This window comes from Brachybacterium sp. SYSU DS0246 (assembly GCF_059391765.1).
The window spans coordinates 57672-143773 of record NZ_JBZXYT010000005.1; the positions used below are offsets into that span (position 1 = coordinate 57672).

General features: G+C 71.8%; 66 protein-coding genes and 1 tRNA gene (1 of these 67 only partly in view). 25 read left to right on the forward strand and 42 right to left on the reverse strand.

The features are described 5' to 3' along the window. From AC5020_RS03805 to AC5020_RS03815, 3 genes are all read right to left on the reverse strand, one after another. Nucleotides 1-2546, reverse strand: the 5' portion of a protein-coding gene (locus AC5020_RS03805) for an alpha-mannosidase (protein WP_464987289.1). The gene continues 634 nt to the left of window position 1, outside the view; 2546 of the gene's 3180 nt are visible here — the first part of the coding sequence; the start codon lies at nucleotides 2544-2546; the stop codon falls past the left edge of the window. 140 nt (nucleotides 2547-2686) lie between these two features. Next, a complete protein-coding gene (locus AC5020_RS03810) occupies nucleotides 2687-3502 on the reverse strand; it encodes a serine hydrolase domain-containing protein (protein ID WP_464987290.1) in 816 nt (271 codons plus the stop codon). Continuing rightward, nucleotides 3499-4395, reverse strand: a complete 897-nt coding sequence (locus AC5020_RS03815) for a serine hydrolase domain-containing protein (RefSeq protein WP_464987291.1) — start codon at nucleotides 4393-4395, stop codon at nucleotides 3499-3501. Before AC5020_RS03815 ends, AC5020_RS03810 begins: the two co-directional genes overlap by 4 nt. A 236-nt stretch (nucleotides 4396-4631) precedes the next feature. On the opposite strand from AC5020_RS03815, the gene AC5020_RS03820 reads away from it, so the two are divergent. The 9 genes from AC5020_RS03820 (at nucleotide 4632) to AC5020_RS03860 (ending at nucleotide 15337) form a co-directional block, all read left to right on the forward strand. Next, entirely contained in the window at nucleotides 4632-5378 is a 747-nt protein-coding gene (locus AC5020_RS03820; RefSeq protein ID WP_464987292.1) for a L,D-transpeptidase family protein, read from the forward strand. A gap of 156 nt (nucleotides 5379-5534) precedes the next feature. Then, nucleotides 5535-6248, forward strand: coding sequence for an FHA domain-containing protein (locus AC5020_RS03825; RefSeq protein WP_464987293.1), 714 nt, complete (start codon nucleotides 5535-5537; stop codon nucleotides 6246-6248). 15 nt (nucleotides 6249-6263) lie between these two features. Continuing rightward, nucleotides 6264-6791: an FHA domain-containing protein FhaB/FipA gene (locus AC5020_RS03830; RefSeq protein WP_377018377.1), complete on the forward strand. Its 528-nt coding sequence runs from the start codon at nucleotides 6264-6266 to the stop codon at nucleotides 6789-6791. Further along, nucleotides 6788-8119: a PP2C family protein-serine/threonine phosphatase gene (locus tag AC5020_RS03835; RefSeq protein ID WP_377018378.1), complete on the forward strand. Its 1332-nt coding sequence runs from the start codon at nucleotides 6788-6790 to the stop codon at nucleotides 8117-8119. Before AC5020_RS03830 ends, AC5020_RS03835 begins: the two co-directional genes overlap by 4 nt. Next, the gene (locus tag AC5020_RS03840; protein WP_464987294.1) at nucleotides 8119-9531 is read left to right on the forward strand and encodes an FtsW/RodA/SpoVE family cell cycle protein; all 1413 of its coding nucleotides are present in this window, start codon (nucleotides 8119-8121) and stop codon (nucleotides 9529-9531) included. The genes AC5020_RS03835 and AC5020_RS03840 overlap by 1 nt, the downstream gene beginning before the upstream one ends. Then, complete coding sequence (locus AC5020_RS03845; RefSeq protein WP_464987295.1) at nucleotides 9528-10973, forward strand: peptidoglycan D,D-transpeptidase FtsI family protein; 1446 nt, start codon at nucleotides 9528-9530, stop codon at nucleotides 10971-10973. Before AC5020_RS03840 ends, AC5020_RS03845 begins: the two co-directional genes overlap by 4 nt. Beyond that, entirely contained in the window at nucleotides 10970-12442 is a 1473-nt protein-coding gene (locus tag AC5020_RS03850) for a serine/threonine-protein kinase (protein ID WP_464987296.1), read from the forward strand. The genes AC5020_RS03845 and AC5020_RS03850 overlap by 4 nt, the downstream gene beginning before the upstream one ends. Further along, nucleotides 12439-14688 carry a Stk1 family PASTA domain-containing Ser/Thr kinase gene (pknB, locus tag AC5020_RS03855; RefSeq protein WP_464987297.1) on the forward strand — a complete coding sequence of 750 codons (2250 nt, stop codon included), beginning with the start codon at nucleotides 12439-12441 and terminating at the stop codon, nucleotides 14686-14688. Before AC5020_RS03850 ends, pknB begins: the two co-directional genes overlap by 4 nt. Next, complete coding sequence (locus tag AC5020_RS03860) at nucleotides 14657-15337, forward strand: anthranilate synthase component II (protein WP_494564390.1); 681 nt, start codon at nucleotides 14657-14659, stop codon at nucleotides 15335-15337. The genes pknB and AC5020_RS03860 overlap by 32 nt, the downstream gene beginning before the upstream one ends. A 17-nt stretch (nucleotides 15338-15354) precedes the next feature. Here the strand turns inward: AC5020_RS03860 and AC5020_RS03865 are convergent, their stop codons facing one another. The 3 genes from AC5020_RS03865 to AC5020_RS03875 are packed head-to-tail and all read right to left on the reverse strand — an operon-like array spanning nucleotide 15355 to nucleotide 17206. Then, complete coding sequence (locus AC5020_RS03865) at nucleotides 15355-15549, reverse strand: hypothetical protein (protein WP_377018384.1); 195 nt, start codon at nucleotides 15547-15549, stop codon at nucleotides 15355-15357. Further along, nucleotides 15549-16400, reverse strand: coding sequence for a class E sortase (locus AC5020_RS03870; RefSeq protein ID WP_464987298.1), 852 nt, complete (start codon nucleotides 16398-16400; stop codon nucleotides 15549-15551). The genes AC5020_RS03865 and AC5020_RS03870 overlap by 1 nt, the downstream gene beginning before the upstream one ends. Then, entirely contained in the window at nucleotides 16400-17206 is an 807-nt protein-coding gene (locus AC5020_RS03875) for a DUF881 domain-containing protein (protein ID WP_464987299.1), read from the reverse strand. The genes AC5020_RS03870 and AC5020_RS03875 overlap by 1 nt, the downstream gene beginning before the upstream one ends. 115 nt (nucleotides 17207-17321) lie before the next feature. Between AC5020_RS03875 and AC5020_RS03880 the strand changes: the two genes are divergently transcribed. The 3 genes from AC5020_RS03880 (at nucleotide 17322) to AC5020_RS03890 (ending at nucleotide 19239) form a co-directional block, all read left to right on the forward strand. After that, nucleotides 17322-17972 carry a cell division protein CrgA gene (locus AC5020_RS03880; protein ID WP_464987300.1) on the forward strand — a complete coding sequence of 217 codons (651 nt, stop codon included), beginning with the start codon at nucleotides 17322-17324 and terminating at the stop codon, nucleotides 17970-17972. A 161-nt stretch (nucleotides 17973-18133) separates the two neighbouring features. Next, nucleotides 18134-19057: an LppM family (lipo)protein gene (locus AC5020_RS03885; RefSeq protein ID WP_377018388.1), complete on the forward strand. Its 924-nt coding sequence runs from the start codon at nucleotides 18134-18136 to the stop codon at nucleotides 19055-19057. Nucleotides 19058-19166: 109 nt separating this feature from the next. Next, nucleotides 19167-19239, forward strand: a tRNA-Arg gene (locus AC5020_RS03890). 143 nt (nucleotides 19240-19382) lie between these two features. On the opposite strand, the gene AC5020_RS03895 is transcribed toward AC5020_RS03890, so the two are convergent. The 7 genes from AC5020_RS03895 to AC5020_RS03925 form a co-directional block, all read right to left on the reverse strand. After that, the gene (locus AC5020_RS03895) at nucleotides 19383-20600 is read right to left on the reverse strand and encodes a Gfo/Idh/MocA family protein (RefSeq protein WP_464987301.1); all 1218 of its coding nucleotides are present in this window, start codon (nucleotides 20598-20600) and stop codon (nucleotides 19383-19385) included. Then, complete coding sequence (locus tag AC5020_RS03900; RefSeq protein WP_377018392.1) at nucleotides 20590-21354, reverse strand: ThuA domain-containing protein; 765 nt, start codon at nucleotides 21352-21354, stop codon at nucleotides 20590-20592. Before AC5020_RS03900 ends, AC5020_RS03895 begins: the two co-directional genes overlap by 11 nt. A gap of 248 nt (nucleotides 21355-21602) precedes the next feature. Continuing rightward, a complete protein-coding gene (locus AC5020_RS03905) occupies nucleotides 21603-22019 on the reverse strand; it encodes a hypothetical protein (RefSeq protein ID WP_464987302.1) in 417 nt (138 codons plus the stop codon). After that, nucleotides 22016-22639, reverse strand: a complete 624-nt coding sequence (locus AC5020_RS03910) for a histidine phosphatase family protein (protein ID WP_464987303.1) — start codon at nucleotides 22637-22639, stop codon at nucleotides 22016-22018. The genes AC5020_RS03905 and AC5020_RS03910 overlap by 4 nt, the downstream gene beginning before the upstream one ends. A 2-nt stretch (nucleotides 22640-22641) precedes the next feature. Continuing rightward, the gene (locus AC5020_RS03915; protein WP_464987304.1) at nucleotides 22642-24348 is read right to left on the reverse strand and encodes an FAD-binding oxidoreductase; all 1707 of its coding nucleotides are present in this window, start codon (nucleotides 24346-24348) and stop codon (nucleotides 22642-22644) included. After that, complete coding sequence (locus tag AC5020_RS03920) at nucleotides 24345-25250, reverse strand: lysophospholipid acyltransferase family protein (RefSeq protein WP_464987305.1); 906 nt, start codon at nucleotides 25248-25250, stop codon at nucleotides 24345-24347. Before AC5020_RS03920 ends, AC5020_RS03915 begins: the two co-directional genes overlap by 4 nt. A gap of 3 nt (nucleotides 25251-25253) precedes the next feature. After that, complete coding sequence (locus AC5020_RS03925) at nucleotides 25254-26030, reverse strand: SDR family NAD(P)-dependent oxidoreductase (protein WP_377793180.1); 777 nt, start codon at nucleotides 26028-26030, stop codon at nucleotides 25254-25256. Nucleotides 26031-26191: 161 nt separating this feature from the next. Between AC5020_RS03925 and AC5020_RS03930 the strand changes: the two genes are divergently transcribed. Both AC5020_RS03930 and AC5020_RS03935 read left to right on the forward strand, forming a co-directional pair. Further along, the gene (locus AC5020_RS03930; protein WP_464987306.1) at nucleotides 26192-28456 is read left to right on the forward strand and encodes an HAD-IB family hydrolase; all 2265 of its coding nucleotides are present in this window, start codon (nucleotides 26192-26194) and stop codon (nucleotides 28454-28456) included. A gap of 981 nt (nucleotides 28457-29437) precedes the next feature. Further along, nucleotides 29438-29743: an endonuclease domain-containing protein gene (locus AC5020_RS03935; protein WP_377793182.1), complete on the forward strand. Its 306-nt coding sequence runs from the start codon at nucleotides 29438-29440 to the stop codon at nucleotides 29741-29743. Between the two features lie 195 nt (nucleotides 29744-29938). Here AC5020_RS03935 and AC5020_RS03940 read toward each other — a convergent pair whose 3' ends face one another. The 7 genes from AC5020_RS03940 to AC5020_RS03970 all read right to left on the reverse strand — a co-directional run bounded on the left by AC5020_RS03940 (nucleotide 29939) and on the right by AC5020_RS03970 (nucleotide 36922). Beyond that, the gene (locus tag AC5020_RS03940) at nucleotides 29939-30796 is read right to left on the reverse strand and encodes an amino acid ABC transporter ATP-binding protein (protein ID WP_377018400.1); all 858 of its coding nucleotides are present in this window, start codon (nucleotides 30794-30796) and stop codon (nucleotides 29939-29941) included. After that, nucleotides 30796-31779, reverse strand: a complete 984-nt coding sequence (locus AC5020_RS03945; RefSeq protein WP_377018401.1) for an amino acid ABC transporter permease — start codon at nucleotides 31777-31779, stop codon at nucleotides 30796-30798. Before AC5020_RS03945 ends, AC5020_RS03940 begins: the two co-directional genes overlap by 1 nt. After that, entirely contained in the window at nucleotides 31776-32708 is a 933-nt protein-coding gene (locus tag AC5020_RS03950; protein ID WP_464987308.1) for an ABC transporter substrate-binding protein, read from the reverse strand. The genes AC5020_RS03945 and AC5020_RS03950 overlap by 4 nt, the downstream gene beginning before the upstream one ends. A 152-nt stretch (nucleotides 32709-32860) precedes the next feature. Continuing rightward, nucleotides 32861-33577: a response regulator gene (locus AC5020_RS03955; RefSeq protein WP_377018403.1), complete on the reverse strand. Its 717-nt coding sequence runs from the start codon at nucleotides 33575-33577 to the stop codon at nucleotides 32861-32863. Then, nucleotides 33574-34920 (reverse strand): sensor histidine kinase, encoded by a 1347-nt coding sequence (locus AC5020_RS03960; protein ID WP_377018404.1) that lies wholly within the window; start codon nucleotides 34918-34920, stop codon nucleotides 33574-33576. The genes AC5020_RS03955 and AC5020_RS03960 overlap by 4 nt, the downstream gene beginning before the upstream one ends. Before the next feature lie 5 nt (nucleotides 34921-34925). After that, a complete protein-coding gene (locus AC5020_RS03965; RefSeq protein ID WP_464987309.1) occupies nucleotides 34926-35756 on the reverse strand; it encodes a DUF2306 domain-containing protein in 831 nt (276 codons plus the stop codon). 230 nt (nucleotides 35757-35986) lie between these two features. Next, complete coding sequence (locus tag AC5020_RS03970; protein ID WP_464987310.1) at nucleotides 35987-36922, reverse strand: PfkB family carbohydrate kinase; 936 nt, start codon at nucleotides 36920-36922, stop codon at nucleotides 35987-35989. Between the two features lie 140 nt (nucleotides 36923-37062). Here AC5020_RS03970 and AC5020_RS03975 point away from each other — a divergent pair, with 140 nt between their 5' ends. Further along, complete coding sequence (locus AC5020_RS03975) at nucleotides 37063-37740, forward strand: DUF6318 family protein (RefSeq protein WP_464987311.1); 678 nt, start codon at nucleotides 37063-37065, stop codon at nucleotides 37738-37740. A gap of 91 nt (nucleotides 37741-37831) precedes the next feature. Here AC5020_RS03975 and AC5020_RS03980 read toward each other — a convergent pair whose 3' ends face one another. The 9 genes from AC5020_RS03980 to AC5020_RS04020 all read right to left on the reverse strand — a co-directional run bounded on the left by AC5020_RS03980 (nucleotide 37832) and on the right by AC5020_RS04020 (nucleotide 47826). After that, a complete protein-coding gene (locus AC5020_RS03980) occupies nucleotides 37832-38230 on the reverse strand; it encodes a hypothetical protein (RefSeq protein ID WP_377803773.1) in 399 nt (132 codons plus the stop codon). A 143-nt stretch (nucleotides 38231-38373) separates the two neighbouring features. Next, nucleotides 38374-39078, reverse strand: a complete 705-nt coding sequence (locus tag AC5020_RS03985; protein ID WP_377803774.1) for a hypothetical protein — start codon at nucleotides 39076-39078, stop codon at nucleotides 38374-38376. A gap of 95 nt (nucleotides 39079-39173) precedes the next feature. Then, complete coding sequence (locus tag AC5020_RS03990) at nucleotides 39174-40097, reverse strand: class I SAM-dependent methyltransferase (protein ID WP_464987312.1); 924 nt, start codon at nucleotides 40095-40097, stop codon at nucleotides 39174-39176. Nucleotides 40098-40126: 29 nt separating this feature from the next. Then, nucleotides 40127-40462 carry a hypothetical protein gene (locus AC5020_RS03995; protein ID WP_464987313.1) on the reverse strand — a complete coding sequence of 112 codons (336 nt, stop codon included), beginning with the start codon at nucleotides 40460-40462 and terminating at the stop codon, nucleotides 40127-40129. Nucleotides 40463-40553: 91 nt separating this feature from the next. Continuing rightward, complete coding sequence (locus tag AC5020_RS04000) at nucleotides 40554-42446, reverse strand: ABC transporter ATP-binding protein (RefSeq protein ID WP_464987314.1); 1893 nt, start codon at nucleotides 42444-42446, stop codon at nucleotides 40554-40556. Beyond that, nucleotides 42443-44716 carry an ABC transporter ATP-binding protein gene (locus AC5020_RS04005; protein ID WP_464987315.1) on the reverse strand — a complete coding sequence of 758 codons (2274 nt, stop codon included), beginning with the start codon at nucleotides 44714-44716 and terminating at the stop codon, nucleotides 42443-42445. Before AC5020_RS04005 ends, AC5020_RS04000 begins: the two co-directional genes overlap by 4 nt. Beyond that, nucleotides 44713-45225: a DUF456 domain-containing protein gene (locus tag AC5020_RS04010; RefSeq protein ID WP_377018414.1), complete on the reverse strand. Its 513-nt coding sequence runs from the start codon at nucleotides 45223-45225 to the stop codon at nucleotides 44713-44715. The genes AC5020_RS04005 and AC5020_RS04010 overlap by 4 nt, the downstream gene beginning before the upstream one ends. Before the next feature lie 113 nt (nucleotides 45226-45338). Beyond that, complete coding sequence (locus tag AC5020_RS04015; RefSeq protein ID WP_464987316.1) at nucleotides 45339-46325, reverse strand: beta-ketoacyl-ACP synthase 3; 987 nt, start codon at nucleotides 46323-46325, stop codon at nucleotides 45339-45341. Between the two features lie 364 nt (nucleotides 46326-46689). Continuing rightward, nucleotides 46690-47826: a VanZ family protein gene (locus tag AC5020_RS04020; RefSeq protein WP_464987317.1), complete on the reverse strand. Its 1137-nt coding sequence runs from the start codon at nucleotides 47824-47826 to the stop codon at nucleotides 46690-46692. Nucleotides 47827-47967: 141 nt separating this feature from the next. Here AC5020_RS04020 and AC5020_RS04025 point away from each other — a divergent pair, with 141 nt between their 5' ends. Then, entirely contained in the window at nucleotides 47968-48636 is a 669-nt protein-coding gene (locus tag AC5020_RS04025; protein ID WP_377793199.1) for a VanZ family protein, read from the forward strand. Nucleotides 48637-48723: 87 nt separating this feature from the next. On the opposite strand, the gene AC5020_RS04030 is transcribed toward AC5020_RS04025, so the two are convergent. Both AC5020_RS04030 and AC5020_RS04035 read right to left on the reverse strand, forming a co-directional pair. Next, nucleotides 48724-51822: an AAA family ATPase gene (locus AC5020_RS04030; protein WP_464987318.1), complete on the reverse strand. Its 3099-nt coding sequence runs from the start codon at nucleotides 51820-51822 to the stop codon at nucleotides 48724-48726. Continuing rightward, nucleotides 51819-53003, reverse strand: coding sequence for an exonuclease SbcCD subunit D (locus tag AC5020_RS04035; protein ID WP_377018419.1), 1185 nt, complete (start codon nucleotides 53001-53003; stop codon nucleotides 51819-51821). The genes AC5020_RS04030 and AC5020_RS04035 overlap by 4 nt, the downstream gene beginning before the upstream one ends. A 118-nt stretch (nucleotides 53004-53121) precedes the next feature. On the opposite strand from AC5020_RS04035, the gene AC5020_RS04040 reads away from it, so the two are divergent. The 3 genes from AC5020_RS04040 (at nucleotide 53122) to AC5020_RS04050 (ending at nucleotide 56840) form a co-directional block, all read left to right on the forward strand. Then, entirely contained in the window at nucleotides 53122-54624 is a 1503-nt protein-coding gene (locus tag AC5020_RS04040; RefSeq protein ID WP_464987319.1) for a dihydrolipoyl dehydrogenase family protein, read from the forward strand. Between the two features lie 782 nt (nucleotides 54625-55406). Then, nucleotides 55407-56024, forward strand: a complete 618-nt coding sequence (locus AC5020_RS04045) for a TetR/AcrR family transcriptional regulator (protein WP_464987320.1) — start codon at nucleotides 55407-55409, stop codon at nucleotides 56022-56024. 120 nt (nucleotides 56025-56144) lie between these two features. Continuing rightward, nucleotides 56145-56840, forward strand: a complete 696-nt coding sequence (locus AC5020_RS04050; RefSeq protein WP_464987321.1) for a hypothetical protein — start codon at nucleotides 56145-56147, stop codon at nucleotides 56838-56840. Between the two features lie 85 nt (nucleotides 56841-56925). On the opposite strand, the gene AC5020_RS04055 is transcribed toward AC5020_RS04050, so the two are convergent. The 3 genes from AC5020_RS04055 to AC5020_RS04065 form a co-directional block, all read right to left on the reverse strand. Next, nucleotides 56926-58302 carry an APC family permease gene (locus tag AC5020_RS04055; protein WP_464987322.1) on the reverse strand — a complete coding sequence of 459 codons (1377 nt, stop codon included), beginning with the start codon at nucleotides 58300-58302 and terminating at the stop codon, nucleotides 56926-56928. Between the two features lie 39 nt (nucleotides 58303-58341). Further along, nucleotides 58342-61092 (reverse strand): ExeM/NucH family extracellular endonuclease, encoded by a 2751-nt coding sequence (locus tag AC5020_RS04060; protein WP_464987323.1) that lies wholly within the window; start codon nucleotides 61090-61092, stop codon nucleotides 58342-58344. 160 nt (nucleotides 61093-61252) lie between these two features. Beyond that, entirely contained in the window at nucleotides 61253-63856 is a 2604-nt protein-coding gene (locus AC5020_RS04065; RefSeq protein WP_464987324.1) for a 5'-nucleotidase C-terminal domain-containing protein, read from the reverse strand. A gap of 515 nt (nucleotides 63857-64371) precedes the next feature. On the opposite strand from AC5020_RS04065, the gene AC5020_RS04070 reads away from it, so the two are divergent. Continuing rightward, a complete protein-coding gene (locus tag AC5020_RS04070) occupies nucleotides 64372-65823 on the forward strand; it encodes an NAD(P)/FAD-dependent oxidoreductase (RefSeq protein WP_377793207.1) in 1452 nt (483 codons plus the stop codon). 323 nt (nucleotides 65824-66146) lie between these two features. On the opposite strand, the gene AC5020_RS04075 is transcribed toward AC5020_RS04070, so the two are convergent. The 7 genes from AC5020_RS04075 to AC5020_RS04105 form a co-directional block, all read right to left on the reverse strand. Then, on the reverse strand, nucleotides 66147-66683 hold the full coding sequence (locus tag AC5020_RS04075) for a DUF202 domain-containing protein (RefSeq protein ID WP_464987325.1): 537 nt from the start codon (nucleotides 66681-66683) through the stop codon (nucleotides 66147-66149). Further along, nucleotides 66680-67042, reverse strand: coding sequence for a YidH family protein (locus AC5020_RS04080; RefSeq protein WP_377019317.1), 363 nt, complete (start codon nucleotides 67040-67042; stop codon nucleotides 66680-66682). Before AC5020_RS04080 ends, AC5020_RS04075 begins: the two co-directional genes overlap by 4 nt. Beyond that, nucleotides 67039-68088: a formylglycine-generating enzyme family protein gene (locus tag AC5020_RS04085; RefSeq protein WP_377019316.1), complete on the reverse strand. Its 1050-nt coding sequence runs from the start codon at nucleotides 68086-68088 to the stop codon at nucleotides 67039-67041. Before AC5020_RS04085 ends, AC5020_RS04080 begins: the two co-directional genes overlap by 4 nt. 334 nt (nucleotides 68089-68422) lie before the next feature. After that, nucleotides 68423-74647, reverse strand: coding sequence for an Ig-like domain-containing protein (locus AC5020_RS04090; protein WP_464987326.1), 6225 nt, complete (start codon nucleotides 74645-74647; stop codon nucleotides 68423-68425). Between the two features lie 466 nt (nucleotides 74648-75113). After that, nucleotides 75114-77939: a transglutaminase TgpA family protein gene (locus tag AC5020_RS04095; RefSeq protein ID WP_464987327.1), complete on the reverse strand. Its 2826-nt coding sequence runs from the start codon at nucleotides 77937-77939 to the stop codon at nucleotides 75114-75116. Then, on the reverse strand, nucleotides 77936-79336 hold the full coding sequence (locus AC5020_RS04100) for a DUF58 domain-containing protein (protein WP_464987328.1): 1401 nt from the start codon (nucleotides 79334-79336) through the stop codon (nucleotides 77936-77938). Before AC5020_RS04100 ends, AC5020_RS04095 begins: the two co-directional genes overlap by 4 nt. After that, nucleotides 79333-80412: an AAA family ATPase gene (locus AC5020_RS04105; protein ID WP_464987329.1), complete on the reverse strand. Its 1080-nt coding sequence runs from the start codon at nucleotides 80410-80412 to the stop codon at nucleotides 79333-79335. The genes AC5020_RS04100 and AC5020_RS04105 overlap by 4 nt, the downstream gene beginning before the upstream one ends. A gap of 136 nt (nucleotides 80413-80548) precedes the next feature. Here AC5020_RS04105 and AC5020_RS04110 point away from each other — a divergent pair, with 136 nt between their 5' ends. Together AC5020_RS04110 and AC5020_RS04115 are read left to right on the forward strand one after the other, a co-directional pair. Continuing rightward, a complete protein-coding gene (locus AC5020_RS04110) occupies nucleotides 80549-81880 on the forward strand; it encodes a hypothetical protein (protein ID WP_464987330.1) in 1332 nt (443 codons plus the stop codon). Nucleotides 81881-81982: 102 nt separating this feature from the next. After that, nucleotides 81983-82549, forward strand: coding sequence for a YdeI/OmpD-associated family protein (locus tag AC5020_RS04115; RefSeq protein WP_464987331.1), 567 nt, complete (start codon nucleotides 81983-81985; stop codon nucleotides 82547-82549). Between the two features lie 202 nt (nucleotides 82550-82751). On the opposite strand, the gene AC5020_RS04120 is transcribed toward AC5020_RS04115, so the two are convergent. Beyond that, on the reverse strand, nucleotides 82752-83993 hold the full coding sequence (locus AC5020_RS04120) for a YihY/virulence factor BrkB family protein (protein WP_464987332.1): 1242 nt from the start codon (nucleotides 83991-83993) through the stop codon (nucleotides 82752-82754). A gap of 409 nt (nucleotides 83994-84402) precedes the next feature. Here AC5020_RS04120 and AC5020_RS04125 point away from each other — a divergent pair, with 409 nt between their 5' ends. The 3 genes from AC5020_RS04125 to AC5020_RS04135 form a co-directional block, all read left to right on the forward strand. Beyond that, entirely contained in the window at nucleotides 84403-84798 is a 396-nt protein-coding gene (locus AC5020_RS04125) for a phage holin family protein (protein WP_377019305.1), read from the forward strand. Between the two features lies 1 nt (nucleotide 84799). Next, a complete protein-coding gene (locus tag AC5020_RS04130) occupies nucleotides 84800-85609 on the forward strand; it encodes a DUF3618 domain-containing protein (RefSeq protein ID WP_464987333.1) in 810 nt (269 codons plus the stop codon). 108 nt (nucleotides 85610-85717) lie between these two features. Continuing rightward, on the forward strand, nucleotides 85718-86102 hold a 385-nt coding region (locus AC5020_RS04135; protein WP_464987334.1), incomplete at its 3' end, for a DUF4235 domain-containing protein.

Genomic DNA, 86102 nt, shown 5'->3' on the forward strand with positions numbered 1-86102 from the left:
TCCCAGCTGGTGTTCACGGGGATGGGCCGGTCGAGGTGGCCGAACTGGATCTCGCTGCTGAGGTGGGCGGCGCGCACGTCGAGGGGGAAGGCGAGCTTGAGGGCCTTCTTGCGCTCGCGCCAGTCGATGTCGTGGATGATCTCCAGCGACTCGTCGTCCGGGCGCAGCCGGTAGGTCTTGACGATGGTGGACCCGGCGCCGGTGACGCCGGAGGTCTCGGCCCCGTCGGCCAGCGCGGTGGTGTAGGTGAAGGAGACCCGCACGCCGGCGTCGGCCTCGCTGACCTCGACGTCGGTGGGGGTCTCGAGGTCCCGCACCACGTGGCGGTAGAACTCGTCGATGTCCCAGGCGTCCCAGGCGTTGGGGGTGTCGCGGTGCAGCTGCAGCAGCGCGCCGCGGCTGCCGGGTGCGATGGCCTCGCGGCCGCTCGCGCGGTCCACCAACGAGGAGATCGCCCCGGAGGGATCCAGCACCGCGCGCACCGAGGCGTTCTCGATGGTGATGGTCCCGCCCTCGCGGATGACGACCACCGCTTCCTGGCCGTTGCTGACCGTCCCGGCGGAGTAGGCGGGAACGCCGCGGCGGGCGACGGGCGCGGTGTTCAGCAGCGTCCGGGAGGGGCAGCCGCCCTCCGCATCGGGTCCGTCAGCGGGCGTCTCGGGCCCTGTGCCCTTCGCGTCGCTGGCGCCGAGTGCGGACAGCGACTCCTCGATGATCCGTTCGGCGCGCTCGGCGATCCGGGCGTGCTGCTGCTCCGCCTCGCGGTGGACCCACGCGATCGAGGAGCCGGGGAGGATGTCGTGGAACTGGTTCAGCAGCGTGTCGTGCCACAGCGCCTCGAGCTCGTCGTACGGGTAGTCGTACCCGGCGCGGATCGCGGCGAGGGAGGCGAGGAACTCGGCCTCGTGCAGCACGTGCTCGCTGCGGCGGTTGCCCTGCTTGGTGCCCAGCTGCGCGGAGTAGGTGCCGCGATGCAGCTCGAGGTAGAGCTCCCCGTTCCACACCGGGGCGTCGGGGTACTCCTCCCTCGCGCGCTCGAAGAAGTCCTCGGCGGTGCCGAACTCGACGCGCGGGGAGCCCTCGAGGTCGGAGGCCCGGCGGCCCGCGGCCAGCATCTCGCGGGTGGGTCCGCCGCCCCCGTCGCCGTGGCCGAACAGGTCCATCCCGATGCTCGCGCGGCCCTTCTCCTTGAAGTTCCGCTCGAAGTAGGCCAGCTCGCCGCCGCTGAGGTCGCCGTTGTAGGTGTCGGCCGGCGGGAAGTGGGTGAAAACGCTGGTGCCGTCCAGGCCCTCCCAGCGGAAGGTGTGGTGGGGGAAGGTGTTGGTCTGGTTCCAGCTGACCTTCTGGGTCAGGAAGAACTCCTGGCCGGCGAGCGCGGCGATCTGCGGCAGCGCGGCGGAGTAGCCGAAGGAGTCCGGCAGCCACGTCTCCCGCGTCTCGACCCCGAAGTTCTCCCGGAAGAACCGCTTGCCGGCGATGAACTGGCGGGCCATGGCCTCGGAGCCGGGCATGTTGGTGTCCGACTCGACCCACATGCCGCCGACGGGCACGAAGCGCCCCTCGGCGACGTGCTCGGTGATCCGGGCGAACAGCTCGGGATAGCGGTCCTTCAGCCACTGGTACTGCTGGGCGGAGGAGGCGGAGAAGGTGAGGTCCGGGTCCTGCTCGAGCAGCGTGGCGACGTTGGAGAAGGTGCGGGCGACCTTGCGGACGGTCTCGCGCACGGGCCACAGCCAGGCGGAGTCGATGTGGGCGTGGCCGGTGGCCAGCACGGTCAGCGCCGAGGAGCCGGCCGGTCGTTGCAGCGCGGGGCTCAGCACCTCCCGGGCGGCCTCGGCGGTGCCGGGCAGGTCGTCCGGGTCGACGATGTCGCAGGCGACCTCGAGGGCGCGCAGGATCTCGTGGCGGCGCTGGCTGGTCTCCGGCAGCTCGGCCATCAGCCCGCTGAGGGCGCGGACGTCCTCGACGAGCTCCCAGATCCGGGTGTCGCGGCGGGCGAGGTGGAGCTGGGAGATCGAGTACAGCTCCTCCTCGGGGATGGTCGCGAGGTCACCGAGCGGGGTGGGGGCGAACGACCAGCCGCCCGAGACGGTGGGATTCGCGGCGCACTCGAGGTAGAGGTCGACCTCCTGGCCGGCGGCCAGGGGCAGGTACCGGTTGAAGGGGTTGATGGCCTTCAGCGGGACCCCGTCGGGGGTGAAGGCGAGCGCCTCGGCCTGGAAGCCGGGCATGCCGGTGAAGGCGAGGTCGACGAGGAGCTCGGGCGCGGAGGCGTCGTCGTCGGCCCACTCGGCGGGGACGGTGCCGGTGATGTGCAGCCAGGTGGTCGACCAGGCACGGCCCAGCGGCGCGCCGATCTCGATCGGCGCGTAGGGCGAGTCCTCCGCCGCATCCGCGCCGATGGCCTCGTGCGGGGGCACCGGCTCGCCGGGGAGGCGGTGGGCGGTGATCCGGACCGGGGCGGTCTCCTGGTAGATGCCGGGAACGAGGTGGTCGCGGGTGACGCGGCGGATCCTGGCCTCGGTGAGTTCCCTGTCGTCGAACATGAAGGTGCTCCTCAGGGCGCGCTCGGCGCCGGCTGATGGGGCCGGGCGGTGCCGGCAGACGGGTTCGCGGGGCGGCGGGCCGAGCCGCCGCCGATGGCCGAGCTTAGCGACCGCGTGAGCCGTGCGTCACGTCCGCGGGCTCAGGCTCGCCGGCCGTGGGCGGCCAGGACGGCGTCGGCCAGGCGCGGCATCACCTCGCGGTGGGCGTCGCAGAAGTCGTGGGAGGTGCCGACCACCAGGGCGAGATCGGCCGCATGGTCCACCCAGAACGCGGTGCCCCGCATCCCGAAGTGGCCGACGGTCTCCTCGCTGTTGGCGGTCCCCGTCCAGTGCGGCGACTTGGCCCCGCGCACCTCGAACCCCAGCCCGAAGGGGTTCGGGCTCTGCTTGCCGAAGCCCGGCATGATGCCCACCAGCTCCGGGAACGACGGGGTGGTCGCGGCGGTGAACCACTCCGGCTCCAGCAGCGTCGGGCGCAGCACCTCCGCGGCGAAGCGCGCCAGGTCGCTCAGGGGGCCGCGGGCGCCGACGGAGGCCGAGCCGCCCCATTCCAGGCGGCTCATCCCCAGCGGGCGCGCGACCTTCTCGGCCACCCAGTCCCCGAAGTCGCAGCCGGTGGCACGCTCGATGTGGCGGGCGGCCTCGTCGATGCCGAAGTTGGAGTAGTGGCGACGCTGCCCGGGTGCCTGCAGCGTCCCGTCGGACTCGTAGAAGTACCCCGAGGCGTGGGCCAGCAGGTGGCGCAGCGTCGCGCCGGGCGGGCCCACCTCGTCGTCGAGGCCGACGTACCCCTCCTGCAGCGCGATCGCGCTCGCGTAGCCGGTGAGGGTCTTGGTCACCGAGCGCCAGCGGCGCGGCAGGTCGAGGTCGCCGCGCTGCTCACGCACCCCGTCGGGCCCGAGCACGATCGCGGCGGCCTCGAAGCCGAAGTCCTCCAGCAGATCGAGGGCGCTCATCGCGCGGAGTCGCCGAAGCGGGCGAGGATCTCGTCGCTGAGGCCGGGCCAGATCTCCACGTGCCGGGAGCCGAAGGGCTCGGCGCCGAGGAAGGCGGCGGCCAGGGAGCGCGTCGGGTCGACCCACAGGAAGGAGCCGGACTGGCCGAAGTGCCCGAAGGTCTCGGGGGCGGCGCCGGCGCCGGTCCAGTGCGGATCCTTGCCGTCCCGGATCTCGAACCCCAGGCCCCAGTCGTTGGGCTTCTGGCGCCCGTAGCCGGGCAGGATGCCGGCCAGCCCCGGGAACTGGACGGCGCTCGCCTCGCGCCACAGCTCCCGCGAGATCAGGGTGGGCTCGAGCAGCTCCCGGCCGACGGCCAGCAGGTCCCGGATGCTGCCGCGGTATCCGGCCGCCGGGGAGCCGGTGACCTCGACGTCGCGCAGTGAGAGCCCCTGGACGACGGTCTGCTCCATCCAGTCCTCGTACTCGTACCCGGTGGACTGCTCGACGTGGGCGGCGAGGACCTCGAAGCCGGTGTTGGAGTAGATGCGGCGGGTGCCGGGCGCGGCGACCGTCGACTCCCCGTCGAAGGCGTAGCCGGCGGTGTGCGCCAGCAGGTGGCGGACGGTGGCGCCCTCGGGTCCCGCGGGCTCGTCGAGGCCCACGAGCCCGCGCTCGACGGCGATCAGCACGCCGAGCGCGGCGAGCGGCTTGGAGACGCTGGCCAGATCCCACACCCGCTCGGCATCGCCCTGGGTGTGCACGGTGGCGCCGGCGTCGGTGACGCCCAGGGCGTGCTCGAAATCGACGTCGACCGGGATCTCGGGCGGGCGGGCCTGGTCGGGCCGGCGGGCCTGGCCGGACCGGTCAGGCCGGCGGGGCTGGTCGGGCGGGGGCTGGCTCGCGGTCTCCACGCCTCAAATATGGCACGGGGGCCCGTCCGCCGCGGGCCCGACGGACCGGCCCGCGCTGCTGACCCACTGGAAACCAGGTGCCGACCTGCGGCGTCACAGAACCCTCACAAGAATCTCGGAGACCAGTCGACTTTTCCCCTTGTTTGCACTTCCTTGACCCGTGCAGGATGAAGCCCACATCTCGTACAGATGCCCAGAAAATCAGTCCGTCAGGGGAGAACAGAGGGGAACAGATCATGTCGATCATCACCGGAAGCAGTGCACGAGCAAGCGGCCCGGCCGCGCCCGGCCGTTCCAGGACACCGACCCGCCGCACCCTGCTGCTCGGGGTGGGCACGCTGGGCGCCGGGCTCGCCGTGGGCGCCGGCCCCGCTGCCGCGGCCCCGACGCTGCGCAAGGGGGACCGCAGCTCGGACGTGACGGCCCTGCAGGAGGACCTGACTTCGCTGAGCTACTGGTGCGGCGAGGCCGACGGCGGCTTCGGGCACATCACCGAGCAGGCCGTGTTCGCCCTGCAGAAGGCGGGAGGCCTGGCCACGGACGGCGTCGTCGGCCCGGACACGTACGGCGCGATCGCGGACGGCGTCCAGCCGAGCCGGGAGCAGACCGAGGGGTACAGCTTCGAGGTCGATCTCAGCACGCAGCTGATCACCGCCACCTGGGACAGCGACCTGCGGTACATCCTGAACACCTCCACCGGCAGCGGCGAGGAGTACTACTCCGACGGGCGCTGGAAGACGGCGACCACGCCGGAGGGCGACTTCGAGATGTACTTCTTCTACCCCGACGGCTGGCAGTCCGGCTCGCTGGGGGACCTGTACCGCCCCGGGTACTACGACCGCGGCTGGGCCATCCACGGATCCACGTCGATCCCGACCTACCCGGCCTCCCACGGCTGCTGCCGCATCTCCACCGCCGCCACCGACATGCTGTGGTCGCGCGGCTGGATGGTCGAGGGGCGTCGCGTCCACGTCCACGCCTGACCTGCCCGCCGGGAGTCCTTTACGGTTCCTGCACGAATCCCTTGCTGCCCCACCGCTCCGTCGGCGGGTCGATGACCTGGCCACGCGCTACGATCGGGAGGGCGAACAGCCCCGTCGGCCGGCGGGGTGCAGGGACAGCGACAGCGAAGGACCACCGTGGGGATCTTGGATCGGATCGAGCGCGGCCTCGACCGCGGCGTGACGAGCGTGTTCTCGCCGGGGCGCGGGCAGCTGAAACCCCTCGACCTCGCGCAGGGGCTCAAGCGCGAGTGCGACGACCAGATCCAGGTGCTCGACCGCACCCGGACCCTGGCGCCGAACGTGTACACGATCTATCTCCATTCCCAGGACTTCGACCGCTTCGCCTCCTGGCAGGACACCCTGATCGACGAGCTGCAGCGACTGCTCATGGAGCACGCCGAGAAGCAGCGCTACATGTTCGCCGGCGGTGTCGTGGTGGGCCTGGAGCGCGACGACGAGGTCCGCCCCGGCCGTTTCGAGACCGAGTCCCGCACCGAGCGCGGCAGCGTGGCCCCCGCCACCGGCGCCGCCCGCTCCGGGGCAGGATCCAGCCCCATCGTCGAGATCGACGGCCAGCAGTACCTGCTGACGGGGCCGGTGACGGTGATCGGCCGCGGCGGCGACGCGGACATCATCCTCGAGGACACCGGGGTCTCCCGCCATCACCTGGAGCTGCGCACCGACGGCGAGGGCGCGCTGGTGGCGACCGACCTCGGCTCGACCAACGGCACCTTCGTCGACGGCGAGCGGATCCGCACGCCGGTCCCCCTGCAGGACCGTTCGCTGATCAAGATCGGCCGCACCCGCCTGACCGTGCTGCTCCCGGCCGCCGGCCCGGTCAGCTGGTGACCGGGTGACGATCACATGAGCGAACTGACCCTCGTCGCCCTCCGCCTGGGCTTCGTCCTGGCGCTGTGGGTGTTCGTGATCATCGCGGTGCTGGTGCTGCGCAACGACCTGTTCGGGACCACGGTCGTGACCCGCTCCAGCCGCGATCCGCGCCGTGAGCAGCGCCCTGCCTCCACCGCTCCCGGCGGGAACTCCTCGCGGTCCGACGCCGACCCGTCCGCGCTGCGCACCGACCCGGAGGTCACGGCCACCGCGATGGTCGTCACCGCCGGTCCCCTGCGCGGGACCTCGCTCACGCTGGGTTCCACCCCGATCCTGATCGGACGTGCCCCCGAGTGCACCCTCGTGCTCGATGACGACTACGCCTCGAACCGCCACGCCCGCGTCTTCCAGCGCGAGGGCGAGTGGATGGTGGAGGATCTGGGCTCCACCAACGGCACCCTGGTCTCCGGCCGGCGCATCGAAGGATCCGTACCGTTCAGGCCCGGTGCTCAGGTGCGGATCGGCCGCACCGAGATCGAGCTGAGACGAGGTCCGCGATGAGCATCGCCCTGCGGTACGCCGCCCGCTCCGACGTCGGCCTCGTGCGGTCCAACAACCAGGACTCCGGCTACGCGGGCAGTCACCTGCTGGTGGTCGCCGACGGCATGGGCGGCCACGCCGGTGGCGACGTCGCCTCCTCCGTCGCCATCGGGCGGCTGGCCGGGCTCGACTCGGACACGCCCGCCTCGGACATCGTCGCGACCCTCGAGGAGTCCGTGCTCGATGCCAACCAGGAGATCCTGCGCCGGGCGCGCGACGAGCCGCAGCTGCGGGGCCTGGGCACCACCATCACCGCCCTGCTGCGCGCCGAGGGCAAGTTCGCCCTCGCCCACATCGGCGACTCCCGCGCCTACCTGCTGCGCGAGGAGGAGACCACCCAGGTCACCAAGGACCACACCTTCGTCCAGCGCCTGCTGGACGAGGGCCGGCTGACCGAGGAGGAGGCCGAGCGCCATCCTCAGCGCTCGGTGCTGATGCGCGTGCTCGGCGACGTCGACGCCGACCCCGAGCTGGATCTGTCGCTGCGCCCGGCCCATCCGGGCGACCGCTGGATGCTGTGCTCGGACGGCCTGTCGGGCCTGGTCTCGCTGGACACGATCGACGCCACCCTCAAGGAGTTCGCCGATCCCGGCGAGTGCGCCGACGAGCTGGTCCAGCTGGCCCTGAAGGGCGGCGGTCCCGACAACATCACCTGCATCGTCGCCGACGTCATCGATCTCGACGAGCTGCCCCGCGGCGAGGAGGCCCCGTCCTCCGCCCCGCAGATCGTGGGCTCGGCGGCGCGCAACCGCAATCAGCCCACCGCCGCCTCCGGCCCCGCCGCGAAGGCGGCCGCACTGACCCGCGAGGAGCCGGAGGTCCCCTACGAGGACGAGGACTTCTCCGAGGACGAGCCGCCGCGGCGCAGCCCCTGGCCCGCGCTGGTGGCGATGGTGCTGCTGGTCGCGCTGCTGGGCGGTGTGCTGTGGGCGGGGTACGCCTGGTCCCAGCGGCAGTACTACGTGGGCACCGACGGCACCGACGTGGTCCTCTACCAGGGCCTCTCCCAGGATCTCGGCCCGATCTCGATGTCCGACCCGGTCGAGGTCACCGACGTGGCCCTGGACGATCTTCCCGAGGCGACCCGTCAGCAGGTCGAGAACACGATTTCGGCGAGCGACCGGGACTCGGCCGAGGCGATCATCGACCGCCTCGAGCAGGTCGCCGCCGCGAACCGGCCGCCTCCCAGCTCTCCCGCCCCCTCCGACGGCGGAGGCCCCTCCGACGGCGGAGGGATCGGCGGGAGCACCGGCGGCGGCGCGAGCCCCGGCCCGGGTGAGGAGACCTAGTGGCCACCATCGTGTCCTACACCGCTCGCCCGCGCCGGCTGACCCAGGCCGCGCTGCTGGCGTTCGCGGTCGCGATCGGCCTGGGCGCCTACGCCCTGGTGGGTCTGGGGCGCTACGAGGAGCTGCCGGCGAACCTGCCGCAGTACGCCGTCGGCGCCGTGGTGCTCGCCGGGGCGCTGCAGATCGCGGTCATGTGGCGCGCACCGTACGCGGACCCGGTGATCCTGCCCGTGGTGGTGCTGCTGAACCTGCTGGGCATCGCGGTGATCGAGAGCGTCCACGCCGCCCATGAGATCTACTCGGTGCGCTCTTCCGGCAGCGCCGACCGGCAGATGCTGTGGGCCGCGATCGGGGTGATGCTGTGCGTGGGCGTGCTGGTGCTCCTGCGCGATCACCGCCACCTGCGCCGCTACTCATGGATCTCCGCGGTGACCGGTGCGGTGCTGCTGCTGCTGCCCCTGCTGCCGGTGATCGGCTCCGCGCGCTACGGCTCCCAGATCTGGATCTCGATCGGCAGCTACAGCTTCCAGCCTGCCGAGCTGGCCAAGATCGCCTTCGCGATCTTCTTCGCCGGCTACCTGGTCTCCCGCCGCGACACCCTCGCCCTGGCCGGGCCCAAGGTGCTCGGCATCCACCTGCCCCGCTGGTCCGACTTCGGCCCGATCCTGGTGGCCTGGGGCTTCGCGATGGCGGTGCTCGTGTTCCAGACCGACCTGGGCACCTCGCTGATGTTCTTCGGCCTGTTCGTGGTGATGCTGTACGTGGCCACGGACCGCCTGAGCTGGCTGGTGATCGGGGCCGTGCTGTTCCTGCCGCCGGCCATCTTCGCGGCCACCCAGATGGGCCACGTCAAGACGCGCATCACCTGCTGGCTGGACCCGCTCTCCAGCGCGAACTTCAGCACCTGCGAGCAGATCGGTCAGGGCCTGTTCGGACTCGCCAACGGCGGGATCACCGGCGCCGGCCTGGGTGAGGGACGGCCCGACGTGGTGCCCTTCGCCGAGTCCGACTTCATCTTCGCCTCCTTCGCGGAGGAGCTGGGGCTGGTCGGCGCCTTCGCCCTGCTGCTGCTGTACCTGCTGCTGGTCCAGCGCGCCGTGCGCGCCGCCGTCGGCATCTCCGACGGGTTCGGGACCCTGCTGGCCGGCGGTCTCGGCTTCGTCCTCGCCCTGCAGGTGTTCGTCGTCGTCGGCGGCCTCACCCGGGTGATCCCCCTGACCGGCCTCACGCTGCCGTTCCTGGCCGCCGGCGGCAGCTCGCTGGTGTGCAACTGGATCGTCGCGGGCATCCTGGTGCGGCTCTCGGACGCCGCCCGCCGGCCCGCCGCCCGCAACGTGCCCGGGGCGAACGGCACCGGCGGCGAGACCGCACGGCCGGTCCCGCACGGCACCGGCGGGGAGGTGATGGAGTGAACAGGCCCCTGCGCCATGTGTGGCTGGTGATCAGCGTGCTGTTCGTGCTGCTGTTCACCTCCACCACCTATTTCCAGGTCGTCGCCCAGGACCGGCTGAACGCCCACGGCGAGAACGACCGCACCCGCTACAACGAGTACGGCCGCCACCGCGGCCCGATCGTGGTCGACGGCGAGGTGATCGCGAGCTCGCAGGAGTCCGGGGACACCTACGGGTACCTGCGCGGCTACGACCCCGGAGCCATGTACGCCCCGGTCACGGGCTACTACTCGGTGGTCTACGGCTTCTCCGGCATCGAGCGGGCCCTGAACGACACGCTGTCCGGTGAGGCCGATGCGCTGTTCTACCACCGCATCTCCGACATCCTCTCGGGCAAGCAGGGTCGGGGGGCGACGGTCGAGCTGACGCTGGACTCCGGCGCCCAGGAGGCCGCGTGGGAGGCGCTGGACGGCCGCCGCGGCTCCGTGGTCGCGCTGGACCCGGAGACCGGGGCGATCCTGGCCATGGTCTCCTCCCCCAGCTACGACCCCAACCGACTGGCCTCCCACGACATCGGGGCGGTCCAGGACGCCTGGACGGAGCTGAACGAGGATCCCCAGCGCCCGCTGACCAACCGCGCCATCGGCGGGGACCTCTACCCGCCCGGCTCGGCGTTCAAGCTCGTCGTCGCCGCGGCCGCCCTCGAATCCGGCACGGCCACCGCGGACTCGGTGATCCCGGGGCCGGGGACGTACCAGCTGCCGAACTCGTCGTCGGTGATGAACAACCATGCCGGCGGCGGCACCGAGCCCTGCGGGCCCGGTGAGGAGTCCACCCTGGCCGACGCCCTGCGCCAGTCCTGCAACACCTCCTTCGCGCTGCTCGGGCAGCAGGTCGGCGAGGACCAGCTGCGCAGCACCGCCGAGGAGTTCGGCTTCGGTCAGCGCCTGGAGATCCCGCTGTCGGTCACGCCGTCCTCGATCGGCACCGATCTCGATCCCGCCCAGCTCGCCACCACGTCGATCGGGCAGTTCGAGACCCGGGTGACGCCGCTGCAGATGGCCATGGTCGCCGGCACCTTCGCCAACGACGGGGTGGTGATGCAGCCGCAGCTGGTCCAGGCCGTGCGCACCAGCGACCTCTCCACGGTGGCCGAGCTGACCCCGGACGAGCTCGGCCAGCCGGTCAGCGCCGCCAACGCCGCCCAGATGCGCCAGATGATGGTCGGCGTCGTCGAGGACGGGACCGGGACGGCCGCGGCCGTCGACGGCGTGGAGGTCGGCGGCAAGACCGGCACCGCGCAGTGGGGCCAGGACCGCGCGGCCCACTCCTGGTTCGTGGGCTACGGGCAGACCGACGAGCAGAAGGTGGCGCTCTCGGTCGTGGTCGAGGAGGGCGGATACGGGTCGCAGACAGCGGCACCGATCGCCCAGGACGTGATGGAGGCGGTGATCGATCCATGAGGACCGAACCAGGACTCGTGCTCGAAGGGCGCTACGAGCTGACCTCGCTCATCGCCACCGGCGGCATGGGACAGGTCTGGAAGGGCCAGGACCAGGAGCTCGACCGCAAGGTGGCCGTCAAGGTGCTGCGCGAGGAGTACGCCGGGGACGAGGGCTTCCTCAAGCGCTTCCGCGCCGAGGCCCGCCACACCGCCGCCCTCTCGCACGACGCGATCGCCGCCCTGTACGACTACGGCGAGCTGGACGGGCGCGCCTACATCGTCATGGAGCTCTGCCCCGGGCGGCCGCTGTCGGACATCATCGAGGAGAACCCCGGCGGGCTGCCCGAGAAGCGGGTCATCTCGATCCTCATCGAGCTCGCCCGCGCGCTGGATGCCGCCCACTCCAAGGGGGTCGTCCACCGCGATGTGAAGCCGGAGAACGTGCTGGTCGACGAGGACAACGGCTGGTCGATGAAGATCACCGACTTCGGGATCGCCCGCAGCAAGGACCAGGCGCGGCTGACCAAGACCGGCCTGGTGATGGGCACCGCCCAGTACCTCTCCCCCGAGCAGGCGATGGGCAAGCAGGCCACCTCCCTCTCGGACATCTACGCCCTGGGGATCGTGGCCTACGAGATGCTCGCCGGCCACCGGCCCTTCACCGGCTCCAGCCAGGTCGAGATCGCCATGGCCCAGGTCAAGCAGCAGCCCCCGGAGCTGCCCGAGGCGATCAACGAGGATCTGCGGCGCCTGGTGATGATGACGCTGGCCAAGGCCCCGGCCAACCGCCCCCGTTCGGCGGCGGCGGTGGCCCGGATCCTGGAGGCCATCCAGCGCGGCGTGGAGCCGCGCTTCACCACCGGCGCGATCCCGGTCACCCGGGTCGAGGACCACGACTGGACCGGTGAGAACGCCGTGCGCGGCGAGGGCGGCACCGGGGAGCGTCCGCGCACCGGGCCGGGCGCCTCGCCGACGGGGACCCGGACCGCCGCGATGCCGCTGCCGCTGTCGGGCCGGGGCCGAGGGGTCCGGCACCGCTCCGGCGCGTCGGCGACCTCGGCGCGCTCTGCTGCGTCGGCCGGTTCCGCTGCGTCGGCTGTCTCTGCCGGGTCCGCGCGCTCCGCGGCGTCCCCGTCGCCGGCGCCGCGCACCTCGTCGCGGGAGCGGACCGCAGACCGGTCGTCCCGGGACGGGACGCCGGGCGGGGTGGACACCGCCGCCTCGGCCCGGACCGTGCGGGGCACCTCGACGGGCCGACGGATCGGGCCGCTGTCCCTGCCCGGGCTGATCCTGGTGATCCTCGTGGTGGTGGTCATCGCGGTCGCGGTCGCCGGAGGAATGGGATGGTTGCCCCTGGGCGCGACGGGGCTCGGCCCCGTCGACCAGTTCGACCGGTTCGACCAGGTCGGGCCCGGGGAGACGGTGTCAGCACGTACGATGAACGGATCGGTCGGTGTCGGCCACGGCACGAGGACAGGTGTGGAGTGAGCGAAGAGAACGTGGTCCTGGGAGGCCGCTACGTGCTGGGGCGCATCCTCGGGACAGGCGGCATGGCCGAGGTGTTCCTGGCGGAGGACACCCGCCTGCACCGCACGGTCGCCGTCAAGGTGCTGCGATCGGACCTGGCCCGGGATTCGAACTTCCAGGAGCGGTTCCGCCGTGAGGCGCACAGCGCCGCCTCGCTGAACCATCCCTCGATCGTCGCCGTGTACGACACCGGCGAGGAGCACCAGAGCACGGTCACCGGCGCCGACGTCACCATCCCCTACATCGTGATGGAGTACGTCCACGGCACCACGTTGCGCGAGCACGTCGACCCCCCGATGGACGCCCACCAGGCCGGGGAGGTCATGGCCGCGCTGCTCAGCGCCCTGGAGTACTCGCACCGGGCCGGGATCGTCCACCGCGACATCAAGCCGGGCAACGTGATGATCACCGACTCGGGCGCGGTCAAGGTCATGGACTTCGGCATCGCCCGTGCGGTCGCCGACGCCACCAGCGCGATGACGGCCACCCAGGCCGTGATGGGCACCGCCCAGTACCTCTCGCCGGAGCAGGCCCGCGGCCAGCTGGTCGATGCCCGCTCGGACATCTACTCCGCCGCATGCGTGATGTACGAGATGCTCACCGGGCGCCCGCCGTTCACCGGCGACACCCCGGTCTCCATCGCCTACCAGCACGTGCGCGAGGAGCCTCAGCCCCCGTCGGCCTACAACCCCGCGATCACGCCCGCTCTGGATGCCGTGATCCTCACGGGCCTGGCCAAGGACCGCGAGAAGCGCTACCCCAGCGCCGTCGCGTTCTCCCGCGACATCGCCGCCGCCGTCTCCGGCCGCACCCCGGCACTGGTCGCCGGGGCCGTCCCGGCAGGGTCCGATGCCGAGGCCACCACCGTGCTGGGCCCGGTCGACGACGCCACCGAGGCGCTGCCGGCGATGAGCGCTGCCGGCGCGGCCGCCGGGGCGGGAGCGGCCACGACCACGCGGGCCGCGGACTGGAGCAGCGGCGCGCCCGCTGAGCCCACCGGTCTCACTCCCCACTCCCCCGCGGAGGTCGAGGAGGAGCCGAAGCGCAAGCGCCCCTGGTGGCTGATCATCCTGGTCCTGCTCGCCGTCCTCGCCCTGATCGCCGCCGCGCTGGTCTACTTCAATCCCTTCGGACCCTCCGAGCCGGAGACCGTGGCGGTGCCGGCCGTGGCCGGTGAGACCGAGGACGAGGCCCGCACGATCCTCGACGAGGCCGGGCTCGAGGCCGAGTTCAGCCAGGTCGCCTCCCAGGACGTGGAGGCCGGGACCGTCATCGAGACCGATCCGCCGGAGGGCGAGGAGGTCGAGGCCGGCTCCACCGTGGCGGTGACCGTCTCCGCCGGTCCGGAGGCGGTGGAGGTCCCCGACGTCACGGACATGAGCCGCGAGGAGGCCGAACAGGCCCTCGAGGACGCCGGGCTCGACTCGGAGGTCGCCGGCGAGGAGGATGCGGCGAAGGAGCGCGGCACCGTGCTGCGGTCCGATCCGCAGGGCGGCACCAGCACCGAGCGCGGCACCGTCGTGCAGCTGACCGTCGCCTCGGGCGACGTCGAGATCCCCAACGTCGAGGGCGTCGCCCTGGAGCAGGCCCAGGAGTCCCTGGAGGCGCGCGGCTTCGAGGTCGCCTCCTCCGAGCGGGAGGACGCCGAGGCGGACCCGGGCACGGTGCTCACCCAGACGCCCACCGCCGAGAGCGGGACCGCGCCGTACGGCTCCCGGGTCGACCTGGTGGTGGCCGCGGCGCCCGGCCCCGTGGCGGTGCCCAACGTCACCGGCCGCACGCTCGAGGAGGCCCAGCAGGTGCTCGGCGATGAGGGCTTCGGCACCGTCACGGAGCGGGAGAACTCCGACAGCGTGGAGGAGGGACGGGTGATCCGCACCGACCCCGAGGCCAACGAGGAGGCCGAGCGCGGCTCGACCGTGACCATCGTGGTCTCCGACAGGCCGGAGGCCACGCCCTCGCCGACCCCCAGCGACTCACCGAGCCCGTCGCCCAGCGACACTCCGAGCGAGACGCCCAGCGAGACGCCGAGCGAGACGCCGAGTGAGGAGACCGGCGGCGGGAACGGCAACGGTGGCGGGAACGGCAATGGCGGCGGCAACGGCAATGGCGGCGGCGGGAACGGCGGCGGCAACGGCAATGGCGGCGGCGGGAACGGCGGCGGCAACGTCGACGATGCCGTCGGAGGAGGAAACGGTGGCGACTGATACCTCTCCGGCTCGCGTGCTGGTCATCGACAACTACGACAGCTTCGTCTACACGATCGTCGGATACCTCCAGCAGATGGGCGCCCGGACCGTCGTGGTGCGCAACGACGAGGTCCCCGCCGACGAGGCGGGCGCCGTCGACCTCACCGGATTCGACGGGGTGCTGATCTCCCCCGGTCCCGGCAACCCGACCACGGCCGGCCGCACCCTCGAGGTGATCGGCGCCTGCGCCGAGGGATCCGTGCCGATGCTCGGGGTCTGCCTGGGCCATCAGGCGCTGGGTCAGTACTTCGGGGCCACCGTCGGCCATGCCCCGCAGCTCATGCACGGGCGCACCAGCGACCTCACCCATGAGGGGCGCAGCGTCTTCGCCGGGGCCCCGTCGCCGATGACGGCGACCCGCTATCACTCGCTGACCGTCGTGCCCGAGACGATCCCCGAGGTCCTCGAGATCACCGCCCGCACCGCCGACGGCATGGTGATGGGCCTGGTCCACCGCGAGCTCCCGCTGCACGGCGTCCAGTTCCACCCCGAGTCCGTGCTCACCGAGAACGGGCACCTGATGCTGGCGCGGTTCCTCGAGCTGTGCGACGGCATCGACGCCGCCGAGCGCTCCGCGGGGCTGAAGCCCCTCATGACCGCCGGCTGAGCAACCGGCGGCACGGGTCAGACGGCCGGCGCACCGGTCTGGCCGGGGGCTCCGCGGGATCCGACGAGGCCGTCGTTCAGCGGCACGTAGGGCGCGATCGCGGGGAAGACCCACCCGAACAGGGCCACCACGATCGCAGCCAGCAGCAGCACGGTGATCACGATGCGCGCCCACCGCGGGCCGGGCAGGTGCCGGAACAGCCAGGCGTACATCAGCTCTCCTCCTCGCGCGCCACGGGGAGGGTGACGGCCGCCGCGGTCGCGTCCTCCTCGTCACTCCCGTCGGTCGCTCTCTCCGCAGCGCCGGCCCCGTCGGACGCCCCGCCCTGCGCGGCGAGGGCCTCCGGGATCCCGTCGGCGCGGTCGGTCCAGTACGCGAACTCGGCGTGGACGATGTAGCGCTCGCGCGCCGAGTACATCGGGTGGCAGGCCGTCAGGGTCAGCATCCGCTCGGTGGGCTCGGCCTCGGGATCCGCCGGGTTCGGGGCGATCACCTCGACGTCCTGGGGCATCACGATCAGCGACTCGGTGACCTCGTAGACGTAGAACGCCTCGGCGGTCTCGACGACGATCGGATCGCCCGCCTCGAGCCGGGCGATGTCCTCGAACGGCCGGCCGTAGGTGTTGCGGTGCCCGGCCACGGAGAAGTTCCCGACCTGGCCGGGCAGTGCGGTCTGTGGATAGTGGCCCACGCCCTTGACGTTGAGGACGTCCTCGAGGCTCACGCCCTCGGCCAGCGGGAAGCGCTCGCGATCGAAGGCGGGCACGTGCATGGTTCCCCACACCATGTTCTCGCCGGGGATCTCGGGCACCGGGGGCGGGCCCTCCTGGGCGGGGGCGATGCGCTCCTGGTCGACCTGACCCCACTCGGAGTCGAGACCGGCGATGATGCCGGACTGCTCCCGATCGGCCATGACGTCGGTCCACCACAGCTGCCACACCAGGAACAGCAGCAGCAGCACGCCCGCCGTCAGCAGCAACTCCCCCAGGACACCGATCACGCCGCCGACGACGCCCGAGCCGCGCTGCTGCGGCCGCGCGCGGTGCCGGGATCGTCGGGCCATCACGCGGCCTGCGCGACGTCGAGCGTGAGGGACCCCGAGAAGGCGGGCAGGGTCTGTGAGTCCAGCGTCTCGATGCGCTCCCCCAGACCCACGTAGTCCACCCATTCACGGTACACCGAAACCCCCTGCGACTCGTCGAGCGCTGCGAGCATCTCCTCGGTGGGGCCGATGACGGTGATCACGAAGGGCGGGGAGTAGACGCGGCCTTCCAGCAGCAGCGTGTTGCCGGCGCAGCGGAAGGCACTGCCGTTGATCACACGCTGATCCTGCAGCATCATCGCCTCCGCGCCGCCGGCCCAGAGCGCGTTGATGTAGGACTCCATGTCCTGCTGGTGGACCACGAGATCATCGGGCTCGACGTCCGGGACGGAGCCCAGCGCGCTGTTGGGCGCGTCGGTCAGGGTGATTCGCAGGGCGGGCCCGCTGACCTCGCTGAGCCCGACGGCGTCGGAGACCTCCGTGGTGCGCTCGTCGGCCGCGGCGTTCCCGCCCTCCTGCGTCAGCTCCTCGATCTCCGCGCGCTTGGCCTCCGCGTCCTCGGTGAGCTCCTCGATCGTCCGCCCGCGCTCCTGCAGCACCCCGGCGACGTCGCCGCTCTCGTCACGCAGTGAGCTGCCGCCGGCCAGCCGGCCGGTGGTGGCGAACAGGAGACCGCACAGGATCATCACGGCCACGACCCCGATCCGGCCCCGGACCCGACGCGACGACGGGGCCGCAGGCCCGGCGGGGCCGGGGACGGGAGTGGGATGCTCGGCCGACTCGACGGTGTCGGCGCCGTCAGCGCGGCTCGCGGGATCTTCCGCCATGGTCACTCCTCGCTTCGCGCCCTCAGTCGACGACCATTACCCTAGGCCAAGGTCCGCGTCCGCGGGCCCGTGCGGCACCGCCGCGCGATCGGCCGCCTCGAGGGAGCACCGTTTCATGGCCAGGAGCAGGAAGAAGTCGTCCGCGCGCGCGACGTCGAAGGCGAAAGCTGGGGACACGCCCGTCGCGCCCGAGACGGACGACCTCGACGAGCTCGGCTCCGACGGCAGCGGGACGGATGCGGCCGAGGCCGACGGCACGGCCACGTCCGACGCGGCCGACGGCGACAGCGCTGCCGGCAGCGGCGCAGACCACGCCGAGACAGACGTAGACGCAGACGCAGACGCAGACGATGCCTCGGAGGCCACGGCCTCCGAGAGCGCCAGCGGCAAGGACCCCGTGAAGCGCTCACGCGCCGCGGGGGCGAAGGATCCGGTGGCGACGAAGGGCAAGCGCTCCGGCGGCAAGAGCACGAGCGCGGGCAGCGAGGTCACCGAGAAGGCGAAGGACGCCACGCGCACTCCGTCGGCGAAGAAGGCCGCGGCGGCGGAGACCGCTCGCACCACGCGGCGCCGGGTCGCCGCGGAGGCGCCGAATCCCCCGTGGCTGGCGCCCGCCGCGGTGGTGTTCCTGATCCTGGGCCTGCTCTACCTGGTCACGTACTACCTCTCCAGCGGCCAGCTGCCGCTGCCGATCGGCGACTGGAACCTCGCGGCCGGCTTCGGCGTGATGCTCGTCGGCGGCGGCATGCTGATGTTCTGGAAATAGGCTCCGCCGGACAGAGCTCCGCCGGACAGAGCTCCGCCGGACCCGCGCGCGATGGGGAGTTCTCCCCACCGCGCGGCGGGTCGCGCCCGGGTAGTCTGACCTCGACCGACCACCTCCAGGGGCCGATAGGCAGCTGGGGCCCATGATCCGACGGGGGAACCATGAACACCATCTCGGCGCGGCGCCGACTGATCGCCGTCTTCGTCCTGCCGTTCGTCCTGCTCCTCGCCGGATGCGGGCGTCTGCACGCCGACTACGAGATCCAGGACGTCGACACGATGAACGTGTCCGTCGACTTCGGGATCGAATCGGAGCTCATCGAAGGCGAGTACGCCAGCGCCGAGGAGATGTGCAGCGACTCGCAGCAGGAGGGCGAAGCCACCTTCGGCCAGGCCGAGGTCACTCCGTACGAAGAGGACGGGTACTGGGGCTGCCGCGCCTCGGGCGTCCTGGAGCGCGCACAGTTCGCCGAGGGCATGGAGCTGACCGAGGAGGACGGCCAGTTCCACCTCACGATGGACCTGGGGACCGACGGTGAGTCCCTCAGCCAGGAGGATCTCGAGTTCGCCTACGGCGACCAGATCAACGAATTCGACTTCCGGGCCACCTTCGCCTTCCCGGGCAAGGTGCTCGAGTCCCGCGGCGGCACGATCGACGGCAACACCGTCACCTACACGGACGTCAGCGAGTTCTCCGAGGGCGTGGACATCACGGCGGAAGCCGGCGGGTTCCCCTGGTGGATCGTCATCGTCATCGCGCTCGTGCTGGGCTTCCTCCTGCTGCTCGTGCTCGCCGCTGTGGCCTTCTTCGTGATCCGGTCGCGGCGCAAGAAGGGTGGCGGATCCGGTGGTGCGAGCGTTCCGGCGGCCTTCGGCGGCCCGGGATCCCAGGCGCCCGCAGCAGCTCCGCAGGGCGGCCAGGGCCAGCCGTGGGGCCAGGCCTCGCCGCCGCCCGCGCCTCCGCAGGGCGGCCAGGGTCAGCAGTGGGGCCAGCCGAACCAGGGCTATGGCTACCCGGGAAGCGATCCGCAGAACCCGCAGGGCGACAACCGGCCTCCGCAGCCGCCGCAGGCTCCGAGCTGGTGATCGCCCGGCGGCCGGGCCGGCCGTGCACCGTGTGAGCAGGCTCATGGGCGCACGATTGGCGCCGATCTGGCCGGGGTACTAGACTCGACCAGGTCGGTTTCACCGGCAGGCGCCCGTAGCTTAACGGATAGAGCATCTGACTACGGATCAGAAGGTTGGGGGTTCGAATCCCTCCGGGCGCACTTCAGGAAAACGGCCCTGACCGGCGAGAATTCGCTGATCAGGGCCGTTTCGCATGGGCGGGCGTCCTGGGCGGGCCCGGACGCGCCGGAGCCCGGCCGCCACCACGTGACCGGCCGGGCTCCGGGAGCTCGCGGGAGGGACCTCAGCGTGCGGCGGCGAGCACCTCGCGCACCGAGCCCCAGGACTGCATCAGGTCCCGGGCCTCGAGATGGGTCTCCGCGGCGATCGCGTCGGTGCGGGCCAGTTCGAGCAGGTCGTCGATCTCGACCCGCTCGCCCCGGTCGACGGAGGCGACGGCCGCCTCCACCATGGCGAAGCTCAGCAGGTTCTCGTGGACCTCGCACATCGGGGTGCGGCCCTCCTGCAGTGCGCTGACGAACTCGATCAGGGAGGCCGCGATCTGGTCCGGCTCCTCCCCCGTCTCCGAGTCGACCTCGGCCTGCAGGCGTGCGGTGGCCTCCTCGTCGTCGGTCCCCAGCACCGGCGCTCCCTTGCCGTCCCAGGTGGCCGAGCCGAGCTGTGCCCCGATCCGCCACTCGCTGTTCCAGTACGTCGGCAGGCCCCGGGCGTTCCAGGTGCCGTTGTAGACGAACAGGGAGCCGTCGGACATCTCGAACGTCGCCGTCACGGTGGCGTCGTGGGAGTACACGCTCCACTCCGGCTGCGCGCCCCGGGCGGTGACCGCGACCGGGTCCGCGTCCATGATGTAGCGGGCGGTGTCGAAGGCGTGGATGCCCATGTCCCGCAGCAGCGGATGCAGCTGGGTGCGCCGATATCCCTCCATCTCCGTGAACAGGGAGAAGAAGGCGCTGGTCAGAACCGTCGGCCCGTGGGCGGCGACGAAGCTGCGCAGCTGCCGGACCTGACGGAAGAACCGCCGGGACTGGGAGACCATGAACGGCACCCCGGTCAGCTCGGCGTGGGCGAGCAGGCTGAGGGCCTCGGGAAGAGTCTCGGTGACCGGCTTCTCGCCGAGGACGGGGATCCCGGCGTGCAGCGCCTTGACGGTCACGGGATGATGCGCGACCGGGACGGTCGGGTTCACGATCAGGTCCGCACCGACCTCCAGGGCCAGATCGGTCCCGTCGGCCCCGGTGCTCACCGCCGACGGATCGGCGATGCCGGACTGCTCGATGACGCGCTGCGGGGCGCCCTCGACGAGATCCGCCACGCCGACCAGCTCGGCGACGTCGCTGGCGACGATCTCGCGGGCCCACCAGCTGCCCATGCCGCCTGCGCCGACCACGACCACGCGGGCGGGGCGGTCGGCCGGGAGCCGTGGGAAGCCGGTCAGCTCGGGGTCGAGGACGGGAGCCGCCGAGGTGTCCGTGCCGGGGACGCTGAGGACGTCAGATGACATGGGTGACCTCCTCGCCGCGGAACCAGTCGCGCGGCGCGTTGGCGATCTTCACCGGAGCCTGGTCGTGATGCTCGGGGCGGGCCCAGGTCACGGCGTTGGCCAGCACGCGCTGGATGTCGCGCTGGAAGTAGACGGGGTACTCCTGGTCGCCGGGGCTGAAGTAGAAGACCTTGCCCTTGCCGCGGCGGAACACGCAGCCCGAGCGGAACACCTCGCCCCCGGTGAAGGAGGAGACGAAGACCAGCTCATCGGGCGCGGGGATGTCGAACATCTCGCCGTAGGTCTCCTGCTCGGGCACCAGGATCGGGTGCGGGACGCCGCGGGCGATGGGGTGGGAGCCGCTCACGGTCCAGACCCGCTCCTCCTCAGCCTCGTTGCGCCACAGCAGGTTGCAGGTGGTGCCCATGAGCAGCTTGAAGGGCTTGGAGTAGTGCGCCGAGTGCAGCGGGATCAGACCCATGCCCTCGTGCACGCGGCGCGCCACCCGGGCGGCGACCTCGTCGGGGACGTCGCCGTGGGCCATGTGGCCCCACCAGGTGAGAACGTCGGTCTCGGCCAGGGCCTCCTCGGAGAGGGAGTCCTCGATATCGTCGAGCAGGGCGATGCGCACCTCTGCCTCGACGCCGTCGGCCGCGAGGTGCTCGCGCAGGCCGTCGGCGATGACGGTGTGCATACCCTCCGGGTAGATCTCCTGAACCTTCGGATCGACCTTCTCGTGCCGGTTCTCGCCGAAGACGGCGATGCGCAGTGTCATGTCAGTCCCTTGTTGTCTGGCTGTGGCCGCACCCGTGCGGGCGGCCGATCCATCGTAGGCACGCGGCCCGGCGCCGACGCAGTCCTGTCCGCGACTCGCCGGAAGGGATACCGCGCGCCGTCCCGGCGTCCATACGTGCAGACAACCGTGACCCGGATGTGACCTGTTACTCACCGGAAGCCGACTATGGTCGACGCAGGTTCCCTCAATGGCGAGGGAGCCTCTTCTTCGTTCGGCCCAGATCCGCCTCAGATCTCGCGCGTGCTCACCAGCCGGCCGTCGGCCTCCAGATGCTTCTCCAGCGCGGCGGCCGTCTCCCGGTGCGCGCGGGCCGCACGATCGCGGCCGACGGTGCCGCCGAGCGCGAGACCGGCCCCGGCGCCCCACCGGTAGCGCACATCGGTGGTGTGGTCGCGCTCGCGGAACTCGATCTGGGCGGTGAGGAAGAACCTCCGGCCTGCCAGGGCGCCGAGCAGGATGGTCCGCCGGCGGCTGCCGCGCTCGTAGTCGACCCGGCCGGGTCCGCGTTCGCGCGGGCTCCAGCCGTGCTCACGGAAGAACCTCTCGACGCTCTCGCGCGTGTCGTCGTGGTCTCCGCGGACGACGTAGACGACCTGGTCCGAGGGGCCCGTCTCGGCTGGGTTCCTGCCCGACGGCGTCTTCATGGGGTCCCGGGGCGGAGCGCGCTGCGGGCCCCGGACGCGTCCGCGAGCCGGGCCGGGCCGATGCGGCGCAGCTCGGCGTTGCCGAGGTGGGGGACGTCGCGGTGGTCGTGGGGATCCTCGGCACTGCCGAGGGCGAGGGCGATCTGGAGGACGTCGCCGTGGGCGACCAGCACCACGGGGGCCTCGGCGGCCCACCGGTCCGCATCGCGCAGCACCGCATCGACCCGCTCGGCGACCGCGCGGACCGGCTCGACCTCGTGCTCGTGCTCCCCGCGGCCGCGATCCACGGCCCACACCTGGTCGTAGGAGCTGACCGGCCCCTCGTCGTGCGTCCCGAAGCTGCGCTCACGCAGGCGCTGATCCAGCCGGGGCGCCGCCGCCCCGATCCCGGCGGCGAACTCCTCGGCGGTCTCGCGGGCCCGGGCGAAGTCGCTGGAGACCACGTTCGTGGCGGGCCCGAGCCCGTGGGCGGCGGCATCGGCCGCGGCGCGGCGGGCCTGCTCCCGGCCGAGCTCGGTGAGCCCCACCTCGACCAGTGCCCTGGGGCCGGGCGCGGAGACGATCAGCCCCTCGACATTGGCCGTGGACTCGCCGTGCCGCAGCACCCAGATGTCGCTCATGGTCAGGGGGCGAGGACCTTGCCGGGGTTGAGGTTGCGGCCGGGGTCGTTGTCCGCGAACAGGCCGCGGACCATGCGGGCGCCGACCTCGCCGATGTCCTGGACCATCCAGGGCTGGTGCTCGGTGCCCACGCCGTGGTGGTGGGAGACGCCGGAGCCGAGGTCCACGAACGCCTGCTGGACGGCGTTCTTGGCGTCGTAGTACTCCGCCAGCGCGGTCTCGTCGCTGGCGTAGGGGAAGGCGAAGGTGAAGTAGAGGCAGGCGCCGCCGTGGTAGCTGTGCGACATGTGGCAGAACATGAAGCCGGGCCCGTCGGCCGCCTGTCGCACCCCGTGGAAGGCGTCGTAGACGGTGGCGTGGACCTCGTTGAGGTTCGACCAGCTGGCGCCGGTCTCGCACACGTCGCCGAAGACCTGGTAGTTCAGCAGGAAGTCGCGCAGGTAGGGGGTGTCGAACTTCTTCTGGTCGTAGACCGCGCCGGGCCCGGCGCCGAGGGTGATGCCGCCGTTGCGGGAGACGATCTTCTTGACCATCGCCTTCTCGCGCTCGACGCGCTCCTTGGTGCCCTCGAAGCAGACGTAGGAGATGCACATCCCCTCGGTGGTGTCCCAGCCCTTGGAGCGCAGGAAGGCGAACAGCCCGTCCTGGGCCTTGCCCATCAGCTTGCTCTTGGTGGAGGTGGGTTCCTTGACCAGGGCCAGGCTGAAGCGGGTCTCGGGGCCATCGGAGAGACGGGTGAAGGTGGGCTTGACCTCTGAGCGCGCGATCGCGTGCATGCCGCGGATGCCGTGCTCCCAGTCGGGGTACATGTAGGCGATCACCTGCCGCACCGGGGCGGTGCGGTGGACCTGGACGGTGCACTCGGAGATGACGCCCAGGCGGCCCTCGCTGCCCAGGATCATCTCGTGCACGCTGGGCCCGGCGTCGCGGCCGGGGATCGCCTTGGTCACGGCCACGCCGTCGGGGTGGACCATGCGCAGCCCGCGCACCATCTGCTCGATGTCGCCGTAGCGGTCGGACTGCATGCCCGAGGAGCGGGTCGCCGCCCAGCCGCCGACGGTGGAGTAGGTGAAGGAGTCCGGGAAGTGACCCATGGTCCAGCCCAGCTCGTTCAGCTGCTCCTCGAGGTCGGGCCCGTAGGCGCCGGCCTGGACTCGGGCCAGGCCCGAGGTGTCGTCGATCTCGACGACCTCGCGCAGCCGGCCGAGGTTCATGGTGAGGATGGGGCGCTGCTCCGCCTCGTCGGGCGTGAGGGAGCCGGAGATGCACGAGCCGCCGCCGTAGGGGATCAGCACCAGGTCGTGCTCGATCACCAGGCGCAGGATCGCGGCGATCTCCTCCTCGCTGCCGGGGTAGACCACGGCGTCGACGAGGCGGGTGAAGTCCCCGGCCCGCGCACGGAAGAGGTCGGGCAGGGAGCGGCCGAAGGAGTGCAGGACCCGGAACTCGTCATCGTCCAGCAGGTTCTCGGGGCCGACGATCGCCGCCAGGCCGTCGCGCTGGGCGGCGCCCAGGCGGGAGGCGGGCACCTGGTGCTCGGAGAGATCGGGGGCGACGGGATCCGGCTTGGAGAGCAGGTCCAGGCCGATCTTCTCCTTCGCCAGCGGAGCGAACCCTGGTTTGTTGCGCCAGTTGAAGGTGACGTCGTCCAGGCCCCAGCCCCACCACTTGTGGCGCTTGACCTCGCGGGCGCTCAGGGGTGCGCTCATGCGGGTTCCTCCTCGTCCGGGGCGGTGCCGCCGGCCTCGCCGGCAGCGTTGCCCAGGACGTCGTCGTAGTGCTGGTCGTACAGGTCTTTGACGCAGGCGCGGATGCGGGCCGAGAACTCGACGGCGGACTCGTCCTCGTGGGAGATCATCGGCTCGCCGAAGACGACGGCCACCGGCGGGCGGCCCTTCTTCGGCCAGCTGCGGCCCTTGGGCATCGCCTCATAGGCGCCGATGATTGCGGCGGGGATCACCGGGACGCCGACGCCGATCGCGAGCGCCGCCCCACCCGGTTTGAACTCGCCCATCCTGCCGGTCTTCTGCCGGCTACCCTCGGGGAAGACCAGGATCGGCACCCCGGAGCGCAGCAGGCGCCGGGAGTAGCCGGAGTACTTCCGGCTGCCGCCGCGATCGATCGGGAAGGCGTTGAACATCCAGCGCACGAACCAGCGGCGGTACCAGACGGTGAAGAAGTAGTCCGCGGCGACCCCGGTGGACAGGAACCTCGCCTGCGCCCAGGGCAGGCCGGCGGCGAGCATCGGGGCGTCGATGTGGCTGGAGTGGTTGGCGACCAGGACGAACGGTCCGCGCACGGTGCGCACCCGGCGGTGGACGACAGCGGTGGTGGTGAGGTTCGCCCCGACCACGCTGCGGAAGAAGATGCGCTGGAGGACGAAGCGGATGCCGGCGCGCCAGCGCGAGCGGTACTTGGCCAGGTCCCCTTCGGGCTTCTCCCAGCCCTGGCCGCGGGAGCGGGCCGAGAGGGAGTGCAGCAGGCGCTGGGAGCGAGAGGCCCCGTCGGCCGCCTTCGGGGTGGGCTTGCCGGGACCGGGCGTGCCGGGCTCGGGCGTGGCGGCAGTGGGTTCGTCGTCGGCCGGGCCGCCGGCGGAGGTCGTGGGGGTCATACGTCAGCGCTCCCGGCTGCGGCGGTGGCTGAGCACGGCGCTGAGCCGGGCGACGACACCGCGCGGCGTGGTGCGCAGGATGCCGGCGATCAGCTTCCAGCGCTTGCTGGGCACGGACACGGGCTTGCCGCGGGCGACGTCGCGCAGGCAGTCCTCGACCAGGCGATCGGCGCTGAGCCACAGCACCCCGGGGATCGAGGAGCCCTTGATGCCGGCGCGGGAGTGGAACTCGGTGCGCACCCAGCCCGGCATCAGCGCGGTCACCTGCACACCGGTGCCGGCCAGCTGCACGCCGAGGGACTCGGAGTAGTTACTCACCCAGGCTTTGATCGCGGAGTAGTTGTTCTGCGTGACCAGGCCGCTGACGGAGGAGACATTGATGATCCAGCCCTGGCCGCGCTCGCGCATGCCGCGTCCTGCGGCGCCGCCGAGCTTGAGGACCGCGCGGATCATCACCTCGAAGCCGAGGTCGTGGGGCGTGAGGTCCTCATCGAGCAGGCTCGCCCGCACCGAGAAGCCCGCGTTGTTCACGAGCACGTCGACCGGATCGGTGCCGGTCTCCAGACGGTCCGCGACACGCTGCTGCGCCTCGCGGTCGGCGAGATCGGCGACCAGCGTCTCGACCTCGACCCCATAGTCATCGCGCAGCTTCTGGGCGGCCTCGTCGAGCCGCTCGGCATCCCGTGCGACCAGCACGAGCGAGGCTCCACGAGTGGCGAATGCTCTGGCGAAAGCGGCCCCGATGCCCGCGGTGCCGCCGGTGATCAGGGCCCTATGCATGGCGGCTACGATACACTAGCGCCGCCCTGACCAGCGCTGGGACGACCCCTCGCGAGGCGACCCCGAGGCGCGTGAGCCGCCGCCCGGATCCGCCCTCCACCTCCGTTCTCGCTCCCCGGCTCCTCGTCAGCTCCTGCCGTACCCGTCCACAAAGGGAATCCATGTCGAACAGCACCACGCCCGCCGACCAGTCCGCCTCCGGCGGATCCACCAGCGGGGGCCGACGGATCCTGCTGACCGGCGTGACCGGCTTCCTGGGGCAGGCGGTGCTGCGCTCGCTGCTCGAGACCACCCAGGACACGCACGTGACCGCCGTGATCCGCCCCAAGGGCTCGGTCGACGGGCGCAAGCGCCTCGAGCAGCTGCTGCGCAAGCCCGTGTTCGCCTCATGGGTCGAGAAGATCGGCAAGGACGAGGCCAAGGCCGTCTTCGACGCGCGCGTCGGCGTGCTCGAGGGTGACCTGACCGACATGCCCGTGATCGAGGAGCCGCTGGACGTCGTCATCCACTCGGCCTCCTCCGTCTCCTTCGACCCGCCGATCGACGAGGCCTTCCGCACCAACGTCGGCGGCGCCCGCAACCTCTACGAGGCACTGCTGGAGTCGGGACAGGACCCGCACGTCATCCACGTCTCGACCGCCTACGTCGGCGGAATCTCCAAGGGGCTGCGCCAGGAGGGCCGGCTCGGGGCCGACGTGAACTGGCGCGATGAGTACCAGGCCGCCATCGAGGCACGCTCCCGGGTCGAGGCGGAGTCGCGCCGGCCCGAGACGCTGCGCTCCCAGATGCGCACCGCGAAGCTGCGCGACGGGAGGATGGGCCCCAAGGCCGTCGCCTCCGCCACCGAGGAGGCCCGCCGCGACTGGGTCGATCAGCGCCTGATCGACTTCGGCCGCACCCGCGCCCAGTCCGTGGGCTGGACCGACATCTACACCTTCACCAAGGCCATGGCCGAGCAGGTCGCCGAGGAGCTGTGGGCCGACGCCGGCCACCGCGTCTCCTTCGTGCGCCCCTCGATCATCGAATCCGCGATGCGTCGGCCCTACCCCGGCTGGATCGACGGCTACAAGGTCGCCGACCCGCTGATCATGGCCTACGGCCGCGGCTCGCTGCCGGAGTTCCCGGGCCTGGCCGACTCCGTCCTGGACATCATCCCCGTCGACTTCGTGGTCAACGTGATCGTCGCGCTGGCCACCCAGGACGTCTCCCGCCGCGGCGATGACGCCTACTTCCAGGTGGTCTCCGGCGCGACCAATCCGCTGGCCTTCCACGAGATGGTCAGCGCGGTGCGGGAGTACTTCCTCGAGCACCCGCTGGAGGACGACAACGGCCAGCCCGTCCAGATCCCGGAGTGGAACTTCCCGGCGGTCGAGATGGTCGAGCAGCGCTTCCGGGCCAAGGAGATCGTCGCCAAGGCCGGAGCCACCGCGGTCGCCTACCTGCCCGCGACCAAGCGCACCCGGCAGTGGACCTCCGACCTGCACAAGGCCACCTCCGGGCTGACCATGCTGCGCAAGTACATCGAGCTGTACCGGCAGTACACCAAGACCGAGATGGTCTTCGACGACGCCAACACCCGTGCGCTGCGGGAGGAGCTCCCGGCGGAGTTCCTCGCCGAGCACGACTTCGACGTCACGGAGATCTCCTGGCGCGAATACTTCCAGCAGCAGCACCTGCCGGCGGTCACCGAGCTGACCAAGGCGTACTCCCGGGCGAAGTCCGCCCAGCGCAAGCGGGCCTCCCGCCCCACGCCGGAGCTGACGCAGAACCCGAACGCGCTCGCCGTGTTCGATCTCGACGGCACCGTGCTGGCCACCAACATCGTCCAGCAGTACTTCGCCGTGGTCCGGGCGACGCGCCCGCGCCGGGTGTGGCCCGCCGAGATCGGTGGCCTGCTGGCCGCCGTGCCGGGCTACCTGCGCGCCGAGCAGCGCGACCGCTCCGAGCTGATCCGCCTGGTCAACCGCCGCTACAAGGGCTACCGCGCCGACGAGCTGCGCGAGCTCATGCGGGGCGAGGCCGGCCGGCGCATCCGTGCCTCGATCCGCTCCGAGGCCCTCGAGGTGATCGAGCGCCACCGGGCTGCCGGGCACCGCACCGTGCTGGTCAGCGGCGCGCTGGACGTGCTGGTCGAGCCGCTGGCGGACCTGTTCGACGAGGTCGTCGCCACCCACATGGACGAGGACGCCGCCGGGGTCATGACCGGCTTCCTGGCCACTCCCCCGCTGGTGGACGAGGCCCGCGGGAACTGGCTGCGCAAGTACGCCGCCTCCCACGACGCGGACCTGTCCGCCTCCTACGGCTACGGCGACTCCCACGCCGACGCGGCCTGGCTGGACCTGATGGGCACCCCCACCGCCATCTCGCCCGACCTGGGGCTGTACACCGTGGCAAAGAAGAAGCGGTGGCAGATCCTGGAGTGGTGAGCCGCGCCCACCGGCCGGCACAGGGCCCCGCCTCACCAGGCCCGGGCCGGGTGGGTGCCGGGGGTGCCGGGTGGGTGCCGGGTGAGTACTGAATGAGTGCCGGGTGAGTGCCGCGGCCCGTGGGGACGCGCAACTTTATGGACGCCAGCGCGAGCTGGACGAGCTGAGGCCGCGTGACTCGGCGCCGGCGTCCAGGAAGTTGCGCCGGCCCCGCCCGTGTGGAACCAGGCGCCGACTCCCCCGACCCTCGTGGCGGGTCTGCGCCCTGGACGGTTCCTCCCCATCGATCCGCCATCCCCTGCCAGGAGTCCGTGATGGCGACACCCGGCCGTCCCCGGGCAGGCTCGGCCCATGCACACGGCCAGCGACCTCGTCGTCCCCGCCGGTGCGCACCCGCCCGGTCGGCCTCGCGGTCAGGTGCGCGGAACCCTTCGCCTTCCTCCGCGAAGCACCTCGGTGATCAGCCGTCGGCAGCTGTTGGATGCGGGGTTCTCCAGCTCCCAGCTGCGCGCGAGAGCGGGTAACACGTCCCTCCAGCGCATAGCCCCCGGGTGGTACGCACACCCCGACGCAGAGTCCCGGCTGGTTCGCGCGCTCTCCGCGGGCTACCGCCTGACCTGTCTCGACGCGGTGGAGATGCACGGCCTGTGGACGCCTCACCGAGCGGGCGCCGACGCCCGCCGACTCCACGTGTACCGGAACCGGCGATGCGTCGCGTGCCCGCCGTGGGCTGTCGATCACAGTGCCGGGCTTCGCGCGTGGCCCGAGCCGGACCCGGTCGCATCCCTCCCTCTTGCTCTCCAGCACGTCGTCCGTTGCCTGGACGGCGAATCGGCAGCGATCCTCCTGGAGTCAGCGATCGAACGCAGGCTGCAGGAGCCGGCCGCGGTGCAGGGGCTCCTCGACGAGCTGCCCACCCGGCCTCGTTCGCGCGTCGGAAGAATCTCCACCGCGAGCGACTCGGGCTCGGAGACCCGTGTGGTGCGAGCTCTCCGACGGCGTGGGTTCCATGTCGAGCAGCAGGTCTTCGTCGAGGGCGCGGGATACGTCGACGCCTACGTCGCCGGGGTGTTCCTGGAGATCGACGGACGCGCCCATCACAGCTCCCCCGAAGCCTTCGAGGCGGACCGGCAGCGAGACCTCGCGGTGCGGCGGCACGGTCTGCAGCTGATCCGCCTCAGCTACGCCCAGACCTGGCGGACGTGGGAGCACACGCTGAAGGCTCTCCTGGAAACCATCGAGCAGGTGGGTCCACTGGGGCGACGCAAGGTTGCTCAGCTGACCTGAACCGGGACGGCTGCGGGGCAGGCCGCAACTAGTTGGACGTCTGCGCATCCTCGACCCCTCTGAGTGCGGTGACTCGGCGCTGGCGTCCACAAAGTTGCGGAGCGGCGGGTGAAAGTTGCGGAGCGGCGGAATGCAAGAGTTGCCGAGCGGCGGGGCGCAGCTGCAGTGCCGCGGCTGATTGCTGCGCGGAACGGCTCAGAGCACCGAGGCGAGGAATCCCTGCAGTCGCTCGGAGCGGGGATGGTCGATGACCTGCTCGGGGGTGCCGCGCTCGATGATGCGGCCCTCGTCCATGAACACGACCTGGTCTGCCACTTCACGGGCGAAGCCCATCTCGTGGGTCACGACGACCATGGTCATCCCGTCGGCCGCCAGATCCTTGAGCACGGCGAGCACCTCGGAGACCAGTTCGGGATCCAGGGCGCTGGTGGGCTCGTCGAAGAGCATCAGCTCGGGGTCCATGGCCAGGGCGCGCGCGATCGCGACGCGCTGCTGCTGGCCGCCGGAGAGCTCGGAGGGGTAGTGGTCGGCCCGGTCGGCCAGCCCCACCCGGGCCAGCAGCTCGCGCGCCTTCTTCTCCGCCTCGGCCTTGGACACGCCGCGCACCTGCACGGGTGCCTCCATGACGTTGCCCAGCGCGGTGAGGTGCGGGAAGAGGTGGAAGCGCTGGAAGACCATGCCGATGCGGGAGCGCTGGGCGGCGATCTGCTTGGGCGAGAGCCTCTGCAGCCTGCCGTCGGGCAGCGGCTGCTCGGCGTAGCCCTGCAGCTCGCCCTCGATGCGCACGGTGCCGGCGGTGGCGTCCTCGAGCTGGTTCAGGCAGCGCAGCAGCGTGGACTTGCCGGAGCCCGACGGGCCGACGAGCACCGCGACCTCACCGGAGCGCACCGTGAGGTCGCAGTCCTTGAGGACGTGGAGGTCGCCGAAGGCCTTGTGCAGGCCCTCGACCTCGATCACCGGCGGGGCGTCCGGCGCGCCGGTGGGGTGGGACGGGGCGGCGGGGTCCGACGGTGCGGGCTCCGGGGAGCCGGAAGCAGCGGGGTTCTGGGTCATCACAGCTCCACCTCCGGGAGCGGGTCGTGCGGGGTGGTGCCGGCGCGGTTGACCGCCGCCTGGCGCGAGGCGGTCGAACCGCGGCGAGGAGCGGCCGGGGTGCGGTCGTCGAAGCCGCGACCGAAGTACTTCTCGAGGTAGTACTGGCCGACCATGAGCACACTGGTGATCGCCAGGTACCACAGAGCTGCGACGATCAGCAGCGGGATCGGGGTGAACAGCTTGTTGGCGATGCCGTTGGTGGCGAAGGTCAGATCCAGCGTGAACGGCACGGCGAGCACCAGCGAGGTGGTCTTGAGCATGCCGATGGTCTCGTTGCCCAGCGGCGGGACGATCACCCGCATGGCCTGGGGCACGATGATGCGCCGCAGGATCGTCCCGTTGCTCATGCCCAGCGCCTTGGAGGCCTCGCTCTGGCCGCGGTCGACGCTGTTCAGGCCGGATCGGATGATCTCGGCGAGGTAGGCGCCCTCGTTCAGGCCCAGGCCGATCACCGCCATCCAGAACGCGGTCAGCAGGTCACGGGTGGAGAAGCTCAGCAGCTCCGGCCCGAAGGGCACGCCGACGGCGATCTTGGGCACGATCACGGTGAACAGGCCCCAGAACACCAGCTGGGTGTACACCGGGATGCCGCGGAAGACGAAGATGTAGACCCAGGAGACGCCACGCAGGACCGGATTGTCGCTGCGGCGCATCACCGCGGCCAGCAGGGCGACGATCGTGCCGAGGACCATCGACAGCACCGTCAGCAGCAGCGTCCAGCCGACGCCCTGGACGACCTTGATGTCGAAGAGGTACGTGGCGACGGTGCCCCATTCCAGCACCGGGTTGCGCACCAGGAAGGTGAGCAGACCCAGGGCCAGCAGGGCGACGATGATCGCGGAGATCCAGGTGCCCGGGCGCGGGGCGGCCTTGGCACGGATCGGGGTGAAGCCGTCCGGGCCGGCGGGCGCGGGCGTGGGGGCGGTCTCGGTGCTGGTCACGGCTGGGGGTTCACTTCCGCGGTCGGGATCATGCCGGATTCGTTGCCCCATGCGGCGAGGATGCGCTGCATGTGGCCGGAGTCGATGAGGTGCTGGACGGCGGCGCGGATCGCCTCGGCCAGCTCGGGCTGGTCCGGGGAGACGACGATGCCGTTCAGGGCGGATTCCTCGATCTCGCCGATCGCCTCGAGGTTCCCGCGGGAACGGGCGATGGCGTAGGCGGTCACCGGGGAGTCGGCCATGAGGATGTCGCCCTTGCCGCCGGCGACGTTGGTCGCGGCGTCGGAGTTGGAGGCGTAGGCCAGCAGGTCGTAGCCACGCTCCCCCGCCTCCCGGCACTGCTGGGAGCGCTCGTTCGAGAGTTCTTCCTGATACGTGCCGACCTGCACCGCGACCCGCTTGCCGCAGAGGTCGTCGGGGTGGATGTCGAAGGGGTTGCCGGCCTTGACCGCGTAGGAGATCCCCGCCTGGAAGTAGGAGACCATGGTGACCGTCGCCAGGCGCTCCTCGTTGATCGTGAAGCTGGAGATACCCACGTCGTAGCTCGAGCCGACGGCGGGGATGATCTGTGCGAACACCGCGGCCTCGGTACGTGTGGCCAGGCCCAGCACCTTGCCGATCGCGGCGAGGATGTCGATGTCGTAGCCGACGGCCTCGCCGGTGGAGCCGACGAACTCGCCGGGCGCGTAGTTGAGGGCGGCGCCGTTGATCAGTTCGCCGCGCTCGCGGATGTCGGCCGGGACCAGCTCGGCGAGCTCCGGGACCTCGGTGATCTCCGAGAGGCCCACCTCGGGCACCGCGTTCGCTTCGGCGTCCAGGCGCTCGGAGGCGCGGGTGCAGGAGGCCAGCGCAGGGGTCAGGGCGCCGACGGCGAGTGCGAGCGGCGCGGCATGCAGCAGGCTGCGCCGACGGGGACGGGTGGAAGTCACCCGTGAATACTATTCATGCCACTGCATGAAAACCAATCGTTGTCGCATGGCTCACCGATGCGGCATGCGGGCGCGGCTCGCGCCCCTGCCCCGGACCCCGTGCCCGCGCCCCGTGCCCCGTGCCCCGTGCCCGTGCCCCGTCGCGCGGATGATCAGTCCTCGGCACGCACGCGCCCGGTCTCGTGCGCCCACATCGCGGCCTCGACCCGGTTGCGCACGCCGAGCTTGGTGAGGATCCCGCCGATGTGGGTCTTCACGGTCCCCAGGGACAGGTGCATCTGGGCGCCGATCTCGGTGTTGGTGCGGCCGGCGGCGAGCAGGGCGAGGACTTCCTCCTCGCGCGGGGAGAGCGGGTCGGTCGGGGCGCGGGGTGGGGCGACGGGCCGACGGGAGAACTCCCCCAGCATCCGGGCGGTGATCTTCGGCGCGATCAGGGCGTCCCCGGCCGCGGCGGCCCGCACCGCCTCGCCCAGCAGTTCGGGGCCGGCGTCCTTGAGCAGGAATCCGCGTGCCCCGGCGCGCAGGGCGCCGTGGACGTATTCGTCGAGGTCGAACGTGGTGATCACGACGATGGCGAGCGGGTCGGAGACGGCGGGCCCGGAGAGCTTCCTGGTCACCTCGATGCCGTTGAGCCCGGGCATGCGGATGTCCACCAGGCACACGTCCGGGCGCAGCTGCTGGGCCATGGTCACAGCCTCGATCCCGTCGGCCGCCTCCCCGATCACGTCGATGCCGGGCCGGGTGCCCAGCAGCAGGCGCAGCCCGGTGCGTACCGGCTCCTGGTCGTCGGCGATCAGGACTGTCAGCGGGCGGGGCGAGCCGGCCGGACTCGGTGCGTCGGCTCCTGACGCGTCATCAGGACTGGTCATGCCGCCTCCGGAGTGGACGGGACCTGGGCGCGCAGCAGCCATCCGCCGTCGGGGACGGGGCCGGCCTCGAGGGTGCCGCCGAGCAGGGTGACGCGCTCGGTCATCCCCAGCAGACCGTGACCGCCACCGGATCCGTCGGCCCGGTGCGGGGCCACGTCCCGGGGGCCGTCGTCCCGCACCTCCAGCACTGTGCGGGCGTCGCGGACGCTCACTCTCACGTCGATCGCGCGGGCGCCGCGGGCGTGGCGCCGGGCGTTGGTCACGCCCTCCTGGGCGATGCGGAACAGGGTCGACTGCACGATCTGCGGCATCTCGCCCGCGAGCTGGTCGGTGCCGGTGATCCGCACGGTGACCTGCGGCGGGCCGGGATCGGCGAGCGCCTCGAGCTGGGCGAGGCCGGCGGCGGGGGCCAGCTCCGTCTCGGGCAGGTCGACGTCGGCGGGCATGGGATCGGAGGCGGCAGCCCCGGCGGCCGGGCTCCCCGTGGCCCCGGAACCACCCGTCGGCTCCCGGAGCGCGCGAACCAGGGCGCGGGTCTCGGCGAGCACGTTCTGCGCCTCGCGTTCGATGACGGCGAGGGATTCGGCGACCTGGTTGCGGTCCTCCGGCATGGCGGAGGCGACCTGGGCGCGGATGGCGATCGTGGTGACGTGGTGGGCGACGGTGTCGTGCAGGTCCCGCGCGAGGGCCTCACGCTCCCGCGATCGCGCCATCTCGATCTCTCGGGCGCGGGCCTGGACGCGCTCGCGCACCAGCGCACCGCTCAGCGCGGTGGCGCCGAGCACGGCAATCCCCACGACGACGTCGGCGAGCGCGGCGCGGCTCTGCAGCAGGGTCAGCGCCTGGCCGGCGGCCAGCAGTGTCCCGCCGACGACGCGCATGCGAGCAGTTCCGTGACGGAACAGTGCGTACGGCACGGTGAGCAGCACGACCATCGCTCCCATACCGACCGCGACGTGCCCGGACGCGGCCTGCACGATGCCCAGTACAGCGCCGAGCAGGGTGATCCAGGTCAGCACCAGCAGCGGATGGCGGCGACGCCACGGCAGTCCGGCGATCATGGCGATCGCCGCGGCCGTGGTGAGCGCGGGCAGAGGGAGGTCTGTGCGCAGCATGCCCTCGGCCAGGGCGATGAGAGTAAAGGGGATCAGCAGCAGGGCGTCGCGGGGTCGGGGACCGGCGGCGGGTGTCGTGACCAGCCCGTCCGCCCAGGGCGGGAGAGCGCGACTCGGTGACGGGGCCGGGCCTGTGGAGTTCGGATTCGAGAAGCCCGCGCTCGAGACGCCCGGACCCGGCGGATCCGCGGCCGATGACGCCGATGTCGAGGGCACGGACGGGGGCATCGCGCTCACGCCTGCGCGGCTTTGGGGCGGGCCGTGCCGGCACGGCGGGACGTCTTCGTGAGACGGCCGGAGGTCGTCGAGGGTCGGCGGCGCGGGCGGATCCAGCGGGCGATCACGAGCTCGGCGACCACGATGTTGATCAGCCACCCGGCGTCCATCTGCAGCAGCCGGCCGAGCTCGTCGGGCGGGCCGAACAGGATCATCGGCGGGGCGGAGGTCAGCACCTGGGTGCCGGCGCCGAGGGCGAGGGCGTAGGCGCGGATCATCCAGGCCGCGTGGGTCGGAACGTCCCGTCGGCCGATCGCGACCAGCGCGAGCACCAGAGCCACGGCCATGCCGATCCCCACCACGTAGCGGGAGATCAGCAGACCCACACCGTCGATCGCCGGGAACTCATAGGCCACGTTCATCCACAGGCCCGTCAGCGCGACGGCGAATCCGGCCGGGACCAGGACATACCGGCCCATCGCGCGATGGAGGCCGAGGTTGCGGCGGCGCACGGTGGGCAGGAACTGGCCGATGCCGACGTACGAATAGACGATGGCCGCGACGATGTGGATCGCGACGGGCGTGGGCATCTCGACGAAGCGCGCCGTCTCGGGAGTCGCAGGCACGCCGGTGGCCAGGCCTTCGAGCTTCACGGCGCCGGCGATGGAGGGGATGGCCGCGAGCAGGGCGAGGCCGGCGCCGAGCAGCCACTCACGGCGCGGGATCCGCGGCCGCCTGGACTTTCGGGGCCCATCGCGGGACGTGCGGGCAGCGGGCGTGGGGATCGGGTCGGCCGTGGGCGTTGCGTCGGCAGGAGTCGCGTCGGGCAGGGGCGGCGTGGTGTCCATGCGGCCACGCTCCCCCGGCACGGGCCCTGCCCGCTTCGGCCATGTGGCCGAACTTCGACGAGAACCGACGCTGCTCGTGCATCCGGGGCCGCAGGCCGAGGAGGGGCCGGTGCGCGGTGCGGTGCCGCGGCACAGCGAAAGGCTGCTGCGCGGCGGCGAGGCGGGCCCGGGGTCATTCTTGGAGTGTATGGGCTCGGATACGGCCGACGAGGGCCGTTACCGGAACGACGTCACGGTCGCAGCGCGGACAGGTCCGGCCGTCCTCCCAACCGCTGAACCGTCGAGGCCGCGCACGCGGCGGCGAGCTCGCCGGCCTGCGCCGGGGCGGCTCCGTTGCGCAGGCCCGTGACGAGCCCGGCGAGGAAGGCATCGCCCGCCCCGGTCGGGTCGAGGACGCGCTGGGGGCCGTGGGGCAGGAAGCGGTGCCCCTCGTCCCAGACGACCAGGTCACCGGCGTCGGCAACGCCGAAGGCCACCACCTCGACACCTTCATCGAGCACCCCGCGTGCCGCGGAGAGTGCCGCCTCTTCGCTGTCCAGTGCGATCCCCGTCAGCAGCTCACCTTCGTGGGCGTTGGCGCGGACCACGCGGGCCTGCCCGACCAGTGCACGCACCTCGGGCGTCTGCGGGGCGCCATCCAGGACGAGGTCGGCGCCGGTCGCGGTCCCGAGCCGCGCCGCCTCCAGCAGAGCCGGTTCAGGCTGCTGCAGCTGCAGGCACACCGTGTCGGCCTGTGCCACTGCCTCCCGGGCGCTGTACACGTCACCCCCGGTCAGCAGCGCTTCGGTCGGGAATTGTTCGAAGAGGCGACGCCGGCCCTCGGCATCGACCACGTCGACCAGCAGGGCGCTGGTACCACGACGCACCACGGCGCGGACATCGATATCGTCTGCGCGGGCCGAGGCGAGCAGCCGCTCCCCCACCTCGTCCTCACCGACCACGCCGAGCAGCCCCACCGGCGTGCCGAGCTGGCGCATGCCGACGGCCTGGTTCGCGCCCTTGCCGCCCCACATCTCGAGGCGCTCGGCGACGTCCACGCTCGCCCCGGGGTCGGGAACGTGGTCGGTCGAGATCACCAGGTCGCGACCGATCTGGCCGACGACGAGGACGCCGCCGGCCGCCGTGGCGTGTGCCGGATCGCTGTGCGCGCGGTGGTTGTCGACCATGTCCTCTGCCTACCACCGGCTCGGCTCCTGCGCCGCACCTCGGACCGAATGGTGGGTGACGGTGAGCTCGGTCCGGCCACCGCGCAGTGATCACGGGATGATCCAGTGCCCACGGAGCCGCGTCGTCTACCGTGGCCCGCGTGAACCGACCTGTCCAACGCATCATCATCATCGTCCTGGCCCTCGTGCTCGTGGTCCCGATCGGCGTGATCGGGATCGGCCAGCTGCTGGGCAACGACGGCGGTGAGCAGGCCGACCCGACCGCGGTCGAGAACCCGGACAACCGGCCGACGGCGGACCCCGCCGACCAGCCGCCGCGGCCCGAAGTGCCCCGCCCCGAGGAACCCGCGGGCCTGACCGAGCAGACCGATGAGGGTGCGCAGGAGACGGTGACCTACCTGCTCGAGTCGTACACCTACATGATGACCACCGGTGACGTCTCCGTGTGGGAGAGCTCCATCGACCCGCAGTGCCAGGTCTGCATGTCCTTCCTGGACAACGCCCAGCTGCTCGCCGAGCAGGACGGCTACCTGGTCGATGGTGACTTCACCGTGCATTCGACGACGTTCGAGGGCAAGGGCGACCCGCCCGCGAGCGGCGAGGTCGTCGCGGACTTCACCCAGGAGGCAAGCATCCTGGTCGACGATCCCAACCTCCAGGCCAACGAGCTGCCCGAGGTCTCCGGCCAGCTCGTGGCCCAGATCGCCTGGGACGGCGAGCGCTGGCGCGTGACCGATATGAGCATCGCCCCCGAGGGCACGGGCGCCAGCGACGCGGGCGGGGCCAGCGACGCCGGCGGCGCGGGCGTCGGCGGCTGAGCGACACGGGCGGCCGCGCACCCGCCGGTCCCGGTGCGGAGCTCACGAGGGAATCGGGGCGGAGCGCGCGCTCGTCAGGGCGGTCCCCCGATCAGAAGGTGAGGCCGAAGAAGCCGAACCCGTCGGCGTACATCGCCATCCGTAGCGCGATCACGAGACCGACCAGCGCGAGGCCGACGTGAAGACGGCTCGCGTGCGCAGCGCCGGTGGCACGACCGTGCGGGCGGCCAGGAACCCCAAGGCCCGCGCCTCGGCTCACGGCCCACGCACCGAGGAACGCTGCCACCGGAACCCCGAGGAACGGGGTCGAGCGCCGCAGATCCCAGGAACCCACGACGAACGGTGACTCCGGGCCGTCGGGGCCGACGTGGCTCGAGGCCACGATGCTGATCCCCGAGAGCACCGCCGCGATCAGGCACAGAGCGCCCAGGACCACGGAGACGCGGTCGAGGACCGTGCGACGGGTGCGAGTGCGCGGACGGGCGTTCATGGGCTTCACCTTCCCACGGCGACGTGGCAGACGTGGCGCGGAGCCGGCCGGTGCTCTGCTGTTCTCGAACCTGGCAGCCGCGGGGCCGGCCATCGCAGTCCCCTGTCCGCGAAGCGCCACCGGCCGTCGGCAGAGATCCTGGGCTACCGCAGCCCGGGGAGATGGGCAGCGGCCTCCGCCGGGTCGCCGCTGAGCTTGCGCGCCGGAGCCGAGGCCGTCGCCCGGGCAAGCTGCTGGGCTCCGGATGCGCCGGCGGCCTGTGCGATCCGCGCGGTGAGGGTTTCCGGGGACGTGCGCCCGGTGCCGGCGAACCAGACCCAGCGGCCGTCGACGGAACGCGGCGGTGGATCCTGCAGGACCGCGATCAAGGCCGGGCGCCGGCGGGCTGCCTGGGCCGACGGACCGACGAAGTGGATGCCCTGCCGGTTCCAGGCCGAACGCCGGACCGTCGACTGTGGGAAACCGCCCGTCCCGGTCTCGCGACCGTAGCGGCCGGCTCCGGTGACGGGGACCAGGCTGCCCGGGACGATCTGTTCGTAGCGCACGATGTAGGGGCGCATCCCCGGCGCGACGCTCCCGACCAGCAGTCCTCGCTCGCACACGATCAGCCGCTCGCCGCTGATCAGCACCAGGATGCCCGCTGCGAGCAGCGCGAAGATGATGCCGGGTGCCGCGATGAGCAGGGGGGATTCCGCCGGGTTGATCAGCGTGAGCCCCGTGAAGATGAGCCAGACGAACACGATTGCGCCAACGACGACGGTGCCGGGACGGTCCGCGTAGACCTCGAGAGGCCTGCCGAGTTCGCCGGCGTGACGGCGGGCGGCGCGGAAGCCAGCTTCTCCGCTCATCTCCACCCCTCCCGTGCCAGGCTCGGACATCGACACTAGCTGTCGCAACGGACGGAGCCGCAGAAGGCGTTCCGCTTCCCAAGGCCGCCCTCGCGTCACGACACGCTCCCGCTCCGGTAGAGGAACAGGTCGGTGCGGTACGGGACGCCGATGACGGCGCCGCGCTCATGGCCGAGATGGTCGTGGAGGTACCAGTCGAGGTTCGCGAGCACCTTCGCGCGGCGCTCCTCGGGAGCGGTGATGACGTAGCTGCGGGTGCGGGCGAGGTCGATGACGTCGTGGGTGGGCATCGGGTCCTCCCACTCGTGCACGCTGCGCTCGACGAGCGCGAGCTCGGGGCTGACGGTCGGACGGAAGTCCTCGCGATGGATGTCCCCGGCGTGCATGATCCGCGAGAGGCGGTGGACCCACGGGATCCGCACGTCGAGCGTGTTCCACACCAGCGCCAGCACCCCGCCGGGTGCGAGCAGCCGCGCGACCTCGGCGGAGGCGGCGCGGGCGTCGAACCAGTGCCAGGCCTGGGCGACGGTGACCAGGTCGGCCGATGTGTCGGGGAGGCCGGTGGCCTCCGCCGGGGCGAGGTGCGTGGTGAGGTCGGGTGCGGGCGCGGCTGATGGCACCCGCTCGACGTCGTGGCCGGCCGGGAGGGTCGGCGAGGCCGCGCCTGGCCGCGGAGGCCCGGAGCCGGCCGACGGCCCCCGGCGCAGCGCGGTCTCGAGCATGGCGCGACTGGTGTCCACCGCGATGACGTCCAGGCCCCGAGCGACGAGCGCCCACGACAGCTTCCCGGTGCCGGCGCCCAGATCGATCGCCCGGGCGGGGGTTCCGCTCATCGGGCGTGAAACCGGTGCGAGCATCGCCTCGAGCACCGGATCGGGATAGCCGGGACGCAGCCGGTCGTACTCCCCGCCCTGCTCCTCGAAGGCGGCGGCCAGCGCCCGCTTGCGCGCCGCGCTGGCGAACCGGGGCTCCTCACGCGAGGAGACCGGAGGGATCGGCGGGTGAAGCGAATCGGCCACGCCGAGGATCTTAGGGCCGGTGGGCACGCTCAGTAGACCGGCATGGTCATGCTGCCGGCGATCACCAGCACGATGAGCACGATCAGCAGCGCCGCGCAGAGCACAGCGAGGGTCCAGGCCCGCGCGCCCCGCCGGCGTGCGAGCCCCCACGCACCCAGGGCGATCGCGATGAGCGAGAGAGCGAGGCCGAGCCCGCCGACCGGAGCCAGCATCAGCATCGGCTCGTGGACGTCGTGGTGCGTCGACGGCTCCGTGCTGCCGGGCGCCGGCGGCAGGTAGTAGGTGATCCGGGCGGAGGCGATGACGTACTCGGTGACAAGACCTGCCGCCACGGCGCCGAGCACGCCGAGGGCGATGGAGAGCACGGCGATAATGGCGCGGCGGCGCCCAACCGCAGCCGATGCCGAAGGCCTCTGCGACCGCCCGGAACTCATATCCTGTCCTCTCCTGCCGCGCTCACCGCGCCTGACGGTGCGCCACCCAGGAGCGATGCAGGCCGGCGTAGATCCCGTCCGGAAGGCTCACCAGTTCGTCGTGGGTGCCGTGCTCGACTAGGTGCCCCTCATCGAGCACCATGATCCGGTCCGCGCGCTCGGCGGTGGAGAGCCGGTGGGCGATGGTGATGGTGGTTCGACCACGGGCGAGGCCGTCGATGGCCTGCTGCAGGCGCACGTCGGCCGCGGGATCGACCGCACTGGTCGCCTCGTCCAGCACGATCACGTCGGGGTCGACGAGGTAGGCGCGGGCCAGGGCCACCAGCTGCCGCTCCCCCGCGCTGAGCGACTCGCCGCGCTGGCCGACGGGCGTGTCCAGGCCCTCGGGCAGGTCGTCGGCCCAGCCGCCGAGTCCCAGTTCGTCCAGCGCGCGGCGCATCTCCTCGGCGGTGGCGTCGGGCTTGCCGTAGGCCAGGTTGCCGGCGACGGTCGTGTCGAACAGGAACCCTTCCTGCGGGACCATCACCACGCGCTTGCGCAGCGAGGCATAGGTGATCAGGTGCAGGGGCACACCGCCGATCGTGAGCTCACCGCTGGTGGCGTCCATCATGCGGGTCAGCAGCTTGGCGAAGGTGGTCTTGCCGCTGCCGGTCTCCCCCACGATCGCGATCCGGCTGCGGGCGGGGATGTCGACGCTGATGCCGTGGAGCACCTCCGGGCCGGAGGGGTAGCGGTAGTGGAGGTCGCGCACCTCGATGTCCAGCAGACCCTCGGGCAGCGCGGTCGCCCCGTCGGTCGGTTCCAGGCGCCGGCCGGTGTGGGGGTCCATGGCGCCGCCGGGGTCGGCGACGTCGGCCGGGGTGTCGAGCACGCCGAGCACGCGCCGCCAGCCGGCCACCGCGTTCTGGGCCTCCGAGAGCATCTCGATGCCCATCCGCACGGGTTGGCTGAACAGGGAGACCAGGAAGACGAACGCGATCACGCCACCGGCGGTGAGGTCCGCGCCGGGCAGGTTCGCACCGAGGGCCTGGGTACCCAGCAGCACGCCGACCACGACGACGACGCCGGTGGCCAGACCGTCGGCCGTCTCCGAGAGGAACATCGAGGCCGATTGCGGCCGCAGCACGGCGAACTGGGCGTTGCGCACCTGGTCGATCCGGTCGAACTGGTCGTCACGGGTGCGGTTCTCGATGCCGTAGGCGCGCACGGTCGCGGAGCCGACGAGGGCCTCGGAGACGGTCCCGAGCATCTGCCCGACCTTGAGACGGACGGTCTGGAAGCGGGCGCGGATGCGGCGCTGCAGTTTGCTCATGATGAACAGGATCGGCAGGTAGCACAGCCACACGGCCAGCGCGAGCGGCCAGGAGTAGAAGACCATCACACCGGTGGCCAGCACCAGCTGCATGCTCATCACCAGCAGCATCATGCCGCCGAAGCTCATGAACTGGCTGACGGTGTCGACGTCACTGGTCACGCGGGAGACCAGGGCGCCGCGCTGCTCGGTGCCCTGGGTCAGCAGCGAGAGGTCGTGGATGTGGCGGAAGGCGCGTTTGCGCAGGGTCGCCAGCGACGTCTCGGCCAGGCGGAACAGGCGCCGGTTCATGATGACGTTGCAGCCCGCGGTGATCAGCAGCAGCAGTGCGGCCAGTCCGGCGGCGCCGGCGACGAACGCGACGTCGGGCTGCTCGGGGGCGATGATGCCGCGGTCGAGGATGGACTGGACCGCGATGGGCACCACCACCTTGCCGGCGGTGGCGACCACGGCCAGCAGCAGAGTGATCCACAGTCCGCGCAGCAGCTGCGGGGTCAGGGAGAGACCGCGGCGGATGGTGTGGAGGGCGGACTCATCGGTGGTGGTCTCGGTGCCCAGCTCCGAGGAGTTCTGAGCGGCGCGGGCGACGGGTGCGGCGGTCATCGTCCCTCCTCCTGTTCACGGGCGGGGCGTGCGGCGGGGTCCTCGCCCGCGCCGTGGACGGCGGGGTCCTCGCCCGCGCCGCGAGCGGTGCGGTCCTCGCCGGTGCCGAGGGCGGGCGTCGCCCCCGTGCTCGTGTCCGGTTCCTCGCACTCGGAGGTGACGTCCTCGCGCCGGTAGCGGCCGGCGCCGTGACGCTCGACGGCATCGGCCACCGTGCGAGCACGCTCGGCGGGCACGGCGATGCTCGGGTCCGGCCCGTCGCTGGGCTGGGGCCCCTTGGATTCGAGCAGGTTGTGGGAGATCGCGGCCTCGTCGTACGCGTCGACCAGGGCCCGGTACCCGGGGCTCGTCGAGCGCAGCTCCTCGTGGGTGCCGGTGGCCACGACGCGGCCGTGGTCGAGGAAGACCACCTGATCGGCCAGGGAGATCGTGGACTTGCGGTACGCGATCGACAGCAGGGTCGAGGAGGTCATCTCGCGGCGGATCCCGTCGAGGATGGCCAGCTCGACGCTCGGGTCGCAGGCGGAGGTGGCGTCGTCGAGGATCAGCAGCCGGGGGCGGCGGGCGAGCGCGCGGGCCAGGGCGATGCGCTGGCGCTGCCCTCCGGAGAGGGAGCCGCCGCGCTCGCCTAGCTCGGTGTCCAGACCGTCGCTGAGGGCGTCGACGAAGCCCTCCGCCTGGGCGACGCGCAGCGCCCAGCGCACGGTGTCCTCGTCGATGTCCTCGCCGAGGGTCACGTTCTCGCGCACGCTCGCGTCGAAGATGAAGGCCTGCTGGAGGACCAGGGCGACGTCGGCGGTCAGCGCGTCGGCCGTCAGCGAGCGCAGGTCCGCCCCGTCGAGGCGGATGCTGCCCTCGGTGGGGTCGACGAGGCGGGCTGCAAGCAGCGCGAGGGTCGATTTGCCCGAGCCGGTGGCCCCGACGACGGCGAGCACGCGGGTGCCGGCCGACGGGTCGGCGCGCAGGGAGACCTGGTCAAGGGCCCGGGATTCGCGCAGCTGCTGGTCCTCGGGGCGTACGTCGCGGCCCAGGATCACCTGGGAGGGGTCGTCGCGGTAGACGAAGGAGACCCGGTCGACCTCGAACGCACCGGGCCCGTCGGGCAGCGGGTCGGGGCCGTAGGTGCGCTGCTCGCTCACATCAAGGATCTGCTGGACGCGGCCGCCGCCGACGACGGTGCGCGAGAGGTCGCCGAGGACCCAGCCGAAGGAGCGGATCGGCAGCGCCATCAGCGTGAACAGGTAGGAGACCTCGACCAGCTGGCCCGTGGTGAGGTGCCCGTCCCCGATGCGCCAGGCGCCGAGCACGGCGACGGCGAGGATCCCGAGGTTGGGCAGGGCGTCGATCAGGGGATCGAACCAGCCGCGCACGTAGCCGAAGCGGATGCCGGTGCGGCGCAGCTGCTCAGCGGAGTGGTCGAAGCGCTCCTGCTCGACGTCCTCCCGGCCCAGGGACTTGACGACGTTGGCGCCGTCGAAGGACTCGTGGGCGATCTCCGCGACCTCGGCGCGCAGCTGCTGGGAGCGCATCGCCAAGGGGGTCGCGAACCGCTGCAGCAGCACGTTCGCCACGATCAGCAGGACGATCAGGGCGAGCATGACCAGCAGGATCACCGGGTCGATCCGGGCGACGACCACGGTCGCGTAGACCAGCATGGCGATCGTGGCCAGGGCGAAGGGGAACGGCGCCATCGCGAAGAAGGTGGCCTCGATGTCGGCGTACATCGCCGAGAGCAGGGTGCCGGTGGACTGGCGGCGGTGCCACAGCAGCGGCACCTTCGCGTACACGGCGGCCAGTCGCCGGCGGTAGAGGCCGAACAGGTCGAACTGCGTGGCGGCGGCGAAGATGCGGCGGGTCATGACGGAGACGGCGCGGGCGACGCCGATGCCGAGGATGGCCAGACCGCCGCCGAGGACGACGGGGATGACGGGCTCGCCGCGCTGGAAGGAGGGCACGATGACCTCCTCGGTGACGCGGCCGATGATCGCGGAGGTCGCGATCTGCAGCACCGAGAACAGCAGCGCCCCGAGGACGGCGGGGATGAACCACTTGCGCTTCTCCCAGGCACCGGTGAGCAGGCGCTTCATCCCGGGGATGAGCACGGCGGGGTGCTGAGGTGCGGGCACGGCGGGCGGCGCGGAGCCTGCGGGCCGGGAGCTGCCCGTGCGGTCGCCGTGCGGGTGGTTGCCGGGGCGGGGGTGGCCGGAGCGGGTCGCGCCCGGGCCCTCGTGGGCGGATCGGTTCGTGGCGGAGGCGTCGGTGCTGGTCATACGGAGACGAAGTGGCCCACGACGGCGATGGCGAAGACGATGGTGGCCAGCATGGCGAGGGTGAACTCGATGATGATCCCGATGCCCAGGGCCTTGACGGCGACCCAGGCGGATCCGAGGCCCTTCCTCCAGTCCTGCAGGCGCAGCGACTCCGAGACGTACAGGCCGATCACGAAGCCGATCGGCAGGCCCAGCAGGGGGATCACGAACAGGCCGACGATGCCGGAGGCGATGCCGACGTAGATCGGCCACATCGGCACCTCGTGCTGGTGCAGGCGCCGCCCGGTGAGCACGTAGCTGGTGGTCATGCCGATCGCCCCGAGGACCAGGATGATCGCGAAGGCGATCCACGGGATCCAGCCGCCGGTGACGATCGCCCAGATCAGCGTGGCGATCACGATGGTGATCGTGCCGGGCAGGACGGGGACGACGATCCCCACCAGGCCCACGATGTAGGCGAGGCAGACCAGCACGGTCACGATGATCTGGATGGTCAGGGAGTCGACCACGGGTCCTCCGGGGAGTCGAGGGTGGGGGCGCGGCACCGCTGGGAAAGCGGTGCGCCGGGCCGTGACCATCCTATCGGCGCCGTCCCGCCGCCGCTCGTCCGCCCGTCGGGCCCTCAGGGCAGGCGCACCACCTGGCCGGCCCAGGAGAACCCGCCGCCGAACCCGATCAGCAGGGCCGTGGCCCCGGCGGGGATCCGGCCCGCCTCGCGCATCCGGGAGATCGCCAGCGGGATCGTCGCCGCGGAGGTGTTGCCGCTGGTGATGACGTCGTCGGCGATCACCGCGTCCTCACGCAGCCCGAGGGACTCCGCGAGCGGTTCGATCATCCGCAGGTTCGCCTGGTGGGGGACGAAGACGTCGATATCGGCCATGGTCACCCCGGCGGCCTCCACGATCCGGTGGCAGATGGCAGGGGCCTCGCGCAGGGCCCAGCCGAGCACCGCACGTCCCTGCTGGGCGAAGTACGGCCCGGGGCCGGTGATCGTCACGGCATCGGCGAGGTCGGGGACCGTCCCCCACACCACGGGCGCGACGGCGGGCCGCTCGCTCGCGCGCAGCACCACGGCGCCCGCCCCGTCGGCGGTGAGGATGCAGGTGGTGCGGTCGGTGTAGTCGGTGTAGGTCGAGAGCTTCTCCGCCCCGATCACCAGGGTCGTGGTGGAGGCCCCGGCCCGGATCGACTGATCGGCCAGGGCCAGGGCGTGGCTGAAGCCGGAGCAGGCGGCGCCGACGTCGAACGCGGCCGGGGCCGGCAGGCCCAGGGCCTCGGCCACGCGACCGGCAGCGCTGGGTGAGTGCTCATCGTTCGAGCAGGTCGCGACGAGGACCTGGGTGATCTCGGAGGCGTCGATGTCGGCGTCCGCGAGGGCTGCGCGGGCGGCCTCGGTGGCCATGCTCGCGACCGTCTCGTCCTCGCCGGCGATCCGCCGCGATTCGATGCCGGTGCGCTGGCGGATCCACTCGTCGCTGGTCTCGACCAGCTGCTCGAGGTCATGGTTGGTGAGGATCCGGGCGGGGCGATAGTGGCCGGTCCCTATGATCCGTGACCCGGCAGCGGGGGTCGGGGAGTGGAAGGGTGCGAGGGTATCCGGCTGGCTCATCGGCAAGATCTGCTTTCTGGTGTCGAGATGTGCCGCCCGCCGGGGATCGACATCCTCACGCCTCCCGGCCGGGCCCCGATGAGCAGGTCCCGGATGCGCCGGGGCAGCCGGGACGCCGGTGGGTCGGGCCGGTGGGCTCTGGGATCCGGGGTGTGGGGTGAGCAGGAGCGGTGTGGTCGGTGCGGCGAGCGCGCCGAGCACCTTACCGCTGCCGGCTCGGCACGCGGCCGACGGGTGAGGGAGCGGACAGCGTGGCGGCGGCAAGGGGTGGCGGCAGTGCTGGGCGTCGACGGGTGAGGGAGCGGACAGCGTGGGGCACCAGTTAGTGACTCAGCGCCGGGCGCCGACGGGGTGCCCCGCGTCGTCAGTGGCGGGCGGCGCGGCGGTCGACCAGGTCGGCCCCGCTGATCAGGCCCGAGAGTCCCCGCCGGTCGACGAAGAGCACGATCGCGATCGCGACGAGGACGAGGCCGCCCGAGGCGAGGCGCAGCAGCACCGGCAGGACGGGCACCCCGACACCCTCGAGCACGTCGCCGATCGGGGCCAGGGCCGCGTACAGGCCGGCCACGGACAGGGCGCGCGTCAGCCGCCGGCCCGCGCTGCCCCGTCGGCCGTCGAAGACCGGCACGATCCCCACCATCCGCTGCCCGGGCGAGGCGCCGCTGCCCATCAGCGCCGGCAGCACCACGCTCAGCAGCGCCCCGATGAGGAGGGAGGCCAGCGGCAGCACCGCCGCATGGCCGGGCGGATTGGGCACCTCGCCCCCATCACTGGCCAGCGTCCAGACCACGACGTAGGTCAGCAGTCCGGCCGTCAGCAGCAGCCCGGGCAGGGCCGAGATCACCGCACCGTCGATCGCCATCCCCAGCAGGCGGCGCAGCCGGGTCACGGGCCGCGGCGGCAGCGTCGCGAGCGCGGTGGGTTCGGGGATCCAGCCGGCCACCACCGGGGCGAGGAGTGCGCCGATCAGCGCTCCGGCGGTGTTGGTCAGCAGGTCGTCGACGTCGGCCACGCGGTAGGCGCAGTCGAACAGGCCCCACAGCCCGGTGTACTGGGTGGTCTCGATCAGCAGCGAGGCGGCGACGCCGGTGAGGGTGGCGGTGAGGATGCCGCGGCCGGCCATCACGCGGATCAGCACGCCCAGGGGGATGAACAGGACGACATTCAGAATGGGCTGGGCGATCGCCGCGATGGTGGTGGTCGAGCCCAGGCCGTACTGCCCGGCGAGCCGGCCGATGTCGCCGATGGTCGCCAGCGGTACCGGCTGCAGCGAGGTCCCGCCGCCGCCCGCGCAGACCGAGGGGTCAGGAAGCGGCAGCAGCGTGTATGCCACCAGGGCGACGGCGTAGATCGCGACGCCGGCGGCGCCGATGAGGCGGGCGGGGCTGAGGCGCCCGTAGACGTAGTACTGGATGATCAGGATCGGCAGCAGGACCGCGAGGAAGCACAGTGTGCCGCCGAGGAGGCTGAAGGGGATCTGCCAGGCCCATGCGTCGATCATGGCTGAACCCTAAGGTCGCAGGGGGCTCCGGGGGGATGGGCCCATGTGTCTGCGTCGCTCCTACCGTGGGTGGAGCCGATCCCGGGAGGGTCATCCGACGGTTCCTGTGCAGCGTCCAGCAACTGGCCATAGCGTGCTCCTGTGACCGAATTCGTGCGCCTGGCCCTGGTGGGCATCGCGGGCGGCGTGGGGGTGTTCGTCGCGATCCTGCTCCCCGCCGTGCTGCTGCAGCGACGACGCTTCGGCCGGGTGCGGCCGCTGCGGCTGGTCGGTGTGCTGGTGATCTGCGTGTACACCATGACGCTGGCGGGCCTGACGGTCGCTCCTGCCTACGAGGTGGCCAGCACCTGCCAGAACCGGGCGGGCGGCGAGCTGCGGCCCTACCCCTTCAACGCGGTGGGCGAGATCCTCGCGGTCCATGCCGAGGGCACCACCGGGTTGGGCCTGCTGTTGAGCTGGCCGGTGCTGCAGCTGGGCATGAACATCGTGCTGTTCGTGCCGCTGGGGGCGATCCTGCGCGGGGTGTTCCGGCTGGATACGACGACGTCGCTGGCCATCGGGGTGATGCTGTCGGTGCTCATCGAGGCCACGCAGTACACCGGGGCGTGGGGGCTGTATCCGTGCGGGGTGCGGATCGCGGACATCGACGACGTGCTGGCCAATTCCCTCGGTGCACTGCTGGGGGCGCTGATCGCCCCGGTGTTCACCCGGCTGGGAGTGCCGCTGTTCGTCCATGAGCGACCGTTGGACGATGATCGCGGCCGCGAGGGTGGACACGAGGGCGCCGCGGATGAGGACCCGTGGCCGTGACGGTGACCGGCGGGCCGCATCCCTTGTAGCCCGGCTCGGTCACGCGGTCACGCTGTCACGCGGTCACGCGGTCACGCGGTCACGCGGTCACGCGGTCACCGACAGGGTCGAGGAGCGGTCCGGCAGACGCCGCACATGGATCTGCTCGGCGATCTGGGCCTTCATCTCGCTGACGTGGCTGACGATGCCGATGGTGCGACCGTGCTCGGCCAGGCGCCCGATCTCGGCGACCACCCGCTCCAGGGCTTCGGGGTCGAGGCTGCCGAAGCCCTCGTCGATGAACAGTGTCTCCATCTGCACTCCCCCGGCCTCGGCGGTGACGATGTCGGCCAGGCCGAGAGCGAGGGCGAGGGAGACGAAAAAGGTCTCGCCGCCGGAGAGGGTCTCGGGCAGCCGGTGCTGGTCGGTGCGGTGGTCGATGACCAGCAGATCCAGTCCGGTCTTCTTGGCGCCCCGGGCCCCGGTGTCGCGCAGCAGCTCCAGGGTGGAGTCGGAGAACTGGGCCAGGCGGGTGTTGGCCGCGGCGACGACCTCCTCGAAGCGGCGCATGAGCACGTAGGTCGACAGCTGGATACGGGTGCCGTCGGAGGAGCGCCCGGTGGCGAGGTCGGCGACGCGCACGATGGCCCCGGCGGTGCTGTCCAGACGTGCCAGGCGGTCCAGCGCCCCGTCCAGCGCGGTGCGGGCACCGGCGGTGCGTTCGGCGGAGGCGCGCAGCCTCGCGGCGTGGTCGCCGGCTTCCCGGGCGGCGGTGCGGGCAAGGGTGAGGGCTTCGGCTGCGGCCGTGACGGTCTGGTCCGCTGCGCCGGCCGCGTCTTCGCTCGCGTCGATCTCGGCGATGCCCTCCTCGGCCATGCCATCGGTGTATCGGGCCTGGTTCACGGTGCGGTCCGAGAGCAGCGTCGTCAGCTCTGCCCGCTCGCCCTCGGCCAGGACGGCGGCGCGCAGCTCGTCGTCCGTGGCGAAGGGAGTGTGCCCGGCGGCGGTAAGCTGCTCGGCGGCCTCGGCGCGGGCGACGGCTGCCTCCTCCTCGAGTTCGGCGAGGCGAGCGGCGGCCTGGTCCGCCGCGAGGTGCGCCTCGCGCAGTGCGGTCGCGGCTCTGGCTCTGGTCAGCTGGGCCGCGCGACGCTCGGTCACGCTCGCATGCTCGCCGCGGGCCTCGCGGGCCCGTTCGGTGTCCTTGGCCAGAGCGGCCTCGGCCTCGCGCAGGGAGGCGGCTCGCCCCTCCAGCTCGCGCTCCTGAGCGCTGCGGTGCTGGGTCAGCCGGGTGGTCTCGGCGTCGTGCGCCTCGAGCTCCTTCTCCAGGGTCTCGGCGCGCTTCTGAGCGGCCAGCGCCTTCTCGACGGCCTGCTGGGCGTCGGCGTCGGCGGTGCGGGCGTCCTCGAGGGTGAGCCCGCCGGCATCGGCCAGGGCCTTGTCGCGCTGTGTACGCACGGCGGTGAGCGATTCGGCGGCGCGGGAGGCGGCCTCGTCGGCGCGCCGGCGGTGCTCTTCGGCGGCCTCGATCTGCTCGGGGCCGACGTGGTCCTCGGCGGGTTCCGCGGGTGCGGGATGTTCCGTGGATCCGCAGACGGGGCAGGCCTCCTCGGGGGCGAGCTGCAGGGCGAGCTCGGAGGCGATGCCGGCGTGGCGGCGATCGCGCAGCCTCTTCTCCTCGTCGGCGGCCCGTCGCGCGGACTCGAGCGCGGCGGCGGCGGTCCTCTCCGCCGCGGTGACCTCCTTCGCGAGCCGGTCCGCGTCGCGGGCGGCGGCCAGGTGCGAGGCGGCGGTCACGCGGGCGGCGCGGGCATCGCCGAGTGCTTCCGCGGCGGCCTGGGCGGTGGTGCGCTCGGCGTGGAGCTTCTGGCGGGCCTCGGGGCGGGCGGCGAGCTGCTCGGTCAGCGCCTGGATGCTCGTGGCCAGCTCGGCATCGGCCTGGCGGCGGGTCTCGATCTCCCTCGCGCGCTGGGGCAGGGCCTTCTCGAGGTCGACGAGGTCCCCCAGGGCCCCGGCGGCCGAGGTGGCGTCCTCGGCGGCGGCGGCCAGGGCCTCCAGCGGATCCTCACCGTCCAGCAGCTCGACGAGGCCCGTGTGGGACTCCCGGTGCCTCGCGGCGACGTCCTCCCGGGCAGCGCGCAGGTCGTTCAGCCGCTGGGCGGCCTGGCTCGCCCGCTGCAGCGCGACGGCGGCAGGCCGGGCGGCGTCGTCGCAGGTCAGTCGGCGCTGCGCCGCGCGGGCTGCCGGTTCCTCCTCGGCCAGGCGCGCTGCCAGGGCATCGAGCTCGCGGCGGCGGGTGATCCGTGCGCGGTGGGTGGCGGCGCGGTCGGCGTGCTCGCGGGCCGTGGTCTCGCGCCCAGTGGCGGCGGTGGCGGCCTCGGCGGCGACCTCGGCCCGGGCGGTGAGGGCCTTCTCGATGCTGGTAACGGCGACGCTCAGCTCGTCCCGGCGACCGCTCGCGGCGTGGTCGTCGAGCTCGCTGCGCTGTTCGTCCTCGAGGCCGGCGGCCTCGGCGAAGCGGGCGACGGCCTTGCTGACGTCGTTGCGGGCGGCGGTGACCTCCGTGGCGGCCTCGCGCCGCATCTGTTCGAGCTGCTTCTCGACGTTCTGGTAGATCTCGGTGCCGAACACGCGCTGCAGCACCGTCTGGCGCTCGCCCGTGCCGGCGCGCAGGAAGCGGGCGAACTCGTTCTGCGGCAGCAGCACGGTCTGGGTGAACTGCTCGCGGGAGAGGCCGACGGCACGGGTGATCTCCCCGCCGATCTCGTCGAGCCGGGTCGAGATCGGCGTGACGCCGGCCCCGTCCCCGGCGCGGTCGGCGAGGGCGGCGGGGATCAGCTCGGGCGAGCTGAGCCGCCACAGGATGGCCCGGGCGTTCTCCTTGGTGGTCCCGGTGCCGCGGCGCTTGGCGCGGGCGTACTGCGGCTGGCGGCGCACCCGGTAGATCCCGTGGCCGGTCTCGAAGACGAGGTCGACGGCGCTGGGGGCGGTGGGGTCGGCGAACTGGGAGCGGATCCGTTCGCCGCTGGCTTCGCTGCCGGCCACGGTGCCGTAGAGGGCGAACACGATCGCGTCGAGGATCGTGGACTTGCCCGATCCCGTCGGCCCCTCCAACAGGAACATGCCGCTGGTCGAGAGGGAGGCGAGGTCGATGTCGACGGTGTCGCGGAAGGGGCCGATGCCGCTGAGGCGCAGGTGGTGGAGCTTCATGAGGCCTCCGACCGCTGAGTGCGCACGCTCTGGTAGGCCTGCTCGAGCACGTCACGTTCCGCGTCGGTCGCCTCCGTCCCGGTGACGTACTCCAGGAACTGGCCCATGACCTCCATCGGATCCTGTTCACGGCGCACCACGGGAGTGAGGTCGCTGTCCTCGCGCCCCTGGGGACGATGCTCGGTATGGCGCAGATGCGGGTACGCGCCGCGCAGGCGTTCGAGCAGGTGGGGCGGCCGATGCGGGTCGGTGATCACCGCCTTGACCCAGTCCTCGCCGTGGGTCTCGGCCTGGGCGAGGACCTCCTCGAGGGTGCCCTTCAGCTCGCTCAGGCGCCGCGGCACCGGGGTGGCGATGCGCTGGACGGACACCTCCCCGGGGGCGTCGAGCTCGACCAGCAGCACGGACTTGCGATGGTCCTTCTCGGAGAAGGAGAAGGCCAGCGGTGACCCGCAGTACCAGGCCGTGGTGCCTGCCTGGGCGGAGAGATCCTGGCAGCCGTGGAGGTGACCGAGGGCCACGTAGTCGACGCCGCGCAGCGCATCGGCCGGCACCGAGTCGACGCCGCCGACGCTGAGGTCCCGCTCGGAGTCGCTGCCGGAGCCGCCGGCGACGAAGGTGTGCGCCAGGACCACCGATCGCGCCCTCGGTCCCGGCCCGGCGGCTTCCGCGTGCTGGGCGATCCGGGTGGCGATGCGCTCCATCGCGGCGCGCGTGACAGCTTCGTGGCTGCGGCCGAGCGGCTGGGTCTCGTCGGCCGCGAGGGCGAAGCGCGCGATGTCGGGCTCGAGGTAGGGCAGAGCGAAGAACAGCACCTCACCGTGGGCATCGGGCACCACGACGGGATGCTCGAGCGCGGTGCGGGCATCGGCGAGGATGTGCACCCCGTCGCGCATCAGGGCCGAGCCGAAGCCGAGACGCTTCGCGGAATCGTGGTTGCCGGGCGTGAGGATCACGGTGGCGACGTCGGCCAGGCGCCGCAGAGTCCGCCCCAGCAGTTCCACGGACCGCACCGGAGGCACCGCGCGGTCGTACACGTCACCCGGGATGACGACCACGTCGACCTCGCGCTCGGTCACCAGGTCGACCAGCCAGTCGTGGAAGTCGGCCTGGTGATCGTGCAGATCGGCCTCATGGAGGGTGCGCCCCAGGTGCCAGTCCGAGGTGTGCAGGATTCTCATGGCTCCGACTCTAAGGACCGCCGCCGACAACCCGGGCGCGCCGCGCGGCGCTGTGGACGGACGGCACTGGGGAGGAACACCCCGTGACGTCGGCCGCCGGGCGGCGTAGCGTGCCGTCATGGCCCACGAAGCGAACGCCACCGACGCCGCCCCGACCACAGAGATCACCGCCGACGTCGTCGTGCTCGGCGGCGGCCCCGTGGGTGAGAACGCCGCCCAGTACGCCACCGAGGGCACGGACCTCAGCGCCGTGATCATCGAGGGTGAACTGCTGGGCGGCGAATGCTCGTACTACGCCTGCATCCCCTCGAAAGCTCTGCTGCGGCCGACATCCGTGGCCGGCGCCGCCGCTCATCTCGACGGGGTCGGCGATACCGAGATCGACCGCGACGCCCTGCTGGCACGACGCGATACGTGGGTCTCGAACTACGACGACTCCGGCCAGGTGCAGTGGGCCGAGGGTGCCGGGATCCAGGTGGTGCGCGGGCACGGCCGGCTCGTCGGCGAGCGCGAGGTGCTCGTCGAGCCCGCCGACGGCCAGGACGGCAGCGGGCCGACACTCGTCCACGCCGAGCGGGCAGTCGTGCTCGCCACCGGCTCGGAGGCGAGGATCCCCGAACCGCTGCAGGCGCTGGCCCCGTGGACCTCGCGCGACGTCACCGGGGTGAGGGAGGTTCCCGGCCAGCTGCTGATCGTCGGCGGCGGCGTGGTGGCCGTGGAAGCCGCGACGTGGATGGCCGCGCTGGGCAGCGAGGTGACGATGCTGGTGCGCGGAGACGGACTGCTCAGCGGCTACGAGCCCTTCGCCGGGGAGCACGTGCTGGAGGCCCTGGGGAACCTGGGTGTCACCGTGGAGCTGGGCACCTCCGTGGTCTCCGGCGAGCGCGCCGATGCACGGCGGACCGAGCTGGGCCGGCTGCACGGCGGCGCGGTGACCCTGCAGGTCGAGGATGCCGACGGGCGGCGCGATGTCACCGGGGACGAGGTGCTGGCCGCGACCGGCCGCAGTCCCCGGCTGAGCAGCGTCGGACTCGATGCGATCGGGCTCACGGCCGACGACGTCACCGCCGCCGCGAAGCCCACGTCCGACGATGCCGCCGCGACAGCGCTGCCGGACTGGCTGCATGCCGTCGGAGATGCCAGCGGGGAGGCGCCGCTGACGCACTGGGGCAAGTACCGCGCCCGCGTGATCGGCCAGTGCATTCGCGCCGGGGCCACCGGTGAGGCTCTCGAGCCCATCCCGGATCACGTGCCCGTTCCCCAGGTCGTGTTCACCGAGCCCCAGGTCACCTCGGCCGGCCTCACCGAAGCGCAGGCCCGGGAGCAGAGGATCGACGTGGTCACCGCGCAGGTCCCCTTCGGCGGAGCGGCGGGCTCCGCCCTGCTGCGGGACGATGTCACCGGCACCGCGCAGCTGGTGGTCGATGCGAGCACGAGACAGCTGGTCGGCGCGACGTTCGTCGGCCCCGACGCCTCGGAGATGATCCACGCTGCCACCATCGCGATCGTCGGGAAGGTGCCGGTGCACGTGCTGCGGCACGCGGTGCCGAGCTTCCCCACGGCCTCGGAGCTGTGGCTGCAGCTGCTGGAAGAGCTGCCGCGCGAGATGCGGGCCGGGTAGCTCGCGAGCTCCCGGGCATCGCAGGCCACAGGATTATTCCCGATTTCCGGGCACATTATACATCGCGACCACCGCCGGCGTCTCCGATGGCGTTCTCGGCGCGAGATATGACGGCCGCGTGAGCGTGCCGCCGATTCGTCCACTATGCTCGAGGGACAGGCCGCAACGGCACGGAGCCGAGAGAAGCTCCATCCGCCAGGGCCCGATTCTCGTCGACTGCTGTGCATCGGCACAGAGCGAGGCCCGGCCGAGGCCGCCCGAGCCCAGTTCTCTCCGCACGGTGAGCAGGCAGACGGGATGATGCCCGCACCACACCGGAGATTTCCCGACCACCATTCTTTCTGATTCCGGGGATCGCCATTCCCACAACCGCCCCGAAATCTCTATCGCGCCACCCGGACCCCGTTGTCGCGACATTCGGCGAATGCCGGCGTCACGTCGACCAGCCTCTTCCGGATTCGGTCGCGATGTCGTCATCGACAGCTCCCGGACCACCACGATTCATGTCGTGCTTCTCGCGCCTCCCGGACAGGCGGGCGCCCTGACACCCGGACGCCTACGACTGCACGACGACACGCGCTCTGCCTGAGCGCGCCCCACACACGATCGGACCGATTCCTCACGAACACCTCCGACCCCTCATCCACCATCGACGAGCGAGGGGCGGCATACCGGCCGGACGTCCCCCGCCTCGGGCACAGCAACGACGCGACCATGCCCGAGGCGGCATCCCGCCTGCCGGTGTCGCATACCGGCGGGCACAGCGCGACCCGCGACGGGGCGTGCGCCGACGCCGGTGCCCCTCTCGGCGCAGGGAGCGCATCCTCGACGCGGCAGCCGTCATGTTCGCCGAGTACGGGTACCACGGTGCCAGCGTGCGCGACATCTCGAAACGCGTGGGGATCTCCCACCCCGGAATGCTGCATCACTTCGCCTCCAAGGAGGTCCTGCTGCACGCAGTCATCGATCGCCTCGAGGAGCACGCGCAGGACGCGCTGACCCGCGTCGGCGAACTCGCCCCGGATGCCGACATGCTGCTGGAGAACCTGGCGGCCATCTGGCACCCGGCCTCGGCGACGATGCAGCTTCTGGCCACGCTCAGCACCGATGCCGTCAACCAGGAGCATCCCGGGAGGTTCCGTGTGGCTCGGCTGCGCCGCGTGCACGAGTACATCCTGGAGCAGTGCTTCGCCCAGCTCGGGGATCGCGGCCGGCTGCGAGCGGGGATCGATCCGGCCTTCGCCGGCCGCGCGGTGCTGGATCTCGTGCTCGGCCACGCGGTGCGGGAGAAGACGGTCCGGGCGATGCAGCACCAGCGGTACGGCGACTCGCCGGAGGAGGATCTGGCGAGGCTGGCGCGAGCATTCCTCGATCTCCGCGGTGCGACCCCCGGGACGTGAACTCCTTCCTTGGGAGGAGATGACAGATCGCACTGGCCCCGGGGCGGGACGTCCGCTGCAATGGAGGCAACGACGCCTCGCAGCGACGACTCGCGGCCTCGCGCCGCCCCGGGGAGGATCATGTTCAGGAAAGTGCAGCGCGCGCTCCGTCAGCGTCGGGCCAAGCCCGGTGACGGCAGCGCGCTCAGGGACCTGCGCTGGTGGCAGCTGCTGACCCGCACCCAGTTCTTCCTGGATCCGGACGACGGGGCGGGACGGTCCTCGCAGTACGCCGTGGACGTGCGGTACCTCGCCGCCGAGCTCGAGGGCGGCAAGATCGCCGAGGGCGCGCGGCACGCCCCGGTCGAGCTCTATCGCGACGGCCGACAGATCCAGATCGCGAACCCGCCGGTCGCGTTCGACGTCCCCGGCGGCGTGATCGAGGTGGCCACCAGCATGTACGGCCTGAGCAGGATGCACCACGTGCCGGAGGACGGCAGCCGACCTCATACCCTCCGCCCGCACCCCCGCTCGATGGAGGGCCTGCGCGCACGCTTCGACCGGCGCCATCCGCGGGCCAGCGCCGCGATCGGGATGGTCGCGATCGTGATCCTGCTGATCGGCCTCGTGACGATGGTCCCGCAGCTCGCGGAGCTGGTCACGAGCGTGGACGTGGTCGCCGATCGGGTCGGCACGTTCACCTCCCCGATCAGCCTGCCCGCCTGGGCGAACACCACGCTGCTCATCGCGGGCGCTCTCGCGGCGACCGAACGCGCCCTGACGCTGCGTCGCCACTGGCTGATCGACGCCGACACCACCTGGACCGCGTGGACCTGAGTCCGGCGGGATGGTGCTCCGCTCGACCCCGCGCCGGTGCCGATGCGGGTACGAGTGCGAATGCGGAATGCGGATGCGGGCGAGCTCAGCGCCGCAGGGCCAGCACGGCGCCGCGGTACGCCACTCCGACCAGCACCAGCCCCACGCCGGCCACGATCGTCCGGCCCGGCAGCGCCGCCACCAGCGCGAGGCAGCCGATCAGGCCCAGCACCTGCAGGGCCCTGGGGAACAGACGCCACTGGCCGCGCTGGGTGAAGGCGGCGAGGTTCGCGACCCCGTAGTACAGCAGCACCCCGAACGACGACGCGGCCACTGCCACCAGCACGTCGCCGGCCAGCAGCACCAGCAGCACGATGGCGATCGCGGCGGTGATCTCGGCGCGCTGCGGCACCGAGAAGCGCTGGTTCACCTGTGCCAGCGGGCGGGGCAGGTCGCTCTCGCGCGCCATGGCGAGCATGGTGCGGGAGATGCCCGCGACCAGTGCGAGCAGCGCCCCACCGGCCGCGGCGACGGCACCCACGGTGACGATGAGGTGCCAGCCGGCGCCGGCACCTACCCCGTCGAGGGCGGTGCGGAACGGCGCCGCTCCCCACCCCTGGTCGCCGGGGGCGGGGCCCACGGCGACCAGCACGATCGACAGCGCCACGTACAGCACGAACACCGCTGCGAGCGCCAGCAGGATCGCGCGCGGGATGGTGCGGCGCGGGGAGATCACCTCTTCGCCGAGGGTCGCGATGCGCGCGTATCCGGCGAAGGCGAAGAACATGATCGCCGCGGCCTGTGCGACCACGAGTGCGAGGCCGAGGGGTCCTCCGGCGGCGGCGCCGAGCACCGCGGCGAGGCCGCCGTCCCACAATCCTGCATCGGCCCCGGCGAGCGGGCCGGGGGCTCCGGCGGCGAAGCCCTGGGCCCCGTCGGACGTGCTGCCCGCTCCCCCACCGAGACCGACGAGCAGGCGTGCCGCGGTGAGCACCAGTGCTGTCACCGCGATCGTGACCAGCACTCGAGCGAGCGCCGCGGTGCGGGTGATGCCGACCAGGTTCACGCCGGTCAGCACCACGACGACTGCGGCGGCGACCGGGCGCTGGGCCGATTCGGGCACCAGGTAGGCGGCGATCACCAGGGCCATCGCCGCGCAGGAGGCGGTCTTGCCGATGACGAAGCACCAGCCGGCGAGGAAGCCCCACCAGGGCCCCAGCTGCTTGCCCCCGAAGTGGTACACGCCGCCGGAGGCCGGGTGCTGAGCGGCCAGCTGCGCGGTGGAGGTGGCGTTGCACAGGGCGACCACGGCGGCGACCAGCACCGCCAGCGGTGCCAGCACCCCGGCGAGGTCCTGGGCGGCGCCGAGGGAGACGAAGGCGCCGGCCCCGATCATCGCGGCCAGGCCGACGATGACCGCGTCGGTCAGCCGCAGGCGGCGGGCCAGGGCGTCCGGGCCGGGCGGCGGCGCCGGGCTCGTCATGAGATGAGCCCGGCGCCGTCGGCCGGAGCAGGTGGCACGTCAGTCGTCCTTGCCGTGGCCCTTGGCCTTGCCGTTGGCCTTGCCCTTGTCATGACCGTGGGCGTTGCCGTTGCCATGGCCGTTGCCGTGGCCCTTGCCGTGACCGTTGCCGTGACCCTTGCCCTTGCCGTGGCCCTTGCCGGGGTGACCGGACTCCTCGTCGTCATCCTGGTCATCCTCGTCGTCACCACCGCCTGCGGGGAACCCGGCATCCAGGCCGGCGATGATCGGGTCGTGGTCGGAGGAGCCGAACACGCCGCCCTCGTACAGATCGACGGTGTTGTTGTGGTACCGCGAGTACTGGGTCATCACGGACTCGGCACCGTTGATCTGCCAGTGGGTGCCACCGGTGAGGCGCTCGGCGGCGGCGGGGTTGGCCAGGACGTGGTCGAGCGAGCCGACCATGCCGTCGTAGCTGTAGGACCAGCCCTCGGGATCGTAGGTCTCGCCGAGGTCGATGTAGCCCTGGTCGTAGAACATCTGCAGCGGCTCCTCCTGCGTGTACGCGTTGAAGTCGCCGCCGTGGAAGACGTCCTCGACGCCGAGCTCCGCGGCCGTCTCCTCGCTCCAGCTCAGCAGCGCCTCGGCCTGCTGCAGGCGGGAGGTGCGGGCGTTGCCCTGGACCGGGTCCTCCTCGAGCTCGGCGTCCTCGGCGTCCTGGGAGCCCTTGGACTTGAAGTGGTTGACGGTGAAGAAGAACGGCTCACCCTCGACCTGCTCCTCGCCGGAGCCCTGGACGGGCACGAAAACCTGTCCGATCGGCTCGCGGGCGTTGTCGAACGCCTCGTCGCCGGCGAGGATCTGCGCCTGACCCTGCGGGGCCACGGCGGCGGTGCGGTAGATGATCGCGTTGGTGATGACGTCGCTGCCACCGTCCAGGCCCTGCTCGGCGTAGGCCTCGCCGGTGCGGACGTAGTCCCAGGTGCCCTCGCCGTCGCGCTCGTTCAGCGCGGCGACCAGGGTGGCGGTGGCCTCGTCGGGCTCCTCGCCCAGGCGGGCGGAGTTCTCGATCTCCATCAGGCCCACCACCTCGGCCTCGGTGCCGGAGATCGCCTCGACGATCTTGGACTGCTGGCGCTCGAGGTCGTCGGCTCCCCACGCGCCGCGCAGGTCGCAGCCGCCGCGCACGTTGGTGCCCTCGCCGTCGAGGTTGGTGTAGGGCTCGCAGCCAGGGGTGTCCTCACCGAGGGTGGTGAAGTAGTTCAGCACGTTGAACGTGGCCAGCTGCAGGTCTCCGCCGACCTCGTCGGGCGTGGCGCTGCGGGTGTTCTCGAAGTCGACCCCGTCGGTCTCGGCCGATTCCCACGGGGTGGTGGTGTTCAGCCGCCACTGGTCGAAGGAGTAGGCGACGACGGTGGGCTCGGTGAACCCGACGGAGGCGCCGACTCGCACGGGCTCCTCGGTGGTCAGCCAGCTCATCGGCTGCTCGGGGTTGCTGCTGAAGTTAGTCGACTTCCCGTCGTCCAGCAGCACCAGGTTCTGGGCCTGCTGCTCGAAGTAGGCGGTGGCCTCCTCGCCCGGCTCCATGATGTCGCCGGCCTGCTTCAGCGGCTCGTCGCCGATGGCCAGGCCCACCTCGCCGTACTGGTTGGTGCCATAGACGTCGGTGACGGTGAAGTCGCCCTCGCCCGGCAGGTAGAGCATGTGCTCGATGCTCTCGCGCTCGGTCTCCTCGGTCGGGAAGCCGCCCTCGATCGTGAGGGGCTCGACCTCGCCGAGGGGTTCGGGCAGCTGCTCGAGCCCGTCGGAGCCGACGGTGACCTGCGTGGATTCGTAGTACTCGGAGACCTCGCCGGTCACGCGGACAGAGTCGCCGATAGCGACGTCGCCGACGGTGCCGGGCGAGTAGACGAACACGGCGGTGGAGCCGGTGTGCGTGGAGAAGTCCAGCGCCCCGCCGGTGCCGGGGGTCTGGATGACGTAGCCGTCCAGGCCGCCGGTGGCGTAGACCGCGGTCACGACGCCCTCGGTGACGACAGTTTCGCCCTTCAGGGGGCTGGCCTCGCCCGTGCCCTGGATCTCGGCGATGCTCGCCTCGGTGGGATCGACCGGCTCCTCGGGCTCACCGGGCTCTTCGGGCTCTTCGGGGTCCGTCTCCTCCGCGCCCGACGGGGTCGGCGTGGGGGCGCCCTCGACGAAGTCGGTGGAGTTCTCGCCGGTGGCCTCGACGCGCGAGACGGAGGTGGCGTTGTCGGTGCCGGGAGCGGGGGCGTCCCCGGAGAAGGTCTCCGCCGCGCCCCAGCCGACGAGGTCGACGACGGCCGGGTCCTCGGCGCAGGTGGTCCCGTGGCACTCGAGGTTGCCCTCGGCGTCGGACAGGGCGAACACGCCGCCGCTGCCGGAGGCGTTGATGCCGCCGGTGAGGTCGGCCGCGGGCAGGGGCTCGCCGTTGCCGTTGCCGGAGGCCAGCTCGATCAGGAAGGTGCCGCCGGCGGGGACGGTGCCGCTGAGGGAGACGGTGTTGTTGAAGGTGCCGGTCTTCGAGGCGTACTGGAGGGACCAGCCGTCGAGGCTGATGTCGGCCTCGGAGGTGTTGCGCAGTTCGACGAAGTCGCTCTGGAAGCTGGCACCGGAGTTGCCCCCGCCGCCGTAGGCCTCGCTGATCTGGAGGTCGCCGGGGGTGACCACGGCGGCCTGGGCGGTGGGCGCGATGCCGGGCAGGGCCGACATCCCGAGGGTGAGGGCGGCTGCGGCGATGCCGACGCGCGTCAGGCGCGGGCGCAGGCCGTCGCCGTGCGGACGAATGCTCATGGCGGGGTTCTCCTGAAGAGGCGGGGTGCGTGGTGGGGTGCGGTGCATCGGGGGTGCGGGTGCTCTGATGGTGCGGCGAGCTGGCGGAGCGGGCGTGCTGCTCGACCCGCACACAGCGGCGGGCCGGGGAGCGGATCACTCCCCGACCCGCCGTGCGGGGTCAGTCCGCTTCGGACAGGTAGGTGATGCCCTGCTCCGTGTTCATGCGGTACAGGAACGCGGCGGTGGCGTCACGGTTGGTCGGGTTCAGCGGGCGGTAGGTGCCGTCCGGCCAGCCCGTCGTGATGCCTTCGGACTCCATCCACGCGATCTCCTTGGCGTACATGGTGCTGGCCGGCACGTCGCTGAAGACGGGCGAGGTCGGGGCCTCCACGTCGGGCGAGCCCGCGTAGCGGTAGACGAACGCGGCCATCGCGTCGCGGGCGATCGGCTGGGTCGGGCGGAAGGTGCGATCCGACCAGCCGGTGGTGATGCCCTGCTGGTAGGCCCACATGATCGCGTCGTAGTGCTCGTCGCCCTTCTCGACGTCGGTGAACGGCTCGCTGCGCGGGTGGTTCACCTCCGGCTCACCGGCCATGCGGTACAGGAACGCCGCCATCGCGTCGCGGTTGACGGGCTCCAGCGGGCGGAAGGTGCCGTCGTCCCATCCGGTGGAGTAGCCCTCGTTCGCCATCCACATGATCTCGTCGTAGAACATGTTCGACGGGGGCACGTCGCTGAACTCGAGGGTTCCGCAGTCCTCGCCGCCGACGGCGGTGACCTCGTAGGTGACCGCGGTGCCGGTGTCGGGCTGGGCGGTGACGGTCAGCGGCACCGACTCGCCCTCGGGCACGCAGAAGTCCTCGCCCAGGGCGACCTCGGCGGTGTAGCGGCCGCTGTCCGAATCCAGCTCGTACGGAGCCTCGAACGTGCCGAGCTCGCCGGCGTCGACGGAGACCGTCGTGATCTGCGGGGCGCCGAGGCTCTCGGACTCCAGGCCGCGCAGGCGCAGGGTGGGCTGCTCGCCCTCGAGGATGTGGGCCTCGACCTGTCGCTGCGAGTAGTCGGGCTCGAGGTTCTCGTGGGCTCCGAGGTACTCGACGAAGGCCTCGCGGTCCAGCACGCCGGTGTCGCTGACGTTCTGCGCCTGAGCCAGGGTGTGCATGTTGTCGCCGCCCTCGAACAGGAAGCTCGCGGTGACGATCGTGTAGGTCGCCTCGGGGTCGATGGGCTCACCGTTGATCCGCACCGCGACGATGCGGTCGTCCATCTCCCGCTCGGCGTCGAAGACGTACTCGACGTTGTTCGAGACGCTGAAGGCGTAGAACTCGCTGGTGGGCTCGCCGCCGGCGTTGCGCTGCCACTGCTCCTCGAGCATCTGCACGAACTGCGCACCGGTGACCTCACCGGAGTTCAGGGTGTTGCCGAAGGGGACCATGTTGTTGGCCTCGGCGTAGGTGACCACGCCGTCGCCCTCGTTCCCGGCCGCCTCGTGGAACAGCTCGGCGCGGATGCCGCCGGGGTTCATCCAGCCGATGACCTCGTGCTCCTCCGTGGTGCCGCGCTCCTCGAGGTACCACTTCATGGAGTCGGCCAGCATGTTGCCGGCGGCCGAGTGGCGGGAGCGGTTGTCGCCCTTGGTGGTGGCCTGGTCGGTGACCGGATCGCTGGGCTTGCGGACGCCGTCGACGTACTCGGCCTTGTCCCCGGCCCACGAGGTGGTGATGTCGTCCTCGATGGTGCCGACGGGCTCGGCGCCGACCTCGGCGGCGTCCTCGATGGCGTCGGCGGCGACCGTGGAGGCGGCCTGGTAGGCGGGATCGTCGGCGCAGGCCTCGAGATCGGCGGCCTCGGTGGCGATCAGCTCGGGCTCCCCGGTGACGTCCCAGTCGCCGTCCTCGCCCAGCTGCAGGCTCGTCGAGCCCAGGAACTCACCGCTGGCTCCGGCCTGGATGACGGGACGCATCTCGCCGTCCTGGCCGGGCACCGGGGCGGTGTAGGCGTAGGTCTGGTGGGAGTCGCCGTTGAAGATGGCGTCGACCTCGGGGGAGGTCTCCTCGACGATCTTGTCGAAGATCGGGTCGCTGTTCTCCGGGGCCTGGCCGGCCTCGCCGTTGCCGCTGGCGCCCTCGTGGTACGAGGCGACGACGACGTCGTAGTCCTCGCCGGATGCCTCGAGGTCGGCGACGGCGTCGTTGACGGAGTCGACCGGGTCGCGGAACTCGAGACCCTCGATGGCGGCGGGGCTGACCTTGCCGGTCGTCTTGGTGGTGACCGCGCCGATCACGGCGACCTTCACGTCACCGGCCTCGACCACGGCCCAGGCGTCGTGCAGGAGGGTGCCGTCGGACTGGTAGACGTTCGCGGCGAGGTCGGGGAAGTCGGTGCGCGGGGCGATGCGGCCGGTGAGGTCCTCGTAGCCCTGGTCGTACTCGTGGTTGCCGATCGCCGCCGCGTCGACGCCGAGCGCGTTGAGGAAGTCGATCGTGGGCTCGTCGTTCTGCACGGCCGATTCGAAGGCCGAGCCGCCGACGTTGTCCCCGGCGGACAGCAGCGCCGTGTTGCCGCTCTCGCTGGCCGCGCGGGTGTTGGCGACGGTGCAGGCGAAGGCGTCCCCGGCCGGGAGGGCGCCGTGGAAGTCGTTGAAGGTGAGCAGGTCGACCTGGTCGCCGGGATCGGCGGCTGCGGCGCCGAGGGGCACCACGGCCGACGCGAACGCGATCGCGACGGTGCCCAGGCCCACGGACGCGCCGCGCGCGATGCGGCGTGCGGAGGAATCGAACATGAATGGCTCCTGAAGGAGAAGTGGAAGAACGCGGAACGCTGCGGTCCATCTCACCGCACCGGAGCCGAGACACGCCCATCCGTTCCCCGTCCGGGCCGCGACATGTCATCCGATGTTCATCTACCGTCCCGATCCGGCTGTGCGCTGTGATGGGACCGTAATGTCAGCTTTGCCGCCGCTTGACAGTGCCGCGCGCAGCGGACCGGCCCCGAATGCGCCGCCTCGCCGCCGGCGACCGTTTTCCCGTGTGGTGCCCGACCGACTGTCCCGGCCTGCGGTGACGGCACGCCGCCGGAGTGGGTAGCATCGGTGGGGACTTCGGACGAGCCGGTCCCTGCGAACCCTTCTCAGGCTCCGGGCCCGGCATGACCTCGGGCTCGCCTCCCGAGTCGCACGCCGGCCCGCCCGCAGCCCGCCCGCTCCTCTGCCTCTCCCCGTTCCAGATGCAGGCGCGGTTCCCGGCTCGCACGAGCGGTGGCCGGGTGGCCGTCCTCGTCGCCCTAGGAGTCCTGACCATGGTCATGCCGTTCCTCAGCCGTCGTCCCACCGTTCCCGCGAAGGATGGCCACAGCTGGCCGCACGTGATCATCCTGGGTGGTGGATTCGCCGGGGCACACGCCGTCAGGGCGCTGCGGGACGCCCGCGTGCGCGTCACCCTGATCGACCGGAACGTGTACAAGACCTTCCAGCCGCTGCTGTACCAGGTGGCCACCGCCGGCCTGAACCCGGGCGACGTGACCATGTTCCTGCGCGGGCTCTCGCTGAAGGTGCCCAACATGCGCTACCGCCAGGGCCATGTCACGGGCGTGGATCCCGAGCACAGGACCGTCACCATCGACGAGGGCCAGCAGGGCACCCATGAGCTCGAGTACGACTACCTGATCGTCGCCAACGGCGCCACGACCACGTTCTTCGGGACCCCGGGTGCCGAAGAGCACGCCATGCCGATGTACACCCGCTCGCAGGCGATAGCGATCCGCGACCGGGTCTTCTCGGAGCTGGAGCGCTCGAGCCGCGAGGCGGAGGCCGGCGTGGACCGGCTGCACGTGTGCGTGGTCGGCGGCGGGCCGACGGGCGTGGAGATCGCCGGCGCGCTGGCGGACTTCCGCATGCAGGAGCTGGACATTCTCTACCCCGAGATGGACCCGGGCACGCTGCAGATCACCGTGCTGAACCGCGGTGAGGACCTGATCAAGGAGTTCCGTCCCGAGTTCCGCGAGTACGCGGCCGAGGAGCTGCGCGAGCGCGGGGTCACACTGCAGCTGGGCAAGGGCGTGCAGTCGGTGGGCTATGACCACGTGGTCCTCGACGACGACACCATCCTCGAATCGGACATCACCATCTGGGCCGCGGGCGTCACCGTGCCGGAGATCGTCTCGGAGTGGGGGCTGCCGCAGGACAAGCGCGGCCGCATCCAGGTCGACGACTACCTGCAGGTCAAGGGCCTGCCGGGGGTCTACGCGGCCGGCGACATCGCCGCCCAGGACGATCCGCTCCCCCAGCTCGCCCAGCCCGCCGTGCAGATGGGCGAGGCCGCGGCCGCCGCGATCGCCGCGGAGGTCGCCGGCAAGCCGCGCAAGAAGTTTGAGTACACCGATCTGGGCACCATGGCCACCATCGGCCGTCACGCCGCGATCGCGGAGATCCCGCACATGCCGGGCCTGACGGGATCCGTCGGCTGGGCGGCGTGGCTGGGCGTGCACGTGGCCAAGATGATCGGCCACCGCAACCGGCGCGCGGTGGCGATGAACCTGCTGACGCTGTACGGCGGCACCCGCGCGACCCACCAGCCCAACCCCGTCGTCGGCGAGGTCGATTCGGTGCGCGCGGCCCGGATCTTCGAGGAGCAGGCCAAGCACCGCAAGTTCGGCCGCGATGCCCAGGGCGCCTCCGAGTCCGACCGGATCGCCGCCGCGTCGGAGGGCGAGCACGGCGCACGCGACGTCGCCGACCCGGTCAAGGACTGACGGGGAGACCAGTGTCAAGGACTGACGCTGAGACCAGCAGGAACGGCGCGTCGGCTCAGGAGCGTTCCCGCGGGAACGTCGTGAGGCGGGCGCCACGCCGTACGGTGCCGCCCATTCCCCCGAAACATCGCAGCGCTGAGACGTAAAGGTGGAATGGGTGCGCGTGTCGCTCCGCGCCGCGCCGTGCCGGGCCGTCCGCCGTCCGCCGTCCGCCGTCCGCCGTCCGCCGTGGCCATCTGGTTCCATGGGCCGACGGCGTCCTGGTTCCACGGGCCGACGGCTTTGGGCGTCGCAACGAGGGAGGCGGTCGGGGCCGCGTCCGTTCAGCGGATGAGGTTGACGACCAGGTACGAGGCACAGACCAGACCGATGCACAGCACGGCCGCGGTGCCCACGAGCATCGGCTTGCCGTCGCGGGCCAGCTGCCCCAGTCCCAGCAGCGAGTCCTGCGCCCGCTGGTAGCCGGAGGCGGTCAGCACGTAGGCGAGCACCGCGAGGCCGGCGCCCACCAGCCCGGCGACCACGCCGAACATGCCCAGCTGCTCGACGGTGAACCGCATCCCGACCAGGCTCGCGACCCCGAACGCGAGACAGGTGCGCCGCCACGAGAGCAGGGTGCGCTCGGGCTGCAGCCCCGGGTCGTAGATCGACGCGACGTCCTGACCGGGCTGGGCCACCTCACCGTCGGCCTCCGCGGGATCGGGGTGGACGCTCTCGCCGTCGACGCCGTCCGGATCACCGGAGGCGTCGGCCTCGTCCCGGTCCCCGCGGCCCGCGGATCCGGTGGCTTCGCGGTCGTCGTCCCCCGCGGGGCCGACGGGTCCGTCGTGCTCGTGCTCGTGCTCGTTCTCGTCGCTCACGCCACCAACCCGATGAACACCAGTGCCGCGGCGATGATGATGCCCACCACCAGCACGGCGCCCACCGCCAGGCCGGGAAGCGGGCTCCCGTGGCGCAGCGACTTCTCGGTGGCGCGCCACCCGAGCCAGGCCTGCAGGGACGCGATGGTGCCGAGGACGAGGAACACCGAGGCGGCGGAGACGCGCCAGCCCACGGCATGGGGCAGAGCGAGAGCCTCCAGGGCGAACGCCCCGGCATACAGGGCCAGCGCCGTGCGCAGCCAGGCGAGGAAGGTGCGCTCGTTGGCGAGGCTGAACCGCGGATCGGGCTCCTCGCCGTCGCGGTAGACGGAGGCGGGGAAACGGCGGGGAGCGTTCATGCGTCGGCCTTTCGGGGGGTCGCCGAGGAGTCGGGGCCGTCCCTGTCGACCAGGGCGACGGTGCGGAATCCGCCGTTGCCCATGGACGAGTCCGGGGTGTTCTGGGAACGGGCCGAGTTGCGGTACCGATTGCAGTACGAGATGTGGCAGAGGTAGCTGCCGCCGCGCATCACCCGGGCCTGGCCGTCCTCGGGGCCGACGGGGTCGTGGGCGGTGGTGCGGTGCTCCGCGGTCGTCCCGCGGCGGTAGGTGGTCGGGTGGTACCAGTCCTGGCACCACTCCCACACGTTGCCCACGGTCTGCCACAACCCGTAGCCGTTGGGCTCGAAGGTGCGCACGGGCGCGGTGGTGAGGAAGCCGTCCTCGCGGGTGTTCACGCGCGGGAAGTCGCCCTGCCAGATGTTGGCGCGCCAGCCGCCCTCGTCGACCTCCGCGTCACCCCACGGGTACTTCGCGCCCTCCAGGCCGCCGCGGGAGGCGTACTCCCATTCGGCCTCGGTGGGCAGGCGGCGGCTGGCCCATTCGCAGTACGCCACGGCGTCATTCCAGCTCACGTGGACGACGGGATGGTCCTCGAGCCCGTCGATGCCGGACCGGGAGCCGCCGGGGTGGCGCCAGTCGGCGCCCTGGACGCCGCGCCACCACGGGGTGCCCTGGGCCGGGCCCATGATCTCCTCGTCCTTCGCAGCGACGGCGAGGTGGAACACGGCGGAGAACCCGAAGGTCTCGGCCTCGGTGCGGTAGCCGGTCGCCTCGACGAAGCGGGCGAAGTCGGCATTGGTCACGCTGGTGGCGTCGATCTCGAAGGCGCTGAGGGCGACCTGGTGGCGCGGGGTCTCCCCGTCGGCCCGATTACGGTCGCCCGAGGAGTCGCCCATGGTGAACGTCCCCGCGGGCACGCGGACCTGCTCGATGCCGTGCCGAGGCTGTGCGCCGTCACCCGTGGCGGTCTGCCCGGTACGGGTCGAGCCGAGTTCGACGAACTGATCGCGCGAGGGTGTACCGCAGCCGCAGCCGCACCCCGTGTTCCCTGCCGGATGGGACATCCTCGACTCCTCTCCTGCTCGGACCGCCGTTCTTCCGGGACTACCGTCGCTCTCCCGGGCGCACCGCCGCACCAGCCTAGCGATCTTCGCGCGAGTGCCTCGTCGTCGGGTACTGGATCAGGAGCGGGTGCCGTTATCAGGAGCGGGTGCCGTTGCTCTATGAGGATCGGTTCCCGCTATATCGCCAGTAGTCGACGACCGCTCCCGTGCCAAGAGACCCGCCGCGGCATCGGCAGGCCACGGCGGGCCACCGCACCAGCGGGCGACGGCGAGCCGCTGCGACCGTCTCCCATGGCGAGCCCCCGTGGCCGACGCGGGCAAGGCCTCTCGGCCCTCAGCTCGGCATGTAGATGCCGTCGGCCACGACCTTGGTGTTCCCGCATTTGCGGCCGACCTTGATCGTCAGGGGCCAGTCCGGCTCCCCACCGCGCACATACCCGTAGAAGTTCGACCTCGCCGCCGTCGTGGCCCGGCCATTGCTGCCGGCTTTCAGATCGAAGCACTTGTAGTTCGTCTCGCCCTCGTTGGACAGCGTCACCTTGTACGTCGCGCCGGGCTCAAGGTTCTTCAGCGAGAAGCGGAAGTACCGGCAGTTCCCACTGTCGCACCCCTTGGTGCCGGCAGGGACTTTCTCCCCCCACGTCACGCCACCGTCCATGGCCGGATCCGGCGGAGTATAGGTCTGGGCCTTCTTGCTCTGCGAGACCTTGTCGCTGGAGAGACCCTTGCCGTTCACCACGCGCGCTTCAATGCTGTGGCTCGAACCGGATTTCGCCGTGATGGTCGTCGAATAGGAGTTGCCGTTCACGGATTTCTTGGATCCGTCGACCCACACCTCGAGCGTCTTGCCGCCCCCGCCGCCATCGCCGCCGGGTGCTTCCGCCGTGACGGAGACCGGGCACGTCTTGCTGTTCGTGCAGCTCTTCGTCGAGATCGACACCTGCGGCTTCGCCGGTTTGGTGTAGGGCTTCACTGAGTTCGACTCACCGGAACGGTCGCTCTCGGTGAAGCGGTTCCGGGCCTGGACCTGGAATCTGTAGGTCGTGCCGTTGTCCAGGTTGCCGATGTCCGCGGAGGTCGCCGACTTGTCGACCACCTTCCGGCCGCCGCCGGACCAGGTGATCACGTAGTCCTTGATCTCGGTGCCGTTGCTCTTGGCGGCATTCCATTCCACGTGCGCTCGCCCGTTGGGCCCGTCGCCCTTGCCCTCGCTGGGCAGGGAGGCCTTGACCCCGGTCGGAGCCTCGGGCACCGCCCAGGGGACGACGGCCTCCGACGGCGAGGACGCACCGGTGCCGCGGCCCACGGAGTTCACACCGATGTAGGTGAAGGTGTGCTCCTTGTTCCGGTCGAGGTTCCTGAAGGTGGCCGACCTCGTGCTCGCATCGACCGTCTGCTCCGCGCCGGAGGAGGCCTTGACGATGTACTCGGTGATCGGCTCGCCGTTGGCCTCGGCCGTGGTCATCTTCGGCCAGGTCACCTTGACGCTGCCGCCGAGCGCAGTGCTGACGCGTTCAGCGGTCGCGGTGCCGCTGGGGGCGGCGGGCTTGCCTGCCGGGTGCTCCGCCCGTGACCAGCCCGACCAGTCCGACGGCTGGTCGGCGAGGTTGTGGGCCCGCACCCGGAACCGGTAGTCGGTCCCATTGGTCAGCCCCTCCCAGGCGAGCTCGGTCGAACCCGACTCCACCTCGCGGGTGTGGAGCTCTCCGGTGGCGGTGTCCTGCATCTGCAGGTCGTACTTCTGGATGGCGGAGCCATGATTGACCGGCGCACTCCAGCCCACGGTCAACTGCTGGTCGCCGCGCTGGGCCGAGGGCGTCTCCGGCTTCTCGGGGCGTACATCCGGCCGTGCCGTGGCCGAGGCCACCGAGGCCTTGGACGGGCCCACCTCGTTGTTCGCGACGACCTGGAAGGTGTACTCCACGTCGTTCTGCAGCCCGGAGATGGTGCACGAGGTCGAGGCGCACTCCTGCGTCACGGACGGCCCGGTGGCCGTGGAGACCTCGTAGCCGGTGATCGGGGCACCGTTGTCGGCGCCGGCCTTGAAGTTCAGCTCGACGAATCCGTCGCCCACCTCGCCGATCCGCGGGGCCGACGGCGGCTCGGGCGCGGCACGCACGGTCACCCGGATCTCGCCGGTGACCTGCCGGTCCGGGTCGCCGGTGTCGTCCTTGACGCCGTACTGCGCAGTCAGGATCCCGTGGAAGCCGGCATCCGGGGTGATCGTGACCTTGTTCCCGTCCAGGCCGACCTCTCCCTCACCGCTGGTGATGGTGGGGCTGACGACCTCGCGCTTGCCGCCGGGGAACGGGTTGGAGTCGTTGGCGAGCACGTCGATGGACTTGGTCTGCCCGGCGTCGATCTGGTCCTTGTCCAGTACGGCGGCCAACAGTGGCCGGTTCGAGCCGCCCACGGTCAGCTGGACCTTGGCCGGGACCGGGTCGCTGTGCCCGTCGGTGACCGAGACCGGCACGTCCACGATCGTTCCCTTGGGCACCTCCGCCCCGGCCTTCGCGGTCACGGTCGAACCCTCCAGGCCGACGCTCACGCCGTCCGTGGCCGGGACCTCGCCGAGGGAGAAGGTGAGCTCGTCGCCCTCGGGATCCTCGGCGGAGGCGGCCAGGTCGACGCTCGCCTGCGGCCCGCCCTGCTCGACCTCCAGCACAGCGCCCTGCAGGGTCGGCGGCAGGTTGGAGTCCTCCGGCGCGACCTCCACGGGGATCGCGAGGGTCGCGGTCGCCGCGGTGGAGTCGCCCACCTCGCCGTCGGTGACCTCCACCGAGATGGTGTCCTTGCCCGAGAAGCCTTCCGCCGGGCGGTAGGCCAGCGTGGATTCGTCCTGGACGAGTTCGGAGCCGTCGCTGTGGGCAGCGGTGACGAGGCTGGGATCGGTGATCGTCGCCGGCTCCGCGCCCGGCCGCACCCGCACGTTCTCGGAATCGGAGAGGTCCACCGTCGCCTCGGCCCCGCCCTGGACCTGGATCGGCTCGCCCACCCACACGGGGGCCTGCTTCGAGGTGCCGGGCACCCAGACGTACCCGGCCGAGGTCAGGCCGTCGACGTCCTCGATGATGTAGCGCAGTCGCTGCTGCTCCTCCTGCGGGGTCACCCGCACGATCCCGTCGTCGCGCAGCTGCGTGCCCTCGGGAGCCTCGTCCAGCGAGACCTTCAGATCACTGGTGCTGCCGTCGGGATCCGAATCGTTGGCCAGCACGTCCACGTCGACGTACTCGGCCTCGGGATCGAGCACCTCCTCGGCGGAGACGAAGTCGTCCCGCGCGATCGGCGCGCGCTCGGGCGCATTGGGATCGACCTTGATGGTGATCGTCGCCGAGCTCTTCAGCTGCCCGTCCGAGGCGCTGTAGAGCACGGTGTGGGTTCCCGGCTCCGACGGGCTGGTCACGGTGACCACGCCGTCGTTCTTCTCCTGGTCCAGATCGGCGACCTCGATGTCCGTCATCGCCTCGACGTCCTCGCGGACGACGCTGAGCGGCGCCCCCTCGGGGTCCGTGTCGTTCTCCAGCACCGGGATCTGGACCTCGCGGTCCGGTTTCACCTCGACGGTGTCGTCGACCGCGTACGGCTCGAGGTTCATCTCGTTCGGCGGCGCCACGCCGACCTGCACGTCCGCCGTGCCGATCGCGCCGTGCCGGTCCATGACCTGATAGCTGAATCGGTCGGTGCCCGCGGCGTCCTCGTGCGGCACGTATTCGATCCATTGGCCGTTGGCCTCGGTGACCTCGCCGAGCTGCGGGGTGGGACTGGTGATGCCCGTGAGCATCACCGAGTCCCCGTCGGCATCGATGCCCGTGGTCGGCACCGGGATCCGCACCGGCGTGCCCGCCACCGTGCGGGCGGTGAGGTTGTCCGGTTCCGGCGGCGTGTTGGGCGCATCGCGGGGCACGATCGTGATGGTGGCGCGGGCGGAGCCGGTGCGACCGCTCTCGTCGACCACCTCATAGGTCACCACCGCCTCGCCGCTGGCGTCGTCGTCGGCCGTGAAGCGCAGCTGGTCCTCGTGCGTCTCGACGTGCCCCTTCGTCTCGGCGTCGGAGTCGTCGAGGATCTGGCCGAGGTGCAGGTCGAGATCCGTCGGCGAGACGTCGTTGCCGACGACGTCGATGTTGACCATGTCCCCGGCGCGGACGACGGCCTCGTCGGGCACCGCCGAAGGGTTGGCGAACTGGGTGTCGGTGCTGGCCACCATCGTGCGGATGGTGCCGGTCGTGGTGCCGGCGGAGTTGGCGACCTCGTAGGTCAGCGCGACCGGTTCGTCGGAGACCTCGGCCCCCGGCTCGGCCTCGACCCGGACCAGGTGATGAGACACGATGGTCGCTTTGAGCCCACTGTTCTCGGGCACGGAGACGGAGTTCACCACCAGGACGCCCCCGGTGGGGTCGACGTCGTTCTCCAGCGGGTCGATCAAGGTGTCCGACCCCGTGGTCACGGTTCCCATGTCATCGACCGCCACCGGCGCGAGCTCCTCCGAGGCCGGCTCGATGACGTCGACGCGGATCAGACCCTGGGTGGCCGTGCTGGAGCCGGCGGCGGCGACCGTGTATTCGAGGTAGTACGTCCCCGGGCTCTCGCCGGAGACCGAGACCGTGCCCGCATCCAGTGCCGGCTCCACCTCGAGTCCCTCCGTCTCGGACACGTTGGTCAGCTCGAGGTCTCCGCCGTTGGGGTTGAGGTCGTTGGCCAGCGGTTCGATGGTGGTGTCCTGACCGGCGACGACGCTCGCGTGGTCGGCGGTGGTCACGGGCGGGATGTCGTTCTCGCTGACCGCCTCGACCTCGACGGTGCCCTCGGCGGTCTCACCGAACTCGTCGCGGAAGGTGACCTGGACCTGCTTCGTGCCCGTCTCCAGGCCCGCGTCGTTGAACGTCAGCTGGCCGTCGGGCCGGAAGGTGACGATGTCCTCGGGCTGCGTGGTGGCGTTGGCGAGATAGAACGCGTCACCCTCGGGATCCTCCCAGTAGGGCTTGATGTTGACGCTGACCTCCTCGCCCGAGCGGACCTTCACCTTGGTCACGGCATCCTCGGCCGGCGCCGGGGCAGAGTTCTCCCCCTCCGGGTGCACGTCGAGGGTCACGGTGGCGGTATCGCTCTGCCCGCGGCCGTCGTCGGCGATGTAGGTGAACGAGGCGCTGCCGCTGGCGTCATCGGCGACCTCGATCTGCATCTGCGTCCCGCCGCGGATGGGGGTGACCGTGCCGATCGAGGGCTGCTCCCCCTGCAGCGAGACGGTGAGGATGTCCCCGTCGGGGTCGGTGTCGTTCCTCGTCACCGGCAGCACCACGCTCTGGCCGGGTCTGACGCCGAACTCGTCGTCGTTCGCCGTGGGCGGGCGGTTCTCCTCGTCGCGCTCGGCCGCGATGTTCGTGATCGTGGTGGTGAGGGTTTCCTTCTCCTTCTCCTCGGACGTGTTCGTCTTGATGTCCTGGTTGATCACCCAGTCATCGACGATCTGCATCTTGTCCGTGATCTTCCAGGACAAGCCGAACTCCTGGTCGTTGAGGACCACCAGGTCGTTGTTCACGCGCAGCGTCAGGTCCCCCGCGGTATCCGCCTCCGGGACCGGTTCGGCCACGGGCTCCTGGCCCTCGCACGCGCGCACGTAGCGCATCGACTTGCTCCATGCCCCGTACACGCAGCCCTTCGCCTGGGCAGGGACCACCGGCTCGCCGGTCCCCTCGGCAGAGATCTCCTGGGGATCGCCGCCGCTGAAGGGAATCACGAACAGGCTGTCCTCGGTCGCGAGCGCGAAGTTCTTCGAGGTGGGGCTGGGCTTCTGCAGGCGCGCCGACTCGAGGCTGGAGACACCCTGATCGGTGAGATCGACCGTCCTGAACTCGGTGCCGACGCGCAGGATTCCGTTCTCCTTGTCCAGGATCACGGGCTTCTCGCCGACGGCTGTCAGTTCCAGCATCTCGGGGTCACTGGAGACGTTGCTGGCCACGTTCGGCTTCCCGGGCTTCGTCTTGCGCGTGTCCTGGGAGTGGGGGAACGTCAGCAGCTGGTCGCCGTCCAGGAGGAACACGGTGCCCTCGCTGGAGACCGTCACCAGCGGCGCGCCGTCCTCCGCGGTGTAGTTGGGGTCGACTCCGCTGGGGGTGAACGCCGCGGCTTCCTCGGGCGAGAGGATCCAGACGCGCCCGTCGGGGGTGGCGATCACCACCCGGTCCCCACCGAGCTTCACATCAGTCTCGGGCGGCAGGTCGACCAACCCGCCGCGCTGGACCGAGGCGGTGTTGATGGGGGTCATCCCGTTCGAACCGGTCTCGAACACCGTGGTCCCGGACTGGATGATGTCGAGATCGTCGCCCGTGGTCGCCAGGCGTGCATCGAGCTCACCGGCATCGACGTTCATCCGGCCCATCAGCCCGTCCTGCTGGTTCATCACCCAGACGCCGCCGTTGGAGCTCTCGATGTCCGAGGACGTCAGACCCGGGTAGTTCAGCGCGAACCCGGTCACGACCAGGGCGATCACCGAGAGGACAGCGCTCGAGGCGACGGTGGTGCGCCGGCGACGCCGCTTCACTCCAGCGGTGACGGACATGTGGTGGGACCCCTTCGAGACGACGTTCGCAAAGCGCGCCGACCCATTCCGTAGCTCCGGATCCACCCCCGAGGACGGCCCTGCCGCGCGCACGACGGCCCCAGAGTACCTATCCTCGGCACGGCACGCGACGGGTCGCACGCACGGTGGACGGCGTCTCAGGGCGGGGCGCGCGAGGCCGGGCAGGGCGGAGCGCGCGAGGCCGGGCAGGGCGGAGCGCGCGAGGCCGGGCAGGGCGGAGCGCGCGAGGCTGGGCCGGGCAGGGCGCCGACAGATCCGTGACCCCGTTGGAATCGGAGCGTCTTACCAACAGCTTCACGGATCTGGCGTTACGTGTGGTGCGCCAGCGGCACACGGGATCCGCCGGCGGCACGTGGGGCGCGCCGGCGGCACGCGGGATCGGCCGGCACCCACGACAGGGATGCATCACGGGGCGCCTGGGGCACCACGGGTGCGGGCCAAGGGGTCAGCGCGAGTTGCGGACCAGTTCCACGACGGTGTCGGCGTCCCGGCGCAGCGGGTGCTGGGCACCGCGCGTTCCCGCGGGAACGTCCCCAGCACGCTCACCGCGCGCTCCCGCGGGAACGTCCCCGGCACGCTCACCACGCGTTCCCGCGGGAACGTCTCCGGCACGCTCGCCATGCGTTCCCGCGGGAACGTTGTCGGGACGCGGATCGCTCTGGGCATCCGTGCCGGCGTACGGCGGGCCCTCCCCGACCTGCGACGGGGACGCGACTGCCTGCGGCGTCTCCCCCTCGGGCAGGGGCGCGGCGTAGCGGGCGGCGGTGTAGGCCGAGGCGATGCGGGCCGCGGCGGCGCGGTGCTCGTCGGTGACCTCGGTGTCGCCCTGGCCTGCCTGGTCCAGTAGGTCGTCCAGCGCGCGGGCCGGGGGCAGCGTCTGGTCCAGGGAGAGCGTCTGCGGGGGGACGCCCCAGGCGCCGGTCCAGCCCAGCCACCGGATCGCCAGGCTGCGGACGGCCAGTTCCCGGGTCAGCTCGGACCAGGCCAGCTCCCCCGCTCGGCGCCGCACTCGCTCGACGGCCGTCGGGGAGGCAGTGCCGGCCAGCACCGCCGCAGCCATCCCGTCACCGGCCCCGCCAGGACCTGCGGACCCACTGGCACCACCAGGCCCGCCGGACCCACCGGCACCACCAGGCCCACCGGGCCCGCCGGAGCCACCAGAGCCACCGGGACCGCCGGAGCCACCGGGCCCATCGCCACCGTCACCCTCACCCTCACCGAGCAGAAGGCTGTTCCACCGGTCCTCACGCAGTCGCATGCGGTGCCGCCGGATCAGCACCACGGCTGCCGCGCCCGCCGCGGCGACCAGGGCACCGATCGAGAGGCCGAGCACCAGCCCGCTCTCGACGCGATTGACGGTCTCGGGGTTGCTGCCCAGCCCGCCGCCGTCGGATGCCGCCGCTTCCGTGGAGTCCTCCGGGTCCTCTGAGGAGGTCTCCTCGGTGGTGGGGCTCTCCTCGGCCGCCTCCGGGCTGGGCTCCGTCTCCTCCTGCGCCGGCTCCTCGGCCTCGTCGGCTCCCTGGGTCTCATCGGTGACGCCGGGCGGGCGCACCCCGTTGTTGGCGGCGGCCGGCGTCGGCTCGAACCGCACCCAGCCGTACCGGGGCCCGAACCACACCTCGGGCCAGGCATGCGCGTTCTGGGAGTTCACGGACCATTCGTCACCGTCCTGCTCCCCGGCGGTGAAGCCGATCGCCACCCGCGTGGGGTAGCCCTGCGAGGTCATCATCAGGGCGAAGGCGGCGGCGAACTGCTCGCAGTAGCCGATGCGGTCGGAGAGGAACGACTCCAGCGGGTCCTCCCCGGGCGGGGTGCTGACCGTCAGGGAGTAGGCGAAGGAGGAGCGGAAGTAGTCCTGGTAGGCGACGGCGGTGTCGAAGGCGTTGTCCGCCTCCGCATCGGTGGCGATCTCCTCGGCGAGGTCGGCGGCGATCGGCGGCACCTCGTCGCGGGAGGTGTAGCCCTCGTCGAAGGGGGTCTCGAACACGGCGGGGGCCACGGTGCGCAGCTGGTCGGGGCTGGCGCTGCTCTCCTCGGAGGTCACCGTGTACTGCAGGCCCGTCAGCCCCGCGCGTCTCCCGGCCACGGCGATCTCCCCGTTGGAGGGCCGCAGCGAGAGCTGCTCCAGCACGGCCGGGTCGGCGGTGGAGATGTCGCGGATGTTGTCGGGCACGGGCAGCCGGTCCCCGGCGAGGCTGCCGATCTCCACCTGCGTCTCGACCAGGTCGTCGCCGCCGAAGACGGGTGCGCCGTCGTCGCGGGCGTCGGAGAACGCGGCGGTGCTCAGAGCCGGCTGCTCGCTGTCGGAGTCACTGCGGTAGGTCTCCCCGTCGTAGGTGTTCAGCGTACGCAGGCGCAGGTAAGAGGGCTCAGGATCGGTGGTCGTGTAGTGGGCGACCTCGACGTCCTCCTGCTGCAGCAGGGAACGGCGCACCGAGACGTCGTCATCGATCATCACCGGGCCCAGCTGGGGGATGTCGCGGTTCTGCCAGCGGTTGATCACGTCCATGTTCAGGGCGACGCGGGGCGAGGCGACCTGCGGGAGCGCGGCGCCGAGCGGGGCGGCCAGCCCCGCCACCAGCACCAGGCACACCGCGGTGACGGCGGCATGGCGACCGGGGCGGGCCAGCGGGCCTGCCTGCGGCCGGCGGTCGCCCTCCAGATAGGAGGGGTCGGCGTGGACGGTGCGGGTCGCCAGGATCATCAGACCGGCGAGCACGGGCGCGGCGACCGTCCACCACTGGCCGCCGGAGGGCTGCTGCAGGGCCGGGACCAGCAGGAAGCACAGCAGGGCGATGCCGACGGGCGTATGCCACCCCAGGTCCACGAAGACGAGGTCCAGCACCAGCGTGACCAGGGCCATCATCAGGATCACGATGACGGTCGCGCGGGCGCCGAGGCTCAGCGGCGCCATGCCGGAGGCCAGTTCGCTGACGGCGGCCGGGAAGATCGCAGCCTGGTCGGTGATCATGCTGATGGGGCCGTCCTCGAGCCGGACCACGCCCTGGTACAGCTCGATCACGAGCACCAGCAGCGCGACCACCATGACCTGCCCGAGGGGCACGAGCGCCTGGTGCCGAAGCACCTGGCGCAGCGCGATCCCGCCGAGGATAACCGGGGTCGCCGCCGCGGCCGTCAGCATCAGCCAGGAGGACCCCGCCAGCAGCATGGACATGGGCGCCGAGGCCAGCAGGATCGCCACCAGCAGCAGCAGCGAGCGGCTGACGAGGTGCCGGCCGCGCAGGGCCGGGCGTCCGATCAGGGCACTCATGGTGTCTCCTCCGCCTCGGCCGCGGTGAGCAGGTCGGTCAGGCTGTCGGCCGTCGTGCCGCGCACCAGAGTCCATGCCCCGAGCCGGGACCGGGTGGGCGCGGGGCCGACGGCGGGATCGCCGAGTGGGCCGTCCGCCCCCACACCGTCGGCCGCGGTCCCATCGGCCCGTATCCCGTCGGCCCCCACGCCGTCGTGCCCCATCTCGTCGGCCTCCGCGCCGGGGCCGATCCGGCGGGCGGGCCGGCGCCGGCCGGAGTCCTCGTCGTCCTCGCGCAGGGCCCGCAGGGCGATGGCGGTGCGGTTCGCGGCGCGACCGGCGAAGCGGTCCAGTTCGAGGCCGGCGAACGGTTCGCCGTCGTCGGGCCCGAGGGCGATGGCCAGGGCGGTGTGCCCGGCGGCGTGGTCCTGGCCGATGCCGGTGCAGTCGTCGTCGAAGTCGAGTTCGGCCAGTGCCATCAGTGAGGAGCGCTGCTCGAGCGCGTCGGCCTCGCTGCCCAGAGGCGAGGTGCCGGAGAGGCCGCGGCGGGTGCCGGTGCGGGTGATCTCGTCCCCGGAGGCCTCCAGCACGCGCACCTCCCAGCCGTTCTGGCCCAGGGACTCCAGCACGGTCGCGGCGTGGGAGACCAGGCGGTCCTCCACCTCCGGATCGGGCTCGCCGCGCCGGGTGGTGTCCAGCACGACCACGGCGCTGTGGCCTTCGGCGGGCTCGTCCTCGCGGGTCATCAGCTGGCCGGTGCGGGCGCTGGCCCGCCAGTGGATGCGGCGGATGTCGTCCCCGGTGGCGTAGGGCCGGGCGATGGGCCCGATCTCCCCCACACCGGGGGCCATGGCGGCGCCGAGGGTGCCCTCGCGGGTGATGCCGGTGGCGCGGGCGGCGGCGGAGGTGAGCTCGGCGACGACCGGCAGTCCGGTGATGCGCTGGCCGTCCTCGAGGGTGCGGCGCAGATGGAACAGCCCGAACACGTCGCGCACGATGATGCTGATCGGCCCCAGCTCGTGGGGGCCGCGGTGGCTGACTCGCAGCACGTGGGGCATGTGCCGGGCCAGCGTGAGGTCGCCCTGACCGCCGAGGGCCGCGGGCAGGTGCTCGCGCACGGCGCCGCGGCCCAGCGGGAGCACGGTCAGCGGGGGCCGGCCGACGAGGTCCAGCTGCACGCGGGCCACGGAGCCGACGGGCACGGCGTCGTCGACCACCTGGCGCCGCGCATCCAGCCCGATGCGGGAGATCAGGATGCCGGCGGCGCCGATCAGCAGAGCCAGCAGCAGGGCCGCGGCGAGATAGCGGGCGGGCATCACCCGGGTCAGGTCCGCCAGCACCCAGCAGGCCACGGCCAGCACGATCACGACGATGCCGCGAGCGGTGGGCCGCAGGACCGTCCCCGGGCGCGGAGTCACGACTGGGGGGTGCTGCGCAGCACCTGGTCGAGCAGATCGCCCGCGCTCGCGCCCCGCGAGAGGGCCTGCGGGGTCAGGTGCATGCGGTGGCGCCACACGGGCATGAACACGGAGCGGATGTCCTCGGGGTCGACGAAGGTGCGACCGGCGAGGGCGGCGTGGGCCTTGGCCGCGCGCACCAGGTGCACCGCCGCGCGCGGGGACGCCCCGAGAGTGACCTGCGGGTGGGAGCGGGTGGCGTCGGCCAGGCGGACCACGTAGTCCAGGATCAGCGGGGAGGCATGGACGCGGCGCACGTCGCGTACGTGCGCCGCGATGCGTTCCGGGGTGGTGCGCCGCTGCACGGCGTCGAGGGTCTCGCGGTCGCCCTCGGGGACGGGGCCGGTCTGGGCGGCGAGCATGCGCGTCTCGGCGGCCTGGATGGGGTAGCCCATCGTGGTCTGGGCGAGGAAGCGGTCCCGCTGCGCCTCGGGCAGGCGGTAGGTGCCCTCCATCTCGACGGGGTTGGCGGTGGCGACCACCATGAACGGCTCATCCAGCTCGTAGGTGGTGCCGTCGACGCTGACCTGGCGCTCCTCCATGGCCTCGAGCAGGGCCGACTGCGTCTTCGGGGAGGCGCGGTTGATCTCGTCGGCCAGCAGGATCTGGGTGAACACGGCGCCGCGGCGGAACTCGAACTCCCCGGTGGCCTGGTTGAAGATGCTGGCGCCGGTGACGTCTCCCGGCAGCAGGTCCGGGGTGAACTGGATGCGGTGGCGCTCGGCGCCGAGGGCGGCCGCGAGGGATTTGGCGAGCATGGTCTTGCCGACGCCGGGGATGTCCTCGATCAGCAGGTGCCCGCCGGCCAGCAGCACCAGTACGGCGATGCGGGCCACCTCGCTCTTGCCCTCGACGATGGTGGCGACCTCGGTGACCACGGCATCGGCCTCGGCGGCGATGTCCTGGGCCTCGGAGTCGGTGAGCGGGGGCAGCGCCGGAGCCGGGGCGGTGCCGACGGCGCCCTCGTGGGCACGCTCGAGGCGGTCGGGGCTCGGGCCTCCGTCGAGAGCGACGACTGGTCCTTCGTCCTGCGTCATGGCGGGCTCCTTCAGGTCGACACCGAAGAGGTCGTTCACGAAGTGTTTGCCCGAGGATGAACTCCATGCGGGGGACAACGGGGGGACCTCCCCATAGAGTATGACGGTCCCCCGTGTCTTTCGAGGAGTTCTCCCTGTGACCACCCGCCGCCGCCCGGCCGCCGCCAGGATCGGAGCCGGGCTGCTGCTGGCTGCAGCGTGCTCGCTGGCTCCGACAGCTGTATTCATCGCGCCGGGCGTCGCCGAGACGGCACCGATGGCCGGGGACGTGTGCAGCAGCGCACGGGTCTCGGCCTCTCCCTCCGAGCTCGCGCCCGGCGAGACGGTGACGATGACCGGTGAGTGCTTCCCGACGAACTCCCCGGGCACGATCAAGATCGCGGGCCCCTCCGGGACCGGCCCGCAGACCATCCCGGTCACCTCCGATCGCGACGGCACCCTCTCGTCCACGTACGGCCCCGAGGTGCCGGGCGACTACTCGTTCGTCGTCGAGGCGGGTGGAGACCAGGTCACCGGCCAGTTCACCGTGACCGGGGCGGACGCAGAAGAGCCGGCACCGGAGCCCGAGCCGACGCAGGAGCCGGAGCCGACGGAGCCGACGGAACCGACAGAGGAGCCGGAGCCGGAGCCGACGGAACCGCCTGCCGATCCGGCTGAACCGCCCGACGATTCGACGGAGCCGCCGGAGGACCCGTCCGCCTCACCGACTTCGGACCCCGAACCGGAGCCGGAGCCCACCGAGGACCCTGAACCGACCAGCCTGGACCCGACGAGCCCGGATGATGCCGACGGCACCGCGCCCGACCAGGGCAATGGGTCGGACGGGGCCGACGGGGATGATGCGACGGACGGCGATGACGGAGCCGGATCCGGCGCCGACGGCGATGACGCTCCCGATGATCCGGCCGGCAACGACGGAACTGATGGGGCCGACGGGGCTGACGGGAACGACGGGGCCGACGACGGGCAGAACCCTGATGCGCCCAACGACGGCACCGGACCCGACGAGCCGGCCGAGGATGGCGACATCTCGACGACCACTCCCCCGGCCGACCCCGCCCCCGGGAATGACGAGGGCAGGGAGGACGGCGAGGATCCCGCACCGAACGGGAGCGACGACCGACCCGCCCGGCCCGAGGAGCGCCCCGCCTCGCCCGAGCCTGCCACGGACGATTTCCAGCCCGATCAGGCTCGGAATTCCTCGGCCCGGCAGGCCGCTGCCCAGGCTCTGTTGATCGGCGAACTGCTCAGCGGTGGCGGCTCGACCGGTTCCGATACGAACGACGACGGCGCGGCCGACGACGGCGCGGCCACCGGGGACAGCTCCGATGGCGGCACCTCGGACGGTCGCAGCGACGAACTCGCCGAGACCGGCACCGAGCCGGGCCGAGCAGCGGCACTGACGACCCTCGCGCTCGGTGGCGGAGCTGCCGCCCTGTGGGCCAGCCGGCGCCAGCGCGAGGAGTAAGGGCACCTCGGGCGGGGCTCTATTCTGGAAGCACGCGTCCGGTGCTCCCCTCCAGCCCGCACGTCCTGTTCCAGCACCGGCGCCGGGGTAAGGAGAACTGCCATGGCTTCACGTCCCACGTCACGATCCAGCTCCAAGGCACCGACTATCCAGGGCCACGCGCGTGTGCGCGCCATCGGCGAGCGCCTGATCCTCCCGCTGCCGGACGAGGCCAGCGCGCAGTTCCCCTCCCGCGGCCAGGTCGCGGTCACCGGCGAGGTGAACGGCGTCGCGGTGGAGACCGTGATCGAGCCGGACGGACGCAAAGGCCACTGGCTCTCCATCGACACGGACCTGCGGCAGTCCGCCGGCCTGCACGACGGCGACACCGTGGCCTTCACCCTGACTCCGTCGGCCACCTGGCCCGAACCAGAGATCCCCGAGGATCTCGGCGCGGCACTGTCCGAGGCGGAGGACCTCGAGCAGACCTGGGCGAGTATCACGCCCATGGCCCGCTGGGAGTGGGTGCGCTGGGTAGGCGCCACCAAGAACCCCGACACGCGTGCCCGGCGGGTGGACGTCTCCATCGACAAGCTCCGCTCCGGCAAGCGCCGCCCGTGCTGCTTCGACCTGGCCTCCTGCACCGACCCGGAACTCTCCAAGAGCGGCAAGCTGCTCGAGATCGAGTGACGTGGGGCCGGCCAGTGACCCGGGGCAAGCCGAGTGACGACAGGCCGACCCAGCTACATGGGGCCAACCGGCGACATCGGGCCAGCCGGGTGTTGCGAAGCCTGCCAGGATCCAGCGGACCCGGATTGGAGCCAGCATGTGCACACGTAGGCGCTATGTAGAGCTATCGGTGCGTATGCTGGCTCCAATTTCGAGGGGACAGCTAGGAGCGGCCCCGCTCCCGCTTCCGCCGACCGGAGGAGCCCTCCCGGCCGCGCCTGCCGGACGGGTTCTCCTGGCTGCGGCCACCGGACGGGTTCTCCTGGCTGCGGCCACCGGACGGGTTCTCCTGGCTGCGGCCGGCGCTTTTGCGCAGGTTCCGGCCGCGCTCGACGTCCTCGGCGTACTTCCGCGCCCGCTTGTCGCTGGCCTTGGTGTCGCGGGCGGGCAGCTGCAGCTCCTCCTCGGCGGGGATGCCGGCCTGGAGTTCGCGGCCCCGCTCGATCTCGCTGTCGACCTCGGCGCCGAACAGCAGGATCGCGTTGATGATGTAGATCCACAGCAGCAGCACGATCACGCCGGCCAGCGCCCCGTAGGTGGCGTTGTAGTTGCCGAAGTTCGAGACGTAGAGGAAGAAGCCGACGCTGGCCAGGACCGCGACGATGATGGCCAGCAGTGCGCCCATGCTGACCCAGCGGAACTTCGGCTGCTGCACGTTCGGGGTCGCGTAGTACAGCAGCGCGATCGTGAACACGACGACGGCCGCCAGCACCACCCACTTCGCGATCGACCACACGGTGATCGCCACGCTGCCCAGCCCGATGGCGCTGCCCACGGCCTCGGCCACAGGCCCGGAGAGCACGACGATCAGCAGCCCCACCGCGCCCAGCAGCAGGAACAGCGCCGTCAGCAGGTACATCTGCAGGTTCAGCTTGATCGCCCCGCGCCCCTCGGGCACGTCGTGGATGGTGTTCATCGCGCGGGCGAAGGCCTTGGTGTAGCTCGAGGCGGACCACAGCGCGGTCAGCAGACCGATGATCAGGCCGATCCCGGCGGCCGGCGCGGTGAGGATCGATTCCAGCGCGGGCCGCACCGACTGCCACATGTCCGGCGGGACGATGCCCTGGGCCTGGTCGAGCACGGCGGTGACGGTGGATTCGCTCTGGCCCACCAGGCTCAGGAGGGAGACCAGGGCGATCAGGGCCGGGAAGATCGACAGCACGGTGCGGTAGGTCAGGCCGGCGGCGAGATCGCTGCAGCCGTCGGCGGAGTACTCGCGCATCGTGGTGCGCAGGACGTACCGCCAGGAGGGGGCCGTGACATCGGCCGGGCTGTCCGGCTTCCGCGCGTCCTCAGGGTGCGGGGCATCAGCGGGGTGACTGCCCGCGGACGTCTCGGTGCCCGCCGTGGGGCCCGTGCTCCTCGACGGCTCAGTGCTCGCGGGGTCTGTGCTCTTCGATGACATCGCCGATTCCTTTCGCCGCATGACACCTCTCGCGCTTCGTGCGGCGATCGAACCATGCCGGCGGCGGGCAGAGAACGCCCCGGCGCCCGCTCGGCGCGGTCCGGAGAGTTCCGACGCACGTCAGCGGCCATCACGTCGGCCCGGCCGGATCGCGACCATGCGGTCGACCCCGCCGTCCGTCCGGTCCGCCACCGAACGTGCAGGTCACTAGCTGGCTCGGTGGTGCGGGCCGACGCGACTTCTTGACGGGCGGCGACGCCTGCCGAAGGCTTTGGCCCATCACACAGCGTCCGCTGTGGCTGATGGCTCGTCCCACCGCTGGGGCCCGCGCGAACCGGCTGGTCATGCGGGCCGGCCGCAGAGACCCATACAGGGATATCCGCAGCTGAGGATCCGAAGGGAGTATCCGGTGACAGTCCCCGATCCATCGAGAGAACCATCCGTCGCCGATCTGGTCGATCGGCTCTCCGAGCAGACCTCGCGCCTGGTCCGCGATGAGCTCAAGCTCGCTCAGGCCGAGTACACCGAGAAGGCCAAGCAGGGCGGGACCGCCGCAGGTCTGGTGGGCGCCGGCGCCGTGCTCGCCTGGTTCGGGTTCGGCATGCTCCTAGCCACGCTGGTGCTGGTCCTGGCGCTGTTCCTGCCCGCCTGGGCCGCAGCGCTGATCGTGACCGTCGTGGTCTTCATCGCGGCCGGCATCGCCGCCCTGATGGGCAAGAAGAAGGCCGAGGACCTGTCCCCCACGCCCGAGCGGACCGTCTCCACGGTTCGTCAGGATGCCGACGAGATCAAGCAGAGGATCTGACATGACCACAGCCCTGCCCCCCGAGGACCGACACGACCAGCCCAACAAGCCCGACCAGCCCGGTACCGCCGCTGCGGGCAATCAAGCAGAGCACACCCCCAACACGCGCCCGGCCTCGCAGACCGACCCCAACCCCGGGCCCGCCACCGACCCGGGCTCCGGGAACGGCCGCCGGGCCGCCGGCGACGGCTCACGGGCCGAGGCCGAGTCCGACGCCGTCAAGGCGGAGGACGACTCCCCCGAGGCGCTCGAGGCGGACATCGCCCGCACCCGCGAGGAGATGGGCGAGACCGTCGAGGCGCTGTCCAAGAAGCTCGACCCGAAGGCGCAGACCGAGCACCTCAAGAACGAGGCGGGCCAGAAGGCCGAGGAGCTCCAGACTCGCGCCCGCGAGCAGGTCGAGCTTGCCCGGACCAAGGCCCAGTCCTCCGTGGCCCAGGCGCGAGAGGCGCTCACCGACGCCGAGGGTCGTCCCAACCGCAACGGCTGGACGGCTCTGGGCGCAGCCGGTGCGGTGACCCTGGCAACTGTCGCCGCGATCATCGTGCGCGCCTCGGGCGGGAAGCGCTCGAAATCCACGCCCACCGCGCGTCGGGTGGGCGCGACCGGGATGGGCCGCGCCGCCCGGGCAGGGCGCGTGGCCGGCGCAGCGCGCGCCGAGGCCAAGGCCCGCGCCGCGTCCCCGCAGCGGCTGAAGCGCAAGGCTCGCACCGCCGCTCCGGCGCGCCTGCAGAGCAAGGCCCGCGCCACCGTCCCGGCACGCCTTAGGCACAAGGCCGGCGCCAGCCGCGGACTTCGCGCAGCGCGCTGACCCGAGGTCGCGCCGGGATCGACTCGAGCCGGGAAGCCCGGGCCCGTCGATCCCGGCCGCCGGCATCGCCCGCACGTCCAGCACCGCCAGTCCGGAAGGAGCACGTTCATGCCTCACAAGAAGTCGACGCATACGTCCGCGAAGATCCTCTACCGCCCCATCGGGCTGCTCAGCGGTGTCGTCAGCGGCGCCCTCGCGGGCGTGCTGTTCAAGCAGGTCTGGAAGCTCGTCACCCCGAAGGAGGCCGGTCAGGCGCCCAAGGCGCTGGAGTCCGACTTCCCGCTGCGGGAGGTGCTTCTGGCCTCGGCCCTGCAGGGCGCCATCTACGCGGCGATCAAGGCGGCCGTGGACCGCGGCGGGGCGCGCACGTTCGAGCGCCTCGTCGGCGAATGGCCCGGGGGGGGGGGGGGGGGGGGGGCGGGCGGCCCCCGGCGCTGCCCGCCCGGGGGGGGCCGGGGTCCCCCCTGCCCTTGGGGGGCCCGGTGGAGCAGAG

What these genes read in the sequence shown, in the direction of transcription:
- AC5020_RS03955 (WP_377018403.1), bottom strand. Translation starts at nt 33,577, where the DNA reads ATGACCAGTCCTGATGACGCGTCAGGAGCCGACGCACCGAGTCCGGCC.
- AC5020_RS03900 (WP_377018392.1), bottom strand. Translation starts at nt 21,354, where the DNA reads ATGACACTGCGCATCGCCGTCTTCGGCGAGAACCGGCACGAGAAGGTC.
- AC5020_RS03860 (WP_494564390.1), top strand. Translation starts at nt 14,657, where the DNA reads ATGCCGTCGGAGGAGGAAACGGTGGCGACTGATACCTCTCCGGCTCGC.
- AC5020_RS04030 (WP_464987318.1), bottom strand. Translation starts at nt 51,822, where the DNA reads ATGAAGCTCCACCACCTGCGCCTCAGCGGCATCGGCCCCTTCCGCGAC.
- AC5020_RS04090 (WP_464987326.1), bottom strand. Translation starts at nt 74,647, where the DNA reads ATGTCCGTCACCGCTGGAGTGAAGCGGCGTCGCCGGCGCACCACCGTC.
- AC5020_RS03880 (WP_464987300.1), top strand. Translation starts at nt 17,322, where the DNA reads ATGGCCAGGAGCAGGAAGAAGTCGTCCGCGCGCGCGACGTCGAAGGCG.
- AC5020_RS03925 (WP_377793180.1), bottom strand. Translation starts at nt 26,030, where the DNA reads ATGCATAGGGCCCTGATCACCGGCGGCACCGCGGGCATCGGGGCCGCT.
- AC5020_RS04115 (WP_464987331.1), top strand. Translation starts at nt 81,983, where the DNA reads ATGGCTTCACGTCCCACGTCACGATCCAGCTCCAAGGCACCGACTATC.
- AC5020_RS03895 (WP_464987301.1), bottom strand. Translation starts at nt 20,600, where the DNA reads ATGTCATCTGACGTCCTCAGCGTCCCCGGCACGGACACCTCGGCGGCT.
- AC5020_RS04040 (WP_464987319.1), top strand. Translation starts at nt 53,122, where the DNA reads ATGGCCCACGAAGCGAACGCCACCGACGCCGCCCCGACCACAGAGATC.
- AC5020_RS04035 (WP_377018419.1), bottom strand. Translation starts at nt 53,003, where the DNA reads ATGAGAATCCTGCACACCTCGGACTGGCACCTGGGGCGCACCCTCCAT.
- AC5020_RS04020 (WP_464987317.1), bottom strand. Translation starts at nt 47,826, where the DNA reads ATGATCGACGCATGGGCCTGGCAGATCCCCTTCAGCCTCCTCGGCGGC.
- AC5020_RS03915 (WP_464987304.1), bottom strand. Translation starts at nt 24,348, where the DNA reads ATGAGCGCACCCCTGAGCGCCCGCGAGGTCAAGCGCCACAAGTGGTGG.
- AC5020_RS04055 (WP_464987322.1), bottom strand. Translation starts at nt 58,302, where the DNA reads ATGACGAGCCCGGCGCCGCCGCCCGGCCCGGACGCCCTGGCCCGCCGC.
- AC5020_RS03810 (WP_464987290.1), bottom strand. Translation starts at nt 3,502, where the DNA reads ATGAGCGCCCTCGATCTGCTGGAGGACTTCGGCTTCGAGGCCGCCGCG.
- AC5020_RS03830 (WP_377018377.1), top strand. Translation starts at nt 6,264, where the DNA reads ATGAGCGAACTGACCCTCGTCGCCCTCCGCCTGGGCTTCGTCCTGGCG.
- AC5020_RS04105 (WP_464987329.1), bottom strand. Translation starts at nt 80,412, where the DNA reads ATGACGCAGGACGAAGGACCAGTCGTCGCTCTCGACGGAGGCCCGAGC.
- AC5020_RS04085 (WP_377019316.1), bottom strand. Translation starts at nt 68,088, where the DNA reads ATGTCCCATCCGGCAGGGAACACGGGGTGCGGCTGCGGCTGCGGTACA.
- AC5020_RS04070 (WP_377793207.1), top strand. Translation starts at nt 64,372, where the DNA reads ATGGTCATGCCGTTCCTCAGCCGTCGTCCCACCGTTCCCGCGAAGGAT.
- AC5020_RS04050 (WP_464987321.1), top strand. Translation starts at nt 56,145, where the DNA reads ATGTTCAGGAAAGTGCAGCGCGCGCTCCGTCAGCGTCGGGCCAAGCCC.
- AC5020_RS03835 (WP_377018378.1), top strand. Translation starts at nt 6,788, where the DNA reads ATGAGCATCGCCCTGCGGTACGCCGCCCGCTCCGACGTCGGCCTCGTG.
- AC5020_RS03820 (WP_464987292.1), top strand. Translation starts at nt 4,632, where the DNA reads ATGTCGATCATCACCGGAAGCAGTGCACGAGCAAGCGGCCCGGCCGCG.
- AC5020_RS03930 (WP_464987306.1), top strand. Translation starts at nt 26,192, where the DNA reads ATGTCGAACAGCACCACGCCCGCCGACCAGTCCGCCTCCGGCGGATCC.
- AC5020_RS03865 (WP_377018384.1), bottom strand. Translation starts at nt 15,549, where the DNA reads ATGTACGCCTGGCTGTTCCGGCACCTGCCCGGCCCGCGGTGGGCGCGC.
- AC5020_RS03885 (WP_377018388.1), top strand. Translation starts at nt 18,134, where the DNA reads ATGAACACCATCTCGGCGCGGCGCCGACTGATCGCCGTCTTCGTCCTG.
- AC5020_RS03875 (WP_464987299.1), bottom strand. Translation starts at nt 17,206, where the DNA reads ATGGCGGAAGATCCCGCGAGCCGCGCTGACGGCGCCGACACCGTCGAG.
- AC5020_RS03960 (WP_377018404.1), bottom strand. Translation starts at nt 34,920, where the DNA reads ATGCCCCCGTCCGTGCCCTCGACATCGGCGTCATCGGCCGCGGATCCG.
- AC5020_RS03910 (WP_464987303.1), bottom strand. Translation starts at nt 22,639, where the DNA reads ATGAGCGACATCTGGGTGCTGCGGCACGGCGAGTCCACGGCCAATGTC.
- AC5020_RS03905 (WP_464987302.1), bottom strand. Translation starts at nt 22,019, where the DNA reads ATGAAGACGCCGTCGGGCAGGAACCCAGCCGAGACGGGCCCCTCGGAC.
- AC5020_RS03940 (WP_377018400.1), bottom strand. Translation starts at nt 30,796, where the DNA reads ATGACCCAGAACCCCGCTGCTTCCGGCTCCCCGGAGCCCGCACCGTCG.
- AC5020_RS03920 (WP_464987305.1), bottom strand. Translation starts at nt 25,250, where the DNA reads ATGACCCCCACGACCTCCGCCGGCGGCCCGGCCGACGACGAACCCACT.
- AC5020_RS04060 (WP_464987323.1), bottom strand. Translation starts at nt 61,092, where the DNA reads ATGAGCATTCGTCCGCACGGCGACGGCCTGCGCCCGCGCCTGACGCGC.
- AC5020_RS04065 (WP_464987324.1), bottom strand. Translation starts at nt 63,856, where the DNA reads ATGTTCGATTCCTCCGCACGCCGCATCGCGCGCGGCGCGTCCGTGGGC.
- AC5020_RS03980 (WP_377803773.1), bottom strand. Translation starts at nt 38,230, where the DNA reads ATGAACGCCCGTCCGCGCACTCGCACCCGTCGCACGGTCCTCGACCGC.
- AC5020_RS03970 (WP_464987310.1), bottom strand. Translation starts at nt 36,922, where the DNA reads ATGGTCGACAACCACCGCGCGCACAGCGATCCGGCACACGCCACGGCG.
- AC5020_RS04005 (WP_464987315.1), bottom strand. Translation starts at nt 44,716, where the DNA reads ATGACCAGCACCGACGCCTCCGCCACGAACCGATCCGCCCACGAGGGC.
- AC5020_RS04000 (WP_464987314.1), bottom strand. Translation starts at nt 42,446, where the DNA reads ATGACCGCCGCACCCGTCGCCCGCGCCGCTCAGAACTCCTCGGAGCTG.
- AC5020_RS04130 (WP_464987333.1), top strand. Translation starts at nt 84,800, where the DNA reads ATGACCACAGCCCTGCCCCCCGAGGACCGACACGACCAGCCCAACAAG.
- AC5020_RS04095 (WP_464987327.1), bottom strand. Translation starts at nt 77,939, where the DNA reads ATGAGTGCCCTGATCGGACGCCCGGCCCTGCGCGGCCGGCACCTCGTC.
- AC5020_RS03965 (WP_464987309.1), bottom strand. Translation starts at nt 35,756, where the DNA reads ATGGACACCACGCCGCCCCTGCCCGACGCGACTCCTGCCGACGCAACG.
- AC5020_RS04015 (WP_464987316.1), bottom strand. Translation starts at nt 46,325, where the DNA reads ATGAGCCAGCCGGATACCCTCGCACCCTTCCACTCCCCGACCCCCGCT.
- AC5020_RS03850 (WP_464987296.1), top strand. Translation starts at nt 10,970, where the DNA reads ATGAGGACCGAACCAGGACTCGTGCTCGAAGGGCGCTACGAGCTGACC.
- AC5020_RS03870 (WP_464987298.1), bottom strand. Translation starts at nt 16,400, where the DNA reads ATGGCCCGACGATCCCGGCACCGCGCGCGGCCGCAGCAGCGCGGCTCG.
- AC5020_RS04080 (WP_377019317.1), bottom strand. Translation starts at nt 67,042, where the DNA reads ATGAACGCTCCCCGCCGTTTCCCCGCCTCCGTCTACCGCGACGGCGAG.
- AC5020_RS04120 (WP_464987332.1), bottom strand. Translation starts at nt 83,993, where the DNA reads ATGTCATCGAAGAGCACAGACCCCGCGAGCACTGAGCCGTCGAGGAGC.
- AC5020_RS03985 (WP_377803774.1), bottom strand. Translation starts at nt 39,078, where the DNA reads ATGAGCGGAGAAGCTGGCTTCCGCGCCGCCCGCCGTCACGCCGGCGAA.